Source organism: Streptomyces sp. NPDC042102 (assembly GCF_055582305.1).
The window spans coordinates 235,514-349,923 of sequence record NZ_JBVJDL010000005.1 but is presented as its reverse complement, the minus strand read 5'-3'; the positions used below and the strand labels follow the sequence as shown (position 1 = coordinate 349,923).

99 protein-coding genes, 1 tRNA gene and 2 pseudogenes (2 of these 102 running past the window's edge) are annotated in these 114,410 nt (G+C 72.5%); 63 read left to right on the top strand and 39 right to left on the bottom strand.

The window, feature by feature from the left end; translation table 11 throughout:
• Positions 1-475 carry the start of an exo-beta-N-acetylmuramidase NamZ family protein gene (locus ACZ6KO_RS23740; RefSeq protein WP_469305993.1) on the bottom strand. The gene continues 794 nt to the left of window position 1, outside the view, so the window shows 475 of its 1,269 coding nt (coding positions 1-475); it begins with the start codon at positions 473-475; the stop codon falls past the left edge of the window.
• A 93-nt stretch (positions 476-568) separates the two neighbouring features.
• Here ACZ6KO_RS23740 and ACZ6KO_RS23735 point away from each other — a divergent pair, with 93 nt between their 5' ends.
• The 3 genes from ACZ6KO_RS23735 (at position 569) to ACZ6KO_RS23725 (ending at position 3,758) form a co-directional block, all read left to right on the top strand.
• Positions 569-1,333, top strand: coding sequence for an SDR family oxidoreductase (locus tag ACZ6KO_RS23735; protein WP_469305992.1), 765 nt, complete (start codon positions 569-571; stop codon positions 1,331-1,333).
• Positions 1,334-1,422: 89 nt separating this feature from the next.
• Positions 1,423-3,126, top strand: coding sequence for a class I adenylate-forming enzyme family protein (locus ACZ6KO_RS23730; protein WP_469306079.1), 1,704 nt, complete (start codon positions 1,423-1,425; stop codon positions 3,124-3,126).
• A 26-nt stretch (positions 3,127-3,152) separates the two neighbouring features.
• Positions 3,153-3,758, top strand: coding sequence for a TetR/AcrR family transcriptional regulator (locus tag ACZ6KO_RS23725; protein WP_469305991.1), 606 nt, complete (start codon positions 3,153-3,155; stop codon positions 3,756-3,758).
• 99 nt (positions 3,759-3,857) lie between these two features.
• On the opposite strand, the gene ACZ6KO_RS23720 is transcribed toward ACZ6KO_RS23725, so the two are convergent.
• From ACZ6KO_RS23720 to ACZ6KO_RS23685, 8 genes are all read right to left on the bottom strand, one after another.
• Positions 3,858-5,057: a S8 family peptidase gene (locus tag ACZ6KO_RS23720; protein WP_469305990.1), complete on the bottom strand. Its 1,200-nt coding sequence runs from the start codon at positions 5,055-5,057 to the stop codon at positions 3,858-3,860.
• Between the two features lie 188 nt (positions 5,058-5,245).
• The gene (locus tag ACZ6KO_RS23715; protein WP_469305989.1) at positions 5,246-6,487 is read right to left on the bottom strand and encodes an acyl-CoA dehydrogenase family protein; all 1,242 of its coding nucleotides are present in this window, start codon (positions 6,485-6,487) and stop codon (positions 5,246-5,248) included.
• 13 nt (positions 6,488-6,500) lie between these two features.
• A complete protein-coding gene (locus tag ACZ6KO_RS23710; RefSeq protein ID WP_401456458.1) occupies positions 6,501-7,526 on the bottom strand; it encodes a phosphotransferase family protein in 1,026 nt (341 codons plus the stop codon).
• Positions 7,527-7,638: 112 nt separating this feature from the next.
• Complete coding sequence (locus ACZ6KO_RS23705; RefSeq protein ID WP_469305988.1) at positions 7,639-8,550, bottom strand: MBL fold metallo-hydrolase; 912 nt, start codon at positions 8,548-8,550, stop codon at positions 7,639-7,641.
• Positions 8,551-8,646: 96 nt separating this feature from the next.
• Complete coding sequence (locus ACZ6KO_RS23700) at positions 8,647-8,943, bottom strand: hypothetical protein (protein WP_469305987.1); 297 nt, start codon at positions 8,941-8,943, stop codon at positions 8,647-8,649.
• 105 nt (positions 8,944-9,048) lie between these two features.
• Complete coding sequence (locus ACZ6KO_RS23695) at positions 9,049-9,408, bottom strand: DUF202 domain-containing protein (protein WP_469305986.1); 360 nt, start codon at positions 9,406-9,408, stop codon at positions 9,049-9,051.
• Positions 9,405-9,803, bottom strand: a complete 399-nt coding sequence (locus ACZ6KO_RS23690) for a YidH family protein (RefSeq protein ID WP_469305985.1) — start codon at positions 9,801-9,803, stop codon at positions 9,405-9,407. Before ACZ6KO_RS23690 ends, ACZ6KO_RS23695 begins: the two co-directional genes overlap by 4 nt.
• A gap of 9 nt (positions 9,804-9,812) precedes the next feature.
• Positions 9,813-10,334, bottom strand: a complete 522-nt coding sequence (locus ACZ6KO_RS23685) for an NUDIX domain-containing protein (RefSeq protein WP_469305984.1) — start codon at positions 10,332-10,334, stop codon at positions 9,813-9,815.
• Between the two features lie 88 nt (positions 10,335-10,422).
• Between ACZ6KO_RS23685 and ACZ6KO_RS23680 the strand changes: the two genes are divergently transcribed.
• The 4 genes from ACZ6KO_RS23680 (at position 10,423) to ACZ6KO_RS23665 (ending at position 17,050) form a co-directional block, all read left to right on the top strand.
• Positions 10,423-12,078 carry an FAD-binding dehydrogenase gene (locus tag ACZ6KO_RS23680; RefSeq protein ID WP_469305983.1) on the top strand — a complete coding sequence of 552 codons (1,656 nt, stop codon included), beginning with the start codon at positions 10,423-10,425 and terminating at the stop codon, positions 12,076-12,078.
• 701 nt (positions 12,079-12,779) lie between these two features.
• Complete coding sequence (locus ACZ6KO_RS23675) at positions 12,780-13,736, top strand: hypothetical protein (RefSeq protein ID WP_469305982.1); 957 nt, start codon at positions 12,780-12,782, stop codon at positions 13,734-13,736.
• Between the two features lie 101 nt (positions 13,737-13,837).
• Complete coding sequence (locus ACZ6KO_RS23670; protein WP_469305981.1) at positions 13,838-15,391, top strand: APC family permease; 1,554 nt, start codon at positions 13,838-13,840, stop codon at positions 15,389-15,391.
• A gap of 207 nt (positions 15,392-15,598) precedes the next feature.
• Positions 15,599-17,050 (top strand): amino acid permease, encoded by a 1,452-nt coding sequence (locus ACZ6KO_RS23665; RefSeq protein ID WP_469305980.1) that lies wholly within the window; start codon positions 15,599-15,601, stop codon positions 17,048-17,050.
• 82 nt (positions 17,051-17,132) lie between these two features.
• On the opposite strand, the gene ACZ6KO_RS23660 is transcribed toward ACZ6KO_RS23665, so the two are convergent.
• From ACZ6KO_RS23660 to ACZ6KO_RS23635, 6 genes are all read right to left on the bottom strand, one after another.
• Complete coding sequence (locus tag ACZ6KO_RS23660) at positions 17,133-18,746, bottom strand: serine/threonine-protein kinase (RefSeq protein ID WP_469306078.1); 1,614 nt, start codon at positions 18,744-18,746, stop codon at positions 17,133-17,135.
• Between the two features lie 184 nt (positions 18,747-18,930).
• On the bottom strand, positions 18,931-19,944 hold the full coding sequence (locus tag ACZ6KO_RS23655) for an aminoglycoside phosphotransferase family protein (RefSeq protein WP_469305979.1): 1,014 nt from the start codon (positions 19,942-19,944) through the stop codon (positions 18,931-18,933).
• A complete protein-coding gene (locus ACZ6KO_RS23650; RefSeq protein ID WP_469305978.1) occupies positions 19,932-20,939 on the bottom strand; it encodes a phosphotransferase family protein in 1,008 nt (335 codons plus the stop codon). Before ACZ6KO_RS23650 ends, ACZ6KO_RS23655 begins: the two co-directional genes overlap by 13 nt.
• A complete protein-coding gene (locus tag ACZ6KO_RS23645; protein WP_469305977.1) occupies positions 20,936-23,455 on the bottom strand; it encodes a hypothetical protein in 2,520 nt (839 codons plus the stop codon). The genes ACZ6KO_RS23650 and ACZ6KO_RS23645 overlap by 4 nt, the downstream gene beginning before the upstream one ends.
• A 128-nt stretch (positions 23,456-23,583) precedes the next feature.
• Positions 23,584-25,068, bottom strand: a complete 1,485-nt coding sequence (locus ACZ6KO_RS23640) for an HNH endonuclease (RefSeq protein WP_469305976.1) — start codon at positions 25,066-25,068, stop codon at positions 23,584-23,586.
• Between the two features lie 141 nt (positions 25,069-25,209).
• Positions 25,210-25,297 (bottom strand) — tRNA-Leu (locus ACZ6KO_RS23635).
• Between the two features lie 186 nt (positions 25,298-25,483).
• Here ACZ6KO_RS23635 and ACZ6KO_RS23630 point away from each other — a divergent pair.
• The 4 genes and pseudogenes from ACZ6KO_RS23630 (at position 25,484) to ACZ6KO_RS23615 (ending at position 28,166) form a co-directional block, all read left to right on the top strand.
• On the top strand, positions 25,484-26,809 hold the full coding sequence (locus ACZ6KO_RS23630) for a M20/M25/M40 family metallo-hydrolase (protein WP_469305975.1): 1,326 nt from the start codon (positions 25,484-25,486) through the stop codon (positions 26,807-26,809).
• A gap of 136 nt (positions 26,810-26,945) precedes the next feature.
• A complete protein-coding gene (gene chpH, locus ACZ6KO_RS23625; RefSeq protein WP_469305974.1) occupies positions 26,946-27,179 on the top strand; it encodes a chaplin ChpH in 234 nt (77 codons plus the stop codon).
• 144 nt (positions 27,180-27,323) lie between these two features.
• Positions 27,324-27,569 (top strand): annotated as a pseudogene (locus ACZ6KO_RS23620) (chaplin); the annotation flags it as partial.
• A 405-nt stretch (positions 27,570-27,974) separates the two neighbouring features.
• Positions 27,975-28,166: a hypothetical protein gene (locus ACZ6KO_RS23615; protein ID WP_469306091.1), complete on the top strand. Its 192-nt coding sequence runs from the start codon at positions 27,975-27,977 to the stop codon at positions 28,164-28,166.
• Positions 28,167-28,238: 72 nt separating this feature from the next.
• On the opposite strand, the gene ACZ6KO_RS23610 is transcribed toward ACZ6KO_RS23615, so the two are convergent.
• Complete coding sequence (locus ACZ6KO_RS23610; protein WP_030163089.1) at positions 28,239-28,427, bottom strand: DUF5703 family protein; 189 nt, start codon at positions 28,425-28,427, stop codon at positions 28,239-28,241.
• Positions 28,428-28,474: 47 nt separating this feature from the next.
• On the opposite strand from ACZ6KO_RS23610, the gene ACZ6KO_RS23605 reads away from it, so the two are divergent.
• Positions 28,475-29,182 carry a hypothetical protein gene (locus ACZ6KO_RS23605; RefSeq protein WP_469305973.1) on the top strand — a complete coding sequence of 236 codons (708 nt, stop codon included), beginning with the start codon at positions 28,475-28,477 and terminating at the stop codon, positions 29,180-29,182.
• Between the two features lie 60 nt (positions 29,183-29,242).
• Here the strand turns inward: ACZ6KO_RS23605 and ACZ6KO_RS23600 are convergent, their stop codons facing one another.
• Positions 29,243-31,675 (bottom strand): helix-hairpin-helix domain-containing protein, encoded by a 2,433-nt coding sequence (locus tag ACZ6KO_RS23600; protein WP_469305972.1) that lies wholly within the window; start codon positions 31,673-31,675, stop codon positions 29,243-29,245.
• Complete coding sequence (locus ACZ6KO_RS23595; protein WP_401456408.1) at positions 31,672-32,655, bottom strand: aldo/keto reductase; 984 nt, start codon at positions 32,653-32,655, stop codon at positions 31,672-31,674. The genes ACZ6KO_RS23600 and ACZ6KO_RS23595 overlap by 4 nt, the downstream gene beginning before the upstream one ends.
• A 98-nt stretch (positions 32,656-32,753) precedes the next feature.
• Here ACZ6KO_RS23595 and ACZ6KO_RS23590 point away from each other — a divergent pair, with 98 nt between their 5' ends.
• Complete coding sequence (locus ACZ6KO_RS23590) at positions 32,754-33,803, top strand: LLM class F420-dependent oxidoreductase (RefSeq protein ID WP_469305971.1); 1,050 nt, start codon at positions 32,754-32,756, stop codon at positions 33,801-33,803.
• A gap of 247 nt (positions 33,804-34,050) precedes the next feature.
• Positions 34,051-34,839 (top strand): ferritin-like domain-containing protein, encoded by a 789-nt coding sequence (locus ACZ6KO_RS23585; RefSeq protein WP_469305970.1) that lies wholly within the window; start codon positions 34,051-34,053, stop codon positions 34,837-34,839.
• 81 nt (positions 34,840-34,920) lie between these two features.
• Here the strand turns inward: ACZ6KO_RS23585 and ACZ6KO_RS23580 are convergent, their stop codons facing one another.
• Positions 34,921-35,913: a magnesium and cobalt transport protein CorA gene (locus ACZ6KO_RS23580; RefSeq protein ID WP_469305969.1), complete on the bottom strand. Its 993-nt coding sequence runs from the start codon at positions 35,911-35,913 to the stop codon at positions 34,921-34,923.
• An 81-nt stretch (positions 35,914-35,994) separates the two neighbouring features.
• Here ACZ6KO_RS23580 and ACZ6KO_RS23575 point away from each other — a divergent pair, with 81 nt between their 5' ends.
• The 4 genes from ACZ6KO_RS23575 to mshC all read left to right on the top strand — a co-directional run bounded on the left by ACZ6KO_RS23575 (position 35,995) and on the right by mshC (position 39,528).
• The gene (locus tag ACZ6KO_RS23575; protein ID WP_469305968.1) at positions 35,995-36,711 is read left to right on the top strand and encodes a histidine phosphatase family protein; all 717 of its coding nucleotides are present in this window, start codon (positions 35,995-35,997) and stop codon (positions 36,709-36,711) included.
• Positions 36,712-36,788: 77 nt separating this feature from the next.
• On the top strand, positions 36,789-37,379 hold the full coding sequence (locus ACZ6KO_RS23570) for a DUF3090 domain-containing protein (protein WP_469305967.1): 591 nt from the start codon (positions 36,789-36,791) through the stop codon (positions 37,377-37,379).
• The gene (locus ACZ6KO_RS23565; protein ID WP_469305966.1) at positions 37,343-38,188 is read left to right on the top strand and encodes an SCO1664 family protein; all 846 of its coding nucleotides are present in this window, start codon (positions 37,343-37,345) and stop codon (positions 38,186-38,188) included. Before ACZ6KO_RS23570 ends, ACZ6KO_RS23565 begins: the two co-directional genes overlap by 37 nt.
• Positions 38,189-38,298: 110 nt before the next feature.
• Entirely contained in the window at positions 38,299-39,528 is a 1,230-nt protein-coding gene (gene mshC / locus ACZ6KO_RS23560; RefSeq protein WP_469305965.1) for a cysteine--1-D-myo-inosityl 2-amino-2-deoxy-alpha-D-glucopyranoside ligase, read from the top strand.
• 275 nt (positions 39,529-39,803) lie between these two features.
• On the opposite strand, the gene ACZ6KO_RS23555 is transcribed toward mshC, so the two are convergent.
• The 5 genes from ACZ6KO_RS23555 to ACZ6KO_RS23535 all read right to left on the bottom strand — a co-directional run bounded on the left by ACZ6KO_RS23555 (position 39,804) and on the right by ACZ6KO_RS23535 (position 45,986).
• On the bottom strand, positions 39,804-40,778 hold the full coding sequence (locus ACZ6KO_RS23555; protein ID WP_469305964.1) for a PAC2 family protein: 975 nt from the start codon (positions 40,776-40,778) through the stop codon (positions 39,804-39,806).
• Between the two features lie 127 nt (positions 40,779-40,905).
• Entirely contained in the window at positions 40,906-42,513 is a 1,608-nt protein-coding gene (locus ACZ6KO_RS23550) for a glycerol-3-phosphate dehydrogenase/oxidase (RefSeq protein ID WP_469305963.1), read from the bottom strand.
• Positions 42,514-42,551: 38 nt separating this feature from the next.
• A complete protein-coding gene (gene glpK / locus ACZ6KO_RS23545) occupies positions 42,552-44,075 on the bottom strand; it encodes a glycerol kinase GlpK (protein ID WP_469305962.1) in 1,524 nt (507 codons plus the stop codon).
• Between the two features lie 36 nt (positions 44,076-44,111).
• Positions 44,112-44,900 carry an MIP/aquaporin family protein gene (locus ACZ6KO_RS23540; RefSeq protein WP_469305961.1) on the bottom strand — a complete coding sequence of 263 codons (789 nt, stop codon included), beginning with the start codon at positions 44,898-44,900 and terminating at the stop codon, positions 44,112-44,114.
• Positions 44,901-45,218: 318 nt separating this feature from the next.
• On the bottom strand, positions 45,219-45,986 hold the full coding sequence (locus ACZ6KO_RS23535; RefSeq protein WP_469305960.1) for an IclR family transcriptional regulator: 768 nt from the start codon (positions 45,984-45,986) through the stop codon (positions 45,219-45,221).
• Positions 45,987-46,239: 253 nt separating this feature from the next.
• Here ACZ6KO_RS23535 and metH point away from each other — a divergent pair, with 253 nt between their 5' ends.
• The 4 genes from metH to ACZ6KO_RS23515 all read left to right on the top strand — a co-directional run bounded on the left by metH (position 46,240) and on the right by ACZ6KO_RS23515 (position 54,309).
• A complete protein-coding gene (gene metH, locus ACZ6KO_RS23530; RefSeq protein WP_469305959.1) occupies positions 46,240-49,749 on the top strand; it encodes a methionine synthase in 3,510 nt (1,169 codons plus the stop codon).
• Positions 49,750-49,862: 113 nt separating this feature from the next.
• Positions 49,863-50,564, top strand: coding sequence for an HAD family hydrolase (locus ACZ6KO_RS23525; protein ID WP_469305958.1), 702 nt, complete (start codon positions 49,863-49,865; stop codon positions 50,562-50,564).
• A gap of 490 nt (positions 50,565-51,054) precedes the next feature.
• A complete protein-coding gene (locus ACZ6KO_RS23520; RefSeq protein ID WP_469305957.1) occupies positions 51,055-52,659 on the top strand; it encodes an ABC transporter substrate-binding protein in 1,605 nt (534 codons plus the stop codon).
• 72 nt (positions 52,660-52,731) lie between these two features.
• On the top strand, positions 52,732-54,309 hold the full coding sequence (locus tag ACZ6KO_RS23515; RefSeq protein ID WP_469305956.1) for an ABC transporter substrate-binding protein: 1,578 nt from the start codon (positions 52,732-52,734) through the stop codon (positions 54,307-54,309).
• 83 nt (positions 54,310-54,392) lie between these two features.
• Here ACZ6KO_RS23515 and ACZ6KO_RS23510 read toward each other — a convergent pair whose 3' ends face one another.
• Both ACZ6KO_RS23510 and ACZ6KO_RS23505 read right to left on the bottom strand, forming a co-directional pair.
• The gene (locus ACZ6KO_RS23510; protein WP_469306077.1) at positions 54,393-55,064 is read right to left on the bottom strand and encodes a response regulator; all 672 of its coding nucleotides are present in this window, start codon (positions 55,062-55,064) and stop codon (positions 54,393-54,395) included.
• A gap of 40 nt (positions 55,065-55,104) precedes the next feature.
• Positions 55,105-55,989: a RecB family exonuclease gene (locus tag ACZ6KO_RS23505; RefSeq protein WP_469305955.1), complete on the bottom strand. Its 885-nt coding sequence runs from the start codon at positions 55,987-55,989 to the stop codon at positions 55,105-55,107.
• 134 nt (positions 55,990-56,123) lie between these two features.
• Here ACZ6KO_RS23505 and ACZ6KO_RS23500 point away from each other — a divergent pair, with 134 nt between their 5' ends.
• From ACZ6KO_RS23500 to ACZ6KO_RS23490, 3 genes are all read left to right on the top strand, one after another.
• Positions 56,124-57,320: a site-2 protease family protein gene (locus ACZ6KO_RS23500; protein WP_469305954.1), complete on the top strand. Its 1,197-nt coding sequence runs from the start codon at positions 56,124-56,126 to the stop codon at positions 57,318-57,320.
• 19 nt (positions 57,321-57,339) lie between these two features.
• Positions 57,340-58,245 (top strand): tRNA (adenine-N1)-methyltransferase, encoded by a 906-nt coding sequence (locus tag ACZ6KO_RS23495; RefSeq protein WP_365106120.1) that lies wholly within the window; start codon positions 57,340-57,342, stop codon positions 58,243-58,245.
• Between the two features lie 163 nt (positions 58,246-58,408).
• A complete protein-coding gene (locus ACZ6KO_RS23490; protein ID WP_469305953.1) occupies positions 58,409-58,981 on the top strand; it encodes a hypothetical protein in 573 nt (190 codons plus the stop codon).
• A gap of 4 nt (positions 58,982-58,985) precedes the next feature.
• On the opposite strand, the gene ACZ6KO_RS23485 is transcribed toward ACZ6KO_RS23490, so the two are convergent.
• Positions 58,986-59,315: a ferredoxin gene (locus tag ACZ6KO_RS23485; RefSeq protein WP_469305952.1), complete on the bottom strand. Its 330-nt coding sequence runs from the start codon at positions 59,313-59,315 to the stop codon at positions 58,986-58,988.
• Positions 59,316-59,579: 264 nt separating this feature from the next.
• On the opposite strand from ACZ6KO_RS23485, the gene arc reads away from it, so the two are divergent.
• The 6 genes from arc to prcA all read left to right on the top strand — a co-directional run bounded on the left by arc (position 59,580) and on the right by prcA (position 65,525).
• Entirely contained in the window at positions 59,580-61,346 is a 1,767-nt protein-coding gene (arc, locus tag ACZ6KO_RS23480) for a proteasome ATPase (RefSeq protein WP_469305951.1), read from the top strand.
• A 247-nt stretch (positions 61,347-61,593) separates the two neighbouring features.
• Complete coding sequence (dop, locus tag ACZ6KO_RS23475) at positions 61,594-63,105, top strand: depupylase/deamidase Dop (RefSeq protein ID WP_469305950.1); 1,512 nt, start codon at positions 61,594-61,596, stop codon at positions 63,103-63,105.
• A gap of 172 nt (positions 63,106-63,277) precedes the next feature.
• On the top strand, positions 63,278-63,490 hold the full coding sequence (locus ACZ6KO_RS23470) for a ubiquitin-like protein Pup (protein WP_469305949.1): 213 nt from the start codon (positions 63,278-63,280) through the stop codon (positions 63,488-63,490).
• 116 nt (positions 63,491-63,606) lie between these two features.
• The gene (locus ACZ6KO_RS23465; RefSeq protein ID WP_469306076.1) at positions 63,607-63,891 is read left to right on the top strand and encodes an endonuclease domain-containing protein; all 285 of its coding nucleotides are present in this window, start codon (positions 63,607-63,609) and stop codon (positions 63,889-63,891) included.
• Positions 63,873-64,712 carry a proteasome subunit beta gene (prcB, locus tag ACZ6KO_RS23460; protein ID WP_469305948.1) on the top strand — a complete coding sequence of 280 codons (840 nt, stop codon included), beginning with the start codon at positions 63,873-63,875 and terminating at the stop codon, positions 64,710-64,712. Before ACZ6KO_RS23465 ends, prcB begins: the two co-directional genes overlap by 19 nt.
• Before the next feature lie 51 nt (positions 64,713-64,763).
• Positions 64,764-65,525, top strand: a complete 762-nt coding sequence (gene prcA / locus ACZ6KO_RS23455; protein ID WP_469305947.1) for a proteasome subunit alpha — start codon at positions 64,764-64,766, stop codon at positions 65,523-65,525.
• Positions 65,526-65,615: 90 nt separating this feature from the next.
• On the opposite strand, the gene ACZ6KO_RS23450 is transcribed toward prcA, so the two are convergent.
• Entirely contained in the window at positions 65,616-66,662 is a 1,047-nt protein-coding gene (locus ACZ6KO_RS23450; protein ID WP_469305946.1) for a LacI family DNA-binding transcriptional regulator, read from the bottom strand.
• Positions 66,663-66,815: 153 nt separating this feature from the next.
• Here ACZ6KO_RS23450 and ACZ6KO_RS23445 point away from each other — a divergent pair.
• The 12 genes and pseudogenes from ACZ6KO_RS23445 (at position 66,816) to ACZ6KO_RS23390 (ending at position 78,760) form a co-directional block, all read left to right on the top strand.
• Positions 66,816-68,103, top strand: a pseudogene (locus ACZ6KO_RS23445) (MFS transporter).
• Positions 68,104-68,112: 9 nt separating this feature from the next.
• On the top strand, positions 68,113-69,474 hold the full coding sequence (gene pafA / locus ACZ6KO_RS23440; protein ID WP_469305945.1) for a Pup--protein ligase: 1,362 nt from the start codon (positions 68,113-68,115) through the stop codon (positions 69,472-69,474).
• A gap of 106 nt (positions 69,475-69,580) precedes the next feature.
• Positions 69,581-70,522, top strand: coding sequence for an FKBP-type peptidyl-prolyl cis-trans isomerase (locus tag ACZ6KO_RS23435; protein WP_469305944.1), 942 nt, complete (start codon positions 69,581-69,583; stop codon positions 70,520-70,522).
• A gap of 72 nt (positions 70,523-70,594) precedes the next feature.
• Entirely contained in the window at positions 70,595-70,975 is a 381-nt protein-coding gene (locus ACZ6KO_RS23430; protein WP_401448992.1) for an FKBP-type peptidyl-prolyl cis-trans isomerase, read from the top strand.
• A gap of 148 nt (positions 70,976-71,123) precedes the next feature.
• Positions 71,124-72,080: a helix-turn-helix transcriptional regulator gene (locus ACZ6KO_RS23425; RefSeq protein ID WP_469305943.1), complete on the top strand. Its 957-nt coding sequence runs from the start codon at positions 71,124-71,126 to the stop codon at positions 72,078-72,080.
• Positions 72,081-72,097: 17 nt separating this feature from the next.
• Positions 72,098-73,066, top strand: coding sequence for a helix-turn-helix transcriptional regulator (locus tag ACZ6KO_RS23420; RefSeq protein ID WP_401448998.1), 969 nt, complete (start codon positions 72,098-72,100; stop codon positions 73,064-73,066).
• A gap of 25 nt (positions 73,067-73,091) precedes the next feature.
• Positions 73,092-73,337 (top strand): hypothetical protein, encoded by a 246-nt coding sequence (locus ACZ6KO_RS23415; RefSeq protein ID WP_401449001.1) that lies wholly within the window; start codon positions 73,092-73,094, stop codon positions 73,335-73,337.
• Positions 73,338-73,371: 34 nt separating this feature from the next.
• Positions 73,372-73,572 (top strand): hypothetical protein, encoded by a 201-nt coding sequence (locus tag ACZ6KO_RS23410; RefSeq protein ID WP_401449004.1) that lies wholly within the window; start codon positions 73,372-73,374, stop codon positions 73,570-73,572.
• A gap of 95 nt (positions 73,573-73,667) precedes the next feature.
• Positions 73,668-73,964, top strand: coding sequence for a Sec-independent protein translocase subunit TatA (gene tatA, locus ACZ6KO_RS23405; protein ID WP_469305942.1), 297 nt, complete (start codon positions 73,668-73,670; stop codon positions 73,962-73,964).
• 44 nt (positions 73,965-74,008) lie between these two features.
• Positions 74,009-74,974, top strand: coding sequence for a twin-arginine translocase subunit TatC (gene tatC, locus ACZ6KO_RS23400; RefSeq protein WP_469305941.1), 966 nt, complete (start codon positions 74,009-74,011; stop codon positions 74,972-74,974).
• A 207-nt stretch (positions 74,975-75,181) separates the two neighbouring features.
• Entirely contained in the window at positions 75,182-78,019 is a 2,838-nt protein-coding gene (locus tag ACZ6KO_RS23395) for a DEAD/DEAH box helicase (protein ID WP_469305940.1), read from the top strand.
• A 90-nt stretch (positions 78,020-78,109) separates the two neighbouring features.
• A complete protein-coding gene (locus ACZ6KO_RS23390) occupies positions 78,110-78,760 on the top strand; it encodes a TetR/AcrR family transcriptional regulator (protein ID WP_469305939.1) in 651 nt (216 codons plus the stop codon).
• Between the two features lie 41 nt (positions 78,761-78,801).
• Here ACZ6KO_RS23390 and ACZ6KO_RS23385 read toward each other — a convergent pair whose 3' ends face one another.
• Complete coding sequence (locus tag ACZ6KO_RS23385) at positions 78,802-81,795, bottom strand: hypothetical protein (RefSeq protein ID WP_469305938.1); 2,994 nt, start codon at positions 81,793-81,795, stop codon at positions 78,802-78,804.
• Positions 81,796-81,907: 112 nt separating this feature from the next.
• Here ACZ6KO_RS23385 and ACZ6KO_RS23380 point away from each other — a divergent pair, with 112 nt between their 5' ends.
• On the top strand, positions 81,908-82,117 hold the full coding sequence (locus tag ACZ6KO_RS23380; protein WP_469305937.1) for a hypothetical protein: 210 nt from the start codon (positions 81,908-81,910) through the stop codon (positions 82,115-82,117).
• 44 nt (positions 82,118-82,161) lie between these two features.
• Here the strand turns inward: ACZ6KO_RS23380 and ACZ6KO_RS23375 are convergent, their stop codons facing one another.
• The 4 genes from ACZ6KO_RS23375 to ACZ6KO_RS23360 form a co-directional block, all read right to left on the bottom strand.
• Positions 82,162-83,112, bottom strand: a complete 951-nt coding sequence (locus ACZ6KO_RS23375; RefSeq protein WP_469305936.1) for an RluA family pseudouridine synthase — start codon at positions 83,110-83,112, stop codon at positions 82,162-82,164.
• A 27-nt stretch (positions 83,113-83,139) separates the two neighbouring features.
• Positions 83,140-84,684: a serine hydrolase gene (locus ACZ6KO_RS23370; RefSeq protein ID WP_469305935.1), complete on the bottom strand. Its 1,545-nt coding sequence runs from the start codon at positions 84,682-84,684 to the stop codon at positions 83,140-83,142.
• Between the two features lie 473 nt (positions 84,685-85,157).
• Complete coding sequence (locus ACZ6KO_RS23365; protein ID WP_469305934.1) at positions 85,158-85,943, bottom strand: siderophore-interacting protein; 786 nt, start codon at positions 85,941-85,943, stop codon at positions 85,158-85,160.
• A 91-nt stretch (positions 85,944-86,034) separates the two neighbouring features.
• A complete protein-coding gene (locus ACZ6KO_RS23360; RefSeq protein WP_469305933.1) occupies positions 86,035-86,955 on the bottom strand; it encodes a 5'-3' exonuclease in 921 nt (306 codons plus the stop codon).
• A gap of 161 nt (positions 86,956-87,116) precedes the next feature.
• On the opposite strand from ACZ6KO_RS23360, the gene ACZ6KO_RS23355 reads away from it, so the two are divergent.
• Together ACZ6KO_RS23355 and ACZ6KO_RS23350 are read left to right on the top strand one after the other, a co-directional pair.
• Complete coding sequence (locus ACZ6KO_RS23355) at positions 87,117-87,752, top strand: helix-turn-helix domain-containing protein (RefSeq protein WP_401449030.1); 636 nt, start codon at positions 87,117-87,119, stop codon at positions 87,750-87,752.
• Complete coding sequence (locus ACZ6KO_RS23350; protein WP_469305932.1) at positions 87,752-88,495, top strand: helical backbone metal receptor; 744 nt, start codon at positions 87,752-87,754, stop codon at positions 88,493-88,495. The genes ACZ6KO_RS23355 and ACZ6KO_RS23350 overlap by 1 nt, the downstream gene beginning before the upstream one ends.
• Here ACZ6KO_RS23350 and ACZ6KO_RS23345 read toward each other — a convergent pair.
• Positions 88,492-89,667, bottom strand: a complete 1,176-nt coding sequence (locus ACZ6KO_RS23345; protein WP_469305931.1) for a TDT family transporter — start codon at positions 89,665-89,667, stop codon at positions 88,492-88,494. The two genes, ACZ6KO_RS23350 and ACZ6KO_RS23345, sit on opposite strands and share 4 nt — an antisense overlap.
• A gap of 70 nt (positions 89,668-89,737) precedes the next feature.
• Between ACZ6KO_RS23345 and ACZ6KO_RS23340 the strand changes: the two genes are divergently transcribed.
• Positions 89,738-90,688, top strand: coding sequence for a LysR family transcriptional regulator (locus tag ACZ6KO_RS23340; protein WP_469305930.1), 951 nt, complete (start codon positions 89,738-89,740; stop codon positions 90,686-90,688).
• Positions 90,689-90,729: 41 nt separating this feature from the next.
• Here the strand turns inward: ACZ6KO_RS23340 and ACZ6KO_RS23335 are convergent, their stop codons facing one another.
• The 3 genes from ACZ6KO_RS23335 to ACZ6KO_RS23325 all read right to left on the bottom strand — a co-directional run bounded on the left by ACZ6KO_RS23335 (position 90,730) and on the right by ACZ6KO_RS23325 (position 93,873).
• Positions 90,730-91,431 carry a gamma-glutamyl-gamma-aminobutyrate hydrolase family protein gene (locus tag ACZ6KO_RS23335; RefSeq protein ID WP_469305929.1) on the bottom strand — a complete coding sequence of 234 codons (702 nt, stop codon included), beginning with the start codon at positions 91,429-91,431 and terminating at the stop codon, positions 90,730-90,732.
• Positions 91,432-91,498: 67 nt separating this feature from the next.
• Positions 91,499-93,007, bottom strand: a complete 1,509-nt coding sequence (eat, locus tag ACZ6KO_RS23330; RefSeq protein ID WP_469305928.1) for an ethanolamine permease — start codon at positions 93,005-93,007, stop codon at positions 91,499-91,501.
• Between the two features lie 119 nt (positions 93,008-93,126).
• Positions 93,127-93,873, bottom strand: coding sequence for a FadR/GntR family transcriptional regulator (locus ACZ6KO_RS23325; protein WP_469305927.1), 747 nt, complete (start codon positions 93,871-93,873; stop codon positions 93,127-93,129).
• 106 nt (positions 93,874-93,979) lie between these two features.
• On the opposite strand from ACZ6KO_RS23325, the gene ACZ6KO_RS23320 reads away from it, so the two are divergent.
• Genes ACZ6KO_RS23320 through ACZ6KO_RS23310 form a run of 3 tightly spaced genes read left to right on the top strand, consistent with a single transcriptional unit; the run spans position 93,980 to position 97,540 of the window.
• Positions 93,980-95,344: a glutamine synthetase family protein gene (locus tag ACZ6KO_RS23320; protein ID WP_469305926.1), complete on the top strand. Its 1,365-nt coding sequence runs from the start codon at positions 93,980-93,982 to the stop codon at positions 95,342-95,344.
• An 8-nt stretch (positions 95,345-95,352) separates the two neighbouring features.
• Positions 95,353-96,741, top strand: coding sequence for an aldehyde dehydrogenase family protein (locus tag ACZ6KO_RS23315; RefSeq protein WP_469305925.1), 1,389 nt, complete (start codon positions 95,353-95,355; stop codon positions 96,739-96,741).
• Between the two features lie 7 nt (positions 96,742-96,748).
• Positions 96,749-97,540, top strand: a complete 792-nt coding sequence (locus tag ACZ6KO_RS23310; RefSeq protein ID WP_401449050.1) for a 3-oxoacyl-ACP reductase — start codon at positions 96,749-96,751, stop codon at positions 97,538-97,540.
• 90 nt (positions 97,541-97,630) lie between these two features.
• Here the strand turns inward: ACZ6KO_RS23310 and ACZ6KO_RS23305 are convergent, their stop codons facing one another.
• Positions 97,631-98,833 (bottom strand): amino acid deaminase/aldolase, encoded by a 1,203-nt coding sequence (locus tag ACZ6KO_RS23305; RefSeq protein WP_469305924.1) that lies wholly within the window; start codon positions 98,831-98,833, stop codon positions 97,631-97,633.
• Between the two features lie 814 nt (positions 98,834-99,647).
• Between ACZ6KO_RS23305 and ACZ6KO_RS23300 the strand changes: the two genes are divergently transcribed.
• From ACZ6KO_RS23300 to ACZ6KO_RS23290, 3 genes are all read left to right on the top strand, one after another.
• Entirely contained in the window at positions 99,648-100,532 is an 885-nt protein-coding gene (locus tag ACZ6KO_RS23300; protein ID WP_469305923.1) for a hypothetical protein, read from the top strand.
• Between the two features lie 68 nt (positions 100,533-100,600).
• On the top strand, positions 100,601-101,854 hold the full coding sequence (mycP, locus tag ACZ6KO_RS23295) for a type VII secretion-associated serine protease mycosin (RefSeq protein ID WP_469305922.1): 1,254 nt from the start codon (positions 100,601-100,603) through the stop codon (positions 101,852-101,854).
• Between the two features lie 2 nt (positions 101,855-101,856).
• On the top strand, positions 101,857-102,594 hold the full coding sequence (locus ACZ6KO_RS23290) for an SseB family protein (protein ID WP_469305921.1): 738 nt from the start codon (positions 101,857-101,859) through the stop codon (positions 102,592-102,594).
• A gap of 122 nt (positions 102,595-102,716) precedes the next feature.
• Here the strand turns inward: ACZ6KO_RS23290 and ACZ6KO_RS23285 are convergent, their stop codons facing one another.
• A complete protein-coding gene (locus ACZ6KO_RS23285; RefSeq protein ID WP_401449059.1) occupies positions 102,717-103,094 on the bottom strand; it encodes a DUF1844 domain-containing protein in 378 nt (125 codons plus the stop codon).
• Positions 103,095-103,427: 333 nt separating this feature from the next.
• On the opposite strand from ACZ6KO_RS23285, the gene infC reads away from it, so the two are divergent.
• From infC to ACZ6KO_RS23235, 10 genes are all read left to right on the top strand, one after another.
• On the top strand, positions 103,428-104,096 hold the full coding sequence (gene infC, locus ACZ6KO_RS23280) for a translation initiation factor IF-3 (RefSeq protein ID WP_469305920.1): 669 nt from the start codon (positions 103,428-103,430) through the stop codon (positions 104,094-104,096).
• 104 nt (positions 104,097-104,200) lie between these two features.
• Positions 104,201-104,395 carry a 50S ribosomal protein L35 gene (gene rpmI, locus ACZ6KO_RS23275; RefSeq protein ID WP_030192941.1) on the top strand — a complete coding sequence of 65 codons (195 nt, stop codon included), beginning with the start codon at positions 104,201-104,203 and terminating at the stop codon, positions 104,393-104,395.
• Between the two features lie 107 nt (positions 104,396-104,502).
• A complete protein-coding gene (gene rplT / locus ACZ6KO_RS23270; protein ID WP_125652405.1) occupies positions 104,503-104,889 on the top strand; it encodes a 50S ribosomal protein L20 in 387 nt (128 codons plus the stop codon).
• 120 nt (positions 104,890-105,009) lie between these two features.
• Complete coding sequence (locus ACZ6KO_RS23265) at positions 105,010-105,867, top strand: TrmH family RNA methyltransferase (RefSeq protein WP_469305919.1); 858 nt, start codon at positions 105,010-105,012, stop codon at positions 105,865-105,867.
• 258 nt (positions 105,868-106,125) lie between these two features.
• On the top strand, positions 106,126-107,265 hold the full coding sequence (locus tag ACZ6KO_RS23260; RefSeq protein WP_469306075.1) for a sensor histidine kinase: 1,140 nt from the start codon (positions 106,126-106,128) through the stop codon (positions 107,263-107,265).
• Positions 107,266-107,428: 163 nt separating this feature from the next.
• Entirely contained in the window at positions 107,429-108,556 is a 1,128-nt protein-coding gene (gene pheS, locus ACZ6KO_RS23255) for a phenylalanine--tRNA ligase subunit alpha (protein WP_469305918.1), read from the top strand.
• Positions 108,556-111,084 carry a phenylalanine--tRNA ligase subunit beta gene (gene pheT, locus ACZ6KO_RS23250; RefSeq protein ID WP_469305917.1) on the top strand — a complete coding sequence of 843 codons (2,529 nt, stop codon included), beginning with the start codon at positions 108,556-108,558 and terminating at the stop codon, positions 111,082-111,084. The genes pheS and pheT overlap by 1 nt, the downstream gene beginning before the upstream one ends.
• Positions 111,085-111,221: 137 nt before the next feature.
• Positions 111,222-112,157 (top strand): PP2C family protein-serine/threonine phosphatase, encoded by a 936-nt coding sequence (locus ACZ6KO_RS23245; RefSeq protein ID WP_469305916.1) that lies wholly within the window; start codon positions 111,222-111,224, stop codon positions 112,155-112,157.
• 378 nt (positions 112,158-112,535) lie between these two features.
• Complete coding sequence (locus tag ACZ6KO_RS23240) at positions 112,536-113,876, top strand: transcriptional regulator (protein WP_469305915.1); 1,341 nt, start codon at positions 112,536-112,538, stop codon at positions 113,874-113,876.
• Positions 113,877-113,928: 52 nt separating this feature from the next.
• A protein-coding gene (locus ACZ6KO_RS23235; protein WP_469305914.1) for an NUDIX domain-containing protein crosses the window boundary here: on the top strand, positions 113,929-114,410 show its 5' portion. The gene runs 49 nt beyond the window's last position; only the first 482 of its 531 coding nucleotides appear in the window; its start codon is at positions 113,929-113,931; the stop codon falls past the right edge of the window.

The following is a 114,410-nucleotide window of genomic DNA, read 5'->3' as shown; positions in this document are numbered from 1 at the left end:
ACGTGTAGAAGCGGGCCCCGACGTCCTGGATGTCGAACACCACGGTGTCGATCCCGGCCGCCGTGAACACCTGGGCCAGCGCGCTGCCGCTCTTGCCGTAGGTGTCGTACACCGGCAGTCCGGTCGCCGGGTCCGTGGACCGCCCCTCGGAACCGCCGGCCTGCGCGGTGCCGCGGAAGCCGTGCTCCGGCCCGAACACCGCGCGCAGGTCCACGCGATCGTCGGCGTGCAGGACGTCGACGAGGTGGCGGGCGTCGGCCGTGACGCCGGTGGGGTTCGTGACGACGCCGACCCGGCCTCCGGCGAGCAGGGCGTACCCGTCGGCCGCGAGCCGCTCGAACCCCGTGCGCACCCGGCCGCCGGGACGGGGCGCGGCGCCCACGGCCGCCCCGGCGGCGGTCGCACCGGCCAGCGCCGCCGCGCCCGAAGCCCCCGACAACAGCAGCCCCCGTCGCGACAGAAACGATTCGCTCATCCCGTCACGTTAGGCAGTCGTACCCTTCCCCACCGACATACCGACTGGTTAGTCTGCCCCTGTTTCCCGACCCCGCCACGAGAGGTGGACCCAGTGGACGCGTACCAGGGCAAGCGAGTCGTCGTCACCGGCGCGGGCGGCGGTATCGGCGCCGCCCTCGCCCACCGCTTCGCCGCCGAGGGCGCCACCGTGGTGGTCAACGACCTCGATCCCGGCAGGGCCGCGGCCGTCGCCGACGCGATCGGCGCGAGCGCGGTGCCCGTGCCCGGCGACGCCTCGGCGATCCTGGAGCAGGCCCGCGAGGCGCTCGGCGGCACCGTCGACATCTACTGCGCGAACGCCGGACTCGGTGCGGGCGGCGACGAGTCCGCCGACGAGGCCGTGTGGGAAGCGGCCTGGCAGACGAACGTCATGGCGCACGTACGGGCGGCGCGGGCGCTGCTGCCGCACTGGCTGGAGCGGGGCGGCGGCCGCTTCGTGTCCACCGTCTCGGCCGCCGGGCTGCTGACCATGATCGGAGCCGCCCCGTACAGTGTCACCAAGCACGGCGCGCTCGCCTTCGCCGAGTGGCTCTCGCTGACCTACCGCCACCGGGGCATCGAGGTCCACGCCATCTGTCCGCAGGGAGTCCGCACCGACATGCTCACCGCCACCGGGTCGGCCGGCGAGCTCGTGCTCGTCCCGACCGCCATCGCCCCGGAGGACGTCGCGGACGCGCTCTTCGCCGGTATGGCCGAGGGCCGCTTCCTGATCCTCCCGCACCCCGAGGTCGCCGGCTACTACAGCCACCGCGCGGCGGACCCCGACCGCTGGCTGACGGGGATGAACCACCTCCAGCAGACCTGGGAAAAGGCGTGACCGCACCCCCCGGCCCAGCCCCCGCCGCACGCCCGTCCGGCTCCGCCGGCTCCGCCCCGGCGGGGCCGTCCGCGTCCCCGTACGCCGCCATGCCGTGGCTGCGCCTGCTCAGCCCCGCCCAGCGGGCGCCCGTCGATCCGCCGGCCGGTGTGCTGCACGCCTTCCGGGACGCCGTCCGCCGGGCGCCGGGGCGTACGGCGCTCGCGTACTTCGACGGGCGGATCGACTACGCCGAGGCGGACGCGCTGTCCGACTCCGTCGCCGGACACCTCGCGGCGCAGGGCGTCGGCCCCGGCGACCGGGTGGCCGTCATGCTCCAGAACACCCCGCACTTCGTGCTCGCCGTCCTGGCCGCCTGGAAGGCGGGCGCGATCGTGGTCCCGCTCAACCCGATGTACAAGGCGGGCGAGGTCGCGCACATCCTCGGGGACAGCGGCGCGGTCGCACTGGTCTGTGAGTCCGGGGCCTGGGCCGGGTACGTCGCCGGGGCCACCGCCGGTACGGCCGTCCGCACCGTCCTGACCACCGACGACCGCGACTTCCAGACCCGCGACGACCCCCGCGTCTTCCTTCCTCGCCCGGGCCCGCACCCCGCACCGGTGCCGCCGCCCCGCGCGGCCACGGGCTTCGCCGCCGCTGCCCAGGACTTCGCCACCGTGGCCCGCCGCGGGTACCCCGGGCCCCGCCCGGACGGCGCGGTGTCGCCCGCCGCCGGTGACACCGCGGGTGACCCCGCACGTGACACCGCGCTCATCAGCTACACCTCCGGCACCAGCGGCACCCCCAAGGGCGCCATGAACCCGCACGGCGCCCTCACCTACAACGCCGTCCGCCAGGTGACCGGGCATCCGATACCCGAGGGCGGCACCTACTTCGCCCTGGCCCCGCTGTTCCACATCACCGGCATGGTCTGTGAGCTCGCCGCCTGCTTCGTCAATGCCGGCACCCTCGCCCTCGCCCACCGCTTCGACGCCGGCGTCGTCCTCGACGCCTTCCTCGAACACCGGCCCGCCTACACCGTCGGCCCGGCCACCGCCTTCATGGCGCTGGCCGCCCACCCCGGCGTCACCCGCGAGCACTTCGCCTCCTTCCGGATCGTCTCCTCCGGCGGCGCCCCGCTCCCGCCCGCCCTCGTCGACCGGCTCGACGCCGCGTTCGGCTTCCACCTGCGCAACGGCTACGGCCTCACCGAATCCACCGCCGCCTGCGCCTCCGTGCCCGCCCACCGCGCCGCCCCCGTCGACGCGGCCACCGGCACCCTCTCCGTCGGGGTCCCCGGCGCCCAGACGGCTCTCCGCATCGTCGACGCCCGCGGCCACGAGCTGCCCCTGGGCGAGACCGGCGAGATCCTGGTCCGCGGTCCCCAGCTCGCCACCGGCTACTGGGGGCAGCCGCACGCCACCGCCGAGGCCTTCCCCGGCGGCGAGCTGCGCACCGGCGACGTCGGCTTCATGGACGCGGACGGCTGGCTCTACGTCGTCGACCGCAAGAAGGACATGATCAACGCCTCCGGCTTCAAGGTCTGGCCGCGCGAGGTCGAGGACGTCCTCTACACCCACCCCGCCGTGCGCGAGGCCGCCGTCGTCGGGGTCCCCGACCCCTACCGCGGGGAGACCGTCAAGGCGTACGTCAGCCTGCGCCCCGGGGCCGCCGCGGAGCCCGCCGAGATCGCCGCGTACTGCGCCTCGCGCGTGGCCGCGTACAAGTACCCGCGCCAGGTCGAGATCCTGCCTGTCCTTCCGAAGACGACGAGTGGCAAGATCCTGCGACGAGAACTGCGTGAGCGCGGCTGAAAATGTTCGTAGGAAAGGGGAGGGCCATGGCGTCCAGGACCACGGAGCCCGCAGAGGGCATGGACACGCCCGTACCGCAGCGGCTGCTCGCCGTCGCCACCCGGCTCTTCGCCGAGCGCGGGTACGACCGCACCTCCGTCCAGGAGATCGTCGAGGCGGCCGGTGTCACCAAGGGCGCGCTCTACCACTACTTCGGGTCGAAGGACGACCTGCTGCACGAGGTGTACGCCCGCATGCTGCGCCTGCAGCAGCAGCGCCTGGACGCGGTGGCCGATTCCGACGCCCCCGTCGAGGAGCGGCTGCGCGCCGCGGCCGCCGACGTCGTCGTCACCACCATCGAGAACCTCGACGACGCGATGATCTTCTTCCGGTCGATGCACCAGCTGAGCCCGGAGAAGTACAAGCAGGTACGGGCCGAGCGGCGCCGCTACCACGAGCGGTTCCGGGCCCTGATCGAGGAGGGCCAGCAGTCCGGCGTGTTCTCCACCGCGACCCCCGCCGATCTGGTCGTGGACTACCACTTCGGTTCCGTGCACCACCTGTCCACCTGGTACCGCACGGACGGCCCGCTCACACCTCAGCAGGTCGCCGACCACCTCGCCGACCTCCTGCTGCGCGCGCTGCGCCCCTGACCGCCCGGTCCCGGCACGGGAACCCGGCCGGCCCTCCGCCGCGCCCCTGGCGGGGGCGGGCGGAGGGCCGGCCGGCGGGAAGGCTCCCCGTTCCCCCTGCTACGGGGCGACCTTCAGCAGTTTGTTCGCCGTGCCCGGCGAAGGGTTGCGCACCGCACCCGTGGTCGCCGCCGACGTCAGCGCCGCGGCCGTCTGCGCCGGGGTCGCGTCCGGCCGGCCGGACAGGAAGAGCGCCGCGGCGCCCGCCACGTGCGGGGCGGCCATGGAGGTGCCGGATATCGTCTTCGTGGCGGTGTCGCTGTCCTTCCACGCCGAGGTGATGTCCGAGCCCGGGGCGTACAGGTCCACCACGGCACCGAAGTTGGAGAACGAGGACTGCTTGTCGTCGATGGTGCTCGACGCCACGGTGAGTGCCTCACGGACCCGGGAGGGGGAGCCCTGCCCGGCGTCGCTCGACTCGTTGCCCGCCGCGAGGGAGAAGGTGACGCCCGAGGCGATCGCCCGGCGCACCGCCTCGTCGAGCGCCTCGTCCGCGCCGCCGCCCAGGCTCATGTTGGCCACTGACGGCCCGCTGTGGTTCTGGGTGACCCAGTCGATGCCGGCGACCACCTGCTCGGTGGTGCCGGAGCCCTCGTCGTCCAGCACCCGCACCGCCACCACCTTGGCCTTCTTGGCGACGCCGTGCGCGGTGCCCGCGACGGTGCCGGCCACGTGCGTGCCGTGGCCGTTGCCGTCGTCGGCGATGGCATCGTTGTCGATGGCGTCGAAGCCGTGGCTGGCACGGCCGCCGAAGTCCTTGTGGGTGATGCGGACGCCGGTGTCGATGACGTACGTGGTCACCCCCTCGCCGGCCTTGTCCGGGAAGGTGTACTTCTTGTCGCCCGCGGTCGGGGTCTGGTCGATCCGGTCCAGGCCCCAGGAGGGCGGGTTGGGCTGGGTGGTGTTGATCGTGAACTTCTTGTTCTGGACGACCTTGCCGACGGCCGGGTCCGCGGCGAGCCGCCTGGCCTCCTTCTCGGTCATGCCCGAGGCCGAGAAGCCGTTGACCCCGGATCCGTAGGTGCGGCTCAGTTCGCCGCCGTACTTGCGGGCGAGCGCTTCCTTGTTCGCGGATGCGTCGAGGATGACGACGTAACTGCCGCTGATCGCGCCGGGGGCGCCGAGGCCGTACACCGTGCCCTCGGCCGGTGCGGAAGCACCGGCCCAGGGGGTGACGACCAGGGTCGCGACGGTGGCCGCAGCGGCTCCCGTGGCGAGAGCGGCGTAACGAAAACCGCGCGAACGCTTGTGAGTTGCCATGAAGAGGGTTCTCCTCGTGTTGACGTGTGGGGCGTCAAACTTCTGGAAAACCCTGTTCCGATTGACAGGCGCAAATCAAGATCTCCCCGGCCTTTCGGGGGAGTTCAACAAGGTTTCTCAAACAGTCCCCCGCATCGCCTCCACATCGCACACGGGTTCCACCGAACTTCTTTACGAATCCGCCACATTCACGAGCTTGCCGTGAACCGCTTCAACTCCCGCCGCGCGAGCGACCGTTGGTGCACCTCGTCCGGACCGTCCGCCAGCCGCAGGGTCCGCGCCGCCGCCCACAGCTCGGCCAGCGGGAAGTCCTGGCTGACCCCGCCCGCGCCGTGCAGCTGCACCGCGTCGTCCAGGATCCGCACCACGGCCCGCGGGGTGGCGATCTTGATGGCCTGGATCTCGGTGTGCGCGCCCCGGTTGCCCACCGTGTCCATGAGCCAGGCCGTCTTCAGCACCAGCAGCCGCAGCTGCTCCACGGTCACCCGGGCGTCCGCGATCCAGTTCTGTACGACGCCCTGCGCGGCCAGCGGCTTGCCGAAGGCCGTCCGCTCCACCGCCCGCCGGCACATCAGCTCGATCGCGCGCTCCGCCATGCCGATCAGCCGCATGCAGTGGTGGATCCGGCCCGGCCCCAGCCGGGCCTGGGCGATGGCGAAGCCCGACCCCTCCTCGCCGATCAGGTGCGAGGCGGGCACCCGGACCCCGTCGAAGACGACCTCCGCGTGGCCGCCGTGGTCGTGGTCCTCGTAGCCGTAGACCGTCATCGCCCGGCGCACGTGCACGCCCGGCGTGTCGCGCGGCACCAGGATCATCGACTGCTGGCGGCGCGGATCGGCACCCTCCGGGTCGGTCTTGCCCATCACGATGAACACCGCGCAGTCGGGGTTCATCGCCCCGGAGATGAACCACTTGCGGCCCGTCACCACGTACGCGTCGCCGTCGCGCTCGATCCGGGTCTCGACGTTCGTCGCGTCCGAGGACGCCACGTCCGGCTCGGTCATGGCGAAGGCCGAGCGGATCTCCCCGGCCAGCAGCGGCCGGAGCCACTGCTTCTGCTGCTCCTCGTCGCCGAACTGGGCCAGCAGCTCCATGTTCCCGGTGTCCGGGGCCGCGCAGTTGGTGGCCATCGGCGCCAGGTGCGGGCTGCGGCCGGTGATCTCCGCCAGCGGCGCGTACTGCAGATTGGTCAGCCCGGCGCCGTACCCCTCGCCCGGCCGCCCCCGCTCGTCGACGAAGAACAGGTTCCACAGCCCCCGGCGGCGGGCCTCGGCCTTCAGCTCCCCGAACACCGCCGGGGTGTCCCACGGGGAGGGCAGCGCGGCCCGCTGCGCGGCCGCCACCGCCTCCGCCGGGTAGACGTGCTCGTCCATGAACGCCAGCAGCCGCTCGCGCAGTTCCTCGGTCCGGGCGTCGAATGCGAAATCCATACTGATCGGCTCCTCAGCCTTCCTGGAGGGTGGACAGACCGTGCTCGATGAAGACCGGGACCAGCTCGCCGATCCGGTCGAAACCCGCCCCGACGGTCTGGCCGAGCGTCCAGCGGTAGTGGATGCCTTCGAGGATCACCGCGAGCTTGAACCACGCGAAGGCCGTGTACCAGGCGATCGCCCCGGTGTCCCGGCCCGAGCCGGCGGCGTACCGCTCGATCAGCTCGGCGGGGGAGGGGTGCCCGGGCGCGCCGCTCGTCGTGCTCACCGGCGACTCGGTCAGGCCCAGGTCCGCGCTGTACATCACCAGCAGCCCGAGGTCGGTGAGCGGGTCGCCGAGCGTGGACATCTCCCAGTCGAGCACCGCCCGGATCCGGTCGTCCGGCCCGCCGATCAGTACGTTGTCCAGGCGGAAGTCGCCGTGCACCACCGCCGGCGCGGGCGAGGCGGGCAGCGCCCGGCCCAGTGCCCCGTGCAGTTCGTCGATCCCGGCCAGCTCGCGGCCCCGGGAGGCCGCCAGCTGCTTGCCCCAGCGGCGCAGCTGCCGGTCCAGGAAGCCCTCGGGGCGCCCGAAATCGGCCAGGCCGACCTCCGCCGGATCCACCGCGTGCAGCGCCACCAGGGTGTCGACCAGGCCCAGGACGGCCCGCCGGGTGCGCTCGGGTCCGATCGCGGCGAGCTGGCCGGCGGTGCGGTAGGGCACCCCGTCGACGAACTCCATCACGTAGAACGGGGCGCCGAGCACCGCCTCGTCCTCGCACAGCAGCAGCGGCTCCGGCACCGGTACCGCCGTGCCGTGCAGCGCCGCGATCACCCGGTGCTCGCGGCGCATGTCGTGCGCCGTGGCCAGTACGTGCCCGAGCGGGGGCCGGCGTACCACCCAGCGGCCGGCGCCGTCGGTGATCTCGTAGGTGAGGTTCGACCGGCCTCCCTCGATCAGCCGGCCGCTCAGCGCCCCGGCCACCAGGCCCGGCCGGACGCGGTCGAGATGGCCGCGCAGCCGCTCCAGATCAAGGCCTCGGGGGTCGGCTGAGGTCATGGTGCGCACCTCCGTACGGAGTTGACGACGAGTGTCCGCCGCCCATCATGCCGACCAGTCGGTATGCCGTCCAGGGTGCGGCCGGATCCGCGCGCCGATCCGGCCTACCCGCTCACGCGTGGCACAGGATCGGCGTACCGCCGTTCATCACCGTCATGTCCTTCAGTACGGCCAGGATGTCCAGCGGCGCCCCCTCCGGGCGTCCCTCCAGCTCCGCGTACGCCCGGTGCAGGTTGGCCACCAGACGCTCGCTCTCCCGCCACTGCCCGAACTCGCCGAGATCGGCCCGGCGCGCGGTCTCCAGCGGCGTCAGCCCCTCGGCCCGGCCCTCCCGCGCCAGCTCGCCGACCCGGCGCAGGTACCGCTCCGTCGCCTCGTACGCCTCGGGGCCGGTCAGCGGCCCGTGCCCCGGTACGACGGTCTCCGCGCCCAGGGAGCGCAGCACCTGGAGCGCCCGCAGCGAGCCGGCCAGCGAGCCCATCGCCAGGAACGGCGTGCCCCCGGCGAAGACCAGGTCCCCGGTGAACACGACCCGCTGTCGCGGCAGCCACACGACCGAGTCGCCGGTGGTGTGCGCGACGCCCGGGTGGATGACCTGGACCTCCGTCTCCCCGACGTGCAGCGTCAGCCGCTCGCTGTACGTCAGGTCCGGGGCGGTGATCTCTATGGCGCCGAAGTCGGTCGCCGGCCAGATCATCTCCAGCTGGTGCCCGGCGGCCAGCTGTTCGGCGCGCGCGTTGTCGTGGCCGACGACCAGCGCTCCGGGGGTGAACACGCCGTTGCCGTAGGTGTGGTCGCCGTGGTGGTGGGTGTTGACCACCGTGCGCGGCAGCGGGGCCCCGGACGCCGTGATCGCGTCGCGCAGCGCGAGGGCGCGGCGCTCGGTGGCGGCGGTGTCGACGAGGAGGGTCCGGCCGCCGTCCGTCACGAAGCCGGCGTTGTTCAGGCACCAGCCGCCGTCGGGCTGGACGTAGGCGTGCACCCCGGCGGCGGGTTCGACGAGATAGGGCCGGTCGGCGGTCATGTGCGTTCTCCCCGGGTCGCGTTGGCGTGCGGGCAGCATCCTGCCAGCCGCCGAGCGGCCCGGGGAGAGCGGTTGCCGGAGCGTTACCGGGCGAGGTCAGTGGTCGTCGTAGTGGCCGTCGTGCCGGGCGTGCCGGTGGCCGTCGTGCAGGTAGTCCACGTGGTCGCCGTGTGCCACCGCGTCGTGCCCGCAGCCCTCGCCGTGCACGTGCGCGTGCCCGTCGTGGGCGACGTGCCCCGCGGGCTCGCACTCGTCCCAGTGCCCCGCGTGCTGCCGGTGCAGGTGGCCGTCGTGCGCGTAGTCGACGTGGTCGCCGTGGTCGACCTCGGTGTGACCGCAGCCGGGGCCGTGCGCGTGCTCGTGCGTGGGGTGTTCGTGGTGCAGGGTCGTCATGGGCCCGAGGCTAGTGCGGAGGGGGTGGTATCGCACGTTAATGACCGATGTGTCCCCTTCGGGAAGATAAGCGTCAGCGGCAAGACCGACCATCGCATCAGCGGTTCAGATGATGACCGCCACCGCGAACAGTGCCAGCGCCAGCACGCACGCCACCGCCGCGAACCCCGCCCGCGGTGCCAGCGCCGGCGGCCGCGCGGCGGCCAGTTCCCGGATCCGCCGGTGCGCCACGCCCAGGAACGCCAGCCACAGCAGCACGATCACCGCCGTGCCCGCCACCTCCAGCCGGCCCCCCGACCCGTGCACCGCCTGCCGTACCGCCAGCACGGCCGTGATCGTGCAGGTCAGCGTCGTACGCCGCCACGCCAGCCGGGTCCGCTCCGGCTGCAGGCCGGGGTCGCGCGAATCCTGCCCGTCGAGGTCGCGCGGGCCGCCCGGATCCCGCGTACCGGCCGCCGCGCTCACCGCCCCGTCGTCCAGCCCATCAGCACGACCACCACCATCGCCAGCGCCACCAGCCCCACACCCAGGCTCAGCACCACCGGGAACCGCGACATGGGCAGGTCCTCGCCGCGCCGCATCGCCCGCTCGCAGCGCACCCAGTGGTTCACCGCCCGCAGCGCGCACGCGGCGCCCACCGCCAGCAGCGCCAGCGCCATCCCGACCCGTACGCCCCACCGCAGGTCCGGCAGGAACTGGTCCACCGCGAAACCGCCGCCCACCAGCGCCAGCGCGGTGCGGATCCACGCCAGGAACGTCCGCTCGTTGGCGAGCGAGAACCGGTAGTCGGGAGTCTCGCCCTCCTCCCGGAGCCGCTGCGGCGTGAACCACAGGCGCACGTCTTTGACGAAGTCGATCACACGCGCAATCTACGCGCCGGCCGCCCGGAACGCCCGCAGCCTCCGGTACGCCTCCAGCCCGTCCGGCACCCACGGCCAGGTGCCCGCCGCCACCCGCGCCCGCACCTCGTCCTCCGGCAGGAAGGCGTACCAGTCCACCTCCGCCTCCTGCGGCGCCACCGGCAGCGTGCAGCGCACCTCGTGGACGTACGACCACCAGGCCCCGCCCTCGCCCTCGTACAGGAACTTGAACAGCGGCGCCGGCCGCGGCAGTCCGGACACCCCCAGCTCCTCCTCGGCCTCGCGCAGCGCGGCCTCCGGGTAGCTCTCGCCCGCCCCCAGCACCCCGCCCACGAACATGTCGTAGTGGGACGGGAAGACCAGCTTGGACGCGGTCCGGCGGTGCACGAAGATCCGCCCCTCGGCGTCCCTGGCCTGCACGAACACGCACCGGTGGAGCAGCCCCCGCGCGTACACCTCGCCGCGCGGCGCCCGCCCGACCACACGGTCGTCGCGGTCCACCACGTCCAGGATCTCGTCGGCAGCGCCCATCAGGACCATCCCTCCACCAAGTGTTGACTGGTTACCGTCGCGTAGCCAGGATTCGTCCCACCACGGACGACAGGACGGAACTCGACTCATGGTGTACGACGCTGACGTGATCGTGATCGGTGCCGGGCTCGCGGGCCTGGCGGCCACCGCCGAGCTCGTCGACGCGGGCCGCAAGGTCATCCTGCTCGATCAGGAACCGGAGCAGTCGATCGGCGGCCAGGCCCACTGGTCCTTCGGCGGCCTGTTCTTCGTGAACTCGCCCGAGCAGCGCCGGATGCGGATCCGGGACAGCCGTGAACTCGCCCTCCAGGACTGGCTCGGCACCGCCGGCTTCGACCGCGACGAGGACGCCTGGCCGCGCCGCTGGGCCGAGGCGTACGTCGACTTCGCCGCCGGCGAGAAGCGGTCCTGGCTGCACGCGCAGGGCGTCCGCTTCTTCCCCGTCGTCGGCTGGGCCGAGCGCGGCGGCTACGACGCGAGCGGCCACGGGAACTCCGTACCCCGCTTCCACATCACCTGGGGCACCGGACCGGGCCTGGTGGCCCCCTTCGAACGGCGGGTGCGGGCCGGGGCGGCGCGCGGCCTGGTCGACCTGAGGTTCCGTCACCGGGTCACGGGCCTGGCCCGTAACGGCGGCGCCCTGGACACGGTCACCGGCGAGATCCTGGCGCCCTCCGACGCCGAACGCGGCGCGGCCAGCGGCCGCGAGGCCACCGGCGCGTTCACGCTCCGCGCCCAGGCCGTGATCGTCACCTCCGGCGGCATCGGCGGCAACCACGACCTGGTCCGCAAGCAGTGGCCGGCCCGGCTCGGCACCCCGCCCGAGCGCATGCTCTGCGGCGTCCCGGCCCACGTGGACGGTCTGATGCTGGGCATCGCCGAAGCCGCCGGCGCCAGCCAAATCAACCGCGACCGCATGTGGCACTACACCGAGGGCATCGAGAACTGGAACCCCATCTGGGCCCGGCACGGCATCCGCATCCTGCCCGGCCCGTCCTCGCTCTGGCTGGACGCCACCGGCAAGCGGCTGCCCGTACCGCTCTTCCCCGGCTTCGACACCCTCGGCACCCTCGACCACATCATGAAGACCGGGTACGACCACACCTGGTTCGTCCTCAACCGGCGCATCATCGGCAAGGAGTTCGGCCTCTCCGGCTCCGAGCAGAACCCCGACCTCACCGGCAAGTCGGTCCGGGGCGTCATCGACCGCGCCCGCCAGGCGGTGCCCGGCCCCGTCCAGGCCTTCATGGACCGCGGAGCCGACTTCATCGTCGAACGCGAGCTGTCCGCGCTGGTGCGCCGGATGAACGAGCTCACCAAGGAACCGCTGATCGACGAGGCCGACCTGCGCCGCCAGATCACCGACCGCGACCGCGAGATCGCCAACCCCTTCAGCAAGGACCTCCAGGTCACGGCCATCCACGGCGCCCGCAGGTACCTCGGCGACAAGCTGATCCGCACCGCCGCCCCGCACCGCGTCCTCGACCCCGCGGCGGGCCCGCTGATCGCCGTCCGGCTCTCCATCCTCACCCGCAAGTCCCTGGGCGGCCTGGAGACCGACCTCTCCTCGCGCGTGCTGACCCCCTCCGGTGAACCGCTGCCCGGTCTGTACGCCGCCGGCGAGGCCGCCGGCTTCGGGGGCGGCGGCGTCCACGGCTACCGGGCCCTGGAAGGCACCTTCCTCGGCGGCTGTCTCTTCTCGGGCCGCGCCGCGGGCCGCGCCGCGGCGGCGGCCGTGAGCTGATTCCGGCCCTGGGTCGTCTCTTCCGGATCTTGCTCCCCCAGCGGTAGCTGGGGGAGCAAGATCCGGAAGAGACGACCCAGCGGCACCTCTCGACCCCACGCCATTCGGCCAGCGGCGCGTCCTGCTTCCCGCCGCCGCGCGGGCCGGTACGGGCCGGAACGCCGCCGTACCGCCGCGCCCGCCGGGGCGGCCCCGGCCGTGCGCCGGTCCGCTCCGCACGGCCCGCGGCGCACCTCCACGGGGGCGGCCGGGCACGTCCGCCACGGCCTCCGCGCGGCGCCGCGGGGAGGCCGACGGCCCCGGTCGGGACCGCGGTACGCGGCGCCCGGCGGGCCCGCGGGCACCGCGCCCGCCCACCGGCCGCACCCGGCCACGCGGGAGCCGCACCCGCCCGTGCGCGGCGGCGCCCGCCCGCCCGTTCCCGCCGGGGCGTCGCGCGGGCGCGGCGGACGCCGCCGGACGGACCGGAACAAGCGCCCCAACTCACTCGGACACCGCAGCAGTTGAAACCCGCCACCGAGCAGTTCAGGCCTTGACGCGGAGCTGTGCGTACCGCTTTGCTGTGCGTGATCATCCACTCGGAGTACCGGAGCGACAGCCCGCAGCGACGAGACCGAGACCACAGCACCACCCGCACGCACAGCCACGCCCCACCCACCGTCACAGCCGCCCGCGCCCGCGTCCTGGAGGGAAGACCGCGGATGTCCCCGCCTCCGCCGCCCCTCGGCCGCGCCCGCAAGCGGGATGCCCAGCTCTTCGACCCGGCCCTGTGCGACACCGAACTGGTCGACGTCCGCTCCCAGTTCACCCAGGGCCGCTGGTCCAGGGCACGCGCCCTGCTCACGGCCACCGGAGACGACTGGGACCGCCGCGGCCACCGCCTCGTCGTCCTCGCCGAGACCCCCGCCGCCACCGCATGGGCCCGCGAATGGCTGCTCACCGAACCCGAGAGCGCCGACGCGACCACCCTCCTCGCCTGCGCGGCCGTCTTCGACGCCCTGCGCCGCAAGGGCACGCCCGAGGCCGCCGACGAGGCCTGCCGCCGCGCCGCCGCCCTGTTCCCCGCCGACCCCACCCCCTGGCTCGGCCTGCTCCTGCTCTCCCGCGTCTTCGGCTCCGAGGAGGAGTTCACCCGCCACTTCGACCAGGTACGGGCCCGCCACCGCGAGCACCACCACGCCCACCACCTCATGGTCGCCAAACTCGCCGAACGCACCCCCGGCGCCGGCCACGACCCCCTCCACGAGGTGTACGACTTCGCCGCCTGGGCCGCCGAGGAGTCCCCGGCCGACTCCCCGCTCGCCGTCCTCCCCGTCATCGCCCACGCCGAGCGTTACCGCGTCCTCGCCGCCCCGCACGGCCGCACGCCCGACGGAGCGGGCAGCGCCACCCAGCACTGGTCCGGCCGCCGCGCCCGGCAGGTGCTGCGCGCCGCCTTCGACTGGTGGCTGGAGTGGGAGCGCGAGGACCACCCCCGCAACCGGGTCGACCTCAACTTCCTGGCCCACGCCAAGCTCTGCGAGGGCCGCCCCGCCGAGGCCGCCGCCCTCTTCCACCGCATCGGGCGGCACGCCACCCGCGCCCCCTGGTCCTATCCCGACCTCGACCCCCACAAGGCCTTCCTCGCCGCGCGCAGTGCCGCGCTCGGCTCCGCCTGAACCCCCGCGACTGCTGAACCCCGCGCGACCTGTTGAACCCGAGCGACCTGCTGAACCCTCGCGACCCCCCGAACCCCCGACCCCGGAAAGGACCACCCGCCATGGCGACGGGCAGATCCACCACGCTCCCCCCCGCGGCCGAGATCCGCACCTACAAGGGCCAGGACCGGGCCCTGCGCGCGGGCCGCCTCGGCACCGCGGGCCTGCTGCTCTCCGTACTCGCCGCCAGCGCCCCCCTCATGGTGGTCGCCGGTGTGATGCCCACCACCTTCGGCGTGATGGGCGTGGTCGGCCAGCCGCTGCTGTTCGTCGTCCTCGGCCTGGTCCTCGCCCTGTTCAGCATCGGCTACGCCGAGATGAGCCGGCACGTCCACAACGCCGGCGCCTTCTACGCGTACATCGCCCGGGGCCTGGGACCCACTGCGGGCGCCGGCGCCTCCCTGGTCGCCCTCGTCGCGTACAGCGCGATGCAGGTCGGCGTCTACGGCATCCTCGGCTTCGAGATCTCGGGCATCTTCGCCACGTACCTGGACATCAGCGTCGCGTGGTGGATACCCGCCCTGCTCGCCGTCGCCGTGACCGGCGGCCTCGGCTGGCTCAAGATCGACCTCAATGCCAAGGTGCTCGGCGTCCTCCTCCTCATCGAGTGCGCCCTGGTCGTCGTCTTCGACGTCGCCGCCCTCGCCGAGCCCGCCGCCGAGGGCCTCTCGCTGCACGCCTTCAACCCCGAGACCCTCAGCGGCGCCGGCCTCGGCACCGCCCTGTGCTTCTGCATCGCCGCCTTCGTCGGCTTCGAGCAGTCCCCGGTCTACGCCGAGGAGACCAGCAAGCCGCACATCGTCGTCTCCCGCGTGATGTTCCTCGCCGTCGGCTTCGTCGCCCTCTTCTTCGCCTTCAGCGCCTGGGCCCTCACCGTCGCCACCGGCCCCTCCGAGGTGGTCAGGACGGCGGCCGACGCCGGCCCCGCCCTGCTCTTCCAGCTCACCGAGACCCGCCTGGGCACCGGCTTCACCGACGTCCTGCACGTGCTCTTCGTCACCGGCATGTTCGCGGCCATGCTCAGCTTCCACAACGTCGTCGCCCGCTACGCCTTCGCCATGGGCCGCGAGGGCCTGCTCCCGGCCGCCTTCGGCCGTACCAACCCCGGCACCGGCGCTCCCGCCACCGGCTCCCTGCTCCAGACCGTGATCGCCACCGTCGTCGTGCTCGCCTTCGCGCTCACCGACGACATGCCCGCCGGCGACCCCACCACGCCCGTGCTGCACCTGTTCACCTGGATGGGCAGCGTCGGCGCCCTCGGCGTGACACTTCTCATGGCCGCCGCCTCCTTCGCCGTCATCGCCTTCTTCGTCCGCCGCGGCACCGCCGGCGCGCAGATCTGGCGCCTGGTCGCCGCCGGCGCCGCGGGCCTCGCCCTCCTCGCCATCGCCGTCTACACCGTCAAGGACTTCGGCGTCCTGGTCGGCGCCGCCGAGGGCTCCGCGCTGGCCTGGGTGCTGCCCGGCATCATCGGCGCGGCCGCCGTACTGGGCCTGGCGTACGGCGTGGTGCTGCGCGCCCGCAAGCCGGAGGTCCACGCGCACATCGGCCTGGGGAACGAGGCCTTCCGCCTGGACCAGGCCGCGACCGCGACCGAGGCGGACACCCGCACCTGACCTTGGTACCGGTCTCCACGAAGGCCCCCGGCACCCTTTTCGAAGGGCGCCGGGGGCCTTCGCGTTCGATGGCCGGTTTGGCACCCACTGCCTGTCGTGGTCTCCTGGTGCGAACAAAATTTCACCGGGCCGCAACACGGGGGACACCATCCCGCTCCTCCGCGGGCGTCCGGCCTGCCTGTCCGATCCACGAAGGCGAAGTCATACATGAGTGACCGCACCCTGACGAAGGCCTCGGCCGCGTCGGCCAAGCCGTCGGCATCCGTCCACGTCGACGCCGGCGACGAGGGCTACAGCAAGGACCTGAAGTCCCGCCACATCAACATGATCGCGATCGGCGGGGCGATAGGCACCGGCCTGTTCCTGGGTGCCGGAGGCCGCCTCGCGGGCGCCGGTCCCTCCCTCGCCATCGCGTACGCGGTGTGCGGCGTCTTCGCCTTCTTCGTCGTCCGGGCGCTCGGTGAACTCGTCCTGTACCGCCCCTCCTCCGGCGCCTTCGTCTCCTACGCGCGCGAGTTCATGGGGGAGAAGGGCGCCTACACGGCCGGCTGGCTCTACTTCCTGAACTGGTCCACCACCACCGTGGCGGACATCACGGCCGCCGCGACCTACGCCCACTTCTGGGCCATGTTCAGCGACATCCCCCAGTGGATCCTGGCGCTGATCGCCCTGGCCGTCGTCCTGACCGCCAACCTGATCTCGGTGAAGTACTTCGGCGAGATGGAGTTCTGGTTCTCGATCATCAAGGTCGCCGCCCTGGTCGCCTTCATGCTCGTCGGCATCTACCTGGTCGCCACCAGCCACCCGATCGACGGCCACACCCCGGGCCTGTCCACCATCACCGACAACGGCGGCCTCTTCCCGTCCGGCGTCCTGCCGATGCTCCTGGTGATCCAGGGCGTCGTCTTCGCGTACGCCTCCGTCGAGCTGTGCGGCGTCGCCGCCGGTGAGACCGAGAACCCCGAGAAGATCATGCCGAAGGCGATCAACTCGATCATGTGGCGCGTCGGCATCTTCTACGTCGGCTCCGTGGTCCTGCTGGCCCTGCTGCTGCCGTACACCGCCTACGCCGCCGGCCAGAGCCCGTTCGTCACCGTCTTCGACAAGCTCGGCATCCCCGGCACCGCCGGCATCATGAACCTCGTCGTCCTGACGGCCGCGCTGTCCTCGCTGAACTCCGGCCTCTACTCCACCGGCCGCATCCTGCGCTCCATGGCCATGTCGGGCTCCGCCCCGAAGTTCACCGCCCGCATGAACAAGGGCAAGGTCCCCTACGGCGGCGTCCTCTTCACGGCCGCCTTCGGTGTCGCGGGCGTCGCCCTGAACTACTTCATGCCCTCCGACGCCTTCGAGATCGTCCTCAACCTCGCGTCCATCGGCATCCTGGGCACCTGGGCGATGGTCATGATCTGCTCGCTGTTCTTCTGGCGCCGCGCCCAGCGCGGCGAGGTCGAGCGCCCCGGCTACAAGCTGCCCTGGGCCCCGTACACGCAGATCGTCACCCTGGGCTTCCTGCTCACCGTCCTGATCCTCATGTGGTGCGACGGCGGCGTCGGCCGCACCACCGTGATGTTCCTCCCGGTCATCGCGGCCGCCCTGGTCGGCGGCTGGTTCCTGGTCCGCGGCCGGGTGGCGGAGCTCGCCGCCGCCCGCGACTGACGCCCCATCCCGCGTACGAGGGCCCCGCGGCCGGTCTCCGGCGGCGGGGCCCTCGTACGTCTGCGCCCTGTACGTCCCGATGTCAGCCGGCGGGCGGGACGAAGGAGTCCAGCGCGGCGTCGAAGTACCCCCGGGCCTCGCCGGAGCGGCCCACCGGGGCCGACACCCACACGTCGTACAGCCGGTCCCGCTCCTCCCAGCAGACGTCGACCGTGCTCCGAGGGCCCTCGGCGGCCGTGAAGCCCTTCCAGGTGAACTCCCACAGCGCCGCGGGCAGCCCGTTGTGGGTGGTGGGCACGACCGAGTTGTCCCGGTATCCGGGGTTGGTGTGCGGCCCGTTGGCATCGGCGCGGCGCATCACGCCGAGCGGCCCGCCGGGTTCCGGGGCCGAGATCTTGATCCCGATGCGCACCGAACCGTCCGGCGAGACGTACACCACGCGGGGCCCGTCGAGGGTGCGCCGGTATCCGGCGGGCACGGCGAGGGAGAACCCGTCCGGGTCGGTCACGCTCCGGTACCCGGGAGGCGCGGGTCGGACGGAGGGGAGGGACGGCGCCGGAGCCGGCGGCGCCGACGGCGAGGGCGCGGGCGCGGAGGGCTTGTCGTTCCCGCCGGCCTGGGAACCACCGGGCGACGGCGTGGGTGTGGGTGTGGGCGTGGGCGACGGCGGGGCCGTGGGCGGCACCGTCGCCGGTGCCACCGACCGCTGCTTCCCCTCGCCCCGGTCACCGAGCAGCGACACCGCGGTGACGGTGCCCCCGGCCACCGCGACCACCAGCGCGGCGATCAGCACCACCCGCACCCCGGGCCGCCGCCACCCCCCGCCCGCCGCTACCGGCTCCTGAGCCGGCACGGTGGCCGACGGCGTGGCCGACGCCGTGCCCGACCCCGTCCCGCCCGACGGCCGGGCGACGCGCTCGGTCGGCGTATAGCCCGCCCCCGCCCCGGCCGGCGGCACGCTCCCGGCGCCCGCGCACCCCGACAGCAGCCGTTCCGCCTCCGCCGCGCCCAGCCGCTTGTGCGGATCGCGCTCCAGCAGCCCGCGGACGACCGGCAGCAGCGGCCCCAGCTGCGCGGGCGGGCGGATCTCGTCGTACACCACGGCGTGCAGGACGCCGCCGATCGAATCGCGGTGGAAGGGCGACTCGCCCGTGACCGCCGCGCACAGCAGCGCACCCAGCGACCACAGGTCGGACGCCGGCCCGGCGGCCGCGCCCTGCATCCGTTCGGGCGCGGTGTACTCGGGCGAGCCCACGAACGCCCCGGTCTCGCTGATGGTCGTGGACCCGGCCAGGCGCGCGATCCCGAAGTCGGTCAGCACCACGCGCCCGGTCTCCGCCTCCACGAGCACGTTGGCGGGCTTGACGTCCCGGTGCAGCACCCCGCGGCCGTGCGCCGCGCCCAGCGCCCCGAGCAGCGCCAGCCCGATCCGGGCCGCCTCGTCCGGCGCCACCGGACCCTGGGCCACGAGCCGGTCGGCGAGCGAACCGCCCTCGACGAGTTCCATGACGATGCAGGGCCGGCCCTCGTGTTCCACGACGTCATGGACCACGACGACGTGCGGATGCCTGATCTGCGCGACGACCCGCGCCTCCCGCAGGGCGCCCATGGCCTGCGTACCGGCGTCGAGATGGAGCTCCTTGACGGCGACCGGACGCCCGAGCAGCTCGTCGGTGGCCCGCCAGACGGTCCCCATCCCGCCCCGCCCGAGCCGCTCCAGCAGTCGGTAACGCCCCCCGATCACCGCACTGTTCCCCGCCCCGCCCTGCACCACCCGGTCCCCCCGTCCACCATCCACGGGGCCATGATGCCCACACCCCGGCCCGAACCGCGGCCGCTTCGCTCTCATGGAGGTACGGCGACGCGCCCGCGACCAGCCATCACCCGACCGACGCCGAGCCGAGCCAGCGCCCAGCGGCCCCTTCGATCTTCTCCGCGCAGGGTGCCGCCCCGCCGCCCCAGTGCGGGCTCGCCGTGACGAGCTTGGCCCGCAGCTCCTCGGCCAGCGCCAGGCGCTCACGGGCGCCGGGCGCCTGAGCGATCCGACGCCCCCAGCGGACCGTGTCCACCACCGCGGACTTCATCGCCTCGTAGGCGAGGTAGAACTCGAGATCCGCCCGCCAGGCCGTGCGGCACTCGGCGGGGGCCGCGCGTTCCCAGCCCGCCAGCACCGCGCTGCGGTCCGCCGCCGCGTACGGAGTCTTGTGCAGATGGTCGGCCAGGTCGTACACCGGATCGCCCCACAGGGCGAGCTCCCAGTCGAGGAACGCGACCTCACCCCGCTGAGTGAGGATCATGTTCTTGTAGTGGATGTCGGCATGCAGGAGCCGGAAAGGCCGGCCGGTGAGTTCGCGCACGGCCCGCTCCTCCAGGGGGCCACAAGGGTCCGCCGGTACGCCCAGCTCGTCGTACAACGCGTCGAGAGCCTCATCCGCACGGTTGCGCACCTCCCTGACGAATGCCAGCAGGCGCAGGGCGAACGCCTTCGTGTCCGCGTCGTCGGGCCAGTCGGGCGGCACCGCGGGAAGAGCGGAGGGTGGAACGCGCAACATGTCACCGAAGAACCGTTCGACCCCGTCGAGGACCACGGCAGGCAGTGGTGTGCCTTCAGCCGCGATCTCGTCGACCCGGCGGCCCTCGATGAACGCGTGGATCTGGAACCCGGGGTCCGTGCTGGCGTGGATCAGCCCCGGGGCCTGGGAGACGTACGGGCGGATCGCTTCGAGGACCGCGGCCTCGGGCCAGATCGTGAGGTCCATCTGCTCGGTGAGGGGGCCGGGGGTCCGCACCAGTACCGGTCCCGACTCGGCCTCCACGCGGACGTTGCGGTTGTAGAACCCGGTCAGCGCGCTCTCGTGCCTGCAGGCCTCTTCGTACAGAGCTAGGGCGTCCATGACGGTCCCCCTACCCACGGCGCCAGGGTTTGAGCAACGCGTACCTGGGTCATGTCGGGGACCAGGCCCCACACCGCGCGAGCGGCGTTGAGCTTGCGTGCCAGCCGGCCGGTGAGGAACTCATGCGTGGCCCGGTCGGCGCCGACGAGCTGCTTCGCATAGCGAACGGTGTCGACGATCGCGGACTTCACGCGCTCGTGTGCCAGATACTGGTCGAGGTCCGCCACCGCCCCAGCCGTGCAGGACGCGGGAAGCCGGGCGAGCCACTGCCTCAAGACCTCGGCCCGCTGCTCCGCGGGATAGTCCATCTTGTGGAAGTGGATGCCGATCTCGTACACCGGGTCGCCCCATAGAGCCAGCTCCCAGTCCAGGAACCATGTCAGCCCGCCGGAGACGATCATGTTCTTGCGGTGGAGGTCGGAGTGCAGGACGGTGAAGGGCCGCGCGGTCAGCCCGTCCCAGTACGGTTCCAGGACGGCGAGGGGCTCGGGCGGGATGCCGAAATCCTCGAAGACGGCGGCGTACTCCCCCCGGTGGGTGTCGTAGACCTGCTGCGTCAGCGCCGCGAGCCGCCGGCCGAATCCGCCGCTGTCGCCCGAGTGGGGCCAGTCGGCGGGCAGCGGAGGAGCCTTCTCGCGGGGGATGCCGGCCAGCTGGTCCATCACGCCCACCACGTCGTCGATCACGTGCGCGGGAACCGCGCAGCCCCGGGGAGAGAAGGTGTCGAGGACCCGCCCCTCGATGAAGTGGTGGACCTGGAACCGGGGATCCGGCGAGGCGTGGCGCAGCTCCGGAGCCTGGGCGACGTACGGCCGGACGCAGGCCAGCACGTCCTCCTCGTGCCACACGCGTACGTCCATGGTGTCCGCGGCCGGGATGGGAATGCGGACGTTGACCTTCCCCTCGGCCGTCGGCAGACCGACGTTGCGGTTGTAGTAGCCGGCCGCGGCCTCGCGGGACTGCAGTGCCTGCTCGTAGAGCTCCAGCCAGTTCACACGGTCTCCTCGAGGAACATCGACAGGACGGAGTCCGTCCGCTGTTGCAGGCCGCCGAGCGAGCCGAGCGGCCGAATGGCGGGAAGCGCCCGAGCCGCCGCTGCCGCCAGCTCGGGTTCCCCCGGCCCGATCCGCTCGGCGGCACGATGGATCGCCAGGATCAGGGAGGGATAAACCTGGCACGCCTCGAACTCCCTCGCGGCGTGGAGCAGCAGCTCTTCCGCCGCCGGCCGCTCTCCCCGGCGGAACATCAGGAACGCCCGGAACATGTCCGCCCGGGCCCGCCCCGAACGGTAGCCCGCGCGGTCGAGGGCGGCGTTGGCGTTGAGGAACGAGGACGCGGCCCGGTCGTACTGGCCCAGTCGGGTCTGGGCCATGGCCATGGCCGTGTACGCCTTGCCGATCTCGTGCTGGGCTCCGAGATCGCGCTGGATCTCCAGGGCGGAGGAGGCCGCACCCACGGCCGCCTCCGGGTCGGTGAACGCGTAGAGCTCGGCCCGGTTCGTCCGGATGTTGGCCAGGCCGACGACGGCGTTGTCGGCCCGGTACTCGGCTTCCGCCTCGGCGAGCAGGCAGGACGAACTGTCGAAGTCCATCAGAAAACGGTGACCGAGGTGCATCAGCCGCTTGAGATCCCCACGGATCACCCGGTCCTGCGGCGGACAGATCGCCTGCACCTCCTCGGCCAGGGCGAACGCCCCTCCGAAGTCGCCCTGCCACATACGGATGTCCGCGACGCAGTACCCGGCCGCAGAGCGGGCCTCGCCCTCGTGCTCCCCCCAGACCCGCTCGAAGATCGACGCGGCGAGGCCGCTCTCCCCGGCGATACGCCGGGCGTTGGCACCGGCCAGCGCCAGCCGTGCCGAAACGAGGGACCGCACGGGTCGGTGCAGCCGTGGGGTGAGGCAGATGGCGCCGGCCGTGTCGCCGAGCTCCAGTTTCGACTCCGCGTCGAGGCAGTCCGCCACGTCGTGCAGCCCGGTGGCAGTCTCGTCGTGCACACCACCACCGGCGGCCGGGCCGGTCCCTCGCGCCGCGAGATGATCACGAAGGTCCTTCACCATGCCGTCGACGGCCTGCCTGCCGCTCGAGCCGACGGCCCGGTCGGCGTGCCGCTGGATCTGCTCCGGCGTGATGTCCATGGCGTGCAGCCCGTGGTAGACCGCCTCGCGCAGTGGTGAGAGGCGGGCCAGGCCGGAGGTGCGCCACGTACCGCGCTCCATCCGGTCCGCCACGTCCTCCCAGTGGGTCCGCAGCGTGCTGTGGACATGCTTCTGGACGGCGGGGGAGAGGTGCGACTGCAGTGCCCGGATCATGAGCTGGTGCAGCCGGTACCAGCCCTCGGGCAGCGGATAGGCGAACGAATAGGCGGTGAGCGATTCCCAGACGAGCAGGTTGGCGGGCAGGTCGAAGGCCCGGCCGATGGCCTGGAACACTCCGAAGTCGAAGGTCCGGGCCGTACTGAGCAACTCGAGGATCCGCACCTCGTCCGGGGCGACGTGCTGGAGGAACCGCTGGACGATCTCCTCCGAGGTGCCCGCGGGCTCCGGGCGGTTCGGGTTCTGCACATGGGTGTCGACCGCGAGGTGCAGGTAGAAGGGGACTCCCTCGCTGGCTTCGGCGATCGACCGCTGCCGCGGAATCTCCGTGATCCCGGCCTGGGCCAGCAGCTCCAGCCTGGCCGCCATGGGGAGGCCGTCGACGTCCTCCCGACGGATCACCGACTCCCAGTCGCGGTCGTACGCCGCCCACCGCAGCGCCTCGCGGCTGGCCAGGACCGTCAGGCCCCCCTCGAGCTGGCCCAGCAGGTCACGCAGCCAGGCGTCGGATCCGTACGTGCGGCCGCCGGGCAGGGGGGTGGGCACGAGCGCCTCGTAGGCATCCACGTAGACGACGTAGGGGCGTTCCGCCGCCGAAGCCCGGAGTTCCTGCGCGAAGAGGTACGAGACGGCGTGCCCCAGCTCGGCATTGCTGAGACTGTCGAGTTCCTGCAGCGTGGGATCGGCCTCGATCCGCTGGCGGCGCTGCCGGTTCTTGACGGCGCGCCCCGTCAGCCGCACCAGCCCGGCCGCCGTGCCGAAGACCGGCAGGCCCATGGCATCGTCGAGGATCTTGGAGAGGATGTCGCTCTCCTCGGCGAAAGGGGTGTTCTTCGGGTTCAGCTGCAGCTGCGGGTGCACGCGCTGCCACAGCACCGCGTACGCGATGTCGAAGCGGTCGAACTGCACGCCCTGGGCGCCGAACTCCATACGCAGCACGGCGAGCGCGTCCTCCTGCTGCCGCATCGTCGGCAGCTGCAGATCGAGGCGGGCCGTCCGGCACTCGTCGGGGGTGCGGTTGCGTAATTCCTGGAGCAGCCGGGACTTGCCGATTCCGCCGATGCCGACCACGTTCAGGATCCGGGGGCCGCCGCCCACGGCGCGCAGCTCCTCGTCGTAGGCCAGGAGCAGGCCCTCGCGGTTGAAGAACTGCCGCTGTAACGCGGACACCCGTCGGTACTGCGGTCTGATGGGCATGGTGGCCCTCTCCCCCCACTCGGCCGTTCGCATGCGAGGGGCAGGCTAGCCGGATCAGTGAGGTGCCAACAATGCGGTTCATCGACGGGACACGGGCCACCGCAGCCCTGTTGACGTCTGCGGGCCGCTCACCGATACGTCTTCGGCGGACTCGCCTTCCACGTGCGATCGAGGGAATCGTCCCAGGTGCCGTCCCGGTCGAAACTGGCCGCGCGGCAGCCGCGGGACATCGGTGGCGCAGCACTGTGGCGCCAGGGAGCGTCCCCGATCCGGGCTATGGCGTGGCCGCAGTACCGACAGACCGTGTTCCCCATCAACTCATCGGCCAGCCGCTCGAACTGCGCGGTGCGGTCCGCCGCCTCCTCTTTGATGCCCCGCAGTACCTCCTCGGCACTCGAAACCCCCGTCGAACCGATGAGGTCGCGCACGAGTGCCGCCGCCTCGATCGCGATGTCGGCCCGCCGTGCGGCATCGACCAGGCTCCGCGCGCCACCGTGGTCGGGCGACTTGCGCACTGTCCGTTCCGCCAGGTCGACCGACGGACGGCTCGACACCGCCGGCTGGTCGTCTCCGGCCTCGTGCTCCGCAGCCCCGTCTCTCAGGCGTCTGCGGGCCACTTCGAAGGCCCATGCCTCGGTGGATGCCTTCTTGACGACGTTGAAGTGAGTGCCGGTGGCCGCGTCCATCACCGTGTGGAACTCTGCCATCAGCGATCCCCAGTGGTCGCCGCCGGCGAAGTCCTCCGGGCACCAGCCGTAGTGACGTACGAGTTCATCACGGACTCGGTCGAAATGGCGCAGGCTCTTCCGCACCGGCCCGGACATCTCGATGTGGAGGCCGACGCGTTCCGCCATCGCCTGCGTTTCAGGCTCCACGCCCTCCCACTTCATATGGCCGTCGCGTTCGCAGGCGTAGTCGACCCAGGACCAGAACGCCTCGGCGTCCGCCACATCGGGCGCCTCACGGTGGTGGCGCGGGCAGAGGAGGGCGAAGTTGCGCACATCGTTGGAACCACCGAGCGACGCCGGAACCACATGGGCCCTCTCCACCGGCGCCTGCCAGCAGATCAGGCAGATGGGCTCATCGAGGCCGAGATAGTCGGCGATGGCCCGGACCGGTGGTCTGGACCGGCGCCGGTCGGGGTGGCTGTCCCGGTTGCGTACGGGCAGCTCGCGGTGGTCGTAGGCGTGTTCACGGTCGGGGTCTCGTATGTTCAGGACATCAGGGATGTCTTCACGTTGCGGTTCGGGGTTCCTCGCCCGATAGAGCGGTGTGTCGATCTCCGTGAGATACGGACCGAGGAATCCCGGCAGGAAGTCGTGGATGATCTCTGAGGCGTCCTCGTCGTAGTCGCCGGCGGCGTCGAGGTGCCCCTGGATGTCGATGTAGAGGTGGCGCGGAGCACCGGGGCTCGTCGCCGCGGCCTTCTTGAGGATCGAGAAGAGGCGGGTGGCGCACTTGGTGAAGTCCTCTTCGACCCGCATGTCGTGATAGAGCGCGATGCCCTTCGGCTTCACATCCGCTCCCGGCTCCTCAGGAGAGACTGCGTCCTGCGTGGCCTCAGGGCGGGCCGAGCACTGAGCCTTCATCGGCTTCTGTGGGTGGTCGCTCATGGACGCACAGTAGGTGCCGCCGCTGACAACTGGCGCCCGCGGCGCCCGATCCTGGAGGAGCGACGCAGACGGGCCCCAGGACCACGAGCAGGTGTCGGCGTCGGGGAAACAGAAAAACCCCAGGTGAACTGGGGTTTTCAGTGGTGTCCGAGGGGGGACTTGAACCCCCACGCCCGATAAAGGGCACTAGCACCTCAAGCTAGCGCGTCTGCCATTCCGCCACCCGGACAAGGTGTCTGTCTCGCGTCCCTCGCGGGCCGTTCCGACGAAGAGAACATTACCAGGGATTCGGAGTGCCCCGATCACGGGGATGTCCGCAGGCCGTCGGCCGGGTATCCCCTTGGGGAGACCGGTTCCGGGGGCGAGGATGGGGGGAAGGCCGGGAGCGGTCAGTCGATCACTGGGAGGAAGCAGCGTGAGCGAGTCGAGCACGGGCAGGACCGTCACCGGCGAGGACGAGGTCGTCGACCTCTGCCGTGACCTCATCCGGATCGACACCAGCAACTACGGCGACCACTCCGGTCCCGGTGAGCGCAAGGCGGCCGAGTGGGTCGCCGAGAAGCTCGCCGAGGTGGGGCTGGAGCCGCAGATCTTCGAGTCGCACAAGGGCCGGGCCTCGACGGTGGCCCGCATCGAGGGCGAGGACCCCTCGCGGCCGGCGCTGCTGATCCACGGCCACACGGACGTCGTGCCGGCCAACGCGGCCGACTGGACGTACGACCCGTTCTCCGGCGAGATCGCCGACGGCTGCGTGTGGGGGCGTGGCGCGGTCGACATGAAGGACATGGACGCGATGACCCTGGCGGTCGTCCGCGACCGGATGCGCAGCGGCCGCAAGCCGCCCCGCGACATCGTGCTGGCGTTCCTCGCCGACGAGGAGGCGGGCGGGTTGTACGGGGCCCGCCACCTGGTGGACAAGCACCCCGGGCTGTTCGAGGGGGTGACGGAGGCGATCGGCGAGGTCGGCGGCTTCTCCTTCACCGTCAACGAGAACCTGCGGCTCTACCTGGTCGAGACCGCCCAGAAGGGCATGCACTGGATGCGGCTCACGGTCGAGGGCACCGCGGGCCACGGCTCCATGACCAACACCGACAACGCGATCACCGAGCTGTGCGAGGCGGTGGGCCGGCTCGGCCGCCACCAGTGGCCGGTACGGGTCACCAAGACCGTACGGTCCTTCCTCGACGAGCTCTCCGACGCGCTCGGCACGCCGCTGGACCCGGACAACATGGACGAGACGCTCGCCAAGCTCGGCGGCATCGCCAAGATGGTCGGCGCCACCCTGCGCAACTCGGCCGCGCCGACCATGCTGGGCGCCGGCTACAAGGTCAACGTGATCCCCGGGCAGGCCACCGCGCACGTGGACGGCCGCTTCCTGCCGGGCTACGAGCAGGAGTTCCTGGCCGACCTCGACCGGATCCTCGGCCCGCGCGTCAAGCGCGAGGACGTCCATGGGGACAAGGCCCTGGAGACGGACTTCGACGGCCGTCTGGTCGATGCCATGCAGAGTGCCCTGGGGGCCGAGGACCCGATCGCGCGCGCGGTTCCGTACATGCTCTCCGGCGGTACGGACGCCAAGTCCTTCGACGACCTCGGCATCCGCTGCTTCGGCTTCGCCCCGCTGCAGCTGCCGCCCGAGCTGGACTTCGCCGGCATGTTCCACGGCGTGGACGAGCGGGTTCCGGTGGACGGCCTGAAGTTCGGTGTACGGGTGCTCGACCGGTTCATCGACGAGGCCTAACGGCCGGGAATCGGGAAAGTGTGCGCTTTCCACTGAGAAGAGTGAATGCGCTCATACGCTCGTAGCCCTGGTGGGACCTCCTCGTTACAGGTGGTGCGGTCCGCGGCTGGGACCGCATTGCCTACTAGGAGGAACAATGATCAAGAAGGTTGTCGCTGCCGCGGCCGCCACCGGCGGTCTGGTGCTCGCGGGTGCGGGCCTGGCTGTCGCCGACGCCGGCGCCCAGGGTGCGGCCGTCGGTTCCCCCGGCGTGCTCTCCGGCAACGTCGTCCAGGTCCCGATCCACATCCCCGTCAACGTGTGCGGCAACACGATCAACGTGGTCGGCCTGCTGAACCCGGCGTTCGGCAACGTCTGCATCAACGACTGACGCAAGCGAAGTCCCGGGCCCCGGAACGCACTCCAGCGTTCCGGGGCCGTCGGGTATTTCGGCGTTTCTTCATCTTTTCGACTTTTCGACGTCGGTCGTGACGGCGTTGCGCACATAAAGCAGAGCAGGGGGCGAGATTCAGTGATGCGACGAGAGGTCGCCAGGAAGACGCTGATCACCATGGCGGCGGCGGGCGGAGTGCTCGCGCTGGGCGGGGGGTACGCGAACGCGCACGCGGACGGCGGGTCCGGGGCCTCGGCCCACGGACGGACCGCGAACTCTCCGGGCGTACTGTCCGGGAACACCGTCCAGGCCCCGGTGAACGCACCGGTGAACGTGTGCGGGAACACGGTCGACGTGGTCGGCCTGCTGAACCCGGCGTTCGGCAACCACTGCGGGAACCACGGGGGCGGGGGCGGGGGCGGCAAGCCGAAGCCGCCGAAGCCACCGAAGCCGGGGCAGCCCGGTCAGCCGGGGCAGCCGGGCGGGCCTGGTGGGCCTGGCGGTCCGGGCAACCCCGACGACTGCGAGCCCGGGCACCCCGGCCACCCGGGTACCCCGGGCAACCCCGGTACGCCTGGGCATCCGGGTAACCCCGGCAATCCGGGTACGCCTGGCAACCCGGGTACCCCCGGCAACCCTGGAAATCCGGGGACTCCTGGGAACCCCGGTACGCCGGGCAACCCGGGCAACCCGGGCAACCCGGGCACGCCCGGTACGCCGGGCAACCCCGGCACCCCCGGGCAGCCCGGTACGCCGGGTGGTCCCGGGGGCAACCCCGGTACCGGTGGGGCGATGACGCCCGTGACGCACCCCGGCGGTCCCGGGACCGGCACCGGAACCGTGACCGGACCCGGGACCGGGGAGCTCGCCGAGACCGGGGGCGGCGGTGCGCTCGGCGTGGCCGTCCCGCTCGCCGGCGGGATGCTGCTCGCCGGTGCCGTGCTCTACCGGCGCGCCCGCGGGGCGCACGGCGACGCCGTCTGACGGCAGCCCATGACGCGGGCCCCGGCCGACGACCGGGGCCCGCGTTCGTCGAGCGGCCCGCGGCCGCCCCGGCTACCAGGTGGCGCGGACCTGACGGATGATCCGGCGGCGCAGCCGCACACGGCGACTGCCGTCCCGGAGCAGGGTCAGCCGGTCCAGTTCCCAGTTCCCGTACTCGGCATGGTCGGTCAGCAGGCGGGTCGCCTCCTTGCGAGGCACTCCGCGCGGCACGTACACGTCGACAAATTCGTATTCCGGCATCGCATCTATTGTGCGGGCACGGGCCCGCTACGGATAGCGTCTGCACTATGTCTGATGCCGCTCTGCCCACCGTTGCCGAGGTACGCGCCGCCGCCGAGGCGGTCAAGGCCGCGCTGGACCGTCACCTGGCGGCGGTCGAGAGCCGCTCCGGGGCCAAGGACCCGGCCGTCCAGGCCGCGTTCAACGAGCTCGCCGCGTCGGCCGAGGCGTACGACGAACTCCTCTACGAGGCGTACGACGAGGTCATCCCCTTCGAGATCCCGGACACCGAGGACGGTGTCCCGTACACCGGACCGGCCGAGCCCACCGCCTTCAGCGTGCTGATCCGCCGCGACTACTCGGTCGCGGAACCGCAGCGGCTGATCGCGCAGGCGGAGCGGGTCGCCGCGCACGACAGCGACGCCGATCTCCTCCACGACGGAGGCACCGCGGGCGCGCTCGGGGTGCTCTTCGGGGAGTACGAGGCGGACGAGATCGCCACGCGCTACAAGGAGTTCGGGCTGGAGGAGGGCGACTCCACGCTCTGGGTGGCGGCACTGGAGGAGGTCCCGGAACCGGGGGAGTGGCTGGCCGCGCCCTTCGACCAGGCCGACCCCGAGACCGTGCTGCACCGCTTCGACGTCAGCGCCGTGTTCGACGACGAGCCGTACGACGACGACCGTGACGACCATCACGACCACGACGGTCACGACGACGACGGCCACGACGATCACGATCACGACGACGACGGCCTGGAGCTGGCCGCCGAACGCTGACGTCCGCACCGGTGGCCGCCCGCGCCCCGTTGCGGGGCCGCAGGCGGCCGTCGGCTCCGGCTACGACTGCTGCGCGCCCTCCTCGGCCGCCGCCGCGGCCATCAGCGTCCGCAGCAGGCCCGTCAGCCGGGTGGTCCGGGGCCTCGGCAGTACCTCGGCCACCGCGCGCGGCAGCGCCTGGTCCACGCCGTGCACGACCGACAGGTGCCGCTCGGCCCGGCCGAACGCCGTGTAGACCCAGTCCCGCGACAGCACGTCCGCCGCGTCGCCCGGCAGCACCACGACCGCGGCGGGCCAGCGGCTGCCGACGGCCTGGTGGGCGGTCACGGCCCAGCCGTGCCGTACGGCCTGCTCCACCCGGTCCTTCGGTACGACGACCCGCCCGCCCGGGGCTCCGGCGCAGGCGAGGTGCAGCCCGTCGGCGTCGGCCGAGACGACCCGGCCCGGCAGCGTGCGGCCGGGGGCGGGCACGTAGACGATCCGGTCCTCCGGGTCGAACCCGCCGAACCGGCCGGGGCCGGGGTTGAGGCGCTCCTTGAGCGCGGCGTTCAGCGCGCGGGTGCCGGCGGCCCCGCCGTGGCCGGGCGTGATCACCTGTACGCCTTCGGGCGGGAGGCCGAAGGCGCGCGGCACGGACTCGGAGACCAGCTGCACCGTGCGGTGCACGGCCTCGCCGGCGTCGCGCACCGGGACGATGACGACCTCCTTGCCGGGGGCCTCCACCTGGTGGAGCTCGCCGATGCCCACGCCGGAGACCAGCTCGCCGATCGGGCCGGGGTCGGGCGTCCGGGAGACGAGCTGCGGGCAGGCGCGGGCGGCGAGCACGTCGGCGAACACCCGCCCGGGGCCGGCGGATCCGAGCACCGCGGGGTCCCCGGACAGCACCAGCCGGGCCCCGTCCGGTACCGCTTCGACGAGCGCGGCGGCGGTCTCGACGTCGAGCTGCGGCGCGTCGAGGACGAGGAGCAGGTCGAGCGGGAACTGGCCCTCGCCGTCGCGCCCCGGACCCTCGGTGCCGGCCAGCAGCCCGGCGACGGTGGCGAAGCCGTCCGGGCCGCCGTGGCCCGCGGCCAGCCGGTCGCGGCCGGCCGCGGTGTGGGTGGCCAGCCAGGCGCGCAGGCCCAGGTCGCGGGCGGCCGCGAGCAGGGCCAGGGGCTCGGCGCGGGCGGCCTCGCCGCCGGTGTGGGTGACCAGGCCGTGGGCGGCCGCGGCACGGACGAGTTCGGCGGCGGACCGGGTCGGGGCCGCGTCGGCCGCCTTCGCCCATGCGGCGGGGTCGTCGTCGGCGGCCTCCGCGTCGAAGGTGTTGACCAGCCGGGCCAGCCCGTCGGCCAGGCTCTCCTCGGCCAGCGCGGCGCCCTCCAGACCGACCAGCAGGCGTACGGGCTGCTCCTCGCCCTCGGGGACGGGGTCGCCGACGGGCTCCGGGAAGACCAGCACCGTGCCGTCACCGATGGCCTGTTCGAGGGCCTCCTCGGGGTCGGGTACGGCGTACTGCGCGAGCGCGCCGTGCAGGACCGGGGCCTCCAGCGCGGTGTGGCCCTTGAGGGCGGCCTGGGCCAGCAGCCAGCCGACGAGCGCGGTGGTGCGGCGCCCGTCGGCCGGGCCGGCCCCGGCGCCGAGCAGGGCCCGGGCGAACCCGTCGGCCTGGGCGGGCCGCACGCCGCTGACGGCCAGCAGCCGCCAGGGGTCGTCCGCGAGCTCCGCCGCCGCGCCCTCACCGAGGGTCTCGGCGGCGCGGACGGCCAGCGCCTCGGGGGCTCCGCCGCGGGTCAGGACGGCTCGTACCGCGTCGACGGTCCCGGCGGCCGGGGCGGCGGGTCCGGGGGCGGGGGTGGTGGGAACGGGACGCGCGGGAGCCGGGGCGGCGGCTGCCCGGCGGGCGGGCGCGGCCGTGGCCTCGTCGAAGTACACCGAGGGCTTCTCGCCGCTCTCGACGGCCCGTACGGCGGCCAGCAGGTCGGCGGCCCGGCCGCTGAGCTTGGCGCCCGCCTCGATCGGCGCGGTCCGCTCGGCCTTGCGCCGCGCGATCCGCTCCCGCTCCACCTTCTGCGCGGCCAGTTCGGCCTCGGCCTCACTGAGCCCGCCGCCGTCCGTACCGGTACCCCCGGCCGCCGTTTCGTCACCGCCAGCCGCGTCGTCCCCGTCCGCCGTGCCGTTGCCAACAGCCGCGTCGCTGTCCGCCGCGTCGCCACCGCCCGCCGCGCCGTCGTCGGCAGCCGACGCGTCGCCGGCCTCCGCCGCCTCGCCACCGCCGGCCTCCGCTGCCCCGTCGGTCGCGTCGGTGGCGGTGTCGGGGCCCGACCGGTCGCCGGTGCCGGGCCCGGGCGTGGTGTCCTCGGACCGTGGACCCGGGGTCCCGTTGCCGTCGGCCTTCCCGGGCGCACGCGTGGCGTCGGAGGCCTCGGCCTCCCCGGGCGCACGCGCGGCGTCGCCGGTCGGGGGTGGGGTGTCCGCCGTCGCGGGCGTCGCGTCCGTGCGGTCCGTGCTCACAGGGTGCTCCAGTCCTGGTCGGGGTAGCGGTGCACGGGCGCCGATACGTCGTCCAGCGCCTGGCAGATCTCCTCCGGAAGACTAAGGGCCTCCACCGACAGCGCCTCGCTGAGCTGCGCCGACGTCCGCGCGCCGACCACCGGCGCGGCCACGCCCGGACGGTCGCGCAGCCAGGCCAGGGCCACCTGGAGCGGGGTCACCGCCAGGCCGTGGGCCGCCGTGACGACCGCGTCGACGATCCGGCCCGCCGCCTCGTCCAGGTACGGGTCGACGAAGCCCGCCATCCGTTCCGACGCGGCCCGCGAGTCCGCCGGGGTGCCGTCGCGGTACTTGCCCGTCAGCACCCCGCGCCCCAGGGGCGACGACGGGAGCAGCCCCACGCCCAGGTCCAGTGCGGCGGGCAGCACCTCCCGTTCCACGCCCCGCTGGAGCAGCGAGTACTCCATCTGCGTGGCGGCCAGCCGGGTCCGTACGCCCGGCGCCGCCAGCTGCCACGTCGCCGCCTTCGCCAACTGCCAGCCGCAGAACCCCGCCACCCCCGCGTACCGCGCCCGCCCGCTGCCGACCGCGATGTCCAGGGCCTGCAGGGTCTCCTCCAGCGGGGTCGCCGGATCGAAGGCGTGGACCTGCCACAGGTCCACGTAGTCCGTGCCCAGCCGCGCCAGCGAGGCGTCCAGCGCCGCCAGCAGGTACCCCCGCGAGCCGTCCACCCGCCGGTCGGGATCGCGCACGCTGCCCGCCTTGGTCGCCAGCACCAGGTCCCGCCGCGGGACCAGGCCGCCGACCAGCCGCCCGAGCAGGTACTCCGCCTCGCCGCCCCCGTACACGTCCGCCGTGTCCACCAGCGTGCCGCCGGCCTCCCAGAAGGTCTTCAACAGTCCGGCCGCGGCCTCCTCCCCGGTGTCCCGGCCCCAGGTCAGGGTGCCGAGGCCGATCCGGGACACGCGCAGGCCGGTGCGGCCGAGATGCCTCTGCTCCATGAGCGCTGAGACTACTGGGGCGCTGACGGATGGGACCCTGGCGCGCTACAGTCCCCCGCATACCGACGTTACTGACCAGTACACGCAAGGGGACGAACATGCGGCTCGGCATCAATCTCGGCTACTGGGGCGCGGGCATGGACGCCGACAACCTCGCCGTCGCCCAGGAGGCCGACCGGCTCGGCTACGACGTCTGCTGGGCCGCCGAGGCGTACGGCTCGGACGCGCCCACCGTGCTCTCCTGGGTCGCCGCCCAGACCGAGCGCATCGACGTGGGCTCCGCCATCCTGCAGATCCCGGCCCGCCAGCCGGCCATGACGGCCATGACCGCCGCCACCCTCGACTCGCTCTCCGGCGGCCGCTTCCGCCTGGGCCTGGGCGTCTCCGGCCCGCAGGTCTCCGAGGGCTGGTACGGCGTGAAGTTCGACAAGCCGCTCGCCCGCACCCGCGAGTACGTCGAGATCGTCCGCAAGGCCATGAGCCGCGAGCGCCTGACCCACGAAGGCGAGCACTGGACCCTGCCGCTGCCCGGCGGCCCGGGCAAGCCGCTGAAGCTGACCGTGCACCCCACCCGGCCGCACATCCCGCTCTACATCGCCGCCATCGGCCCCAAGAACCTGGAGCAGACCGGCGAGATCGCCGACGGCGCGCTGCTGATCTTCCCGGCCGCCGAGCACCTGGAGGCGACCGCGCTCACCCACATCCGCGCGGGCCGCGAGAAGGCGGGCCTGACGATGGACGGCTTCGACGTCTGCCCGACCGTGCCGCTGGCGCTGGGCGACGACGTGAGCGCGCTCGCCGACATGTTCCGCCCGTACACCGCGCTGTACGTCGGCGGCATGGGCAGCCGCAAGCAGAACTTCTACAACCAGCTCGCCTGCCGCATGGGCTACGAGAAGGAGGCCGCCGAGATCCAGGACAAGTACCTGGCCGGCGACAAGCAGGGCGCGGCGGCCGCGGTCCCGCACTCGCTGATCGACTCCACCGCCCTGCTGGGTTCCGTGGAGCGGATCGCCGACGGGATGAAGGCCTACGCCGAGGCCGGGGTCACCACCCTCACGCTCGCCCCGGCCGGGTTCACCCTGGACGAGCGCCTCGCCGCCCTGCGGGCCGGCACCGAGGCCCTGGAACTGGCCGGCCTCGCGTAGGGGGGTGTCCGGCGGATCAGGGGCGGACACCCCCTGACCGCCCCGGACACGTCTGCGGCCGTGGTGGGGGCTCGGGGGTCTTCCCCGCCACGGCCGGCACAGTCAACAACGCGCGCGGCACCCGCCGGGTTACGCGCCCGCGCGCACGCCTTCGCGTCCCGCATTCGGCCGAGTCGTACGACTCATCGGGTTGCCGCCCTCCTCGATCCGGATTTGAGTGGGTCCGTACGACGTCCGGAGGTGGCCCATGCTCTCTGCCCGCAGCCTGTTCCAGGAGATCGTCGACAACGACGACTCCTTCCAGCTGTTCTGCTCCATCGCCGCCAGCGGCGAGACCCAGGGCGGCTGGGAGAACGCCCGGATCGCCGCTCTGGTGCCGGACGGCATGCGCGACATGGCACCGAAGATCACCCGGCACGGCGCCGACGAGGACAAGCACGGCCGGATCTTCAACGCCCTGCTGCGCAGGCGCGGCCTGCCGCCCGTACCCGTGCCGCCCGAGACCGACTACACGATGCTGCTGGAGCGGCGCGGCATCGGCCTGTCGCACGCCAAGCTGCGCCGCGGCGACCCGCTGACCGAGCGGGACATCGTGGTCTACCTCGCCCACAGCCGCGTCACCGAGCAGCGCGCCGCCGACCAGATGGACATGCTGGTCACGCACTTCGGGGACCATCCCGAGCTCGGCAAGGCCATCCGCATGATCAGCAACGACGAGGACAACCACCTCGCCTACTGCCACGAGGAGTTGCTGCGCCTGAACCGGGCGGGCCACGGCCGCGCCATCGCCGCGGTGCTGCGCGAGAGCGCGCTCGCCGAGATCGCCATCTACCGGGACGTGAGCCTGGCGGTCATGGCCCACATGGGCCGGCTGCTGCGCTGGCCGGGGGCCAAGTCGGCGGCGCTGGCCACCGGGATCCGCGGCATGTACGCGTACGAGCGCCTCGCCGGCTGGCACCGGATGGTGAGCCTGGAGATGCCCGAGCGGCGCAACGCCCTGGGCGGGCTGGCGACCACCGCCCCCGAGTTCGCCTGAGGCCGGGCGGACGCCGGACGCGCGCCCCGGATGCCCGACACCGGCCCCGGACACCGGACACCCGCCCCGGACTCCGGCCGGCTACAGCCAGCCGCGGTGCTTGAACATCCGGTGCAGGCCCAGGCACACCCCGACCATCAGCAGCACCACCACCGGGTAGCCCCAGGGCTGGCGCAGTTCCCACATGTGGTCGAAGTTCATGCCGTAGATCCCCGCCACCATCGTCGGCACGGCCGCCATCGCCGCCCACGCCGAGATCTTGCGCATGTCGTCGTTCTGCCGCACGCCCATCTGCGCCAGATGCGCCGCCAGCGCGTCCGACAACAGCCGGTCCAGGCCCTCGATGTACTCGTTCGCCTTGGTCAGGTGGTCGGCGACGTCCCGGAAGAACGGCCGCGCGTGATCGTCCACGAACGGCAGCGACCCGAACGCGAGCCGGTTCATCGGCACCAGCAGCGGGCTGGTCGCCCGGCGGAACTCCAGCACCTGCCGCTTGAAGCCGTAGATCCGCGACGCGACGCTCTTGCTGTCGGTGGCGTTCGGCGCGAACACCTCCGCCTCCAGCTCCTCCAGGTCCGCCTGGAGCTCCGCCGCCACCTCGATGTAGTGGTCCACCACCGCGTCGGACACCGCGTACAGCACCGCCGTCGGACCGTGCCGCAGCACCTCCGGCTCCCTTTCCAGCCGGCTGCGTACGGCGGCCAGCGCGCCGCCCTCGCCGTGCCGGACGGTGACCACGAACGAGTCGCCGATGAAGACCATCAGCTCGCCGGTGGTCACCGTGTCCAGGTCGTCGTCGTACACGACCGGCTTCAGGACGACGAACATCGAGTCGTCGTAGACCTCCAGCTTCGGCCGCTGGTGCGCGGTCAGCGCGTCCTCGACGGCCAGCGGGTGCAGCCCGAACTCCTCGCTGACGTGCTCGAATTCCTTCTCCGTCGGCTCGTGCATGCCGACCCACAGGAAGGCGTCACCGCTCGCCCGTGCCTCGTCCAGGGCGTCGGAGAAGTCCTCCGGCCCCTGCGTGCGCCGGCCGTCCTTGTAAATCGCGCAGTCCACAATCACGCGGGGCATTCTCCCCTGCCCCGCCCCCACCCGTACACCGGCACGGCCGCGGGCCCCCGCCGCGCGGGGCCCTGGCCTACGCTGGGCGCCATGGCCACGCTGATCCTCGTACGACACGGGCGGTCCACCGCCAACACCGCGGGACTCCTCGCCGGGTGGACGCCCGGCGTCACCCTGGACGAGCGCGGGGCCGAGCAGGCCGCCGCGCTCCCGGGACGGCTCGCCGGGCTGCCGCTGGCCGCCGCCGTCACCAGCCCGCTCGAACGCTGTCGGCAGACCCTCGAACCACTGCTGGCCGCCCGGCCCGGGCTGGCGGTGCACACCGACGAGCGGATCGGCGAGTGCCACTACGGCGACTGGTCGGGCCGCAAACTCTCCGAACTCGCCGACGAACCCCTGATGAAGATCGTCCAGCAGCACCCGTCCGGAGCCGCGTTCCCCGGCGGCGAGTCCATGCGCGCCATGCAGGCGCGCGCCGTGGACGCCGTACACGAGTGGAACGGGCGGATCGCGCGCGAGCACGGCGACGACGCCGTCTACCTGATGTGCTCGCACGGCGACATCATCAAGTCCCTTGTCGCGGACGCCCTCGGCATGCACCTGGACCTCTTCCAGCGCATCCACGTCGACCCCTGCTCCGTCACCGCCATCCGCTACACCCCCACCCGCCCCTTCCTGCTGCGCCTGGGTGACACGGGGGACTTCGCCACCCTCGCCCCGCCCCGGGCCGACACCGCCGCCGCGGCGGACAAAGCCATCGAAGACGGCGGGAACGCCGTCGTGGGCGGCGGCGCGGGCGCGGCGTGATCGCAGGGCGCAGTAGGGTGGACTGACCGACCCACGTGCGCAGCCCCGCCCCTGCCGCCGAGACTTGGAGACTGGACGTGCCCCGTCAGGTGTTCCTCTACGACCCGCCGGACCGCTTCGTGGCCGGCACGGTCGGTCTGCCTGGACGGCGTACGTTCTTCCTCCAGGCCTCCTCCGGCCCCCGGGTCACCAGCGTGTCCCTGGAGAAGACCCAGGTCGCGGCCCTCGCCGAGCGGATGGAGGAGCTCCTCGACGAGGTCGTCCGGCGCACCGGGGGCAACGCCCCGGTGCCCGCCGTCGCCCCCGCCGAGGCCGCCGACACCGCCCCGCTGGACGTACCCGTCGACGAGGAGTTCCGCGTCGGCACCATGGCGCTGGCCTGGGACGGCGAGGAACAGCGCATGATCGTCGAGGCGCAGGCGCTCGTCGAGCTCGACGCGGACTCCGAGGAGGACCTCGCCGAGGCCGAGGAACGCCTGCTCCAGGACGAGGAGAACGGCCCGCCGATGCTGCGGGTCCGGCTGACCGGGGCGCAGGCCCGCGCCTTCGCCAAGCGCGCTCTGGACGTCGTCAACGCCGGCCGGCCGCCGTGCCCGCTGTGCAGCCTGCCCCTGGACCCGGAAGGACATGTGTGTCCGCGCCAGAACGGTTACCGGCGTCAGGTGTGACCGCCGTGACCTCCACCTCCATCGAGGAGCTCCTCACCCAGGGGGAGCTCACCGTCCGCGGCCGGATCCGCGAGGCCTCCAACGCCGTCCTGCTGTGCACCGCCACCCTCGACGGCGCCGCCGTGGAGTGCGTGTACAAGCCGGTCAAGGGCGAGCGGCCGCTGTGGGACTTCCCCGACGGCACCCTCGCGCAGCGCGAGCGCGCCGCCTACCTGGTCTCCGAGGCCACCGGCTGGGGCCTGGTGCCCGCCACCGTGCTGCGCGACGGCCCGTACGGCGAGGGCATGGTCCAGCACTGGATCACCTCCGACGAGGAGGAGCCGGAGCAGTCCCTGCTCGCGCTCGTCGAGGGCGAGGAGGCGGGGGAGGGGTGGCGGCCGGTCGCCTTCGCCGAGGTCGGCGAGGGCCGCACCGCGCTGCTGGTGCACGCCGACGACGAGCGGCTGCGCCGGCTCGCCGTCCTGGACGCGGTGATCAACAACGGTGACCGCAAGGGCGGCCACCTGCTGCCCGCGCCCGGCGGCCGGCTCTACGGCATCGACCACGGCGTCACCTTCCACGCCGAGGACAAGCTGCGGACCCTGCTGTGGGGCTGGGCGGGGGAGCCGCTGACCGACGAGGCCCGCGAGGTGCTGGGCCGGCTGGCCGGACAGCTGGCCGAGGGCCGGCCGCTGGCCACCCGGCTGGCCGAACTGATCACGCCGGCCGAGCTCGACGCCGTACGGGACCGGGTGGCCGTACTCCTGCGCACCGGAGTGCACCCGCAGCCCTCCGGCCAGTGGCCGGCGATCCCCTGGCCACCCGTCTGAGCTGCGGCGGGGCCCCATGCACACGGCCGGGCGGATCGCAAGAGCGCCGATCAGGACAACAGTGCTGGTCCGGTTCGTTTACGGAACATCCGTCCGGTTAGGCTCGACACATGCATGCCTGGCCCGCTTCTGAGGTCCCCGCCCTGCCCGGCAAGGGCCGCGACCTCCAGATCCACGACACCGCGACCGGCGGTCTGGTCACCCTCGACCCCGGTCCCGTCGCCCGTATCTACGTCTGCGGCATCACCCCGTACGACGCGACCCACATGGGTCACGCGGCGACCTACAACGCGTTCGACCTCGTGCAGCGCGTGTGGCTCGACACCAAGCGGCAGGTCCACTACGTCCAGAACGTCACGGACGTCGACGATCCGCTCCTGGAGCGGGCGCTGCGGGACGGCCACGACTGGACCGAGCTCGCCGAACGCGAGACCACCCTCTTCCGCGAGGACATGACCGCCCTGCGGATGCTGCCGCCGCAGCACTACATCGGCGCCGTCGAGGCCATACCCGGCATCGTGCCGCTGGTCGAGCGGCTGCGCGACGCCGGCGCGGCGTACGAGCTGGACGGCGACATCTACTTCTCGGTGGAGTCCGACGCGCACTTCGGCGCGGTCTCCGGGCTGGACGCCGAGGCGATGCGGCATCTGTCCGCCGAGCGGGGCGGCGACCCGGACCGTCCGGGCAAGAAGAACCCGCTCGACCCGATGCTGTGGATGGCCGCGCGGCCGGGCGAGCCGAGCTGGGACGGCGCCTCGCTGGGCCGCGGCCGGCCGGGCTGGCACATCGAGTGCGTGGCGATCGCCCTGGATCACCTGGGCATGGGCTTCGACATCCAGGGCGGCGGCTCCGACCTGGCCTTCCCGCACCACGAGATGGGCGCCTCGCACGCACAGGTGCTGACGGGCGAGTTCCCGATGGCCAAGGCCTACGTGCACGCCGGCATGGTGGCCCTGCACGGCGAGAAGATGTCGAAGTCCAAGGGCAACCTGGTCTTCGTCTCGGCGCTGCGCCGCTCGGGCGTGGACCCGGTCGCGATCCGCCTCGCGCTGCTCTCGCACCACTACCGCGCCGACTGGGAGTGGACCGACGAGGTCCTCGCCCAGGCGGTCGCCCGCCTCGACCGCTGGCGCGCGGCGGTGTCCCGTCCGGACGGCCCGTCCGCGGACGCGCTGGTCGAGGAGGTCCGTACGGCCCTGGCCCACGACCTCGACGCCCCGGCCGCCCTGGCGGCGGTGGACCGCTGGGCCGACCGCCAGAACTCCGAGGGCGGCACGGACGAGTCGGCCCCGGGCCTGGTCTCCCGCACGGTGGACGCCCTCCTGGGCGTCGCGCTCTAGCAGCTACGGGGGCCACGGGTTCCTGAACGCCAGAACGCCGGTGGGGGGGCCCCCCCCCCCGGGGGGCCCCCCCCCCCGGCCCCGCCCCCCCCCCCCCCGCCGGCCCGCCCGGGGGGGGGGGGGGGGGGGCCGCCCCCCCCCCGGGCCCGCCCCCGGGGGGGGCGCCCGGCCCCCCCCCGGGGGGGCCCGGGGGCCCCCCCCCCCCCCCCCCGGGGGGGGGCCCCCCCCCCCGGGGGGCCCCCCCACCGGCGTTCCCGTGCACCCCGCGGACGCGGCTACGCGTCCGGGTTCGACGGGTCGTCCTCCGCCGCCGACGGGCCCTCCTCGGGCCTCGGACGGGGCCCGGCCGCCCGGCCGCCGCTGGCGGGGTCACGGAAGTACGAGCCGTCCGCCGCGCCCGGCTCCGGGGCCGGGTCCCGGCGCCGCAGGTACCGCTCGAACTCGCGGGCGATGGCCTCGCCCGACGCCTCCGGGAGGTCCGCGGTGTCCCGGGCCTCCTCCAGCGTCTGCACGTACTCGGCCACCTCGCTGTCCTCCGCGGCCAGTTGGTCCACGCCCAGCTGCCACGCCCGGGCGTCCTCGGGGAGTTCGCCCAGCGGGATCCGGATGTCGATCAGATCCTCCAGCCGGTTCAGCAGCGCCAGCGTCGCCTTCGGGTTCGGCGGCTGCGACACGTAGTGCGGCACCGCCGCCCACAGCGAGACCGCCGGCACGCCCGCGTGCGTGCACGCCTCCTGGAGGATGCCGACGATGCCCGTCGGCCCCTCGTAGCGGGTCTCCTCCAGGTCCAGCCGCTGCGCCAGGTCCGGGTCCGAGGTCACCCCGCTCACCGGCACCGGGCGCGTGTGCGGCGTATCGCCCAGCAGCGCGCCCAGGATGACGACCATCTCCACGCCCAGCTCGTGGGCGAAGCCCAGGATCTCGTTGCAGAACGACCGCCACCGCATGGACGGTTCGATCCCCCGCACCAGCACCAGATCGCGCGGCTTCGCACCGCCCACGCGGACCACCGACAGCCGCGTCGTCGGCCAGGTGATCTTGCGTACCCCGTTGTCCAGCCACACCGTGGGCCGGTTGACCTGGAAGTCGTAGTAGTCCTCGGCGTCCAGCGCCGCGAAGACCTCGCCCTTCCACTCGCGGTCCAGGTGCGCGACCGCACCGGACGCGGCGTCACCCGCGTCGTTCCAGCCCTCGAACGCGGCCACCATGACCGGGTCGATCAGCTCGGGCACGCCCTCAAGCTCGATCACCCAGGTCTCCTTCCGAAGTTCCCTTGCGTACGTGGGTCAGCCTAAGCCTTGATACGACCGGTCCCACAGACCGCGACAGGGGGCGGTCCCGTTCCCGGAACCGCCCCCTGCCCATGGATCACACGTGCTATGCCTTGCGGCCCAGCATGTCCTCCACACGGCTGCGCACGGCGTCGTCGTCGAGGCCGCGGACCGTCACCGTGGTGCGGCGGCGCAGCACGTCGTCGACCGTCTGCGCCCACTCGTAGTCACGGGCGTACGCGACCTGCGCCCAGATCTCGGGGCCGTCCTCGTGGATCCGCTCGCCGAGCGAGGGGTCATCGTTGACGAGGCGGGCGATGTCGAAGGCCAGCGAGCCGTAGTGCGAGGCCAGGTGGCGCGCGGTCAGCGGGTCCATCCGCATGCCCGGCTCACGGTCCACCAGCAGCCGGTGCGCGACCGCGTTGGGGTTGGCGACACCGGGCAGCGGGACGCGGCGCACCAGGGACTTCACCGGCTCCATGTCGTCGGTCAGCGGGCTGCCGGGGAGCTTGGCCAGCTTGTCCATGACCACACGGCCGATGTGACGGTACGTCGTCCACTTGCCGCCGGCCACCGACAGCATGCCGGCGCGGCCCTCGGTGACGACCGTCTCGCGCTTGGCCTGGGCCACGTTGCCGGGGCCGCCGGGCAGCACCCGCAGGCCGGCGAAGGCGTAGGTCATCAGGGAGCGGTCGAGGTCGGTGTCCTTGATGGAGAACGCGGCCTCGTCCAGGATCTGCTGGATGTCGGCCTCGGTGGCCTTGACGTCCGCCGGGTCGCCCTCGTACTGCGTGTCGGTCGTACCGAGCAGCAGCTGGTCCTCCCACGGGAGGGCGAAGGTGATGCGGTACTTGTCGATCGGGGTGGCCATGGCGGCCTTCCAGGGCGACTTGCGCTTCATCACGATGTGCGCGCCCTTGGAGAGGCGGATCGACGGCATCGAGTGCTTGTCCTCCATGCGCCGCAGGTGGTCCACCCACGGGCCGGTGGCGTTGAGCACGACGCGCGCGTCGATGCCGAACTCGGTGCCGTCCAGGCGGTCCTTGAGCTCGGCGCCCGAGACCCGGCCGTGCGTCATGCGCAGGCCGGTGACCTCGGCGTGGTTCAGGACGACCGCGCCCGACTCGACGGCCGCGCGGACCGTCATGACGGCCACGCGGGAGTCGTTCATCTGGTGGTCGTAGTAGACCGCGACGGCCTTGAGGTTGTCGGTCTTCAGACCGGGGTTGTCGGCGACGGCACGGGCCGGGGATATGACCTTGCCCATGCCGTCGCCGAAGGCCGAGAGGGCGGAGTAGGCGAAGACGCCCGCGCCCAGCTTGGCCGCACCCACCGGACCGCCCTTGTAGACCGGCAGGTAGAAGGTGAGCGGGTTGACCAGGTGCGGGGCCACGTCCTTGGCCAGCACCCGGCGCTCGTGGTGGTTCTCGGCGACCAGCTTGACCGCGCCGGTCTGCAGGTAGCGCAGGCCGCCGTGGACCAGCTTCGAGGAGGCCGAGGAGGTGGCGCCGGCGAAGTCGCCGGCGTCCACCATGGCGACCCGCAGACCCGACTGGGCGGCGTGCCAGGCCACCGAAGTGCCCAGGATGCCGCCGCCGATGACCAGGAGGTCGTAGGTGGCCTTCGCCAGCTGCTCGCGGGTCTCGGCCCGGCTCGCGTTCAGGCCGGCGGTCGGGTGCGTGCCCAGGGCGGGAACGCTCTGCAGGCTGCTCATATCTCTTAGCTCCTCGTCGCTTGCGTCAGCTGGTGCGGTCAGCTGGCGTCGTCGTCGACCCAGCCCATGGTCCGCTCAACGGCCTTGAGCCAGCTCTTGTACTCGCGCTCCCGCTGGTCTTCGGGCATCCGCGGGGTCCACTCCGCGGCCCGGCGCCAGTTGGCGCGCAGCGCGTCGGTGTCGGGCCAGAAGCCGACGGCAAGGCCGGCGGCGTAGGCGGCACCGAGGCAGGTGGTCTCGGCGACCATCGGACGGACCACGGGGGCGTCCAGGAAGTCCGAGAGGGTCTGCATCAGCAGGTTGTTGGAGGTCATGCCGCCGTCGACCTTCAGGGCCGCGAGCTCGACGCCCGAGTCCTTGGTCATGGCGTCGGTGATCTCACGGGTCTGCCAGGCGGTGGCCTCCAGGACGGCACGGGCGATGTGCGCCTTGGTGACGTACCGGGTGAGGCCGGCGATCACACCGCGGGCGTCGGAGCGCCAGTACGGGGCGAACAGGCCGGAGAAGGCGGGCACGAAGTACGCGCCGCCGTTGTCCTCGACGGAGGAGGCCAGGGTCTCGATCTCGGCCGCGGACTTGATCAGGCCCATCTGGTCGCGCATCCACTGGACGAGCGAGCCGGTGACGGCGATGGAGCCCTCCAGGGCGTAGACCGGCTTCTGGTCGCCGATCTGGTAGCCGACCGTGGTCAGCAGGCCGCTGTAGGAGTTGATGACCTTGTCGCCGGTGTTCATCAGCATGAACGTGCCGGTGCCGTAGGTGGACTTGGCCTCGCCCTCGGCGAAGCAGGTCTGGCCGAAGAGGGCGGCCTGCTGGTCACCGAGCGCGGAGGCGACCGGGACACCGGCGAGGACGCCGTCCTTGACCTCGCCGTAGACCTCGGCGGAGGAGCGGATCTCGGGCAGGACGTTGAGCGGGACGTCCATGGACTCCGCGATCTTCTCGTCCCAGGCCAGGGTGTGCAGGTTCATCAGCATGGTGCGCGAGGCGTTGGTGACGTCCGTGACGTGCACACCGCCGTTCACGCCGCCGGTGAGGTTCCAGATGACCCACGAGTCCATGGTGCCGAAGAGGATGTCGCCGGCCTCGGCGCGGGCCCGCAGGCCCTCGACGTTGTCGAGCAGCCAGCGGACCTTCGGGCCCGCGAAGTACGACGCGAGCGGCAGGCCGGTCTCGCGGCGGAAACGGTCCTGGCCGACGTTGCGGCCGAGCTCCTTGCACAGGGCGTCGGTACGGGTGTCCTGCCACACCAGCGCGTTGTGCACCGGCTCACCGGTGTTCTTGTCCCACAGGACGGTGGTCTCGCGCTGGTTGGTGATGCCGACGGCCTTGACGTCGGCCGCGGTGATCTCGGCCTTGGCGATCGCGCCGGCGACGACCTCCTGGACGTTGGTCCAGATCTCGGTGGCGTCGTGCTCGACCCAGCCCGGCTTCGGGAAGATCTGCTCGTGCTCCTTCTGGTCGACGGCGACGATGCGGCCGTCGCGGTCGAAGACGATGCAGCGGGAAGAGGTGGTGCCCTGGTCGATCGCGGCGATGAACGGGCCGGTGCTGCTGGTCATGATGGCTGCTCCTGGGAGGTCCGGTGGGCGAACGGCTTAGACGAACGCGAGGTTGTAGATACCCGCGGCGAGGGCTCCACCGATCAGCGGGCCGACAACGGGGATCCAGGCGTAGCCCCAGTCGGAGCCGCCCTTGTTCGGCAGCGGCAGCAGCGCGTGCACGATACGCGGACCGAGGTCGCGCGCCGGGTTGATGGCGTAGCCGGTCGGACCACCGAGGGAGAGGCCGATGCTGACCACGGTGAAGGCGACGATCAGGCCGCCGAGGAGGCCCAGGCCCTTGCCGCTGTCGTTGAGGCCGTAGGCGAGCACCGCGAGCACGAGCACCACGGTGCCGATGATCTCGGTGGCGAGGTTCTGCCACACGTTGCGGATCTCGGGGCCGGTGGAGAAGACACCGAGCACCGGGCCGGCGTTCGGCTCCGTCTTCTGGTCGACCAGCCCGGCGTGCTCGGACTTGGTGGCCACGATCTCCGGGTCGGTGAGGTGCGCCTTGAACTGGCCGTAGTAGGCCACCCAGGCCAGCGCGGCACCGATCATGGCGCCGAGCATCTGGCCGGCGATGTAGACCGGAACGTTGCTCCAGTCGCCGTCCTTGATCGCGATGCCGACGGTGACGGCGGGGTTGAGGTGGGCGCCGGAGAGGGTGCCGGTCATATAGACGGCGGTCATGACCGCGAAGCCCCACCCGAAGGTGATCGCCAGCCAGCCCGCGTTCTGCGCCTTCGAGCGCTTGAGCACGACGGCGGCGACAACGCCGGCGCCGAGAAGGATGAGTACGGCGGTACCGAGGGTCTCGCCGATGAAGATGTCGGAGCTGGACACCCGCGACTCCTTTGTCCTACGTCCAGGGGGTGAGCGGATACACCGGGTCCCTTCCAGTGCACCGCGCACTCGGTGAGTGCTTTTTCGGCCCTGGCTTGTCACACCCTAGCGCGTATTGCCGGTAGGTGTTCGACAATGCCGACCGATGAACGGCAGTTTTTCGCCCAGGTGAAGACTGCGTCAAGAGCCGGTCGAGTCGGATTGCCGGATCGTTACCACTAGGTACGATCGACCAAATCCAGCCATCTTGTAGTCAGGAACGGGCCTCAAGAACGCACAAAGCGGCCCCGAAGGAGCCGCTGAGTGACAAGAGGAAGGTCAGAACCGGCCCGCCCCGAGATCGCGCGAAACCGCCCGCGCGCAGTCCCGTACGGACGCCACCAGGGTCGCCCGGGGCTCGCCCCGGTCCCCGCAGACGCGCTCCACGGCGCCGGCGACGGCCACCGCGCCGACCGGCATCCTGCGCCGGTCGTGGATGGGCGCCGCCACCGAGGCGATGCCGTCCCAGGTCTCCTCGACGTCCGCGGCCCAGCCGCGGGCCCGCGTCAGGTCCAGGATGCCCTCGAAACCGGTCAGGTCCGTCACGGTCCGCGGGGTGAACGCCGGGCGCTCGCCCTCGACGACCTCACTGTGCGCGACCGGGTCGAAGGCCGAGAGCACCTTGCCCAGGGCGGTGGAGTGCAGCGGCTGCATGGCACCCACCTCCAGCACCTGACGGCTGTCGTCCGGCCGGAACACGTGGTGCATGATCAGCACCCCCTGCTGGTGCAGGACGCCCACGTACACGCTCTCGCCGCTGGCCCGGGCCAGGTCGTCGGTCCACACCAGCGCGCGGGCGCGCAGCTCGTGCACGTCCAGATAACTGTTGCCCAGGCGCAGCAGCTCCGCGCCGAGCTGGTACCGCCCCGAGACCGGGTCCTGCTCCACGAAGCCCTCGGCCTGGAGGGTCCGCAGGATGCCGTGCGCGGTTCCCTTCGCCAGGCCCAGGGAGGAGGCCACGTCGGAGAGGCCCAGCCGGCGCTCACCGCCGGCCAGCAGTCGCAGCATCGCAGCAGCTCTCTCGAGCGACTGGATGTTCCGTGCCATCGACAGCCTCCTGTGAAGCCTGCTCATACAAATCGGGTTCGACAATGCCGAACTCTATCGGTCCATGCCGACTTCGTGCATGGTGGGGAAAGTCTGTCAAGACCACGACGATCCGGCCACCCCCAGAGCACAGGATGCCGTCCGGCCTGTGGGACACCCCCACCGGGCCGCAGCCTGCGCGGTTACCCTGACCGCGTACGCCCTTGGAGAAGGGCGTAAAGCCGACAGCCGTCGCACACCAGGGAGCTCAACCATGGCCTCGTTGCCGAACCCGCCCGCTGACACCCAGACCCGGGCCGATGCCCTCCGGCAGGCACTCGCCACCCGCGTGGTGGTCGCCGACGGAGCCATGGGAACGATGCTCCAGGCGCAGGACCCCACGCTGGAGGACTTCGAGCAGCTGGAAGGCTGCAACGAGATCCTCAACGTCACCCGTCCCGACATCGTGCGCTCGGTGCACGAGGCCTACTTCGGGGCCGGCGTGGACTGTGTGGAGACCAACACCTTCGGCACCAACTACGCGGCGCTCGCCGAGTACGAGATCGTCGAACGCAACTTCGAGCTGGCCGAGGCCGGGGCGCGGATCGCCCGCGAGGTCGCCGACCGGTTCACCGCCGAGACCGGGCAGCAGCGCTGGGTGCTCGGCTCCATGGGCCCGGGCACCAAGCTGCCCACCCTGGGTCACATCGACTACGCGACGATCCGTGACGCCTACCAGATCAACGCCGAAGGCCTGCTGAGCGGCGGCGCCGACGCGCTGCTCGTGGAGACCACCCAGGACCTCCTCCAGACCAAGTCCTCCATCATCGGCGCCCGCCGCGCCATGGACGCCCTGGGCGTCAGCGTCCCGCTGATCTGCTCCGTCACCGTCGAGACCACCGGCACCATGCTGCTCGGCTCCGAGATCGGCGCGGCCCTCACCGCACTGGAGCCGCTCGGCATCGACATGATCGGCCTGAACTGCGCCACCGGCCCCGCCGAGATGAGCGAGCACCTGCGCTACCTGGCCCGCAACGCCCGGATCCCGCTGTCCTGCATGCCGAACGCCGGCCTGCCGGTCCTCACCAAGGACGGCGCCCACTACCCGCTCTCCGCGAGCGAGCTGGCCGACGCCCAGGAGACCTTCGTCCGCGAGTACGGCCTCTCCCTGGTCGGCGGCTGCTGCGGCACCACCCCCGAGCACCTGCGCCAGGTCGTCGAGCGGGTCCGCGGCGTGGCACCGGCCGCCCGCGAGCCGCGCCCGGAACCGGGCGCCTCCTCCCTCTACCAGACGGTCCCGTTCCGCCAGGACACCTCCTACATGGCGATCGGTGAGCGGACGAACGCGAACGGGTCGAAGAAGTTCCGTGAGGCGATGCTGGAGGCCCGCTGGGACGACTGTGTGGAGATGGCGCGCGATCAGATCCGTGAGGGCGCGCACATGCTGGACCTGTGCGTGGACTATGTCGGCCGGGACGGTGTGGCGGACATGCGGGAGCTGGCGGGCCGGTTCGCGACCGCTTCCACGCTGCCGATCGTGCTGGACTCCACCGAGGTCCCGGTCATCCAGGCGGGTCTGGAGAAGCTGGGCGGCCGTGCGGTCATCAACTCGGTCAACTACGAGGACGGCGACGGGCCGGAGTCCCGTTTCGCGAAGGTCACGCGGCTGGCCCAGGAGCATGGTGCGGCGCTGATCGCGCTGACGATCGACGAGGAGGGCCAGGCCCGCACCGTCGAGCACAAGGTCGCCATCGCCGAACGGCTCATCGAGGACCTCACCTCCAACTGGGGGATCCATGAGTGCGACATCCTCATCGACACCCTGACGTTCACGATCTGCACGGGTCAGGAGGAGTCGCGGGGGGACGGGATCGCGACGATCGAGGCGATCCGTGAGCTGAAGCGGCGTCATCCGGAGGTGCAGACCACGCTGGGTCTGTCGAACATCTCCTTCGGTCTGAACCCGGCCGCGCGGATCCTGCTGAACTCGGTGTTCCTCGACGAGTGCGTGAAGGCGGGGCTGGACTCGGCGATCGTGCACGCGAGCAAGATCCTGCCGATCGCGCGGTTCGACGAGGAGCAGGTCGGTACCGCGCTGGATCTGATCTATGACCGGCGGGCGGAGGGTTACGACCCGCTGCAGAAGCTGATGGCCCTGTTCGAGGGCGTGAACACCAAGTCGATGAAGGCCGGCAAGGCCGAGGAACTCCTCGCGCTGCCCTTGGAGGAGCGGCTCCAGCGCCGCATCATCGACGGGGAGAAGAACGGCCTGGAGGCCGACCTCGACGAGGCCCTCCAGACCCGCCCCGCCCTGGACATCGTCAACGACACCCTCCTCGAGGGCATGAAGGTCGTCGGCGAGCTGTTCGGCTCCGGTCAGATGCAGCTGCCGTTCGTGCTCCAGTCGGCGGAGGTGATGAAGACGGCGGTGGCGCACCTGGAGCCGCACATGGAGAAGTCCGACGCCGAGGGCAAGGGCACCATCGTGCTGGCCACCGTCCGCGGTGACGTCCACGACATCGGCAAGAACCTCGTCGACATCATCCTCTCCAACAACGGCTACAACGTCGTCAACCTGGGCATCAAGCAGCCCGTCTCCGCCATCCTCGAAGCCGCCGAGGAGCACAAGGCCGACGTCATCGGCATGTCCGGTCTGCTCGTGAAGTCGACCGTGATCATGAAGGAGAACCTCGAGGAGCTCAACCAGCGCAAGATGGCCGCGGACTACCCGGTCATCCTCGGCGGCGCCGCCCTGACCAGGGCCTACGTCGAACAGGACCTCCACGAGATCTACGAGGGCGAGGTCCGTTACGCCCGCGACGCCTTCGAGGGCCTGCGCCTCATGGACGCCCTGATCGCCGTCAAGCGCGGCGTGCCCGGCGCCGAGCTGCCGCCGCTCAAGCAGCGCCGCGTCGCCAAGCGCGAAGCGCCCGTACTCGAGGTGGACGAGCCCGAGAGCGGCGTCCGCTCCGACGTCGCCGTCGACAACCCCGTCCCCACGCCCCCGTTCTGGGGCACCCGCGTGGTCAAGGGCATCCCGCTGAAGGACTACGCCTCCTGGCTCGACGAGGGCGCCCTGTTCAAGGGCCAGTGGGGCCTGAAGCAGGCCCGGGCGGGCGGGGCGACGTACGAGGAGCTCGTGGAGACCGAGGGCAGGCCGCGGCTGCGCGGCCTGCTGGAGAAGCTGCACACCGAGAACCTGCTCGAGGCGGCCGTGGTCTACGGCTACTTCCCCTGCGTCTCCAAGGGCGACGACCTGATCCTCCTCCACGAGGACGGCTCCGAGCTGACCCGGTTCACCTTCCCGCGCCAGCGCCGCGGCCGCCGCCTGTGCCTGGCGGACTTCTTCCGCCCCGAGGAGTCGGGGGAGACGGATGTGGTCGGCCTCCAGGTCGTCACCGTCGGCAACCGCATCGGCGAGGCCACGGCCAAGCTGTTCGAGACCGACTCCTACCGCGAGTACCTGGAGCTGCACGGCCTCTCGGTGCAGCTGGCCGAGGCCCTCGCCGAGTACTGGCACGCCCGGGTGCGCGCCGAGCTCGGCTTCGGGGGCGAGGACCCAGCGGACGTCGAGGACATGTTCGACCTCAAGTACCGCGGCGCCCGCTTCTCCCTGGGGTACGGCGCCTGCCCCGACCTGGAGGACCGCGCCAAGATCGCGGACCTGCTCCAGCCGGAGCGGATCGGCGTCCACCTGTCGGAGGAGTTCCAGCTCCACCCCGAACAGTCCACCGACGCCATCGTCATCCACCACCCCGAAGCGAAGTATTTCAACGCACGCTGAGGGCCGCCGACGTACACTTGTCGGTCCCACACAGGCCGGTCGCCTGTTCCTTCCGGGCACGCCCGCGGGAAGAGGTGACCGGCCTTCTTGTCCCTGCTGAGAGGTCGTGCCGTATGACCAGCACCGTTCCCGCACCTGTCGCGCCTACGGCCGACGGATCCGCCCTCCAGGCGGTGCTGCTCGACATGGACGGCACGCTCGTGGACACCGAGGGCTTCTGGTGGGACGCCGAGGTCGCGGTCTTCGGCGAGCTGGGCCACCGGCTGGACGAGTCCTGGCGCGACATCGTCGTCGGAGGACCCATGAGCCGCAGCGCGGGCTTCCTCATCGAGTCCACCGGCGCCGACATCACCCTCGCCGAGCTGACGGTCCTCCTCAACGAGCGCTTCGAGGCCCGGATCGCCGACCGCGTGCCGCTGATGCCCGGTGCCGAGCGGCTGCTGAGCGAGCTGGCCCGGCACAACGTGCCCACCGCCCTGGTCTCCGCCTCGCACCGGCGGGTCATCGACCGGGTGCTGCGCTCGCTGGGACCCGAGCGCTTCCACCTCACCGTCGCCGGGGACGAGGTGCCGCGGACCAAGCCCCACCCGGACCCCTACCTGCTGGCCGCCAGGACACTGGGCGCCCACCCCTCGCGGTGCGCGGTCGTCGAGGACACCGCGACCGGCGTGGCCGCCGCCGAGGCCGCCGGCTGCCGGGTCGTGGCGGTGCCCTCCGTCGGGATGATCCCGGCCGCCCCCGGCCGCACGGTGGTCCGCTCCCTGGAGGACGTGGACCTGTCCTTCCTGCGCGCGCTCATCACTCCGATGAACTGACCGCGCACGCTGCGTACCGAACAGATCGGGGTGGGATCGAGGTCACACGGAAGGATCTTCCGCGTGACCGACCGGAGGCCGAAATTCCATCCCCTTCACAGCGTCAGCTCGGGGTGACCTTGGTCACCCGACGACCCCCCTCGGACCCCCTCGGGAGCCCCTTCCGGCACCCCTGGGGGTTCCCTTGTGTCCGGATTGATCAGCTCATGACCGAATCTGTCGAGACACTGGTGTGAGCGGGCAGTTCGTGCCCATCACGGTGTGCTGTTCTGCCCCGTTCGCTCGGTTCCAGCCATACCGTCCCGGACCACTAATGTCATCGCCGGGCACCGCACCGCACCGCTGCCGACCCGGACACATACCCCTGTGCCGGGCCGAGTGGACCGATCGTCAACACACCGGCCCGATCGTTCCGCCCTGACCGGGCGAGCGCCGCGACGTGCCCCTTTCACCGCAGTGACCACGTGCCGGTCGAGGGAGTACGTCGAGGATGAACCGCAAGACCCTGGTGCTGACGGCCGTGGCCGGCCTGCTCACCCCGGTGCTGACCGCATGCGGCAGCGCGACCGGCGGGACAGCGGGCACGGGAACGATCGTCGTCGGGACCACCGACCGGTTCGAGGCCGCCGACTACGCCCCCGCTCCGTTCGACCCGGCGTACGCCTACGACGCCGGCGCCTGGAACGTGCTGCGCCAGACCGTCCAGACCCTCATGCGCACCCCGCGCGGCGGCGGCCAGCCCGTCCCCGAAGCGGCCTCCGACTGCCGCTTCACCGACGCCGGCAACGAGAGCTACCGCTGCACCCTGCGCCCGGGCCTGAAGTTCGCCAACGGTGACCCGATCACCGCCAAGGACGTCAAGTTCTCCATCGACCGGGTGCTGACGATCAAGGACGAGAACGGCCCGTCCAGCCTGCTGTCCACCCTCGACACCGTCGAGGCCAAGGGCGCCGACACCGTCGTCTTCCACCTGAAGACCCCCGACGCGACCTTCCCGTACAAGCTCTCCACCCCCGCGACCGGCATCGTCAACCAGAAGATGTACGACGCGAAGAAGCTCCGCGCGGGCTTCGCCGTGGACGGCTCCGGGCCGTACACGATGAAGGCCGAGGTCAAGGACAACCACCTGGTCCGGGCCGTCTTCACCAAGAACCCCCACTACAAGGGCGACATCAAGCTGCAGAACGACAAGGTCGAGCTGCGCACCTTCGACGACTCCGCGGCCGTCGGCAAGGCCCTGACCGACGGCTCCGTCCACGTGGTCTCCCGCACCCTGTCGCCCGCCCAGATCAAGGACTTCGCCGGCAAGCCGCCCAAGGGCGTCAAGCTGGTCCAGATGCCCGGCCTGGAGATCCGCTACCTCGGCTTCAACACCGAGGCCCCGGTGGTGAACAACAAGGCCGTGCGCCAGGCCCTCGCCGCCGCCGTCGACCGCAACAACATCATCTCCAAGGTCTACGGCAAGGCCGCCCAGCCGCTGTACTCCCTGGTCCCCACCAACGTCGGCGGCCACGTCAACACGTTCTTCAACAAGTACGGCGAGGCCAACACGCCGAAGGCCGCCGCGCTGCTGCGCGAGGCCGGCGTCAAGACCCCCGTGAAGCTCACCCTGAACTACACCACGGACCACTACGGCGACGGCACCGCCGCCGAGTTCGAGGCCCTCAAGACCCAGCTCAACGGCACCGGACTGTTCGACATCACCGTCCAGGGCGCCGAATGGGCCGGCTTCCGGCCCGCGCAGAAGAAGGGCGAGTTCGCGGCCTACGGCCTCGGCTGGTTCCCCGACTTCCCCGACGCGGACAACTTCCTCGCTCCCTTCCTGGAGCACGACAACTTCCTGGGCACGCCGTACGCCAACAACACGGTGCGCACCAGGCTGATCCCCGAATCCCGCCGCGCGGCCGACCGCAAGGCCGCCGACTCCGTCATCGCGGACATGCAGGAGATCGTCGCCGACGACGTCCCCGTGCTCCCGCTCTGGCAGGGCAAGCAGTACGTCGCCGCGCGCGACGGGATCACCGGGGTGGAGTGGTCGGTCAACTCCATCTCCGACCTCCAGCTGTGGGAACTCGGCCGGGGTGTCAGCGGCTGACGCCGCAACCGTTATCCGCGCATCAGGCGCAACCACGTGCAACGACAAGCTAGACGGAGAAGGACGTTCGTGATGAGACGTAACCAGTGGTTGGTGGCACCGCTCGGCGCGGCCACCGCAGCAGCGCTGCTCAGCGGTTGCGGTTCGACGGAAGGCGCCGTGGGCGGCGGCGGCAAGGGCGTCGTCATGGGCATATCCGACAAGGTCAAGTCGACCGACCCCGCGTCGGGCTACGACCCGGGCTCCTGGCTGCTCTTCAACAACGTCTTCCAGTCGCTGCTGAGCTTCCCCAAGGGCGGCACCGCGCCCGAGCCGGACGCCGCCCAGTCCTGCGTCTTCGACGGCAGCGACAGCAAGGTGTTCAAGTGCACCCTGCGCGACGGCCTGAAGTTCAGCAACGGCAACTCCCTCACCTCCAAGGACGTCAAGTACTCCTTCGAGCGCACGCTGAAGATCAAGGACCCGAACGGCCCGGCCGTCCTGCTCAGCTCGATCGCCGGCATCGACACCCCCGACGACAAGACCGTCGTCTTCCGCCTGAAGACCTCCGACGCGACCTTCCCGAGCAAGATCGCCTCCGGCGCGGGCGCCATCGTCGACCACCGCGAGTACCCGGCCGACAAGCTGCGCACCGACAACAAGGCCTTCGGCTCCGGCGTCTACAAGCTGGACTCCTTCACCAACAAGGCCGCCAACTTCTCCGTCAACGACTCCTACACCGGCAAGGCCAAGGCCAAGAACACCGGCGTCACGCTGAAGTTCTTCGACGGCGACCAGACCTCCCTGAAGAACACCCTGGAGAGCGGCGACGTCGACTTCGCCTTCCGCGGCCTGAACGCCAAGGACATCGCCGGCCTCGCCGGCAAGTCCGGCTCCCAGAAGGTCGAGGTCGTCCAGGGCACCGGCGCCGAGGTCCAGTACCTGGTCTTCAACACCAACGACCCGGTCACCGGCAAGCTCCCCGTCCGCAAGGCCATCTCGTACCTGGTGGACCGCGAGGCCCTGGTCAAGGACGTCTACGAGGGCACCGCGACCCCGCTGTACTCGATCATCCCGGCCGGTATCCCCGCCCACAACACGGCCTTCTTCGACCGCTACGGCGGCGCCCCGCAGCCCGAGAAGGCCAAGGCCGCCCTCAAGGCCGCCAACATCAGCGGCAAGGTCAAGCTCACCCTGTACGGCACCCCGTCGCGCTACGGCCCCGCCACCGACCAGCAGCTCTCGCTGATCGCCAAGCAGCTCAACGACAGCGGCCTGTTCGAGGCCGACGTCAAGTCCGTCGAGTACGAGCAGTACGAGAAGGACATCGCCGCCGGCAAGTACGGCGTCTACGTCATCGGCTGGGTGCCCGACTACCCGGACGCCGACAACTTCACCCAGCCCTTCTTCGGCCCGGGCAACGTCCTCGGCAACAACTACGACAACAAGGAGATCACCGGGACGATCATCCCGGCGACCTCCGCCAAGTCCGACCGCGTCTCCGCCAACACCGACTACACGCGGCTCCAGGACATCGTCGCCGAGGAGATCCCGGTCCTGCCCCTGTGGCAGGGCAAGCAGTACGCCGTCTCCCGCCCGAACATCACGGGCCTGCAGTGGTCGCTGGACGCCTCGACGGTGTTCCGCTTCTGGGAGATCAGCAAGGGCTGAGCACCACCCCGATCAACCCCCCGGCGGGCCGGAACACCGTTCCGGCCCGCCGAGGCGTTCCTACTGCGCCCCGGGAGGCGTTCCTACTGCGCCCCCGGACGGACCAGACCGCTCTCGTACGCGTACACCGCGGCCTGGACACGGTCGCGCAGCCCCAGCTTGGTCAGCACATGACCCACATGCGTCTTCACGGTCGTCTCGCTCACGAACAGATCCGCCGCGATCTCCGCGTTCGACAGACCGCGCGCCACCAGCTTCAGCACCTCGACCTCCCGCTCGGTCAGCGTCGCCAGCACATCCGGAACCGCCTGCTCGCCCGACGGCAGATGCCCCGCGTACTTGTCCAGCAGCCGCCGCGTGATGCTCGGCGCGAGCATCGCCTCACCCGCCGCGACCACCCGGATCGCCTGCACCAGCTCGTTCGCCGGCGCGTCCTTCAGCAGGAAACCACTGGCCCCCGCGCGCAGCGCCTCCACCACGTACTCGTCCAGGTCGAACGTCGTCAGCACCAGCACCTTCGCCGGACCGTCCCGGCCCGGCCCCGTGATCTGCCGGGTCGCCTCGACCCCGTCCATCCGCGGCATCCGGATGTCCATCAGCACCACGTCGGGCTGCAGCGCCCGCACCTGCTCCAGCGCCTGCAGGCCGTCCCCGGCCTCGCCGACCACCGCCAGATCGCCCTCCGCCTCCAGGATCATCCGGAAACCGGTGCGCAGCAGCGGCTGGTCGTCGACCAGAAGGACGCGGATCGCCACGGAAAACCTCTTCGTCATCGGCGGATACGTACGGTCCGCCTCATTCTGCCCTGACCGGAGATCCAGGACCCCGCCGGGAGACCGGCAGCGGATACACCGGCGGCCGGCCCCCGAACTCCGGGCACACCGCCCGGTGATCGCACCAACCGCACAGCTTCGTCGGCCGCGGCCGCCACTCGCCCGTCTCCGTCGCCTCCACGATCGCCTCCCACAGCGCCAGCAGCTTGCGCTCCACCCGCTCCAGATCCGCGATCACCGGGTCGTACGTCAGCACGTCCCCACTGCCCAGGTACACCAGCTGGAGCCGGCGCGGCACCACCCCCTTCAGGCGCCACACCACCAACGCGTAGAACTTCATCTGGAACAGCGCACCGTCCGCGTACTCCGCCCGCGGCGCCTTGCCCGTCTTGTAGTCGACGATCCGCACCTCACCCGTCGGCGCCACGTCCACCCGGTCGATGATCCCGCGCAGCCGCAGCCCCGACTCCAGCTCCGTCTCCACGAAGAACTCCCGCTCCACCGGCTCCAGCCGCGTCGGGTCCTCCAGCGTGAACCAGCGCTCCACCAGCGCCTCCGCCTCCGCCAGCCACCGCCCCAGCCCCGCACCCCCGTCATCCTCCGGGAACAGCTGCGCCAGCTCCGGCTTCGACTCCAGCAACCGGTCCCACTGCCCCGGCACCAGCGCCCTGGCCCGCGGCGCCGTACGCTCGTCAGCGGGATGGTCGAAGAGCCGCTCCAGCACCGCGTGCACCAGCGTCCCCCGCGTCGCCGCCGCACTCGGCTTCTCCGGCAGCTTGTCGATCACCCGGAACCGGTACAGCAGCGGGCACTGCATGAAATCGCTCGCCCGCGAAGGGGACAGCGACGTGGGCCGGGCCGCGCCCGGCACGGCGGCGTCGGACTCGGGACCGGGGCTCGTCGTCATAACAGAGAACCCTACGACCCGCCACCGACAACGACACGCATACCATCGACGCCGGCCCCCCTCGCACTGCATGATCGAAGCATCACACCGCGCGACGCCGCGGACCGCAGGACCGCACCGACCGAAGGACAGCCGTGGCAGAAACCGACGAAACCGGCGAGCGTGGAACCACCCGCTCCGAACCGGGCGGCGGACTCCTCATGGGCCGCCCCTTCGGCGTACCCGTCTACGTCAAGCCCAGCTGGCTCCTGGTCGCCGCCCTCATCACCTGGATCTTCGGCGAGCAGCTCGACCGCCTCCTGCCCGAGCTCGGCCCCCTGCGCTACCTCGTCGCCCTCTTCTTCGCCGTCGCCTTCTACGCCTCCGTCCTCGTCCACGAACTCGCCCACGCCGTCGCCGGACTCCGCTTCAAGCTCCAGGTACGCCGCATCCAGCTCCAGTTCTTCGGCGGCGCCACCGACGTCGACGAGGCCGGCACCCCCGGCCGCGAATTCGTCCTCGCCTTCGTCGGCCCCCTGCTCTCCCTCCTCCTGGCCGGCGCCTTCTACCTCGGCATGACCGCCGTCGACCCCGGCACCGTCCCCGGCGTCCTGCTGGCCGGCCTGATGATCTCCAACCTGATCGTCGCCGCCTTCAACCTCCTGCCCGGCCTGCCCCTCGACGGCGGCCGCATGCTCCGCGCCGTCGTCTGGGCCCTCACCGGCCGCGCCATGACCGGCACCATCGCCGCCGCCTGGGTCGGCCGCGCCATCGCCGTCGCCGTCCTCCTCGGCCTGCCCCTGCTCACCGAGACCGGCGTCATCGGCGGCACCACCGACGACCTCGGCGGCATGGACACCGTCATGAACGCCCTCCTCGCCGCCCTCCTCGCCGCCATCATGTGGTCCGGCGCCGGCAACAGCCTGCGCATGGCCCGGCTGCGCGAACACCTCCCCGAACTGCGCGCCCGCACCCTGACCCGCCGCGCCATCCCCGTCGAATCCGCCACCCCCCTCTCCGAGGCCCTGCGCCGCGCCAACACCGCCGGCGCCCGCGCCCTCGTCGTCGTCGACGGCCTCGGCGACCCCACCGCCATCGTCCGCGAGAGCGCCATCGCCTCCGTCCCCGAACACCGCCGCCCCTGGGTCGCCGTCTCCGCCCTCGCCCAGGACCTCGTCGACGGAATGAAGGTTTCCGCGGACCTCGCCGGCAAGGAACTCCTCGACCGCCTCAACGCCACCCCCGCCACCGAATACCTCGTCATCGAGCCCGACGGCGCCGTCTACGGCGTCCTGTCCACCCTCGACGTCGAGAAGGCCTTCGTGAAAGCCATGGCACGACCCACCGCCTAGTGCCCGGTAGGCTGGTCGTATGTCCGAACCGACCGGTGCCGCCCGCCGACGCGGGCCCTTCAAGGTCGGGGACCAGGTCCAGCTCACCGACCCCAAGGGACGCCACTACACGTTCACGCTCGAAGCCGGGAAGAACTTCCACACCCACAAGGGTTCCTTCCCGCACGACGAGCTGATCGGTGCTCCCGAGGGCAGTGTTGTCCGTACCACGGGGAACGTCGCCTACCTTGCGCTGCGCCCCCTGCTCCCCGACTACGTCCTGTCCATGCCCCGCGGCGCCGCCGTGGTCTACCCCAAGGACGCGGGCCAGATCCTGGCCTTCGCCGACATCTTCCCCGGCGCCCGCGTCGTGGAGGCGGGCGTGGGCTCCGGCTCCCTCAGCAGCTTCCTGCTGCGCGCCATCGGCGACCAGGGCATGCTCCACAGCTACGAGCGCCGCGCCGACTTCGCCGAGATCGCCAAGGACAACGTCGAGCGCTACTTCGGCGGCCCGCACCCCGCGTGGCAGCTGACCGTCGGCGACCTCCAGGACAACCTGTCCGACACCGACGTCGACCGCGTGATCCTCGACATGCTCGCCCCCTGGGAGTGCCTGGAGGCCGTCAAGAAGGCCCTGGTCCCCGGCGGCATCCTGTGCTGCTACGTGGCCACCACCACCCAGCTGTCCAAGACCGTCGAGTCCATCCGCGAGATCGGCTGCTTCGCCGAGCCGCAGCCGTGGGAATCGATGATCCGCAACTGGCACGTGGAGGGCCTCGCCGTCCGCCCCGACCACCGGATGATCGGCCACACCGGCTTCCTCGTCACCGCCCGCCGCCTCGCGGACGGCGTCGAGCCCCCGCTGCGCCGCCGCCGCCCCGCCAAGGGCGCCTACGGCGAGGACTACGAGGGCCCCGGATCCGGCTCGGGCTCCGGCCGCGGCTGACACACCCGCCACAACCTGCCCGCGCCGTGGCGCAGTTCCCGCAACCACCGGGGAACTGCGCCACGGCGCCTTTTCGTTGCCCGGCCCCGGCCGTTCCGGACCAACGTGAGGTGTGACACGATGCTGGCTCCCCCTCGTCACGCCGCCCCAGGAGCCACCCCGCGTGCAGAGCCTCCCCGTTCCGGAACTGGAGCACACCCGCACCCGCCCCCTGCACTGGCTGGCCACCGCCACCGCCATGGCCGCCGTCATCGCCGGAGCCGGCCTCCTCCAGCCCGACCCGGCCGCCGGCACCGCGACCACGACCACGGCAGCCCCCGGGACACCCGCCCCGCCCGCCGCACCCGACCCCGCCGGCCTCACCTACCCCCTGGACTGCCGCGGCGTCGCCCAGAACGTCACCGCCACCACCACCGGGGACCTCGACGGGGACGGCCGCCCCGAAACAGTCGTCGCCGTCCAGTGCGCCGCAGGCTCCGGCACCCCGCCCCACGCGCTCTACGTCATCGCCGACGCCGCCCGGCCCCGCGTCGTCGCCACCCTCCTCGCCCCCGCCGCACGACGCAACGTCACCGAGCTCGCCGTACGCGACCGGGCCGTCACCGCGACCCTCCTCGGCTACTCCGCCCCCGAGGTGCCCCGCTGCTGCCCCGACACCAAACAGCTCGCCAAGTGGCGGTGGACCGACGGAAAATTCAGCCAGGAGCTGACAGGCGCGAACGCGCGCAGCATCTGAACCGTCACTCAGCGTCCGGACCGAAGACCTCGACCCCGTCCGAGACCCGCCGCACATGGATGCAGTCGCCCGGGCACTCCTTGGCCGAGTCCACCACGTCCTGAAGCAACGGCAGAGGAACCGGAGCCGTCGCCCCCGGGTCCTGCAGCAGCTCGTCGTCCGCGCTCTTCACATACGCCAGACCATCGATGTCCAGCTCGAACACCTCCGGCGCGTACTGCGCGCAGATCCCGTCCCCGGTGCACAGGTCCTGATCGATCCACACCTCGAGCGGCTCCCCGGCCACGCCGGCGCCGCCCGCGTGCTCGATCGGTGCCTCGTGCTGCACGGTCATATCCCCTGCCGTTCCCTGCGCTCCATGAACCATTCCCGTCACACATCGCGGCAAGTCGCGCGAGCCCTGACGGGTGTTGAACGTCTCGACCTTACAACCGGCCGCTTTCAGATGTTGATGGGTGGGTATTTCCTTGGCGTGAGGGAGTACGCAAGGGTGAAGATCGGACACACCTCTACCGTCTTTGTGATCTAGGGGTTTCAATCACCACCAGCCCAGGTAGGGTCAGGAAGCGTCCAGCTCCCCTTGGAGGAGGTGAGGACCGTGGCAGCCCACGACGACGACATCAACCGCGGCATCCGGCCCGGTCGGGGGTCCGACGACCCCGCCGGTCAGGTTGCCTATCTCGAGCAGGAAATCGCCGTCCTGCGACGTAAGCTCGCCGACTCTCCGCGACACACGAGGATTCTCGAAGAGCGGATCGTCGAGCTCCAGACAAACCTGGCCGGCGTCTCCGCACAAAACGAGCGACTGGCAAATACCCTCCGTGAGGCACGCGACCAGATCGTGGCCCTCAAGGAAGAAGTCGACCGGCTCGCGCAGCCGCCGGCCGGCTTCGGTGTCTTCCTCCAGACGAACGAGGACGGCACCGTCGACATCTTCACCGGCGGCCGCAAGCTCCGCGTGAACGTCAGCCCCAGCGTCGACCCGGAAGACCTCCGGCGCGGCCAGGAGGTCATGCTCAACGAAGCCCTCAACGTGGTCGAGGCCATGGAGTTCGAACGGGCCGGGGACATCGTCACCCTCAAGGAGATCCTCGAGGACGGCGAGCGCGCCCTGGTCGTCGGGCACACCGACGAGGAAAGGGTGGTGAGGCTCGCCGAGCCGCTCCTGGACATCACCATCCGCCCCGGCGACGCCCTCCTGCTCGAACCCCGCTCCGGCTACGTCTACGAGGTCGTCCCCAAGAGCGAGGTCGAGGAACTCGTCCTCGAAGAGGTCCCGGACATCGACTACAGCAAGATCGGCGGCCTGGGCGACCAGATCGAGCTGATCCGCGACGCCGTCGAGCTCCCCTACCTCTACCCGGACCTGTTCAAGGAGCACGAACTGCGCCCGCCCAAGGGCATCCTGCTCTACGGACCGCCCGGATGCGGCAAGACGCTCATCGCCAAGGCCGTGGCCAACTCGCTCGCCAAGAAGGTCGCCGAGGTGACCGGCCAGCCCGCCGGGAAGTCCTACTTCCTGAACATCAAGGGCCCCGAGCTCCTCAACAAGTACGTCGGCGAGACCGAGCGCCACATCCGCCTCGTCTTCCAGCGAGCCCGGGAGAAGGCCAGCGAGGGCACCCCCGTCATCGTCTTCTTCGACGAGATGGAATCCCTCTTCCGCACCCGCGGATCCGGAGTCAGCTCGGACGTGGAGAACACCATCGTCCCCCAGCTGCTCGCCGAGATCGACGGCGTGGAAGGCCTGGAGAACGTCATCGTCATCGGCGCCTCCAACCGAGAGGACATGATCGACCCGGCCATCCTGCGCCCCGGCCGGCTCGACGTGAAGATCAAGATCGAGCGCCCCGACGCCGAGGCCGCCCGCGACATCTTCGCGAAGTACCTCAAGGCCTCCCTGCCCCTGCACACGGACGACCTGTCCGAGCACCAGGGCTCGCCCGAGGTCGCGGTGCACAGCATGATCCAGACCGTCGTCGAGCAGATGTACGCCGAAACCGAGGAGAACCGCTTCCTCGAGGTCACGTACGCCAACGGCGACAAGGAAGTCCTCTACTTCAAGGACTTCAACTCCGGAGCGATGATCCAGAACATCGTCGACCGGGCCAAGAAGATGGCCATCAAGGCCTTCCTCGAGCACAACCAGAAGGGCCTGCGGGTCTCCCACCTCCTCCAGGCGTGCGTGGACGAGTTCAAGGAGAACGAGGACCTGCCCAACACCACCAACCCGGACGACTGGGCCCGGATCTCCGGAAAGAAGGGCGAGCGGATCGTCTTCATCCGCACCCTCGTCACCGGAAAGCAGGGCGCGGACACCGGACGCTCCATCGACACGGTGGCCAACACGGGCCAGTACCTCTGACCCAACCAGCGGGGCGGCTGCGGGTGCCCTTCCAGGGGCACCCGCAGCCGACTGCTTTTCGGCCGGTGACAGGGCACACGCAATGACCGAAATGATCTCCCCACGAGCGCGGTGCCGCTCTAGGCTCTTCCGTACCGCCGGTCGCGCAGTGCGGGGACGGGCACCGCACACGCACCGGATACCGCGCACCAGCGGTACGTGAGCGCCGCTCCCACAGAGGGGAGCGCCGCCGGGCAAGGAGGGCCGCATGACCGTACGGCGAGTAATGGGGATCGAGACGGAGTACGGGATCTCCGTCCCCGGTCACCCGAACGCCAATGCCATGCTCACCTCGTCCCAGATCGTCAACGCGTACGCGGCGGCGATGCACCGGGCGCGGCGCGCCCGCTGGGACTTCGAGGAGGAGAACCCGCTGCGGGACGCCCGCGGCTTCGACCTCGCCCGCGAGGCCGCGGACAGCAGCCAGCTCACCGACGAGGACATCGGCCTCGCCAACGTGATCCTCACCAACGGCGCACGACTCTACGTCGACCACGCGCACCCCGAGTACAGCTCCCCGGAGGTCACCAACCCGCGCGACGCCGTCCTGTGGGACAAGGCCGGCGAGCGGATCATGGCCGAAGCGGCCGAACGGGCCGCACAGCTCCCCGGCGCCCAGCCGATCCTGCTCTACAAGAACAACACCGACAACAAGGGCGCCTCCTACGGCACGCACGAGAACTACCTGATGAAGCGGGAAACCCCCTTCTCGGACATCGTGCGCCACCTGACGCCCTTCTTCGTCAGCCGCCAGGTCGTCACCGGCGCCGGGCGCGTCGGCATCGGCCAGGACGGCCGCGAGCACGGCTTCCAGATCAGCCAGCGCGCGGACTACTTCGAGGTCGAGGTCGGCCTGGAGACCACCCTCAAGCGGCCCATCATCAACACCCGCGACGAGCCCCACTCGGACGCGGAGAAGTACCGCCGCCTCCACGTGATCATCGGCGACGCCAACCTCTCCGAGATCTCGACGTACCTCAAGCTCGGTACGACGGCACTGGTCCTCTCCATGATCGAGGACGGCTTCATCAACGTCGACCTGGCCGTGGACCAGCCCGTGCGCACCCTGCACCAGGTCTCCCACGACCCGGACCTGCGCCATCTGATCACGCTGCGCAGCGGTCGCACCCTGACCGCCGTACAACTTCAGATGGAGTACTTCGAGCTGGCGCGCAAGTACGTGGAGGAGCGTTTCGGCTCCGACGCGGACGAGCAGACCGCCGACGTCCTCTCCCGCTGGGAGGACGTGCTGGGCCGGCTGGAGAGCGACCCGATGAGCCTGTCGGGGGAGCTCGACTGGATCGCGAAGCGGGAGATCCTGGAGGGCTACCGGCGCCGCGACAGCCTCGACTGGGACGCGGCCCGCCTGCACCTGGTGGACCTCCAGTACGCGGACGTACGCCCGGACAAGGGCCTGTACAACCGTCTGGTGGCCCGCGGCAAGATGAAGCGGCTGCTGGACGAGACGGACGTGGAGCGGGCCGAGAGCAAGCCGCCGGAGGACACCCGGGCGTACTTCCGGGGCCGGTGCCTGGAGCAGTACGCGGACGACGTGGCCGCGGCCTCCTGGGACTCGGTGATCTTCGACCTCCCGGGCCGGGACTCCCTCCAGCGCGTCCCGACGCTGGAACCCCTGCGGGGTACCCGCAAGCACGTCAAGGAACTCCTGGACCGCTGCCGCACGGCGGAGGACCTGGTCCGGGTGCTTTCCGGGGGCTGAGGACGGCTGAAAAGCCGCCGGGCCGGGAATCATGAAAGCACCCGCACGTTATGGAAGTGCGGGGACGAATACCGGGCCCTCCTTGTAGGGTCCGACATAGGGTCTGATCTTGAGGGATCCCGTCCCGGGGTCCCTCGTCATGAGCGTGCGAACCGAGCGGGGTGAGGTAGACATGGCGACCAAGGACACCGGCGGCGGACAGCAGAAGGCGCAGCGCTCGACCGAGGAGGTCGAGGAGCAGACCGCCGAGGCGCAGTCCGACCTCAAGGAGCGGCAGGAGAAGCTCTCCGACGACGTCGACTCCGTTCTGGACGAAATCGATGATGTGCTCGAGGAGAACGCCGAGGATTTCGTGCGGTCCTTCGTTCAGAAGGGCGGTGAGTAGTTTCACCTTTGATTCGAAGGTGAAACGCTCAATGGGGGGCTTGATAAGTGGAGTCCAAGCGCTGTGCGCGGTGTCGTGAGGTGAAGCCGCGTGTGGCCTTCGCGGCGAACCGAGCCATGCGTGACGGCCTGCAGTGCTCCTGCAGGCCGTCCGGCGGACTCCGGACGCGCTGCAAGCCGTGTCGCGCGGAAGAGGGGCGCGCATGGCACCTCGAGCGCTCTTGCGGTCTCTGCCAAAAGGCCCCGGCCGTGTATGTGGATCATTGCCACGAGACGGGTAGGGTCCGTGGCGTACTGTGCTTCAACTGCAATTCGGCCATCGGAAAGTTGGGAGACGATCCCGACACCCTTCGTCGGGCCATCGCATACCTGGAGGGAAACGCGTGGAAGCAAACAAGATGAGCACCGGGCGTCTCCCAGCGGCCTTCCTGACGCCGGGGTCGTCCTCCTTCATGGACTTCCTGGGGGCGCACTCGCCCGAGCTGCTGCCCGGGAACCGGAAGCTGCCCGAGGGTGTCGTCGAGGCGCCGCACGGGACGACCATCGTCGCCACGACGTTTCCCGGCGGGGTCGTGCTCGCCGGTGACCGGCGGGCGACCATGGGGAACATGATCGCGCAGCGGGACATCGAGAAGGTGTTCCCCGCCGACGAGTACTCCGCGGTGGGCATCGCCGGTACGGCCGGCCTGGCCGTGGAGATGGTCAAGCTGTTCCAGCTGGAGCTGGAGCACTTCGAGAAGGTGGAGGGGGCGACCCTCTCCCTGGAGGGCAAGGCCAACCGGCTGTCGACCATGATCCGGAGCAATCTGGGGATGGCCATGCAAGGGCTGGCCGTGGTGCCGCTGTTCGCCGGGTACGACGAGGCCCGTGAGAAGGGCCGGATCTTCTCCTACGACGTGACCGGCGGCCGCTCCGAGGAGCACGGTTACGCCGCGACCGGGTCGGGGTCCATCTTCGCCCGCGGGTCCATGAAGAAGCTCTACCGGCCCGACCTGACGGAGGAGCAGGCCACCACGCTGGTCGTGCAGGCGCTGTACGACGCCGCCGACGACGACTCGGCGACCGGTGGGCCGGACCTCTACCGTCACATCTACCCCATCGTCACCGTCATCACCGACGAGGGCTTCCGCCGGCTGACGGACGAGGAGTCGCAGGAGCTCGCCCGCAGCGTCACCAACCGGCGGCTGGAGCAGCCCGACGGGCCGCGCGCGGCCCTGCTCTGACCCGCCCCTCCTCCTCGCCCTCGTCGCCCAGAAGAAAGGGACGGACAACCGGTGTCGACTCCGTTCTATGTGTCACCCCAGCAGGCCATGGCCGACCGGGCCGAGTACGCCCGCAAGGGCATCGCCCGCGGTCGCAGCCTGGTTGTGCTGCAGTACGCCGACGGCATCGTGTTCGTCGGTGAGAACCCCTCCCGTGCGCTGCACAAGTTCAGCGAGATCTACGACCGGATCGGCTTCGCGGCCGCGGGCAAGTACAACGAGTACGAGAACCTGCGGATCGGCGGGGTGCGCTACGCCGATCTGCGCGGATACACCTACGACCGTGACGATGTGACGGCCCGTGGGCTGGCGAACGTCTACGCGCAGACGCTGGGCACGATCTTCTCGTCGGCCGGTGAGAAGCCGTACGAGGTGGAGCTGGTGGTCGCCGAGGTCGGGGCGACCGCGGCGGGCGACCAGATCTACCGGCTGCCGCACGACGGTTCGATCGTGGACGAGCACGGCTCGGTGGCGGTCGGCGGGAACGCGGAGCAGATCAGTACGTTCCTCGATCAGCGTCACCGGGACGGCATGACGCTGGCGGAGGCGCTGAAGCTGGCGGTGCAGGCGCTGTCCAGCCAGGCCAACGGTGCCGACCGGGAGATCCCGGCGGAGCGGCTGGAGGTGGCGGTGCTGGACCGGACGCGGACCCAGCAGCGCAAGTTCAAGCGGATCCGGGGCCGGCAGCTGGCGCGGCTGCTGGAGCCGGAGGTGCCGGCGGCGGCGCAGGCCGACGCGGTGTCCAATGACGAGGCGGCGGACGACGCGGAGTAGTCGTTCTCGTTCCTTCCGTATGCCGGTGCCCCCGGACCGTTCGCGGTCCGGGGGCACCGGTGTGTCCGGAGGGTGTCCGGTGCCATCGCTCTAGCGGGCTGTGGGCGGGGCCGTGGAGCCGCGGACGACGAGTTCGACGGGGAGGGGCGGGGCGGTCCACGGGTGGCCTTCCAGGACGGCGAGGAGGGCGCGCATGCCGTCTTCGCCGACGCGTTCGGCGGGGATGCGGACGGTGGTCAGTTCGGGTTCGACGGCGGTGGCCAGGGCCATGTCGTCGAAGCCGGTGACGGAGAGGTCCTCGGGGAGGGCCAGGCCGAGGCGGCGGGCGGCCTTGCAGGCGCCGACGGCGAGGATGTCGTCGTCGCAGACGACGGCGGTGGGGCGGGTGGTGGCGGGGCCGGTGTGGTCGGTCAGGGCCTTTTCCATGGCGGCGCAGGCGTCGGCGATGGTGAGGGGGGCGCGGACGGTGCGCAGGGTGGTGCCGGTGCCGGTGCCGGTGCCGGTGCCGGTGCCGGGGCCGAGGGTGCGGGCGAGGGCGGCGGCGCGGATGTCGAAGGTCCAGGAGTCGACGGCCGAGGCGAGGTGCAGGAAGTGCCGGTGGCCCTGGTCCAGGAGGTGGGTGGTGACGGCGGTCATGCCGTCGGCGAGGGCGATGTTGACGAAGGCGGAGGCGCCGCCGGCGGTGGGATCGCTGTCGAGCATGACCAGGGGCAGGTCCTGGTCCTCGCCGCGGATGCCTTCGAGGGCGTCGGTGGCCATGGAGGAGGCGATGATGCCGTCGAGGGCGGTGCGGGCGGAGGCGAAGGGGTCGCGGGCGGGGCCGGTGCCGTCGGGGGAGAGGTAGAGCACCACGCCGAAGCCGTGTCCGGCGGCGACCTTGGCGGCGCCGGTGTAGACGCGGGCGAAGAACTCGTTGGTGAGGGCGGGGACGACGAGGAGGGCGGTGCGGGTGCTGCCCAGGCGCAGGTTGCGGGCGGCGAGGTTGGGGCGGTAGCCGAGGGCGTCGGCGGTTTCGCGGACGTGGGTGGCGGTGCGTTCGGAGACGCGGCCGCGCCATTTTCCGGCGAGGACGAGGGAGACGGTGGCCTGGGAGACCCCGGCGGCGTGGGCGACGTCGCGGCTGGTGGGTCTCGTCACACGGGGCTCCTGAAGTGCGAGGTCGTGGGGTGCGGGGTGGGTGTGGGGGTGGGTGCGGGGTGGACCGCGGGATGTGGTCATGGTACGTATGACCCGTCACGTTATACGTATTACCTGAGATCCTCGGTGGGGTCCGGGCGGAAAGGGGCGGACATGGCCGCGGGATACGCGGAGCTGCTGAGGACGCGGCACGCGGCGAGGCTGCTGGTCGGCACGCTCATAGGGCGGTTGCCGAACGGCACCGCGCCGATCGCGATCGTGCTCTTCACCCGTGCGGAGGGGGGCAGCTACAGCCTGGCCGGTGCGCTGGCCGCGGTGTACGGCGTGGCCAACGCGGTGGGCCAGCCGCTGCTGGGCCGGGCCGTGGACCTGTACGGCCAGCCGCGCGTGCAGCTGCCGGCCGCCCTCGTCTCGGCGCTGGGCATGGTGTGGCTGGCGCTGGCGGGCACCACGCCGGTGCTGGGGGCGTACGCCGCGGTGGTGGTCGCGGGTCTGTTCACGCCGCCGCTGGAGGGGGGCCTGCGGGCGCTGTGGCCGAACGTGCTGGGGGGCCGCGAGGAGCGGGTGCACCAGGCGTACGCGATGGACGCGGTGGCCCAGGAGGTCATGTTCACGGTGGGTCCGCTGCTGGTGACGCTGCTGGTGGCGCTGTGGGATCCGGCGGTGGCGCTGCTGGTGATCAATGCGGTGGGGGTGCTGGGGGCGCTGTCAGTGGTGCTCTCGCCGCCCTCGCGCGCCTGGCGCTCGGCGCCGCGCGAGGCGCACTGGCTGGGCGCGCTGCGTTCGGGCGGGCTGCTGGCGCTGCTGGGCGCGTTCTTCTTCGTGGGGACGGCGCTGGGGTCCATCACGGTGGCCGGTGTGGCGTATGCGGACGACCACGGGAACGAGGCGGTGTACGGCTGGCTGATGGCGGCGCTGGGGCTGGGGGCGCTGATCGGCGGTGTGGTCTACGGGGCGCGCAGCTGGCGGGGTGCGCCGGAGCGGCGGCTGCGGCTGCTGGTGGCGCTGCTGGCGGTGGGCTACGTGCCGTTGATGCTGACTCCGGATCCGGTGGCGATGACGGCGCTGGCGGCGCTGGCGGGGGTGTTCCTGGCGCCGTCGATCGCGTGCGCGTTCATCGTGGTGGACCGGCACGCTCCGGTGGGCACGGTGACGGAGGCGTTCTCGTGGTTGGTGACGTTCTTCGGGGTGGGTGCGGCGATGGGTACGGCGGTGGCGGGTCCCGCGGTGGAACTGGGCGGGACGGCGGCGGGCTTCGGGGTGGCGTCGGCGGGCGGGGTGCTGGCTCTGCTGGTGCTGATGGCCACTCAGCGGGTGCTGGCGGCGCCGGGCCGGGCGCGGGGTGTGACCGGCGCGCCTTCGGGTTCCGTGGACCCGCTCATCAGAAACTGATCGAAACGGCGTTCTCGAACCCGGTTTCAGAACACAGCAGAAGGCGTAATGTTCAGTCATGGACCGCCGCATTTTCGGGCTGGAGAACGAGTACGGCGTCACGTGCACGTTCAGGGGACAGCGCCGACTGTCTCCTGACGAAGTGGCGCGCTACCTCTTCCGCCGTGTCGTGTCATGGGGCCGCAGCAGCAATGTCTTCCTGCGGAACGGCGCCCGCCTGTACCTGGACGTGGGTTCGCATCCGGAATATGCAACTCCCGAATGCGACAACGTGACCGAGTTGGTCACGCACGACAAGGCCGGCGAGCGGATTCTCGAAGGACTGCTGGTCGATGCCGAACGCCGCCTGCACGAGGAGGGAATCGCGGGCGACGTCTATCTCTTCAAGAACAACACCGACTCGGCGGGCAACTCCTACGGCTGTCACGAGAACTACCTGGTGGCGCGGCACGGGGAATTCTCCCGCCTGGCGGACATCCTCATTCCGTTCCTCGTCACCCGGCAGCTGATCTGTGGCGCGGGGAAGGTGCTGCAGACGCCGCGGGGTGCGGTCTACTGCGTGAGCCAGCGGGCCGAGCACATCTGGGAGGGCGTCAGTTCCGCGACGACCCGGTCCCGGCCGATCATCAACACGCGGGACGAGCCGCACGCGGACGCCGAGCGCTACCGGCGCCTGCACGTGATCGTGGGCGACTCGAACATGTCGGAGACGACGATGCTGCTCAAGGTCGGGGCCACCGACCTGGTGCTGCGCATGATCGAGGCGGGCACGGTGATGCGGGACCTGACCCTGGAGAACCCGATCCGGGCGATCCGGGAGGTCAGCCACGACATCACGGGGCAGCGCAAGGTGCGTCTGGCCAGTGGCCGGGAGGCGTCGGCGCTGGAGATCCAGCGGGAGTACTTCGACAAGGCGGTGGACTTCGCCGAGCGCCGGGGGATCCGTACCGGCACGGTGGAGCAGGTGCTGGAGCTGTGGGGCCGGACCCTGGACGCGGTCGAGGCGGAGGACCTTGACCGGATCGACACCGAGATCGACTGGGTCATGAAGTACAAGCTCATCGAGCGGTACCGGGCCAAGCACAACATGACCATGTCGAACCCGCGGGTGGCGCAGATAGACCTCGCCTATCACGACATCCACCGCCGGCGGGGGTTGTACTACCTGCTGGAGCGCAAGGGGCAGGCGGCGCGGATCTGCAACGACCTGAAGATCTTCGAGGGGAAGTCGGTGCCGCCGCAGACGACCCGGGCTCGGTTGCGCGGTGACTTCATCCGGCGTGCGCAGGAGCAGCGGCGGGACTTCACGGTGGACTGGGTGCACCTGAAGCTGAACGATCAGGCGCAGCGCACGGTGCTGTGCAAGGACCCGTTCCGTGCGGTGGACGACCGGGTGGAGAAGCTGATCGCCGGCATGTGATCTTGGTTGTGATCTGTCGCGGGGCCCCGTACGTCACTCGTACGGGGCCCTCGGCACGGCTTAGAGTGGCGGCGACCCTTTGTGCCGTCTGAGATCTGAGGAACACGTGCGCCGACTTGCCGGCCTGCTTGTCGTACCCCTTCTGCTGCTGTCGACAGCGGCCTGTGGCGACGACAAAGGCTCCGACTCCGTCCAGATGAAGAACGGGGTGCCCGCGATCACGAAGGGCGCCAAGTTCGGGGAGAAGCCCGCCCTGTCCCCGGGGAAGGGCGCCCCGCCCAAGGAACTCAAGGTCGAGGTCCTGAGTGCGGGCGACGGTCCGGCCCTGAAGAAGGGTGACGTCGCCCAGGTCAACTACTACGGCCAGGTGTGGGACAGCAAGGAGCCGTTCGACACGAGCTTCGACCGCGGCGCGCTGTTCGACGTCACCGTCGGTGCCGGCATGGTCATCCCGGGCTGGGACAAGGGCCTGGAGGGCCAGAAGGTCGGCAGCCGTGTCGAGCTGGTGATCCCGCCGGACCAGGGTTACGGCGCGCAGGGCTCGGGCGAGAAGATCCCGCCGAACTCCACGCTGGTGTTCGTGGTGGACATCGTCAAGGGTGCGACGATCCCGCCGTCGGCCATCGGCAAGGAGGTCGCGCAGGAGAACAAGGACCTGCCCAAGGTCGGCACCAACGCCGATGGCAAGGAGGTGTCCGTCGCGGTTCCCAAGGACGTGACGCCGCCGGCCAAGCTGGTGTCGAACTACGTCCTGGAGGGCGAGGGCCCGGCGGTGAAGGACTCCGACAAGGTCGTCGTCAAGTTCAACGGCAAGCTGTGGGCCGACGACAAGACCTTCGAGAGCACGTACACCTCCGGTCAGACGGTGACGTGGCCCATGGACCAGCTGTCCGTCAAGGGCCTGAAGGACGGCATCCTCGGCAAGAAGGTCGGCAGCCGTGTCCTGCTGGTCCTGCCGCCCGACCAGGGCTTCGCCGACAAGCAGCAGGGCAACATCCCGGCCAACTCGACGCTGGTGTTCAGCCTCGACATCCTGGCGTTGATGTAAGACTGTCCCGGTTGTTCCCCCCGGCTGCTTCCGGGCGGGACCCCGACGTTCGTGAGTTTGAGGAGCAGTTCCGTGAGCGACAAGCTCGAGAAGCCCGAGATCGACTTCCCGGAGGGCCCGGCCCCCACCGACCTCCTGATCGAGGAGATCTGGGAGGGTGACGGCCCGGAGGCCAAGGCCGGCGCCACGGTCAAGGTCCACTACGTGGGCGTGGCCTTCTCCACCGGCGAGGAGTTCGACGCCTCCTGGAACCGTGGCTCCGCGCTGCAGTTCCAGCTGGGTGCCGGCCAGGTCATCCCGGGCTGGGACCAGGGCATCCAGGGCATGAAGGTCGGCGGCCGCCGCAAGCTGACGATCCCGGCGCACCTGGCGTACGGCGACCGCGGTGCGGGCGGCGGCGTGATCGCTCCGGGTGAGACCCTGATCTTCGTCTGCGACCTGATGGGCGTCTGATCCTTCCGGTCGTGACCGGTGCGGGGCCCCAGCCTTTTCGGCTGGGGCCCCTCGCTTTTGCGGGGGCCCGCCGGGGCGGTACGGTCAACGGTCACGACTGTGTACGTGTCAGACGATGTGTAGGTGTGAGAAGGGCGGACGGGCGTCGATGGCGATTGCCAAGGCCGAGCGGCTGATGAACCTGGCGCTGTGTCTGCTGGGGACCCGCCGGCCGCTCAGCAAGCGTGAGCTGCGTGGTTCCATCGAGGCCTATATGGAGGCCGGCAACGACGAGTCCTTCAACCGGATGTTCGAGCGGGACAAGGACGATCTGCGCGAGCTCGGTCTGGTGATCGAGACGGTGGAGAACCTGGAGGGTGAGACCGGCTACCTCGCCCGCCGCGACAGCAACCGGCTGCCGCCCGTCTCGCTGGACGCCGAGGAGGCCGCGGCCCTGGGCCTGGCGGCCAAGGTGTGGCAGCAGGCGCGGCTCGCGGGTGCGGCCAGCGGGGCCCTGCAGAAGCTGCGGGCCGGCGGCATGCCGGAGGCCGGCGATGCCTACGACGGCCAGCACAGCGCGATCGAGCCGCGCATCCCGGTCCACGAGGCGGCCTTCGAGCCGCTGATGCTGGCCTGCCGGGACCGCCGCCCGGTCACCTTCGACTACCGCAAGTCCAACGCGGCGCGCCCCGAGACGCGCCAGGTGGAGCCGTGGGCGCTGGAGTGCTGGCGCGGCCACTGGTACCTGGCGGGCTTCGACCGTGACCGCGGCGCGGAGCGGGTGTTCCGGCTGTCGCGGATCTGCGGCAAGGTCAAGAGCCGTGCCGGGAGGTACACGGCCGAGGTCCCGGACGTGGTGACCGTACGGGAGACCGTGGCGAGCTGGGCCGGGGAGAGCGCGGACCGCTCGGCGCTGATCCGGCTGCGCGCGGGCGCCGGGTACCCGCTGCGGGCCCGGGCCACGGCGGTGCGCGAGGGCGGGGACGGCTGGGACGAGCTGGAGATCCCGTACGGGCACGGGCTGGACGCCTGGCTGGTGGAGTTCGGGCCGGACGTGGTGGTGGTGGAGCCCGCTGATCTGCGGGCCGACGTGGTCGACCGGCTCCGTGCCGTGGCCAAGGGCTGAGGGGGACGCGTACCAGCATGGCTGCGAACGCCATTGACCAGACCCGCCGGATGCTGTCCCTGGTGACGTATCTGCGCGAGCGCCCCGGGGCGCACATCGCCGATGTGGCGCGTGCCTTCGGGATCACCGAGGACGAGCTGATCTCGGACCTGGACGTGCTGCCGATGTGCGGGACGTCCTTCCGGGGCGGGGACCTGCTCGACATCGACACCGACGGTGAGCGCATCTGGTGGCGCAATCCGGACGCGTCGGGGGAGTCCACGGCGGAGCCGCTGCGGCTGGCCGCCGACGAGGCGACCGCGCTGCTGGTGGCCGCCCGCGCGGTGGCGACGCTGCCGGGGCTGCGCGAGAGCGACCGGGACGCGCTGCTGCGGGCCACCGCGAAGCTGGAGGCGGCCGCGGGCGAGGCGGCCGGGGCGAGCGCGCGGCTGTCGGTGACCTTCGAGTCGGAGGGCGGGGTCTTCGCCGACGTCGACCGGGCGATCTCGGAGCGGCGGCGGCTGTGGCTGCGTTACTACTCGCCGGCCCGGGACGAGCTGACCGAGCGCACGGTCGACCCGATCCGGCTGTTCGCCGTGGGGCACACCTACCTGGAGGGGTGGTGCCACCTCTCCGAGGCGCGGCGCACCTTCCGGCTGGACCGGGTGGCCGAGATCCGGCTGCTGGACGAGCGGGCGGAGCCGCCGGCGATCGAGCCGCGGGACCTGTCCGAGGGGCTGGTGCAGCCGGCCGCCGAGGACCCGGAGGTGGTGGTCGAGGTCGGCCCCGGTGGGCGCTGGGTGGCCGAGTACTACCCGCACGACAGCGCGCGCGAGCTCCCCGACGGCGGTCTTCGGATCACGCTGCGCACCCCGGATCCGGCGAGCCTGCGGCGCCTGGGGCTGAGGCTGGGGCGGGACGGACGGATCGTGGAGCCTCGAGAGCTGGCGGAGAGCGCCCGGCAGGCGGCTCGTGACGCACTCGCGGGGTATGGGGAACAGGACTGAGGGGGATCGCCGAGCGATGTCTGGAATGTCTGCGTTGTCTGGCCGCTCGGGGGGCCGGGGGCCGGTCACCTTCAAGGCGGCCTGTCCTGACTGCCGGGCCCGCTGCGAGCTGGCGGCGGGCGCGTTGCGCCTGGCCATCGGCGGGACCCGGAAGGCCACCTTCTACTCGTTCACCTGCCCCGAGTGCGGCGCGTCGGTCCGCAAACCCGCCGGTGAGCGCATCGTCGAGCTGCTGACCGGCGGTGGGGTGAGCACCCTGCGGAGCGTGTGAGGGCACCCGCTAGGCTCGGGGCATGCTGTGGCCGATGCTCGCGATTGCCCTGGGTTTCACCGGTCTGTCCGTCCTCGGAGTGCTCGCCGTCCGGGTGGGCCTCCAGGCCCGGCGGCTGGCCCGTGAGGTGGACCGTGCCGGGCGCCGGATCTCCGGCGCCGCGGGGGAGCTGGAGCAGGCCGCGGCCGATCTGGCGGCGCAAGCGGGGGTACCCCGGGGGATTGCCGGGCGTTAACCCCTGGGGGTTACGATCCTTGCCAGAGAGCATTCCGGGGCGTCCCGGGCTGCCCGCCACCACACCCAGCCGTTTCGGTGAGAAGGAAGTCACACATGATCGGCAATCTGAAGCCTCTTGAGATCCTCCTGATCATCGCCGTGATCGTGCTGCTGTTCGGCGCCAAGAAGCTCCCCGAGATGGCCCGCTCGCTGGGCAAGTCGGCCCGCATCCTCAAGAGCGAGGCCAAGGCGATGAAGAAGGACGGCGAGGCCGACGCCGCGCCGGCCGCCCCGGTCGCCGACACCACCGCCCCGCAGCAGCAGGCGGCCCCGCGCACCATCCAGGCCGCGCCGGGTGACGTCACCAGCTCCCGGCCCGTCAACGAGCCGAACCGCACCGCCCAGGGCTGATCGCCGGTCACGCCAGTCATCTGCAACGAGACAAGGGACGTGGGTTGCTCAAGTCTGCCCGTAAGCAGGGGAACCAAGGCAAGCAGGAGAAGGACGCCGAAGGGCGGATGCCTCTTGTCGAGCACCTGCGTGAGCTGCGGAACCGCCTGCTGAAGTCGGTACTGGCGATCCTCGTGATCACCGTCATCGCCGCGTACAACTTCCGCCCGATCATCGCGTTCCTGCTGGAGCCGATGCTCAGCTCGGTGGGCTGCCTCGACGGTGTGGTGACCCAGCGCAACGGCCGTCCCTGCGCGGACATGACCGTCAACGGTCTGATCGCGCCGTTCTCCATCGCGCTCAAGGTCGGCCTCATGGCGGGCATCGTGCTGGCGACCCCGATCTGGCTCTACCAGGTCTGGGCCTTCGCCGCCCCCGGCCTGCACCGGCACGAGAAGAAGTACGCGCTGACCTTCGTCGCCGTGGGCGCCCCGCTCTTCCTGTCCGGCGCGGTGCTCGCGTACAAGGTCCTCCCGCAGACCGCGCAGATCCTGCTCGAGTTCACGCCCGACAACGTACGCAACCTGCTCCCGGTCGACGACTACCTCGACCTGGTCACCCGCATGGTGATCGTCTTCGGGCTCGCCTTCGAGCTGCCCCTGCTGCTGGTCCTGCTGAACTTCACCGGGGTGCTCACCGCGAAGCGGCTGGCCGGCTGGTGGCGGGGCTTCGTCCTCGGCATCACGGTCTTCTCGGCCTTCGCCACCCCCACCGGTGACCCGCCGACCATGCTGGCGCTGGCCCTGCCCATCGTGGCCCTCTACTTCATCGCGCTCGGGATCTGCCTGGTCAACGACCGCAGGCGCAAGCGCAGGGACCCGGACGCGGGCCTCGACGACGACGAGGCCTCGCAGCTGGACCTGACCCCGGCCGCGCTCGGCGCGACCGAGGCGGTGGCCGCCCCCGCGGCCCTGCCCGAGCAGGCCGACGGCGACCGCCGCCGGATCAACGGCTACGACGACGCGACCTGAGGTCCGCCGCCCGCCATCCCACCATCCCGCCGCCGGAAGCGGCCGGGGCGCGTACACCGCGCACCGGCCGCTTCTCCGCGTTCCCGGCCGCTCCCACCGGCGTTCCGCGGCCCCCGCCGGGGGTTGTGCGGCCCCCGCCGGGGTCGTGCGGTCCCTGCCGTAAAGGTCGCGCCTGTTGTCACAGGTGGCGGGTAGGCTCAAGTCAAGATGACCGAGGACCTCTCTCCCGCCGAGCGCTACGCCGCTGCCCGGATCCGCGCCGCCGAGGAGGCCACCGCGCTGGCCCCCTTCCGCGAGATGTACGAATTCGGACTGGATCCCTTCCAGATCGAAGCCTGCCAGGCCCTGGAGGCCGGCAAGGGCGTGCTCGTGGCCGCCCCCACCGGATCCGGCAAGACCATCGTCGGCGAATTCGCCGTGCACCTGGCCCTGCGGCAGGGCCGCAAGTGCTTCTACACCACGCCCATCAAGGCCCTGTCGAACCAGAAGTACGCCGACCTCGTCAAGCGCTACGGCGCCGACAAGGTGGGCCTGCTGACCGGTGACAACAGCGTCAACTCCGAGGCGCCGGTGGTCGTGATGACCACCGAGGTGCTCCGCAACATGCTCTACGCGGGCTCCCAGTCGCTCCTCGGCCTCGGCTACGTCGTGATGGACGAGGTGCACTACCTCTCCGACCGGTTCCGCGGTGCCGTCTGGGAGGAAGTGATCATCCACCTCCCCGAGTCGGTGACCCTGGTCTCCCTGTCGGCCACCGTCTCCAACGCGGAGGAGTTCGGTGACTGGCTGGACACCGTGCGTGGCGACACCGAAGTGATCGTCTCCGAGGAGCGGCCCGTCCCGCTGTGGCAGCACGTCATGGCCGGCCGCCGGATCTACGACCTCTTCGAGGAGGAGAGCGACCACGGCGGCCGCGGCTCCGCCCGCCGCGAGGTCAACCCCGACCTGCTGCGCATGGCCCGCGAGGAGAACAGCCGGACGTACAACCCGCGCGACCGGCGCCGCGGCAAGATGGTCCGCGAGGCCGACCGCGAGCGCGAGCGCCGCTCCCGGGGCCGGATCTGGACCCCGGGCCGCCCCGAGGTCATCGAGCGCCTCGACAACGAGGGCCTGCTCCCGGCCATCACCTTCATCTTCAGCCGGGCCGGCTGCGAGGCCGCCGTCCAGCAGTGCCTGTACGCCGGGCTGCGCCTGAACAACGAGGAGGCGCGCCTGACGGTGCGCGGCATCGTCGAGGAGCGCACGGCCGCCATCCCGGCCGAGGACCTGCACGTGCTCGGCTACTACGAGTGGCTGGAGGGCCTGGAGCGGGGCATCGCCGCGCACCACGCCGGCATGCTGCCGACCTTCAAGGAGGTCGTGGAGGAGCTCTTCGTGCGCGGCCTGGTCAAGGCCGTCTTCGCCACCGAGACCCTGGCGCTGGGCATCAACATGCCCGCGCGCACGGTGATCCTGGAGAAGCTCGTCAAGTGGAACGGCGAGCAGCACGCCGACATCACCCCCGGCGAGTACACCCAGCTCACCGGCCGTGCCGGGCGGCGCGGCATCGACGTCGAGGGCCACGCGGTGGTGCTGTGGCAGCGCGCCATGGACCCGGGCGCGCTCGCGGGTCTGGCCGGCACGCGCACGTACCCGCTGCGCTCCAGCTTCAAGCCGTCGTACAACATGGCGGTCAACCTGGTGCAGCAGTTCGGCCGGCACCGCTCGCGCGAGCTGCTGGAGACCTCCTTCGCCCAGTTCCAGGCGGACCGCTCGGTCGTCGGGATCTCCCGCCAGGTCCAGCGCAACGAGGAGGGCCTGACCGGCTACCGCGAGGGCATGACCTGCCACCTGGGCGACTTCGAGGAGTACGCGCGGCTGCGCCGCGACCTGAAGGACCGCGAGACGGAGCTGGCCAAGCAGGGCGCGTCCCAGCGCCGGGCGCAGGCGGCGAGCTCGCTGGAGCGGCTCAAGCCGGGCGACGTCATCCACGTGCCCACCGGCAAGTTCGCCGGACTGGCCCTGGTCCTGGATCCGGGCGTGCCGGGCGGGCGGGTCAACGGGCACCGCGGCCACGAGTACCACGAGGGCCCGCGCCCGCTGGTGCTGACCGTCGAGCGGCAGGTCAAGCGGCTCGCCGCGATCGACTTCCCCGTCCCGGTGGAGCCGCTCGAGCGGATGCGGATCCCCAAGTCCTTCAACCCGCGCTCGCCGCAGTCCCGCCGGGACCTGGCGTCCGCGCTGCGCACCAAGGCCGGGCACATCGTGCCCGACCGGCACCGGCCCGGCCGGGCGGCGGCCGCCGACGACCGCGAGATCGCCAGGCTGCGCGCCGAGCTGCGCCAGCACCCCTGCCACGGCTGCGACGAGCGCGAGGACCACGCCCGCTGGGCGGAGCGCTACCACCGCCTCCAGCGCGACACCAAGCAGCTGGAGCGGCGGATCGAGGGCCGCACGAACACCATCGCCCGCACCTTCGACCGGATCCACGCGCTGCTGACCGAGCTGGACTACCTGCGCGAGGACGAGGTCACCGAGCACGGCAGGCGGCTCGCCCGCCTGTACGGCGAACTCGACCTGCTGGCCTCCGAGTGCCTGCGGGCGGGCGTCTGGGAGGGCCTGAACCCGGCCGAGCTCGCCGCCTGCGTCTCGGCGCTGGTCTTCGAGGCCCGCCAGGCCGACGACGCGGTGGCGCCGAAGGTGCCCGGCGGCGCGGCGAAGGCGGCGCTCGGCGAGATGGTCCACATCTGGGGCCGGCTCGACGCGCTGGAGGAGGAGCACCGGATCAACCAGACGGAGGGCGTGGGCCAGCGCGAGCCGGACCTCGGCTTCGCGTGGGCGGCCTACCAGTGGGCCTCCGACAAGAGCCTGGACGAGGTGCTGCGCGAGGCGGAGATGCCGGCCGGCGACTTCGTGCGCTGGTGCAAGCAGGTCATCGACGTGCTCGGACAGATCGCGGCGGCCGCTCCGGCGGGCGGTGAGAGCGGCTCCACGGTGGCCCGTAACGCACGCAAGGCCGTGGACGCGCTGTTGCGGGGTGTAGTGGCCTACAGCTCGGTCGGATAGCCGTTTTTGGGCCTTCCTCCGAAGGAGACCGTGGCCGGATCTCATCTCTTGCCATGATCGATTCTCGGCCTGCTGTGCGACGATCGGCGCATGAACGGGCCAGGTAGACGGGTCGGACGCCCGCGCGCCGACGGGCACAGACAGCAGAGCGGGCGTCCGCCGCGCGAGGAACTCCTCTGCGCGGCGGCGGAGTTGTTCGCCGATCGCGGGTACGCGGCCACCACCACCCGGGCGGTGGCCGAACGGGCGGGAATGCGCCAGGCCACGATGTACCACTACTTCGGCGGCAAGGAACAACTCCTCGCCGAACTCCTGGAGTCCACGGTCGCCCCCTCGCTGGCCCTGGCGCGGCGGCTGCTCGCCGACCCCGGGCGCCCGCCCGAGGCGCGGCTGTGGGAGCTGTGCCGCTCGGACGTCCATCTGCTGTGCTCCGGCCCGTACAACCTCGGCGGGCTCTACCTGTTGCCCGAGGTCGCCGGTGAGCGCTTCGCCCGCTTCCGCCGGATGCGCGGCGAACTGAAGGACGCCTACCGCACGTTGCTGGCGGGCACCTCGGCCGCCGCCGAACTGGCCGGCAATCCGGCCGGGTTGTCGCTGCGCACCGACCTGGTCTTCGGGCTGATCGAGGGCGTGATGCTGATCCACCGCTCGGACCCGCACCGCCCGGTGGAGGCCTTCGCGCAGGCCACGGCGGACGCGGCCCTGCGCATCGCGGGCATCCGGCGCCACCGGGCGCCGTAGCGGGTCATCTGGCGCCGCAGCGGGTCATCGGGCGGGGGCCCTCAGTTGTTCTGGTACCTCTCCCAGCCGTTCCACGGGCCGGGCTCGAACGTGGGGCCGTCCCCGCCGCCGAGGTGGCGGCGGGGCGCCGGTACGGTGCGCGGCGCGTCGAGGTCCTGCCACGTCCACGGCCGGGCGGGCGAGCCGTCCGTCTCCAGACCGTAGGGCGACCGGCGGCGCGGCGGGTCCGCGTCCTGGTGCTCCGGGGCCGGCGCGGGGGCCGCCCGGGCGACGCGGTCGGCGGCCGCCGTCTCGCCCGCCTCGCGCAGGGACCGCAGGAGCCGGTCCAGGTAGTCGGTCCCGAACCGCGCCAGGACGTCGCTGCGGGAGGCCTTGTCGATCAGGCGCTCGGCCAGGTCGTCCTGCCCCACTTCCCGCAGCAGAAGCAGCAGCCCCGCGACGTCCGGCTCCAGGTCCAACGACCCGGGCATGCTGATGCCCGTGTCCATCGTCCAGCCGGGACGGGCCGTGTCGACGGCGCGCCGGGACAGCTCCGCGACCTCGTCCGTCCGGCCCAGGGAGCGCAGGGTGCGGAGCAGGAAGCCGAGTGCGACCACCTCGCCGACGAAGGCCTCCCGTGCCGCGCGCCCGGCGAGTTCCGGCACCAGCGCCTGTCTGCCCAGCAGCGGCAGCTGCTCGATGAGGTAGGCCGCGTACCCCGTGTCGGTCAGGTCGACCTCGGCAGCGGTGCGGTCGATCAGCCGGCCCGCGGGCCCGTCCTGTCCCAGCCGCCGCAGGGCCCACAGGAGCATCACCACACCGTGGGCCCGTCCGGCGACGGCGTGTTCCACGGGGTCGCGCGCCAGCAGATCGCGTACGCAGTCGGCCAGTCCGGCGGCCGCCAGCTGGTCCAGGAGCGCCCCGACCTCGGCGGGGTCGGTCAGCTCCACCGCCGGTACGGCCCGCACGGCCAGGCGCCGGGCCGCCGACGGCATCCCCGCACCCCGCACGTAGCGCATCAGCTCGGCGACCGCCCCCGGGGCGTCGACGTCCGCCGAGGCCACGACACGGTCGGCGAGAGCGGCCGCCACCTCGCCCTGGTCCGCCGCCCGCAGCTCCTCGACCAGGAGCATCACCACGACAGGCTCGGCCGTCCGCACCCGCCCGGCCATCTCCCGGGCCCAGCCGGCGAGTTCCGCCGGAGGGCGGCCGGTGGCCAGCCGGATGCGCAAGCGCAGCCGGGCGAAGTCGGGGCAGCCCGGGTCGGCGCCCGGCAGGGCGCGGTCGGCCAGGGCGGCCGCCGACGCGGTGAGTCCGGCTTCCAGGAACAGGTCCAGGACCTCGCCCAGCTCGTCGGAGTCGGTGACGTCCAGCGCGGCGGCGGCTCTTTCGGCGAGTCGGGCAGCGGCCCCGTCATCGCCGTACTCGCGCACCTCCCGGAACAACGCGGCGGCGGACCGCGGTGCGTCCAGGCCGGCGTGCTCCGCGAGCCACCGCGCCACGTCCTGGTCGTCGCATGCCTCGCTGGGCGCGACGAAGAACAGGTTGAGCCCTGCGTGGAGGCTCCCGGCCATCGTCGCGCGCCGCAGCAGCAGCACCGCCTGCTTGACGAAGTCGCCGTTCTGCGCGGCGAGGGAGAGCAGGTTCAGGTCGTCCGGGTCCCGGGTGTGCCGCGTCAGGGCGTCCCAGAGCGCGGGGGAGGCCTGCGGTACCGCCCGCCGGGCGCGCAGGGCCTGGTGGAGGTAGTCGGCCGGTTCGTACGCCGGTTCCGTGCCGGCCGCGGACCGGACGGCCACCAGCGCGGTCAGGGTGTGGCGGATGTCGGTACGCCGGCCGTCCGGGCGCACGCCCGCGGTGAGGGCGTCCAGGGCGGCCCGCGCCCAGTCGGCGTCGGCGGGCCGCAGCCGTGGGGCCAGGGCGGCGTCGGCGGCCTCGGCCAGCAGGGCCCGCGGGATCGCCGTACGGTGGCCGAGCTCCCGCGCGACCACGGCCGCGGTGACCAGCGCGTGCTCCGCGTGCGTGAAGTGGCCGCCGGGGCCCATCAGATAGGCGTCCAGCAGCTCCGGGCCCCCGCTGAGGTGCTGGACGACCTTGCCGTCGGCGGCCCCGGCCCGGACCGCGTCCGCCATCCGGGTGTCGCCCGTGGACCGCGCCAGCTCCTCCCACCGGCCGGACTCGGCGCCCGTCAGCTCACCGGGGACGGCGATCCTGCGGGTGACCGGGGCCTGGAGCAGCGCGCGGACCTGGCTGTGCGGATCCCCGGCCACCGCGGGCCGGACCAGCTCCTCCCAGTACGGCTCCGTCCACAGTGTGCCGGCCGCGATGATCCCGGTACGGGTGAGCAGCAGTCGGCGCAGGGCGGCGGCCGCTTCCTCGGCCCGGCCCCCGTAGAAGAAGCGCTGCGCCTCGTTGAGCCACAGCACACCGCCGGGGCCGAGGCCCGGTCCGTCCGCCTCCAGCAGGTCCATCAGGTCGGCGGTGTGCGCGGGGCGCCACAGCGGGTGGCCCGGCGCCAGGCGGGCCAGGGCCTCGAACAGGGCGCGGGTCTTCCCCGTGGAGGAGCCACCGGTGAGCACGACCAGCACGGACGCCGTGCCGTCCAGGGCCGGCCGCAGGCTCCGCTCCAGCTCGTCGTCGTGGGGCCGGCGCAGGTACGGGGTGAGGAAGGGGATCCGCGGCGGGTCGTCCGCGGCGGCCCCGCGGGGCAGGAGCGCCGGGTGCACCTCCAGCAGCCGGGGGCCCGACTCCGAGACGGTGGCGGTCCGGTCGGGTACGGCGGCCTGACCGGGGCGGCCCTCCGCGCGCGACAACAGCTCCCGGAGGCGGTCGAGGCCGGCCGCGTCGATGCGCAGGGCCCCGGCGAGGGCGGCCACCGTGCGCCACGTCGGGACGGGGTTGCCGGGGTTGAGGGCCTGGCTGATCGTCGTCAGCCCCACCGGCGTCCCCGCGGTGTCCGTTCTGGCCTTCAGGTCCTTGCGCGCGAGCCCCGAGCGCCCCTTCGCCTCGTTCAGCACGTCCCGCAGCGCGGCCAGCGCCTCCTCGGCGGTCTCCGGCATGCACCCTCCCCCACGCACCCGTTCAGTGTGTTCATTTTCGTCCGCCGAACCCCGCCGTACGCGGAACTCGCCATCTTCGTCCCGTCGAGAACGAACCCACGGAGGTACCGAGATGTCTGTTTCCGTCGTCGTCGCGCTGACCCTGCTGGTCGCCGGGGCCGTGCTCCTGCCGGCCGTCCTCACCGCGATCGGCGCGGCGCTGCTCGCCCGGGCGGGCGGCGCCGCGCCGGCCGCCGTACTGATGCGGGCGGGCATCGCGTTCGGTGCGACGCTCACCCTGACCGTCCTGATCGCGGACACGCTGATCGGCCTGCTGCGCTGAGCGGGCGGGGGAGCGGGCGAGGGAGGAGGACCGCAGGGGCCGGGCTACGCCGCCCAGCCCGGGTAGTCGTACCAGGCCCGGAGCCTCAGCCCGCTCTCGAAGCGGTGTGCGGCTCCGGTGACCGGGTCGGTGAAGGACAGGGTGCGGGCGAGGAGTTGCAGGGGGCGGCGGTAGTCGTCCGGGGCCGGGTCGGTGAGCTCGGGGTAGACCGGGTCGCCGAGGATCGGCAGGCCCAGGCTGTTCATGTGGACGCGCAGCTGGTGGGTGCGGCCGGTGTGCGGGGTGAGGCGGTAGCGGCCCAGGCGGTCGGTGTGGTCGAGGAGTTCGATGCGGCTCTCGGCGTTCGGCTCGCCCGGGATCTCGGCGGCCGCCACCACCCCGCGGACCTTCTCGATCCGGCTGCGGACCGTACGCGGCAGGGTGGCGGCCAGGGCCGGGTCGTGGGCGGCGATCGCCTCGTACTCCTTGTGCACCCGCCGCGCCTGGAAGAGGAGCTGGTACGCGCCGCGGTCCTCGGGGCGGACGCTGAACATCACCAGACCGGCGGTGAGCCGGTCCAGGCGGTGTGCGGGGGAGAGCTCGGGCAGCTCCAGCTCGTGGCGCAGCCGGGCGAGAGCGGTCTGGGTGACGTGACTGCCGCGCGGGGTGGTGGCCAGGAAGTGCGGTTTGTCGACGACGAGGAGGTGCTCGTCGCGGTGCACGACCCGGATCGGGAACGGCACGGGGGTCTCGGGCGCCGGGTCGCGGTGGAACCAGAGGGAGCCGCCCGGCTCGTACGGGTCCCCGGCGCGCACCGCCCGGCCGTCGGAGGCGTACACCCGGCCGTCCGCGAGCAGCCGCGCGATCGCCTCCGCCCCGGCGCCGCCCGCGTAGTGGGCCGTCAGGAACGCGCCGACGGTGCTGTACGAGGCCTGCGGCGGCTGGCGCAGCCGGATGGGGTCGATGCCGTCGCGCTGCGGCAGGGGCGGGGTGGGTCGGGGGGTACGGCGTCTCATCGAGGCCAAGGGTAGGGCCCGGCGGCGTCAGGAGGTGCGGGTGAAGGTGCCGAGGCGGTTGGTGTCCAGGTACTCGATGCGGACCGTGCCGTCCTTGAAGAACACCCCGGTGCGGCCGACGGCGTTCTCGCCGGTGGTCTCGAAGCTGAAGGTGTCGCCGTCGTAGTGGGCCAGGGGGAAGCGCAGCGGCTTCGGGCCGAGGGCGAGGGTGAGCGCGCCGTCGTCGGCGGTGACCGTCAGCGGGCCGTAGTACGGGTTGGCGTAGGTCCCGGTGTAGGCGTCGGCGGCGCGGGCCGGCCGGGCGCCGGCGGGCGGGTGGGCGTAGTCGGTGGGGGAGCGGGCCGCCCGGTCCTGCTGGGCGTAGAGCCCGGCGGCCAGGGTCAGCCAGTCCGTGGTGGGCCTGCCGTGTTCGGCCGTGTCGAAGAAGTCCAGGGCGACAGCGTCGGCCAGGCCGACGGGCCGGCCGTTGGTGAGGACGACGATGCCGAGCTGTTCGAGGGGGAGCATCGTGACGTTGGTGTTGGCGCCGAGGTCGAAGGCGCCGGAATGGCTCAGGCGCAGGCGGCCGGCGTCGTCGTAGGAGACGTTCCAGCCGAGTCCGTAGAAGCCGGCGCGGGCGGTGGGGGTGGCGGGCGGCTGCGAGACGATCTCGGGGACGTGGGTCCGTGCGAGGGGCGCGGCGCCGATGATCCGCCGGCCGTCGAGCTCGCCGTCGGCGAGCTGGAGCCGCAGCCAGCGGGCGAGGTCGCGGGCGGTGGAACTGGTCCCGCCGGCCGGGGCCTGGGCGTCGGGGACACGGGCGGGGCCGGGCGCCCAGCTGCCGTCGGCGCGCCGGACGTGGGTGACGGCGCGGTCGGACCGGTCGGCGTACGCCTGGTAGGTGGTGGCGGTACGGGTCATGCCGGCGGGTTTGTAGAGGGTGTCCTGGCTGAGCTTCTCCCAGGTGGTGCCGCGGGCGCGGGCGACGGCCTCGGCGGCGGCGGTCAGGCCGAAGTTGGTGTAGGCGTAACTGGCGCGGAAGGGGTCCAGGGGTTCGAGGCGGAGGTGGTCGAGGATGTACGCCTGGTCGTAGCCGAGGTCCTCGAGCAGGTCGCCGGCGTGGTCGGGCAGGCCGCTGCGGTGCGAGAAGAGGTCGGCGGTGGTGACGTGGGCGCTGACCCAGGGGTCCTTCAGGGCGAACCCGGGGAGGTCGGTGCGGCGGTCCCAGCCGGCGGCGTCGGTGAGGGTGCCGGCGACGACGGTGGAGGCCACGGGCTTGGAGAGGGAGGCGATCTGGAAGACGGTGTCGGGGCCGACGGCCGCGGTCCGGCCGGCCTCACGTACGCCGTAGCCCTTGAGGTGGACGACCTTGTCCCGGTGCACCACGGCGACGGCGACCCCGGGGACGCCGGTGCGGCGCATCGCGTCGGCGACGGTGGCGTCGAGGCGGCCGAGCGCGGTCCGCACAGCCTCGGCGGTGATCTGGGGGCGCGGGGGCGGCGGCGGGCCGGGCGCGGCGGCCGCCGGTCCGGCGGCGAGGGTGACGACAAGGCCGACGGTGGCCGCGACCACCGGCGCGCGCGGCATACGCATGGGCCCATTGTCACGCGGGCCGCGCGTTTGCGCTGGGCGCGGCGGAACGGTCGCGGCCGGCTCCGGCCGGCCCGGCGGGCTGCGTCTGCGTGGTTGTGCGGGCCGTGGGCGTCTGCGGGCCCGGTGGGCGGGTGCGTCCCGCGCTGCGCGCGGGCCGGGGTTCCCGCCCGCACCACCCGTGCGGGTCGTCGGTCGGGTGCGGGTGGCCCCGGCGGGGGCGGGGCGCCGTCGGCGGCTGCGGCCGCGTATGTCAGCCCGCGCGGCGTTTGAGCGCAACGGGGGTCCGGGGCGGAGCCCCGGGTTCGGGAAGGGGCGGGGTGGGGAAAAGCCCCGCAGGGCCGGGGCCGGGGAGGGCCAGGCTGGCCGGGAAGGCCCCGGGGGCTCGGCGCCACGTGAGGTCAGGGACCGGTGCACCGTGGGTCCGGGACCGGGGCGGTCCGAGGGCCCCGGGGCTCGGGGGCGCAGCTCCCGGGTCAGGACTCCTGTTCGGCCTCTACGCGGGCGTTCCAGTCCCGCTTGATCGCCCGCCAGCCCTCGTCCGTCTCGCCCAGCCGCCAGTAGCCCGAGATCGACAGCCGCTCGCGCGGCACCTGGTGCTCCAGGCGCAGGAAGCGGCGGAGGTCCTTCACGAAGCCGGCCTCGCCGTGGACGAAGGCGTGGACGTCGTCCGAGGGGAACGCGAGCGAGGTCACCGCCTCGACCAGGGCCTCGCCGACCGGGCGGGGCCCGCGATGGACCCATACGGGGGTGATCCCGTCCGGGGTCGCGATCTTCTGCTCGTCGTCCGGACCGTCGACCTCGACGAAGGCGTACACGTCGGCACCCGCCGGCATCCGCTCCATCGCCGCGCCGATCGCCGGCAGCGCCGACTCGTCGCCCACCAGAAGGTGCCAGCCAGCCGCCGGGTCCGGGGCGTACCCGCCGCCGGGGCCCAGGAAGTACACCCGCTCGCCGGGCCGGGCGCGGGCCGCCCAGGGGCCGGCCAGGCCCTCGTCGCCGTGCACGACGAAGTCGATCGTCAGCTCCAGGTGCGCCGGGTCCCACAGCCGTACCGTGTACGCCCGCTGCCGCGGCCACTGCTCCCGCGGGAACGTGGCCCGGATCTGCTCCAGGTCCCACGGCAGCGGATAGGAGACGCCTTCCGGCGCGAAGAGCAGTTTCACGTAGTGGTCGGTGAACTCGCCCGCGCCGAAGCCGGCCAGCCCGTCACCGCCCAGCACGATCCGCACCATGTGCGGCGTGAGCCGCTCGGTGCGCATGACGATTGCGGTTCCGACTGTACGGGCGCGTCCTTCGGCCACGGCGTATCCCCTGACTCCCCTGAAACTTAGGTTAGCCTAAGCTAGCACGTCAGGCGCGAAGTGACCCGCTGAGACGGGAAACCGCTCCTCCCAGACCCCACCGTTGGGCGAGCGCGTCCACCATTTCGGGGTGCGCCGGCGCACCCGGCAGCGCGGGGTCGAACGCCGGGAGCGGCACGTCGGAGGCCACCCGCACCACCTTCGGCGCCACCGCCAGATACGGCCGGGACTCGTCCAGCCGCTTGCGCTGCGTGGGGGTCAGCTTCGACTTCGGGTCGTCGACCGCCGCCATGATCCCGGCCAGGTCCCCGTACGCGTCCAGCAGCTTCGCCGCCGTCTTCTCGCCGATGCCCGGTACGCCGGGCAGCCCGTCGCTCGGGTCCCCGCGCAGCAGCGCCAGGTCCGCGTACCCCGGCCCGTCCACGCCGTACTTCTCCCGCAGCAGCGCCTCGTCGGTCACCTGGAGCGTGCCCACACCCTTGAGCGGGTACAGCACCCGCCGCCGCCGGGCGTCGTCCACCAGCTGGTAGAGGTCGCGGTCCCCGGTGACGATGTCCACCGGGCCGCTCGCCCGCGCCGTCAGCGTGCCGATGACGTCGTCCGCCTCGTACCCCGCCACCCCCACCCGCGCGATCCCGAAGGCGTCCAGCGCCGCCTCGATGACCGGCACCTGCGGGGCCAGGGTGTCCGGGATCTCCTCCTCGTCGGGCCCGGCCGCCGTCTCCACGGCGACCCGGTGCGCCTTGTACGAGGGGATCAGGTCCACCCGCCACTGCGGCCGCCAGTCGGCGTCCATGCACGCCACGAGGTCGTCGGGGCGGTGGTCCTGCACCAGCCGGGCGATGAAGTCGAGCAGCCCGCGCACGGCGTTGACCGGGGTCCCGTCGGGGGCCCGTACGGAGTCCGGGACCCCGAAGTACGCGCGGAAATAGAGGGAGGCGGTGTCGAGGAGCATCAGACGTCGGGTCACGCCCCGATCATGCCGTACGCCACGGACAGTGACCGGAGCGCCACTGGAGTTCACCGGCGGCGTAGCGCGGTCGCCCCGTGCGCGCGAAATGCCGGGCGAATGCTGCGTAAGGTGCTTACAGCACACCGATGTGCGACGGACAAGGGGAGGGCAGCCCCGCCATGGACGACAAGGAAAAGGAAAAGGACGCCAGGGATCCGCTCCGGGTGGGCGTGGCCGTGCGCAAGCGGCGCCGCGCGCTCCAGCTCACCCTCGCCGCCGTGTCGGCGCGCAGCGGACTGTCGGTTCCTTTCCTGAGCCAGATAGAGAACGAACGGGCCCGGCCCAGCATGCGCTCCCTGGAGCGGGTCGCCGACGCGCTGGAGACCACGGCCGTCGAGCTGCTGGAGGCGTCCGACACCGCGCGCACGGTGGACCTCGTCCGGGCCGCGGAGGACTTCGGACCCGGTGCGGAGCGTCCCGAGGGCGGCGAGCGCCCCGAGGGCGCCGTACCGGTGCCGGGCGTGCGTCCCCTCGTCCGCGGGCACCACCAGCTGCACGCCCTGGAGTTCACCGGGGACCAGGACGCCGGCCGCGAGTACCAGCACCGCAACGACGAGCTGATGTACGTGGTCTCCGGCGCCTGCCAGGTGGAGGCGGAGGGCCGGGCCTACCGGCTGGAGCGCGGTGACGCGCTGTTCCTCTCCGGCGGGGTGCGCCATCGCTGGCGGGCCGCCACCGAGGACACCCGGATCCTGGTCGTCGGGGTCGCCGACCACATCCACGCGACCGCCGAGCCGCCCTCGCCGGGCCACTGATGTCCGTACGCCGCGTCGTCTCGCTGGTGCCGTCGCTGACCGAGGCGGTGGCGGCGAGCGCACCACCGGGGACGCTGGCCGGGGTGACCGACTGGTGCACGCACCCGGCCGGGCTGGACGCCGTATGCGTCGGCGGCACCAAGAACCCGGACGTGGAGCGGATCGTGGCCCTGCGGCCCGATCTGGTGATCGCCAACGAGGAGGAGAACCGGGCCCCGGACCTGGCGGCGCTGCGGGCGGCCGGGCTGCCGGTGCTGGTGACCGAGATCCGCGACCTGCCCCAGGCGCTGCGCGAGCTGGACCGGCTGCTGACCGGCGCCCTGGGGCTGCCCCGGCCGGGCTGGCTGGCGGACGCGGAGGCCGCGTGGGCGCGGGTGGAACCGGTGGGCGCGTGGCGGGCGTTCGTGCCGGTGTGGCGGCGGCCGTGGATGGTGCTGGGCCGGAACACCTTCGCCGGGGACCTGCTGGCCCGGCTGGGCGTGGTCAACGCGTACGGGTGCCATCCCGAGCGGTATCCGAAGGTGCCGGCGGCGGAGCTGGCCGCCTCGGGCTGCGACCTGGTCGTGCTGCCCGACGAGCCGTACCGCTTCACCGCGCAGGACGGGCCCGAGGCCTTCCCCGGGATTCCCGCGGCCCTGGTCAGCGGCCGCCACCTGACCTGGTACGGGCCCTCGCTCGCCGAAGCGCCCGCAGTGCTGGCGAACGCACTGCGGGCGGCGGGTTCCACCAGGCCTGGCCGCTAGCGAGCGGCGGCGGCCTGGGCGGGCCGGGGGCCCGTGAGGAGGCTGCCGTCGGCCAGGCCGCGCAGGGTGTGGACGGCGGCGGCCAGCCAGGCCAGGACGAGGGCGGCGAACAGGGCGGCCGCCAGCCAGTCGAAGGCCGCGAGGCCGGTGTGCCGGGCCAGGCCCTCGGCGCCGGTGACACAGGTGCCCAGGGGGAAGGTGAAGGCCCACCAGGTCATCGCGAAGCCCATGCCGGACCGGGCGGCGCGGACCACCATCGCCACGGCCAGCGCCAGCCACAGCAGCGCGAAGCCCATGACGGGGACGCCGTAGACGACGGCGAAGGCGGCGAAGGCATCGGCGTGGTGGGGGCCGATCGCCAGCGGGGCCTGGTCGGCGAGCTGACCCACGGCGGTGACGGACTGGCCCATGGGGCCGAGCACCAGGAACAGGGTCGGGGTCAGCGCCAGGGGCAGGGGCCCGCCGACGATCAGCCGGCCGAGGATCAGCGGCAGCACGAGCAGGGTGGCCAGCAGGCTGATCCCGAACATCGCGTAGCAGCCCAGCAGCATGGCCTCGCGGGCCTGGCCGGCGGGCAGGTGGGGGATCAGCAGCGGGCCGAGCGCGGCGGAGACCATGGGGGCGACCAGGGGCAGCAGCCACACGGGGCTGGCCTGGGAGGGCTCGACCTTATGGCGTACGACCATCAGGTACGGGACGGTGACGGCGGCGGCCAGGCCCAGGGCGGTGCCGGCGGTGAACAGGACGGCGTCCACGGCGACGGCGGCGCTCTCGCCGATGACCTCCTTGCCGATGATCATCGTGCCGCCGCCGACGGCGAGCAGGGCCATCGCCAGACAGCCGTAGAAGGGGGCGACGGCCGGGTCGAGGAGGTGGGCGCGGGCCTGGTCGCGGTGGTGCAGCCAGTGCCCGGCGCGGGCGGTGAGCACGACGGCCAGGGCCAGGGCCGACAGGGCCCAGATCACCCGGCAGGCGACGTGCAGGCCGGGTATGGCGTACGGGAAGGCCGCGCCGGCGTTCGCGATGATCGCCGTACCCATGACGCAGGCGTACCAGTTCGGGCCGATGTGGCGCAGGGCCGGCAGTCGGCGCCGGGAGGGGACCTGCGCGCCGCCGGCGGGGGTGGTGCCGGGGCGGGAGGTCTGGGGGCGGGGTTGCATGACGGTGGCCATGTCCTCACCCTCGCGCGGGGCGGGAGCGGGCGGCAGACGTCCCCTTCCTATGAGGTCATAAACTGACGTTATGAGTAGCGCGCACCTTCCCCCGCACGACCCCCGGACTCCCGCGGCCCCGCTCTCCCACCGGGTCCCGGACCTGGGCGCCTTGGAGCTGCTGCTGGCGGTGGCCCGGCTCGGCAGCCTGGGGGCCGCGGCCCGCGAGCTGGGCATCACCCAGCCGGCGGCGAGCAGCCGGATCCGGGCGATGGAGGTACGGCTGGGCGTGGCGCTCGTGGACCGGTCGCCGCGCGGCTCCCGGCTGACCGAGCAGGGCGCGCTGGTCACGGACTGGGCGCGGCGGATCGTGGAGGCGGCGGAGGCGTTCGACGCCGGGGCGCAGGCGCTGCGCGGACGGCGCGACTCGCGGCTGCGGGTGGCGGCGAGCATGACGATCGCGGAGTACCTGCTGCCGGGCTGGCTGATCGCGCTGCGCACGGCCCGGCCCGACACGGCGGTGTCGCTGCTGGCGGGCAACTCGGCACTGGTCGCCGAGCGGGTGCTGGCGCACGAGGCGGACCTGGGGTTCGTGGAGGGCGTCACCGTGCCGGACGGGCTGGGGTCGGTGGTGATCGCACAGGACCGCCTGGTGGTGGTGGTCGCCCCGGGGCACCCGTGGGCCCGGCGGTCGGCGCCGGTGCCGGCGGGGGAGCTGGCGGGCACGGCGCTGATCCTGCGGGAGCGGGGGTCGGGCACGCGGCAGGTGCTGGACGCGGGGCTGGCGGCGTACGGGGGTGCGGCGGCGCCGCTGCTGGAACTGGCCTCCACGACCGCGGTGAAGGCGGCCGCCGTGAGCGGGGCGGGGCCGTGCGTGCTGTCGGAACTGGCGCTGGTCGACGAGCTCGCCGCCCGGCGCCTGGTCGAGGTGCCGGTCGCCGACGCGGTGCTGCGCCGTGAGCTGCGGGCGGTGTGGCCCGCCGGCACCCGCCCGGCGGGCCCGGCCCGCGACCTGCTGTCGCTGACCCGCTCGACGCCCTGACGCCGGCCCGGCCGCCGTACGGCGGCCGGGGGTGGGGCCGGTCAGCCCACCGCGACCGTGGTGTGGGCCGCCTCGACCAGGGAGGCCATCACGCGGGTGTCCTTGTCGCGCTCCGGGTGCCACTGGACCCCCAGGACCCACTGGTCGCCGCCGGGGAGTTCGACCGCCTCCACGGTGCCGTCGGCGGCGTGGGCCGAGACGACCAGGCCGCGGCCGAGCCGGTCCACGCACTGGTGGTGGTACGTCGGGACCTGCGCCTCCTCCGGCACCAGCGCGGCGTACCGGGTGCCCGGCACCGGGCGGACCGGGTGCCAGGACATCACGCCCGGCGCCTCGGCGTGCCCGTCGATGTGCTGGACCAGCGTGCCGCCGAGCGCGACGTTCAGTGCCTGCATCCCGCGGCAGATCCCCAGCACCGGTACGCCGTGCTCCAGCGCCGCCCCGATCAGCGCCAGTTCCCACGTGTCCCGTACCGTCGCCGCAGCGCCGGTGCGGGGGTCGCGCGGGGCGCCGTACCGCACCGGATCGACGTCCGGGCCGCCCGCGACGACCAGGCCGTCCACCCGGCTCAGCACCTCCGCCGCCGACTCCGGTTCGTCCGGCGGGAGCAGCATGGCCGCACCGCCCGCCGCCTGCACCAGCTCGTGGTAGCCGGTCGGGGTGAGGACCGTGGGGACGTCCCACACGCCGTAGCGGGTGGACTCCTCCACGTAGGTGGTGATGCCGATGAGCGGCCTGGGCACGGTGCTTACCTCCGGGGAAGGGGTGAGGAGACGGGCGACGGCGACGGGGCGACCGGGCGACGGGGCCTCAGTCGCGGGACAGTTCGGCCTCGGCCGCGGCCAGGGCCGCGAACTCCTCCTCCGGCGCCGAGGCCACCAGACGGTGCCGACTGTAGATCGCGAAATAGGCCAGGGCGGCCGCGTACACGGCCAGTGCGATGAATGCCGCGTCCTTGTCCACCAGGAAGGTGGCGACCAGGGCCGACAGGGCGAGGAGGAAGGCGGCCGTCGATGTGGCGATGCCACCCGGCGTGCGGTAGGGGCGCGCCAGGTGCGGCTCCCGGCGGCGCAGGACGATGTGCGAGAGGGCCATCAGCGCGTACGAGATGGTCGCGCCGAAGACGGCGATGTTGAGCATCCGCGCCCCGTTGCCGGTGGCCGCGGCGAGCGCGAAGCCGATCGCCCCGGGGATCACCAGGCCCAGGTACGGCGCCTTGCGGCTGCTGGTCAGCGACAGGAACCGGGGCAGGTAGCCGGCCCGGGAGAGCGCGAAGAGCTGGCGCGAGCCGGCGTAGATCAGGGAGAAGAAGGAGGCGACGAGTCCGGCCAGGCCCGCGTAGTTGACGAACCGGCTCAGCGCGGTCGGCCCGTCGTCCCCCTCCAGGGCGACGACGAGCGGGTTCCCGGCGGCCTTGATGGCGTCCGAGCCCTGCGCGCCGGTCGCCGCGAAGAAGGTGACGAGGGCGAGCAGCGCGAGGATGCCCATGGAGATCGCGAGCGCCCTGGGCATGGAGCGGACCGGGTCCTTGGCCTCCTCGGCGGCCAGCGGCACGCCCTCGACACCGAGGAAGAACCACATGGCGAAGGGGAACGCCGCCCAGATCCCGAGGACGCCGAAGGGCAGCCACGAGCTCGCGCCGAACGCGGTCGCGTCGACCGCGATGTCGTCCAGCCTGCCTGCGTCGAACTCGGTGAACGCGCCCACCGCGAAGATCAGCAGGGCCGCCACGGCGATGGCGGTGACGATGAGGCTGAAGCGCAGCGCCTCGCCGACGCCCCACAGGTGCACACCGATGAAGACGACGAAGCAGCCGAGGTAGACCGGCCAGCTGGAGGTGAGGCCGAACAGGCCCAGCGACTCGACGTAGTCGCCGATGAAGATGACGATCGCGGCCGGGGCCAGGATGTACTCGATCAGGATGGCGGTGCCGGTCAGGAAGCCGCCCCAGGGGCCCAGCGCGCGCCGCGCGAAGCCGTAGCCGCCGCCCGCGGTGGGCAGGATGGTGGACAGCTCGGCGAGCGAGAACACCAGGCAGGCGTACATGGCGCCCATGAGCACGGTGGCGATGGCGAGACCGCCGAAGCCGCCCTTGTCCAGGCCCACGTTCCAGCCGGAGAAGTCGCCGGAGACCACGTAGGCCACGCCGAGACCGGTGAGCAGGAGCCAGCCGGCGCTGCCCCGGCGCAGCGTGCGGCGCTCCAGGTAGTCCGCTCCCGCGTCCTTTGCGGCGCCCGTGTCCTTTTTGCCGGTGCCGACGCCGGCACCGGCGGGCGGTGTGGGTGCGGATACGGGCACGGGTGCGATGTCGTCGGCCATGTGCGCTCCTGCCTCGGGTACTTCAGGGCAATGGTTTTGAGGCGTACCTTTGCCGTACCGGAGTGGAGCGCGCAAGACCCGTGCGTTAAACGGTGGTAACAAATGTCTCCCCGGCCCCTTCAGGCCAGGAAGCCCCGCAGCAGCGCGGCCGTCCCGCAGCAGTGCTCGCGCATCACCGCGCGCGCCGCCTCGGCGTCGCGCGCCAGGACCGCCTCCACCAGCGCGGTGTGCTGCTGCTGGGAGTGCTCCAGGTTGCGCACCAGTAGCGGGATGCAGTCCAGCAGGTCGTTGACGGTCGCGCGGACCGCCGCGTACTGGGCCGTCAGCGTGGCCGAGCCCGCCAGCTCGCAGAGGGTGAGGTGGAAGAGCGTGTCCTGGCGGCGGTAGTCGGCGAGCTGCGCGTCATGGGTGGCGGCGAGCGCGCCCGTCAGCCGCTCGGCCTGCTCCCCGGTCAGTCCCCGCGTCGCGCACAGCTCGGCCGCGCCGGTCTCCAGCACCTCGCGGAAGCGCAGGACGTCCTCGATGTCCACCCCCGCGACCCGCCGGCGCAGCTCCTCCTCGGCGCCGCCCGCCGGGGTGTCGGGGCGGGGCAGCACAAACGTTCCGCCGTACCGGCCCCGCCGGGCCTCGACCAGCCCCTGGTCCTGGAGCACCTTCAGCACCTCGCGCAGCGTGACCCGGCTGATCCCCATCCGCTCGGCCAGCTCGCGTTCGGGCGGCAGCCGCTCGCCGCCGGGCACCAGGCCCAGCCGTACCACCTGCAGGATCTGCTCCAGCGCCTCCTCGAAACCGCTGCCCGCCCGCACCTGGCGCAGGACGGGATTCAGCCGCGCGACCGCGCCGTTCTCGCTCGCCGTGCCGGTCATGACGCTCCTCCCCTTCTCCGTGCTCCGAATCTTCCCGAAGCCCTTCCCAAGCAATGGTTCTGTTCAATACCTTAGGCGTTCTCGGCTCACCGAAGGAGAGAATCCCGTGGTAGACCGCAAGCCGCCGCTCGCGCCCGAGGAGCTCCGTGCCCTCGTCGCGAGCGGTGAGATCGACACAGTCGTCCTGGCCTTCCCCGACATGCAGGGGCGGCTCCAGGGCAAGCGGTTCGCCGCACAGTTCTTCCTGGACGAGGTGCTCTCCCACGGCACCGAGGGCTGCAACTACCTCCTCGCCGTCGACACCGACATGAACACCGTCGACGGGTACGAGATGTCCTCCTGGGAGCGGGGCTACGGCGACTTCGCCATGCACGCCGACCCCGCCACCCTGCGCCGCGTCCCATGGAACGACGGCACCGCGATGGTCCTGGCCGACCTCGCCTGGCACGACGGCAGCCCCGTCGTCGCCGCCCCCCGCCAGATCCTGCGCCGCCAGCTGGAACGCCTCGCCGAGCACGGCTTCACCGCCCAGGTCGGCACCGAGCTGGAGTTCATGGTCTTCCAGGACACCTACGAGCAGGCCTGGAACGCGAACTACCGCGGCCTGACCCCCGCCAACCAGTACAACATCGACTACTCGGTCCTCGGTACGGGCCGGATCGAGCCCCTGCTGCGCCGCATCCGCAACGAGATGCAGGCCGCCGGCCTCACCGTCGAGTCCGCCAAGGGCGAGTGCAACCTCGGGCAGCACGAGATCGCCTTCCGGTACGACGAGGCCCTGGTCACCTGCGACCAGCACGCCATCTACAAGACCGGCGCCAAGGAGATCGCCAGCCAGGAAGGCGTCTCGCTCACCTTCATGGCCAAGTACGACCAGCGCGAAGGCAACTCCTGCCACATCCACCTCTCGCTCACCGATGCCGACGGGCGCAACGCGATGGCCGGGGACGGGCCGGGCGGCATGTCGGAGACGATGCGCCACTTCCTGGCCGGCCAGCTCGCCGCGCTGCGCGACTTCTCCCTTCTCTACGCCCCCAACGTCAATTCGTACAAGCGTTTCCAGCCGGGATCCTTCGCGCCCACCGCCGTCGCCTGGGGCGTGGACAACCGCACCTGCGCCCTGCGCGTCGTCGGCCACGGCCGCTCCATGCGCTTCGAGAACCGCCTCCCCGGCGGCGACGTCAACCCCTACCTCGCCGTCGCCGGCCTGGTCGCGGCCGGGCTCTACGGCATCGAGAACCGGCTGGAACTGCCCGAACCCTGTGCGGGCAACGCCTACACCGCCGACTTCGCCCACGTCCCCGCCACCCTGCGGGACGCCGCCGAGCTGTGGGAGAACAGCGAGATCGCCAAGGCCGCCTTCGGACCCGAGGTGGTCGCCCACTACCGCAACATGGCCCGCGTCGAACTCGACGCCTACGACTCCGCGGTGACCGACTGGGAACTGCGCCGCTCCTTCGAACGTCTGTGAGGAACCCCGTGACCGACGCGCAGGCCCCCGACGCACCCGACCAGCTGACGGTGCTCAATCCGGCCACCGAAGACGTCGTCGCCCTCGTCCCGGCCGCCACACGGGACGACGTCGACGCCGCGGTCGCGCGGGCCGCCGCGGCCCAGCGCGCCTGGGCCGCGGCCGCCCCCGCCGACCGCGCCCGGCTCCTGCGCCGCTTCGCCGCCGTGGTCGACGAGCACATCGAGGAACTCGCCCAGCTGGAGGTCCGCCAGGCCGGGCACACCATCGGCAACGCCCGCTGGGAGGCGGGCAACGTCCGCGACCTGCTCGACTACGCCGCCGGCGGGGTCGAACGGCTCTCGGGCCGCCAGATCCCCGTCCCCGGCGGCCTCGACGTCACCTTCCTCGAACCCCTCGGCGTCATCGGCATCATCGTCCCGTGGAACTTCCCCATGCCGATCGCCGCGTGGGGCATGGCCCCGGCGCTCGCCGCGGGCAACGCCGTCATCCTCAAGCCCGCCGAGACCACGCCGCTGACGGCGCTGCGGCTGGCCGAACTCGCCCTCGAGGCCGGGATCCCCGAACACCTGCTCCAGGTGCTCCCCGGCCGCGGGCCGGTCGCCGGCGACGCCCTCGTCGAGCACCCCGGCGTCGCCAAGATCGTCTTCACCGGCTCCACCCGCGTCGGCCAGCAGATCATGGCCAAGTGCTCCACCCGCGTGAAGCGGCTGACCCTCGAACTCGGCGGCAAGAGCCCCAACATCGTCTTCGCCGACGCCGATCTTGAAGCCGCGGCGGCAGCCGCCCCCATGGCCTTCCTCGACAACACCGGCCAGGACTGCTGCGCCCGCACCCGCATCCTGGTCCAGCGCAGCGCGTACGACCGCTTCCTGGACCTGCTGGCACCCGCGATCGAGGGCGTACGCGTCGGCGACCCGGCCGACGAGAAGACCCAGATGGGCCCGCTGATCTCGCAGGTCCAGCTGGACCGCGTACGGTCCTACCTGACCGACGACCTCACGGCGATCCGGGGCACCGCCCCCGAGGGCCCCGGCTTCTGGTACCCCCCGACCGTGGTCACCGGAGTCGGCCCGGACGCGGCCGTCGCCCGCGAGGAGGTCTTCGGCCCCGTCGCCGTCGTCCTGCCCTTCGAGGACGAGGCGGACGCCGTACGCCTGGCCAACGCCACCGAGTACGGCCTGGCCGGCTCGATCTGGACCCGCGACGTCGGCCGCGCCATCCGCGTCTCGCGCGCCGTCGCCGCCGGGAACCTCTCCGTCAACTCCCACAGCAGCGTCCGCTACTGGACCCCCTTCGGCGGCTACAAGCAGTCCGGACTCGGCCGCGAGCTCGGACCCGACGCCCTCACCGCTTTCACCGAGACCAAGAACGTCTTCATCAGCACGGAGGCCTGAGCACACCATGACCACTTCCGACACCGAGATCGTCTGCCGCCGTCTGGTCGGCCGCACCGCCGTCATCACCGGAGCGGGCAGCGGCATCGGCCTCGCCACCGCGCGCCGCCTGGCCTCCGAGGGCGCCAACGTCGTCTGCGGCGACATCGACGAGAAGGCCGGCAAGGCCGCCGCCGAAGAGGTCGGCGGCACGTACGTCAAGGTCGACGTCACCGACCCCGAGGAGGTCGAGGCCCTCTTCCGGACCGCCTTCGACACCTACGGCTCGGTCGACATCGCCTTCAACAACGCCGGCATCTCGCCCCCGGACGACGACTCCATCCTCACCACCGGCCTGGAGGCCTGGAAGCGCGTCCAGGACGTCAACCTCACCTCCGTCTACCTGTGCTGCAAGGCGGCCCTGCCCTACATGCAGCGCCAGGGCCGCGGCTCCATCATCAACACCGCCTCCTTCGTGGCCATCATGGGCGCCGCCACCTCGCAGATCTCCTACACCGCCTCCAAGGGCGGCGTCCTGGCGATGTCCCGCGAGCTGGGCGTCCAGTTCGCCCGCGAGGGCATCCGCGTCAACGCCCTGTGCCCGGGGCCGGTCAACACCCCGCTCCTGCAGGAGCTGTTCGCCAAGGACCCCGAGCGCGCGGCCCGCCGCCTGGTGCACATCCCGCTGGGCCGGTTCGCCGAACCCACCGAGATCGCGGCCGCCGTCGCGTTCCTCGCCAGCGACGACTCCTCGTTCATCAACGCCACCGACTTCCTGGTGGACGGCGGCATCTCCGGCGCGTACGTCACCCCGCTGTAGGCCGGGCGGCCGTCCGGGTGCCCCGCCGCGCGGGGCGGGGCACCCGGACCGGGGCGTCAGGCGGTCACCGACCGCCCCCGTAAGTCACCGTCACAGGAAGGTACGGCCCTCGCCCCGGTACGTCGGCACGGTGGCGCTCACCCGGTCGCCCTCGACCAGGTGCAGCTCCTCGAACCGCTCGCACATCTCGCCCGCCTTGGCGTGCCGGAACCAGACCCGGTCGCCGATCAGCAGGTCGTCGGCCGGGCTGCCGAGCAGCGGGGTCTGCACCTCGCCCGCGCCCTCCTGGCCGTCGTACCGCAGCCCCTGCGGCAGGTACGGCTGGGGCAGCCGGTCCGGGCCGGGGGCACCGGAGGCCGGGTAGCCGCCGCCGAGCACGGTCACCACACCGACACCCGGGCGGCGGACCACCGGCAGGGCGAAGAGCGCGGCGGGGCGGCCGCGGAACGAGGTGTAGTGGTCGAAGAGCCGCGGCACGTAGAGCCCCGACCCGGCGGCGATCTCCGTGACCGCGTCCTCGGCGGCGGTCTGCTGCACGCTGCCGGTGCCGCCGCCGTTGACGAACTCCAGGTCCGGTACGACGGCCCGGACCGCCCGTACCGCCTCGGCGCGGCGGGCGGCGAGTTCGGCGCGCGCCCTGGCCTGCATCAGCCGCACCGCGCGGGAGCGCAGCGGCCGGCCGGCCACGGCGTCGCCGACGCCGGCGACGTGGCCCTCGTACCCCATGATCCCGACGACGCGGAAGCCCGGGCGGGCGACGACCGCGCGGGCCAGCGCGGCCAGCTGGGCCGGCTCGCGCACCGGCGACCGGCGGGCGCCGACCCGTACCAGGCCGCCGAACAGGTGCAGGGCGGTGTCGAGTTCGAGGCAGACCCGGATCTCCTGCCGGCCGCCGTCGCGGGCCCGGTCGATCAGCTCCAGCTGCGACTGGTCGTCGACCATGACGGTGACGGCGGCGGCCAGCTTGGGGTCGGAGGCGAGCTCCGCGAAGGCGCGGCGGTCGGCGGACGGGTAGGCGAGCAGGACGTCCTCGAACCCGGAACGGGCCAGCCACAGCGACTCGGCGAGCGTGTACGACATGATCCCGGCGAACCCGGGCCGGGCCAGGACCCGTTCGAGCAACGCCCGGCACCTCACGGACTTGCTGGCCACCCGCACCGGCTTCCCGCCCGCCCGCCGCACGAGATCGTCGGCGTTCGCGTCGAAGGCCTCGAGATCCACGATCGCGAGGGGCGCGTCGAGGTGGGCGGTGGCCCGGTCGTAGCGGGCCCGGTCGGCGGCGGGGGAAGTCATGCGCGCAGCTTGCCAGACGGGCCTACCGGTGGGTAGGGCCAGAACCCGGCGATCCCCACCAACACCCGCCCCCGGCCGGGGTGCAGATGGCAACACCCGGGCACGAGGCCCGACCCCGCCGATGGCAAGGCCGCGCCGCCGACGCCCGCCACGGCCGGGTACGGGGCCCGGCCCCGCCGATGGCAACGCCCGGGACCCCACGGCCCCGCCGGCGGCTACGGGGGCGTACGGCCCCACCACCGAAGCCGAGCCGCGCCTGTACGCGCGCGGGTCCGCGCAAGGCGCCGGTCGGTCGCAGCGCCCGACGGCCGCCGCATCTGCCGCGACCGCGCGCTCCGGCAGGGCTCGGCCCGGGGGTGCCTTCCTGGCGCCGTCGGCGGGCCACCGCGCCGGGCCGGCCGGCCGGGCCGGCCGGCCTGGCTCTGACTGGGGGACGTCGGCGGACGCCGCGCGGCCGGTGGGGCGGATCGGTCGGTGAGGCACTCGTACGGGGGACGTAGAGTACGGGCAGGCAGCCGCGAGGGCACGGAACGGGGGGCGGAGCCGCGCGATGACGACGTCGAACCCACACCCCACCACGCCCTACGGCCCCCAGGACCCCGCTGCGCCCGTCACGCCCGGCGCCCGTCCGGCGCCCGCCCCGGCCCCGGCCGTCGCCGGCGGAGCCGCCCGTGAGGAGTCCGGCACCGGTGCGGGCCTGCGCCCCGGGGATCCGTCCGGTGCACGGCCGGGGTACGCCGCCGGTGACGCTGCCGCGCCGGGTGGACCGTCCGTCCCCGAGACGCCCGGTGTTCCGACGGGCGGAGGTCAGCACGTGCAGCAGCACGCGGGCCCGGTCGGCGAGTGGTCCGTGGCCGAAGGGGCCGGCGCGGGGGCGGGGGGCAGTGGGACCGGTACGGCTGCCGCTGCCGGTACCCCTGTGGCCGAGGGGCCGTGCGGGCCGGGGGCCGGCGCGGTGCGGGTGGTCGCGTACGAGGACGTCGTCGTGCCCGGCCGGCGGCGGCGGGTGGTCGGCGCCGGGCTCTGTGCCGTCGTGGGATCGGCGCTGATCGTCGGGGCCGGGGCCGTGACCTGGCTCGAGCGGCGGGCCGAGGCGCAGCCGCCGTCGGCCGCGGCCGTCTACCGCACGGCGGGCTCGCTGTGGCGGTCGACGCCCGTCGACACCCTGTTCCCGCGCGTCCTGGAGGGCCGTGGGGCGGGCCCCGGCGGAGCCGCGCGGACCTGGACCCGGGTGGCCCTGGCCCCCGACGCCGACTGCTCCGCCGCGCTGCCCGCGGACTGGCAGGCCCAGCTGGCCGCCACGGGCTGCACCCGCGTCCTGCGCGCGACCTACACCGACGCCACCCGCAGTTCCCTCGTCACCGTCGGCCTGGTCTTCACCCCCGCCGACGCCACCGCGATGACCGCCCTGCGCGGCCACCTCCCGGTGCCCCAGGGCTACGGGTTCGCCGACCCCCAGCGCGCCGCCTGGACGGCGTCCGTCGTCCCCGAGGCGCCGGTCGTCGTGTACGCGGTCTCCGCCTTCGCCGACGGCCGTACGGTGAGCCGGCCGCGCACCGCCGAGGAGGCGATGAAGAAGGAGGACACCGGCCCGGTCGCCCAGGCGGGCCTGGGGCACGAGGCCAAGGCCGTCGCCGACCGGATCGAGCGGTCGCTGCGCGCCCTCGCCGCCCCGTCCGCCGGGGAGCCCGCCCGATGATCACCCCGTCCGACCCGTTCCGTCCGTCGAGGCCGTCCGCCGCCGCGGGGGACCCCGGGAGCCCAGCCATGCCCGTCCCACCGGCCATACCCGACCCTGCCCGCACCCCGGACGGTGGCGCCACCGCCACCGCCACCGTAGGCACCGTCCGCCGCCGCGCCCCCCGCGTCGCCGCCGTCGGCGTGTTCGCCGCGCTCTTCGCCGGGGTCGCCGTCCCGCCCGCGGCCGCCGACGTCATCCGGGACCGGCAGTGGGGGCTGACCGCCCTGCGGGCCGAGGAGGCGTGGGGGACCACCCGGGGGGAGGGGATCACCGTCGCCGTGCTCGACACCGGGGTCGACGGGACCCACCCCGACCTCGACGGGCAGGTCCTCGACGGCACCGACCTCGTCGGCATGGGCGCCGGCCGCGGCGACCGGACCTGGGCCCGCCACGGGACCGCCATGGCCGGCATCATCGCCGGCCACGGGCACGGCACCAACCGCCGCCAGGGCGTCCTCGGCCTCGCCCCGGCCGCCCGGATCCTGCCGGTCCGGGTGATCCTGGAGGAGGGCGACCCGGCCCGCGCCAAGGCCCGCGAGAACAAGGGCGGCGCCCTCGCCGAAGGCATCCGCTGGGCCGCCGACCACGGCGCCCACGTCATCAACCTCTCCCTCGGCGACGACAGCGACGCCGCCCACCACGAGGCCGCCGAGGACGAGGCCGTCCAGTACGCCCTCGCCAAGGGCGTCGTCGTGGTCGCCTCCGCCGGCAACGGCGGCGAGAACGGCGACCACGCCTCCTACCCGGCCGCCTACCCCGGCGTCATCGCCGTCACCGCCGTCGACCGGCGCGGCAGGAAGGCCCCCTTCTCCACCCGCAGCTGGTACGCCACCGTCAGCGCCCCCGGCGTCGACGTCGTGATCGCCGACCCCGACCGCGCCTACTACGAGGGCTGGGGCACCAGCGCCGCCGCCGCCTTCGTCTCCGGCGCCGTCGCCCTGGTCCGCTCGGCCCACCCCGACCTCTCCCCGGCGCAGATCAAGAAGCTCCTCGAGGACACCGCCGCCAACGCCCCGGCCGGCGGCCGCGACGACGCCCGCGGCCACGGGCTCGTCGACCCCGTCGCCGCCCTGCGCGCCGCCGAGTCCCTGCGCCCCGACGCCCCGACGCCGGCCCCGGTGCCGTACGGGCAGACCTACTTCGGCCCCGGCCCCGAGCCCGTGCGTCCGCCCGAACGCCGCTCCCGCCTGCTGGCCCCCGCCGCCGCGGGCGGCGGACTGGCCCTGCTCGCGCTGGCCGCCGTACTCGGCAGACGCCGGGCACGGGATAGGGTCGGGTAACTGTGGCGCAGAAGAACATTCCCGACCCCGGATACTCCGACGACGACGGCACCGCCGATCCCCGGCTGAGCGCGGCCCTCGCCGCGTGGGCCGAGGACCGGGCCAAGGAGCCCGAGGTGCTCGCGGCGCTCGCGGGCGCCCGGCTGCTCGTCCCCGTCGTCGCCGTGCTCGGCGAGGTCGAGACCGACCCCGAGACCGGCCTGAAGCGTGAGAAGACCAGCGACATGGCCGTGCCCACGCTGGTCGCGGGCGGCCGCCGCGCGCTGCCGGCCTTCACCTCCACCGCCTCGCTGGCCCTGTGGGACCCGGCCGCCCGCCCGGTGGCCGTCCCGCTGCACCAGGCCCTGCAGGCCGCGGCGCACGAGAAGGCCGACACGGTCGTCCTCGACCTGGCCGGCCCGGTGCCCTACGAGCTGACCGGCTCCGGTCTGCGGGCCCTCGCCGAGGGCCGCACCGACGCCGACCCGCTGGCCGACCCGGCCGTCACCGGCGCCGTGCGGGCCGCGGTCGCCGCCGAACCCTCGGTGCGCCGGGCCTACCTCGGCCCGGGCGGCGCCGACACGGACGGCATCCTGGCGATCGTCCTCGCCGACGGCGCCGACCCCGCCACGGGCACCCGCGCGGTGGCGCGGGCCCTGGCCGCCGACGAGACCCTGCGGGCCCGGCTGGTCCGGGGCCTCGGCCTCGCGCTCCTCCCGGCCGGCGCCGCAGCCCCCGGCGAGCCCCTCTTCGAACGGTAGGAACGGTAGGGACACAGGCAGGACATGCGGAAGGGGCGGGTCCGGTGGTCTCCACCGGGGCCCGCCCCTTGCGTTGTCTCTCCGTCGTCCGTCGTCGTCGCCCGCCGCCGGCGGGCGGACGCTCAGCCGAAGACCGGACCCGTGAACTTCTCGCCCGGCCCCTGGCCCGGCTCGTCCGGGACGATCGACGCCTCGCGGAAGGCCAGCTGCAGGGACTTCAGCCCGTCACGCAGCGGAGCCGCGTGGAAGGAGCTGATCTCGGTCGCGCTCGCCGTGACCAGGCCCGCCAGGGCGGTGATCAGCTTGCGGGCCTCGTCGAGGTCCTTGTGCTCGGAATCCGGCTTGTCCAGGCCCAGGTTGACCGCCGCGGCGCTCAGCAGGTGCACGGCCACCGTGGTGATCACCTCGACCGCGGGCACGTCCGCGATGTCGCGCGTCATGGCGTCGTAGTCGGGGGCCACGTCGGCGTCGGTGGCGGTGGAGGGTGTCGCGTCAGTCATGCCTTCACCATAAGCCGTGGCTCCGATTGGTCTCCCCGGGCCCCGGGTGCTAACCTTGTGTGACGACCGGCCGGAGACGCATGTCCCCGGCCCACAAGTGGAGGCTCCGATCTCCCACCTGACCGCCCTCCGGGGCGGCGGGTCACCGGTCAGGCGGCATCCATCGTTCCGTACGGACGATGGAAAGCCGCCCGAGTCTGCGCCCCGCGATGGTACGCGGCGGTGCTCCGGTTGTATTGGAGCTCCCGCCTGTGTCCCGGTCCGGGGCGTTTTTGGTGTCCCGGGGCGGTGGGTCCGTACGAAGAAACGTACGCGACTGTCTGCCAGGCAGCCGTGTGGTGCTACCGAGGAGGATCCATCAGCGCCGAGCCCCGCATCAACGACCGGATTCGCGTTCCCGAGGTGCGACTTGTCGGTCCCAGCGGCGAGCAGGTCGGAATCGTTCCGCTTGCCAAGGCCCTGGAGCTCGCACAGGAGTACGACCTCGACCTGGTCGAGGTCGCGGCGAACGCCCGTCCGCCCGTGTGCAAGCTCATGGACTACGGGAAGTTCAAGTACGAGTCGGCCATGAAGGCCCGTGAGGCGCGCAAGAACCAGGCGCACACGGTCATCAAGGAGATGAAGCTCCGGCCGAAGATCGACCCGCACGACTATGACACCAAGAAGGGTCACGTCGTCCGGTTCCTCAAGCAGGGCGACAAGGTCAAGATCACGATCATGTTCCGTGGTCGCGAGCAGTCCCGGCCGGAGCTCGGCTACCGACTGCTGCAGCGTCTGGCGGAGGACGTCCAGGAGCTCGGTTTCGTCGAGTCGAACCCGAAGCAGGACGGCCGCAACATGATCATGGTCCTCGGTCCGCACAAGAAGAAGACCGAGGCGATGGCCGAGGCCCGCGAGGCGCAGGCCGCCCGCAAGGCCGAGCGCCAGGGGCAGTCCGCGGAGGCCACCGGGGTTGCTGCCCAGGAAGCCGAGACCGAGACCGAGGCGCCCGCCGAGGCCTGATTCCGGGGCAGCCCGTCCCGGATCAATCGACACACATGACGCTCCCGTGGGCCGGCCCGTCACAGGGCCGGTGGGGGCGCCACTGACGAGGAGATAACGGCGCTATGCCGAAGAACAAGACCCACAGCGGTTCCAAGAAGCGCTTCAAGATCACCGGCTCCGGCAAGGTGCTCCGTGAGCGCGCCGGCAAGCGCCACCTGCTCGAGCACAAGTCGTCCAAGCTGACGCGTCGCCTCACCGGCAACGCCGAGATGGCCCCGGGCGACGCCGCGAAGATCAAGAAGCTTCTCGGCAAGTGACGTTGGTCCGCTCCCGCACCGGGAGCGGGACGAGACGTCTGGACCGGGACCCAATCGATTTCGGGCCGTGTGAAGACAACCACGGCCCCGCTACAAGGAGTTAACAAGTGGCACGCGTCAAGCGGGCAGTAAACGCCCACAAGAAGCGCCGGGCGATCCTCGAGGCGGCCTCCGGCTACCGCGGTCAGCGTTCGCGCCTGTACCGCAAGGCCAAGGAGCAGGTCACCCACTCGCTGGTCTACAACTACAACGACCGCAAGAAGCGCAAGGGCGACTTCCGTCAGCTGTGGATCCAGCGCATCAACGCCGCTGCCCGCCAGAACGGCATGACGTACAACCGCCTCATCCAGGGTCTGAAGGCCGCCAACATCGAGGTGGACCGCAAGATCCTGGCGGAGCTCGCCGTCAACGACGCCAACGCGTTCGCCGCGCTGGTCGAGGTCGCGCAGAAGGCGCTCCCGGCCGACGTGAACGCCCCGAAGGCCGCCGCCTGATCCAGGCGACACCTTCGTAGCCTCAACGGCTGACGTGCCCGGACCCGCAGGCCTCGTGCCTGCGGGTCCGGTGCGTTGAACGACCTCTTTTTCACGTACGGAAGCGAGCCGCGAAAACCAATGGGTACCCCCGTCGAGCTGATCTCACCGCGATCCCCCCGGGTGGCCGCCGCCCGGCGGCTCGCGCGACGGAACTTCCGCACCAAGGAACGGCGCTTCATCGCCGAGGGCCCCCAGGCCGTCCGTGAGGCCGTCGAACACCGTGGTGAGGCGGGCCCGACCCTCATCGAGCTGTTCGCCACCGTCGAGGCCGCCGAGCGCTACGCCGGCATCGTCGACGCCGCCCGGGCCGCCGGCGCCCGCGTCCACTACGCCTCGGACGAGGTGCTCGCCGAGGTCTCGCAGACGGTCACCCCGCAGGGCCTGGTCGGCGTCTGCCACTTCCTGGACTCGCCCTTCGAGGACATCCTGAAGTCCGGCCCCCGGCTGGTCGCCGTCCTCGCACACGTGCGCGACCCCGGGAACGCCGGCACCGTGCTGCGCTGCGCGGACGCCGCCGGCGCCGACGCCGTCGTACTGACCGACGCCTCGGTCGACCTCTACAACCCGAAGTCGGTGCGCGCCTCCGTCGGCTCCCTCTTCCACCTGCCGGTCGCGGTCGGCGTCCCCGTCGAGCAGGCCGTCGAGGGCCTGCGCGCCGCGGGGTTGCGGATCCTGGCCGCCGACGGCGCGGGCGAGGACGACCTCGACGCCGAGCTGGACGCGGGCACCATGGGGGGCCCGTCGGCGTGGGTCTTCGGCAACGAGGCGTGGGGCCTGCCGGAGGAGACCCGGGCGCTCGCGGACGCCGTCGTCCGCGTCCCGATCCACGGCAAGGCCGAGAGCCTGAACCTCGCCACGGCCGCCGCCGTGTGCCTCTACGCGTCCGCGCGTGCACAGCGGGCGCCCGGAGGGTGCCGCTCTGTGACCCCCAGCTAGTAGTGTGGCGGCCCGGGGGCCCACGGCGCTACCGGAGATGTGGGGTACGGGGACATGACCGTCGGTACGAACAGCTCACCGGGGGCCACGGGGGTGGCCGGCAGCACCGAGGCCGCCGTGCCCGCCCTGGGCCCGTCCGCCGGCGCTGCGGGCCGGGCCGGGGCCCACGGGGCCCCCGAGGCCGTCGGCGGCCTCGCGGCCGGCGGGCTGCCGGGCGTACCGCCGCAGCCCCCCGCCGCCGGCCCCGCGGGACGCGCCGTGGCCCACGGGGCGAGCCGGCCGGCCGCGGGCACGGCGGGAGCCGGGACGCGGGTCCGCAGCGGGGCCGTGGCGGGGCGCGGGACACCGGACGACGAGGCGCTCGGGCTGGACCCCGACGACCTGCCGGACGGGCTGGTCGTCGCCGACCACACCGGCCAGGTGATCTGCTTCAACCGGGCCGCCGCCCGCATCACCGCCACCGACCCCGGTCAGGCCCTCGGCACCCGCATCGAGCGCGCGCTGCCGCTGGAGGACCTCGAGGGCCGCCGCTGGTGGGCGCTCACCGACCCCTACGGCGGGCTCGCCACCCGGCGCGGCCAGCCCGAGCGCAACCTGCTGCTGCCCGGCGGCCGCGAGGTGCTGGTCTCCGCCCAGTACGTCCGCACGCACCCCACGGGCCCGCTGCGGCGCCTGGTGGTCACCCTGCGCGGCACCGAGGCCCGCCGCCGTACCGAACGCAGCCACGCCGAGCTGATCGCCACCGTCGCCCACGAACTGCGCTCCCCGCTCACCTCCGTCAAGGGCTTCACCGCGACCCTGCTCGCCAAGTGGGAGCGGTTCACCGACGACCAGAAGCGGCTGATGCTGGAGACCGTCGACGCCGACGCGGGCCGCGTCACCCGGCTGATCGCCGAGCTGCTCGACATCTCCCGCATCGACTCGGGACGGCTGGAGGTGCGCCGCCAGCCCGTGGACATCGCCACCGCCGTCGGCCGGCACGTCCAGGCGCTCACCGCGAACGGCCAGGACCCCGACCGCTTCCTCGTGTGCGTCAGCCGCCCGCTGCCCGATCTGTGGGCCGACCCGGACAAGATCGACCAGATCCTGGGCAACCTCCTCGAAAATGCGGTGCGCCACGGTGACGGAACGGTCACCATCGACGTGACGCCGCACGAGAAGGGAACCGCCGTCACCGTGACCGACGAGGGCCCCGGGATCCCCGAGGAGTCGATGGGCCGCGTGTTCACCCGCTTCTGGCGGGGGAGCAAGCGCGGCGGCACCGGCCTGGGCCTGTACATCGTCAAGGGCATCGTGGAGGCCCACGGCGGCACGATCACGGTCGGCCGCGGCCCCTGCGGCGGCGCCGAGTTCCGATTTATCCTGCCCGTCGGCGCGCCGGCCTACCTCACGCAGTAGCCACTGCGGAGCGTCTCGCCAGGCGGCCCACGGGCTCCTTCACCCCCCGCGGCCCTTAGACTCGACCTTTGGCACCTTTGTGTCCTCGTGCCGGAGCGTGCCGAGGCGATTCGATCACGTCGTACGGGGACCCACCAGCCAGCCATCGGAAGTACGGGAAGAGATGTCGGCACCGAACAAGTCGTACGACCCTGTCGAGGTCGAGGCACTGAAACCGGAAGAGATCGAGCGCATGCGGGACGAGGCGCTCGCCGCCTTCGCGGCCGCCGGCGACCTCGACGCGCTGCGGGAGGCGAAGACCGCGCACATGGGCGACCGCTCGCCCCTGGCGCTCGCCAACCGCGAGATCGGCGCCCTGCCGCCGCAGGCCAAGGCCGAGGCGGGCAAGCGCGTGGGCCAGGCCCGCGGCGCCGTCAACAAGGCCTTCGGCGCGCGCACGGTCGAGCTCGAGGCCGAGCGCGACGAGCGCGTGCTGGTCGAGGAGGCGGTGGACGTCACGCTGCCGTACGACCGCGTCCCGGCCGGCGCCCGCCACCCCCTGACCACGCTGATGGACCGCATCGCGGACATCTTCGTGGCCATGGGGTACGAGGTGGCCGAGGGCCCCGAGGTCGAGGCGGAGTGGTTCAACTTCGACGCGCTCAACTTCACGCCCGACCACCCGGCCCGCCAGATGCAGGACACGTTCTTCGTCCAGGGCCCCGAGGGCGTCCAGGGCGACGAGTCCGGCGTCGTGCTGCGCACCCACACCTCCCCGGTGCAGGCGCGCTCGCTGCTCGACCGGGAGCCGCCCGTCTACATCGTCTGCCCCGGCCGCGTGTACCGCACCGACGAGCTCGACGCCACGCACACCCCGGTCTTCCACCAGGTCGAGCTGCTCGCCGTGGACAAGGGCCTGACCATGGCCGACCTCAAGGGCACCATGGACCACATGGTGGCCGAGCTGTTCGGCGAGGGCACCACCACCCGCCTGCGCCCGCACTTCTTCCCGTTCACCGAGCCGTCCGCCGAGATGGACATGCAGTGCTACGTGTGCCGCGGCGCGTCGGTGGGCAACCCCGACCGCCCCTGCCGCACCTGCTCCAGCGAGGGCTGGATCGAGCTCGGCGGCTGCGGCATGGTCAACCCCAAGGTGCTGACCGCCTGCGGCGTGGACCCCGAGGTGTACAGCGGCTTCGCCTTCGGGTTCGGCATCGAGCGGATGCTCATGTTCCGCCACAACGTTGAAGACATGCGAGACATGGTCGAGGGTGACGTCCGGTTCACCCGGCCGTTCGGGATGGAGATCTGATGCGGGTCCCGCTTTCTTGGCTGCGGGAGTACGTCGACCTGCCTGCGGGCGAGTCCGGTCGTGACGTAGCTGCCAAACTCGTCGACGCCGGCCTCGAGGTCGAGACCGTCGAGCAGCTCGGCGCCGGGCTCAAGGGCCCCCTGGTCGTCGGCCGGGTGCTGACCATCGAGGAGCTGGAGGGCTTCCGCAAGCCGATCCGCTTCTGCACGGTCGACGTCGGCTCCGCCAACGGCACCGGCGAGCCGCAGGAGATCGTCTGCGGCGCCCGCAACTTCGCCGTCGGCGACAAGGTCGTCGTGGTCCTGCCCGGCGCCGTCCTGCCCGGCGACTTCGCGATCGCCTCGCGCAAGACGTACGGCAGGACCTCCCACGGCATGATCTGCTCCGGCGACGAGCTGGGCATGGGCGACGACGGCACGCACGGGATCATCGTGCTGCCGCCCGAGCACGAGGCCGGCACCGACGCGATCGAGCTCCTGGAGCTCGTCGACGAGGTCCTCCACATCGACGTCACCCCGGACCGCGGCTACTGCATGTCCCTGCGCGGCGTGGCCCGCGAGGTCGCCACCGCCTACGGCCTGCCGCTGCGCGACCCGGCGCTGCTCGACGTCCCGGCCCCCAACTCCTACGGCTACCTCGTCAAGGTCGAGGACCCGGCCGGCTGCGACCGCTTCACCGCGCGCACCGTCACCGGCCTGGACCCCGAGGCGCGCTCCCCGATCTGGCTCAAGCGCCGCCTGCAGAAGGCGGGCATGCGCCCGATCTCGCTCGCCGTCGACATCACCAACTACGTGATGCTGGAGCTCGGCCAGCCCCTGCACGCGTACGACCGCACCCGCGTCGACGGCCCCATCGGGGTCCGCCGGGCGGAGCAGGGCGAGACCTTCACCACCCTCGACGGGGTCAAGCGCACGCTCGACGCCGAGGACCTGGTGATCACCGACAACAGCGGGCCGATCGGCCTGGCCGGTGTCATGGGCGGAGCCAACACCGAGATCGCCGACTCCGTCACCGACCCGGAGACCGGCGCCGTCACCGGCACCACCGACGTGGTCATCGAGGCCGCGCACTTCGACTCCGTGTCGATCTCGCGCACCGCCCGCCGGCTGAAGCTGTCCTCCGAGGCGTCCAAGCGCTTCGAGCGCGGCGTCGACCCGCAGGCCGCCGCCGCGGCCGCCCAGCGCACCGTCGACCTGCTGGTGCTGCTCGCGGGCGGCACCGCCGAGGCCGGCGTCACCGAGCTGACCGCGCCCCTGGCCCCGCGCACCGTCGCCATGAGCGCCGACCACCCGGACCGCGTCGCGGGCATGGACTACGGCCGCGAGACCGTCGTACGCCGCCTCCAGGAGATCGGCTGCGACGTCTACGGCCAGGACGAGCTCGTCGTCACCGTGCCCTCGTGGCGCCCCGACCTCGCCGAGCCCAACGACCTCGCCGAAGAGGTCATCCGGCTGGAGGGCTACGGCAACCTGCCCTCCACCCTCCCGCAGGTGCCCTCCGGCCGCGGTCTCACCCCGCGCCAGCAGCTGCACCGCCGGGTCGGCCGGGCGCTGGCCGGCGCGGGCTACGTCGAGGCGCTGAACTACCCGTTCCTCGGCGAGGGCGTCTTCGACCAGCTCCAGCTGCCGGCGCACGACGCCGCCCGCCAGGTGGTCAAGCTCGTCAACCCGCTCTCCGACGAGGAGCCGGCGCTGCGCACCACGCTGCTGCCGGGTCTGCTCGGCGCGCTGCGCCGCAACGACAGCCGCGGCAGCCACGACCTCGCGCTCTTCGAGACCGGCTCGGTCTTCCGGGCGGGTCAGCGGGCGGGCGTCGCGGTGCGGCTGCCCGTCGACCGCCGGCCCACCGACGAGGAGATCGCCACCCTCGACGCCGCCCTCCCGGCGCAGCCGCGGTACGCCGCGGTCGTGCTGGCCGGGGCGCGTGAGCAGGCCGGCTGGTGGGGCAAGGGCCGCCCGGCCGACTGGGCCGACGCGGTCCAGGCCGCCCGCGCGCTCGCCGTCGAGGCCGGCGCGGACCTGGTCGTCCGCCAGGGCCGGTACGGCCCCTGGCACCCGGGCCGCTGCGCCGAGCTGGTCGTCACCCTCGACGGGGTGGAGCAGGTCATCGGCCACGCCGGTGAGCTGCACCCGCGCGTGGTCAAGGCGCTGGGCCTGCCGGCCCGTACGAGCGCCATGGAGCTCGACCTCGACCGGCTGGCCGCGGCCGGCGGCGACGCCGTCAAGGCGCCCCGGATCTCCACCTTCCCGGTGGCGACCCAGGACGTCGCGCTGATCGTCGACGCGTCGGTGCCGGCGTCCTCCGTGGAGGCCGCGCTGCGCAAGGGCGCCGGCGAACTGCTGGAGTCGCTGCGGCTGTTCGACGTCTTCACCGGCGAGCAGGTCGGCGCGGGCAAGAAGTCCCTCGCCTACGCGCTGCGCTTCCGCGCTCCCGACCGGACGCTGACGGCCGAGGAGTCGACGGCGGCGCGTGACGCCGCCGTGGCGCTGGCCGCCGAGCGGACGGGCGCGGTGCTGCGCGGCGCATAGCCGCTCGCCAGGGCTCATGAGGGGCGCATCCGGGGATCCGGGTGCGCCCCTCACTCGTTCGGGTGAGAACTTCGGCTGGATATAGGGCTTGAACCGGGCGGTCGGCACAATCGTTCCGGCCGAGGGGAGGCCTGCCAATGACCGAAACGCGGCCCGTGCCCCAGGTGCGCCGGGCGTGCGTCCTTGCCTGGGGCGGGGCCGCGGTGTCGTGGGAACTGTCGTCCCCCGGACCGCTGGTGCCGAGCCTGACCAGCTGCGCGGCGTTCCTGCTGCTGGCCACGGGATGCGCCCTGCACATACGGCAGCGGCTCATGGGCGAACTGCGCCGGACCCAGGAGATCGCGGGCGCGGCGCAGAGCGTGCTGCTGCGCCCGCTGCCCGCCCGGATGGAGGGCCTGGGGCTGGCGGCGGTGCACGGGACCGCCGTCGACGGGGCGTCGATGGGCGGCGACCTCTACGACGCGCTGGCCACGCCGTTCGGGGTGCGGGTGGTCATGGGCGACGTCCGCGGCCACGGTCCGGCGTCGCTGGGGGCCGCGGCCGCCGTCCTCGGAGCGTTCCGGGAGGCGGCGTACGACGAGCCCGCCCTGGGCGATGTCCTGCGGCGGCTGGAACGGGCCCTGCGCCGGGCCTCGGCCGACCCGGAGGAGTTCGTGACCGTGCTCCTGCTGGAGATCACGGCGGACGGCGCCGTCACCGTGGTCAACTGCGGCCACCCCTGGCCCTATCTGCTGAGCCCGGCGGCCGCCGAGGTGGTGGTCGGGGACGAGACGCTGCCGCCGCTGGGCGTGCTGCCGCTGCCCGACAAGGTCGAGGCGCGGGCGTACGTACGGCTGGCGCCCGGCGAGGCGCTGTTCCTGCACACCGACGGGGTCGAGGACGCCCGGGACCGGGGCGGGCGGCACTTCCCGCTCGGCGGGGTGCTCGCCGAGGCCGGCTGCGGGGCGGTCACGCCCGCGCGGCTGGTGGCGGGCGTGCACGCCGCGCTGCTGCGCCACGCCGGCGGGCGGCCCGCCGACGACGTCGCCCTGCTGGTGCTGCGCAACGACCGGCTCCGGCCGGCCGGCCCCTGACCGGCCGACGGAGCCGTACGGGCCGGTGGACGGTGGGTGGTCCCGGCACGTACGCCGCGTCTCCCCGGTCGCGCCGAGGAGTTGGGGACTTCCGCCGGTGGCCGGCGACCAACCGGCGCCGGCGGAAGCCCCTGGGGCGCCGCCCGCCTGCCGTGGAGTGTCGGGCAGACGAGCAGACGGGCGGCGCGGTACGGGCCGTCGCACTGTACGAGGGGGAGCCGACGGCCCGTGTGCCTCGTGGTGAGGCGAGAGTCCCAGTCAACCGCTCCCCGGCATCCGGCGGCAGGGTGTGCGGCGCATTTATGCGCGTACCTGGTTCACACCCCGTGTGAATCCCGCACCCACTAACCTGATGCCGACGAGCCCTTGGAGGGGCCCATGCAGTCCAATGCCCTGCTCGACGCCCTCCTCGCCGAGGCGGGCATGTCGCATGCCGGACTCGCCGCGCACGTGAACCAGGCCGGCCGGTCCCGCGGGCTCGCCCTGCGCTACGAACACACCGCCGTCGCCCGGTGGTTGAAGGGCCAGCGGCCGCGCGGCCAGGTGCCCGACCTGATCTGCGAGGTGCTGGGCCGGCGGCTCAGCAGACCGCTCTCCCTCGACGACATCGGACTCGGGGTGCCCGGCCAGTCGGGCATCGCGCACGGCACCTCGCTCGTCGGCTTCGTCGACCGGGCAACGGCCCTGTGGCGCACGGACGAACAAGGGCGCACCGAGCTGCTGACCGCGGCCGCCGTCACCGGCACCCCCGCGGTGATCCCCGTGTGGGAGTGGGAGAACCCGCCCGAGGACGGCGACGTCTCGCGCGCGGGCCCCACCCGGGTCGGCCCCGAGCACATCGAGATCCTGCGGGCCGCCCGCGCGCACTACGAGCTCATGTACCGCCGGGCGGGCGGCATGGCCACCCGGGCCCGGATCGTCCGCTTCCTCGGCACCGAGACCGCGCCCCTGCTGCGCGGCAGCTATTCCGACGGCCTCGGCCGCCAACTCCACCGCGCCACCGGCTCGCTGGTCGCCGTCGCCGGGATCTGCGCGTACGACTCCGACGCCCACGGGCTGGCCCAGCGCTACTTCCACCAGGCGCTGCGGCTGGCCAAGGCCTGCGGGGACCGCGGGCTGGGCGCGTACGTCATCGCCCTGCTGGTCAACCAGTCCCTGCATCTGCGGGAGTTCCGGCAGGCGGTGGCGTTCGCGGAGGCCGCGCTGCGCGCCGCCGGACGGCACACCACCCCGGCGCTGGCCGCCGACCTGTACGCCATGCAGGCCAAGGCGTACGCGCAACTAGGCGACACCGTCGCCGCGTTGGCCTGCATCCGGCACGCGGAGGCGGCCGCCGAGCGGATCCGCCCCGGCACCGAGCCCGACGAGACCGGGTACGTCCAGCCGGGGCTGGTCAACGTCCAGGTCGCCCAGGCGCTGCTCAGCCTGGGGGATCTGCGCGCCGCGCACGCGCAGGCGGTGGCCGCCGTCGACACCCCGGCGCACGACCGGGGGCGGGTGCACCGGCTGGCGATGCTCTGCGAGATCCAGCTGCGCCAGGGCGAGGCCGACCGCGCCGTGGTGGCCGCGGCCGAGATGGCGGAACGGGCCAGGGGGATGGAGTCGCTGCGGCTGCGCGACCGGCTCCGGGCGGTCCGCGAACAGCTCCTGACCAGCGGTTGTGCGGACGCGGAGGAGACCGTGCAGCTCATCGACGGGGCGCTGCGCGTTCCGCTGTGACAGTGCGGCTGCTGCGATGTTGCCACCTACACGCATGAAAGGTGGCACAACCGTGCAGTGGACGAACCTGAACGAGCAGACCGTGTACAAGAACCGCTGGTTCGACGTCAATCTCGCCGACGTCGAACTGCCCGACGGCCGGCACCTGGACCACTTCGTCATCCGGCTGCGCCCGGTCGCGGCCGCGACCGCCGTCAACGGGGCCAACGAGGTGCTGCTGCTGTGGCGGCACCGCTTCATCACCGGCAGCTGGGGCTGGGAGCTGCCCGCCGGTGTGGTCGAGGACGGCGAGGACGTCGCGGCCGCGGCGGCGCGCGAGATGGAGGAGGAGTCGGGCTGGCGGCCCGGTCCGCTGCACCACCTGATGACCGTGGAGCCCTCCAACGGCCTCACCGACGCCCGCCACCACCTCTACTGGTCGGAGGGGGCGACGTACATCGGGCAGCCCGAGGACGGCTTCGAGTCCTCGCGGCGCGAGTGGGTGCCGCTGAAGCTCGTACCGGACATGATCGCGCGCGGCGAGGTCCCGGCCGC

Excerpts from the sequence above, each read along its gene's own strand:
- ACZ6KO_RS23730 (WP_469306079.1), top strand. The coding sequence starts at position 1,423 with ATGCCGTGGCTGCGCCTGCTCAGCCCCGCCCAGCGGGCGCCCGTCGAT.
- ACZ6KO_RS23725 (WP_469305991.1), top strand. The coding sequence starts at position 3,153 with ATGGCGTCCAGGACCACGGAGCCCGCAGAGGGCATGGACACGCCCGTA.
- ACZ6KO_RS23720 (WP_469305990.1), bottom strand. The coding sequence starts at position 5,057 with ATGGCAACTCACAAGCGTTCGCGCGGTTTTCGTTACGCCGCTCTCGCC.
- ACZ6KO_RS23715 (WP_469305989.1), bottom strand. The coding sequence starts at position 6,487 with ATGGATTTCGCATTCGACGCCCGGACCGAGGAACTGCGCGAGCGGCTG.
- ACZ6KO_RS23710 (WP_401456458.1), bottom strand. The coding sequence starts at position 7,526 with ATGACCTCAGCCGACCCCCGAGGCCTTGATCTGGAGCGGCTGCGCGGC.
- ACZ6KO_RS23705 (WP_469305988.1), bottom strand. The coding sequence starts at position 8,550 with ATGACCGCCGACCGGCCCTATCTCGTCGAACCCGCCGCCGGGGTGCAC.
- ACZ6KO_RS23700 (WP_469305987.1), bottom strand. The coding sequence starts at position 8,943 with ATGACGACCCTGCACCACGAACACCCCACGCACGAGCACGCGCACGGC.
- ACZ6KO_RS23685 (WP_469305984.1), bottom strand. The coding sequence starts at position 10,334 with ATGGGCGCTGCCGACGAGATCCTGGACGTGGTGGACCGCGACGACCGT.
- ACZ6KO_RS23680 (WP_469305983.1), top strand. The coding sequence starts at position 10,423 with ATGGTGTACGACGCTGACGTGATCGTGATCGGTGCCGGGCTCGCGGGC.
- ACZ6KO_RS23675 (WP_469305982.1), top strand. The coding sequence starts at position 12,780 with ATGTCCCCGCCTCCGCCGCCCCTCGGCCGCGCCCGCAAGCGGGATGCC.
- ACZ6KO_RS23670 (WP_469305981.1), top strand. The coding sequence starts at position 13,838 with ATGGCGACGGGCAGATCCACCACGCTCCCCCCCGCGGCCGAGATCCGC.
- ACZ6KO_RS23665 (WP_469305980.1), top strand. The coding sequence starts at position 15,599 with ATGAGTGACCGCACCCTGACGAAGGCCTCGGCCGCGTCGGCCAAGCCG.
- ACZ6KO_RS23660 (WP_469306078.1), bottom strand. The coding sequence starts at position 18,746 with ATGGGGACCGTCTGGCGGGCCACCGACGAGCTGCTCGGGCGTCCGGTC.
- ACZ6KO_RS23655 (WP_469305979.1), bottom strand. The coding sequence starts at position 19,944 with ATGGACGCCCTAGCTCTGTACGAAGAGGCCTGCAGGCACGAGAGCGCG.
- ACZ6KO_RS23645 (WP_469305977.1), bottom strand. The coding sequence starts at position 23,455 with ATGCCCATCAGACCGCAGTACCGACGGGTGTCCGCGTTACAGCGGCAG.
- ACZ6KO_RS23640 (WP_469305976.1), bottom strand. The coding sequence starts at position 25,068 with ATGAGCGACCACCCACAGAAGCCGATGAAGGCTCAGTGCTCGGCCCGC.
- chpH (WP_469305974.1), top strand. The coding sequence starts at position 26,946 with ATGATCAAGAAGGTTGTCGCTGCCGCGGCCGCCACCGGCGGTCTGGTG.
- ACZ6KO_RS23615 (WP_469306091.1), top strand. The coding sequence starts at position 27,975 with ATGACGCCCGTGACGCACCCCGGCGGTCCCGGGACCGGCACCGGAACC.
- ACZ6KO_RS23610 (WP_030163089.1), bottom strand. The coding sequence starts at position 28,427 with ATGCCGGAATACGAATTTGTCGACGTGTACGTGCCGCGCGGAGTGCCT.
- ACZ6KO_RS23605 (WP_469305973.1), top strand. The coding sequence starts at position 28,475 with ATGTCTGATGCCGCTCTGCCCACCGTTGCCGAGGTACGCGCCGCCGCC.
- ACZ6KO_RS23595 (WP_401456408.1), bottom strand. The coding sequence starts at position 32,655 with ATGGAGCAGAGGCATCTCGGCCGCACCGGCCTGCGCGTGTCCCGGATC.
- ACZ6KO_RS23590 (WP_469305971.1), top strand. The coding sequence starts at position 32,754 with ATGCGGCTCGGCATCAATCTCGGCTACTGGGGCGCGGGCATGGACGCC.
- ACZ6KO_RS23585 (WP_469305970.1), top strand. The coding sequence starts at position 34,051 with ATGCTCTCTGCCCGCAGCCTGTTCCAGGAGATCGTCGACAACGACGAC.
- ACZ6KO_RS23580 (WP_469305969.1), bottom strand. The coding sequence starts at position 35,913 with ATGCCCCGCGTGATTGTGGACTGCGCGATTTACAAGGACGGCCGGCGC.
- ACZ6KO_RS23575 (WP_469305968.1), top strand. The coding sequence starts at position 35,995 with ATGGCCACGCTGATCCTCGTACGACACGGGCGGTCCACCGCCAACACC.
- mshC (WP_469305965.1), top strand. The coding sequence starts at position 38,299 with ATGCATGCCTGGCCCGCTTCTGAGGTCCCCGCCCTGCCCGGCAAGGGC.
- ACZ6KO_RS23550 (WP_469305963.1), bottom strand. The coding sequence starts at position 42,513 with ATGAGCAGCCTGCAGAGCGTTCCCGCCCTGGGCACGCACCCGACCGCC.
- glpK (WP_469305962.1), bottom strand. The coding sequence starts at position 44,075 with ATGACCAGCAGCACCGGCCCGTTCATCGCCGCGATCGACCAGGGCACC.
- ACZ6KO_RS23535 (WP_469305960.1), bottom strand. The coding sequence starts at position 45,986 with ATGGCACGGAACATCCAGTCGCTCGAGAGAGCTGCTGCGATGCTGCGA.
- metH (WP_469305959.1), top strand. The coding sequence starts at position 46,240 with ATGGCCTCGTTGCCGAACCCGCCCGCTGACACCCAGACCCGGGCCGAT.
- ACZ6KO_RS23525 (WP_469305958.1), top strand. The coding sequence starts at position 49,863 with ATGACCAGCACCGTTCCCGCACCTGTCGCGCCTACGGCCGACGGATCC.
- ACZ6KO_RS23520 (WP_469305957.1), top strand. The coding sequence starts at position 51,055 with ATGAACCGCAAGACCCTGGTGCTGACGGCCGTGGCCGGCCTGCTCACC.
- ACZ6KO_RS23515 (WP_469305956.1), top strand. The coding sequence starts at position 52,732 with ATGAGACGTAACCAGTGGTTGGTGGCACCGCTCGGCGCGGCCACCGCA.
- ACZ6KO_RS23505 (WP_469305955.1), bottom strand. The coding sequence starts at position 55,989 with ATGACGACGAGCCCCGGTCCCGAGTCCGACGCCGCCGTGCCGGGCGCG.
- ACZ6KO_RS23495 (WP_365106120.1), top strand. The coding sequence starts at position 57,340 with ATGTCCGAACCGACCGGTGCCGCCCGCCGACGCGGGCCCTTCAAGGTC.
- ACZ6KO_RS23485 (WP_469305952.1), bottom strand. The coding sequence starts at position 59,315 with ATGACCGTGCAGCACGAGGCACCGATCGAGCACGCGGGCGGCGCCGGC.
- dop (WP_469305950.1), top strand. The coding sequence starts at position 61,594 with ATGACCGTACGGCGAGTAATGGGGATCGAGACGGAGTACGGGATCTCC.
- ACZ6KO_RS23470 (WP_469305949.1), top strand. The coding sequence starts at position 63,278 with ATGGCGACCAAGGACACCGGCGGCGGACAGCAGAAGGCGCAGCGCTCG.
- ACZ6KO_RS23465 (WP_469306076.1), top strand. The coding sequence starts at position 63,607 with ATGCGTGACGGCCTGCAGTGCTCCTGCAGGCCGTCCGGCGGACTCCGG.
- pafA (WP_469305945.1), top strand. The coding sequence starts at position 68,113 with ATGGACCGCCGCATTTTCGGGCTGGAGAACGAGTACGGCGTCACGTGC.
- ACZ6KO_RS23425 (WP_469305943.1), top strand. The coding sequence starts at position 71,124 with ATGGCGATTGCCAAGGCCGAGCGGCTGATGAACCTGGCGCTGTGTCTG.
- ACZ6KO_RS23420 (WP_401448998.1), top strand. The coding sequence starts at position 72,098 with ATGGCTGCGAACGCCATTGACCAGACCCGCCGGATGCTGTCCCTGGTG.
- ACZ6KO_RS23415 (WP_401449001.1), top strand. The coding sequence starts at position 73,092 with ATGTCTGCGTTGTCTGGCCGCTCGGGGGGCCGGGGGCCGGTCACCTTC.
- ACZ6KO_RS23410 (WP_401449004.1), top strand. The coding sequence starts at position 73,372 with ATGCTCGCGATTGCCCTGGGTTTCACCGGTCTGTCCGTCCTCGGAGTG.
- tatA (WP_469305942.1), top strand. The coding sequence starts at position 73,668 with ATGATCGGCAATCTGAAGCCTCTTGAGATCCTCCTGATCATCGCCGTG.
- ACZ6KO_RS23395 (WP_469305940.1), top strand. The coding sequence starts at position 75,182 with ATGACCGAGGACCTCTCTCCCGCCGAGCGCTACGCCGCTGCCCGGATC.
- ACZ6KO_RS23390 (WP_469305939.1), top strand. The coding sequence starts at position 78,110 with ATGAACGGGCCAGGTAGACGGGTCGGACGCCCGCGCGCCGACGGGCAC.
- ACZ6KO_RS23385 (WP_469305938.1), bottom strand. The coding sequence starts at position 81,795 with ATGCCGGAGACCGCCGAGGAGGCGCTGGCCGCGCTGCGGGACGTGCTG.
- ACZ6KO_RS23380 (WP_469305937.1), top strand. The coding sequence starts at position 81,908 with ATGTCTGTTTCCGTCGTCGTCGCGCTGACCCTGCTGGTCGCCGGGGCC.
- ACZ6KO_RS23375 (WP_469305936.1), bottom strand. The coding sequence starts at position 83,112 with ATGAGACGCCGTACCCCCCGACCCACCCCGCCCCTGCCGCAGCGCGAC.
- ACZ6KO_RS23370 (WP_469305935.1), bottom strand. The coding sequence starts at position 84,684 with ATGCGTATGCCGCGCGCGCCGGTGGTCGCGGCCACCGTCGGCCTTGTC.
- ACZ6KO_RS23365 (WP_469305934.1), bottom strand. The coding sequence starts at position 85,943 with ATGCGCACCGAGCGGCTCACGCCGCACATGGTGCGGATCGTGCTGGGC.
- ACZ6KO_RS23355 (WP_401449030.1), top strand. The coding sequence starts at position 87,117 with ATGGACGACAAGGAAAAGGAAAAGGACGCCAGGGATCCGCTCCGGGTG.
- ACZ6KO_RS23350 (WP_469305932.1), top strand. The coding sequence starts at position 87,752 with ATGTCCGTACGCCGCGTCGTCTCGCTGGTGCCGTCGCTGACCGAGGCG.
- ACZ6KO_RS23345 (WP_469305931.1), bottom strand. The coding sequence starts at position 89,667 with ATGGCCACCGTCATGCAACCCCGCCCCCAGACCTCCCGCCCCGGCACC.
- ACZ6KO_RS23340 (WP_469305930.1), top strand. The coding sequence starts at position 89,738 with ATGAGTAGCGCGCACCTTCCCCCGCACGACCCCCGGACTCCCGCGGCC.
- eat (WP_469305928.1), bottom strand. The coding sequence starts at position 93,007 with ATGGCCGACGACATCGCACCCGTGCCCGTATCCGCACCCACACCGCCC.
- ACZ6KO_RS23325 (WP_469305927.1), bottom strand. The coding sequence starts at position 93,873 with ATGACCGGCACGGCGAGCGAGAACGGCGCGGTCGCGCGGCTGAATCCC.
- ACZ6KO_RS23310 (WP_401449050.1), top strand. The coding sequence starts at position 96,749 with ATGACCACTTCCGACACCGAGATCGTCTGCCGCCGTCTGGTCGGCCGC.
- ACZ6KO_RS23305 (WP_469305924.1), bottom strand. The coding sequence starts at position 98,833 with ATGACTTCCCCCGCCGCCGACCGGGCCCGCTACGACCGGGCCACCGCC.
- mycP (WP_469305922.1), top strand. The coding sequence starts at position 100,601 with ATGCCCGTCCCACCGGCCATACCCGACCCTGCCCGCACCCCGGACGGT.
- ACZ6KO_RS23285 (WP_401449059.1), bottom strand. The coding sequence starts at position 103,094 with ATGACTGACGCGACACCCTCCACCGCCACCGACGCCGACGTGGCCCCC.
- rpmI (WP_030192941.1), top strand. The coding sequence starts at position 104,201 with ATGCCGAAGAACAAGACCCACAGCGGTTCCAAGAAGCGCTTCAAGATC.
- ACZ6KO_RS23265 (WP_469305919.1), top strand. The coding sequence starts at position 105,010 with ATGGGTACCCCCGTCGAGCTGATCTCACCGCGATCCCCCCGGGTGGCC.
- pheS (WP_469305918.1), top strand. The coding sequence starts at position 107,429 with ATGTCGGCACCGAACAAGTCGTACGACCCTGTCGAGGTCGAGGCACTG.
- pheT (WP_469305917.1), top strand. The coding sequence starts at position 108,556 with ATGCGGGTCCCGCTTTCTTGGCTGCGGGAGTACGTCGACCTGCCTGCG.
- ACZ6KO_RS23245 (WP_469305916.1), top strand. The coding sequence starts at position 111,222 with ATGACCGAAACGCGGCCCGTGCCCCAGGTGCGCCGGGCGTGCGTCCTT.
- ACZ6KO_RS23240 (WP_469305915.1), top strand. The coding sequence starts at position 112,536 with ATGCAGTCCAATGCCCTGCTCGACGCCCTCCTCGCCGAGGCGGGCATG.